This is a genomic window from Nodosilinea sp. FACHB-131, from assembly GCF_014695395.1.
Classification (GTDB): Bacteria; Cyanobacteriota; Cyanobacteriia; order Phormidesmidales; family Phormidesmidaceae; genus Nodosilinea.
Genome location: NZ_JACJOF010000028.1, coordinates 57,672 through 148,219, shown reverse-complemented (window position 1 = coordinate 148,219; position 90,548 = coordinate 57,672). Strand labels below are relative to the sequence as shown.

Sequence of the window (90,548 nt, the reverse complement as noted above, 5' to 3'; positions counted from 1 at the left end):
CCGTGCATGGCGGAGAACAGAGAGCCACCGAACACACCCGCGACACCCAGCATGTGGAAGGGGTGCATCAGAATGTTGTGCTCAGCCTGGAACACCAGCATGAAGTTGAAGGTACCGGAGATACCCAGAGGCATCCCGTCAGAGAAGGAGCCTTGACCCAAGGGATAGATCAAGAACACAGCGGTGGCAGCAGCAACCGGGGCGCTGTAAGCCACGCAGATCCAGGGGCGCATGCCCAGACGGTAGGAGAGTTCCCACTCACGTCCCATGTAGCAGAAGACGCCGATGAGGAAGTGGAAAATCACCAACTGGTAAGGACCACCGTTGTACAGCCACTCATCGAGGGAAGCGGCTTCCCAGATGGGGTAGAAGTGCAGGCCGATGGCGTTAGAAGACGGCACAACCGCACCGGAGATGATGTTGTTGCCGTACATCAGAGAACCGGCAACCGGCTCACGGATGCCGTCGATGTCAACGGGAGGCGCCGCAATGAAGGCGACGACGAAGCAGGCGGTGGCAGCAAGCAGCGTGGGGATCATCAGCACGCCGAACCAGCCCACGTACAGGCGGTTCTCGGTACTGGTCACCCACTGGCAAAACTGCTCCCACAGGGAGGCAGATTGTTGTCGTTGTAACGTCGTGGTCATGATGAAATAAGTGCAGTTAGGTTTACTTAGTGCCCACCCATAAAGGGATGACGGGGTATGTATATCCATACATTAACCGTACTGTTACAATTTGTAAAGAATCTTTAGGTAATTTATTTGAAATACACTTGACGCGGGCTGTCTCATTGTCGCTCTAGCTTCCCTATCAGAGGTGTCACTCCCACGGTAGTTACAAGGAGTTGAGGAAATTACGAAGGGTTGTGGTGATCGCACTGAATTCCAAGCTTGTCGCTTCCGTTCCTCGCTGAATTGCCTTGGTCAGGTGAAGGGGTACCTAGGCTATGGGCTGAGACAGGCGACAGGACAGCAGTCCTTACTAGAGAACCTCTTGTCTCAAAGGGAAGATTAAGCGATGGGAACAGCGCCACGTTCAATTCTTCATCGTGACCCAGCTCGACATTGGCAAGTCTCAGCTTCCTAAACCTGATTGGTCAGCTATAGCTCTAATAGTGCAGGACTGCTACTACGAGCACAGTGGCAAGTAGCGTTTTATTATTATTGCCTGTGGCATCCAGCAAGTTGTTCGTTCTCTCTATGCCCTAGACTCTTGAGGGTTTAGCCCCTTTTTTGCATTTGAAAGGGGAGCGACAGCACTGTAGAGCTGGAGTGCGATCGCACTTCTCCATTCCTCTAGAACATACTCCCGGTGAAGGAACACAGGCAGCACGACCGAGCGCTCCTTATCTTTAACTCAGGTTTCTCTCTGAACTCCCACCCCGTTCCCTACTGAGCAGTTAGGCTCTGTAAAATTCTTGATATTACTAACTATCCCCAAGGCACTCACTTCAAAATTCAGATTAGCCCGGCACTTTCCATGCCCTCGCGTTTTCCATCCTTTCTAGCAGATAACTTACTCCAACCAACTCACTATTTTACAAGCCAGGCCTTCCACACATTGCTGGTAATCTCAACGGTTGCGTTGCAACGCCACTTCCCCAGGGCATCACATCTTTTAGATTGAATCGTGCTTTCCCTAAAACGATTCGTTGAGTAGATGGGTTGGTAGTCTGGATGGCATAAATCTAGCTAACAGCGTTTCTGGCAAATATAATCTCCAAGATTATGAGACACTGAATCCGTTAATAACTATAATAAAATCTTAGATTAAGCTGAATTGTCACTAGCCTTTCCTCCAACCCGTTAGATAGAGCGGAAGATAAGGAGAGCCAAATGGTTCTAGAAGTTTTTCTAGCAGTCATCTGAGATTGTGATGTGTACCCTAAAGATGGATTGAATTATGGCAGTAAAAAGTAAGGAACCTCTGACAGGCAAGGAACTTCTGGCCAAGGTCAAAGATAACGATAGCCTCACTAAGCGGGAACTCGCTAAGGAATGTGGTTATTACACAGTTGGTAAAGAAGGGCAAACCCGTGTGAACCTGGCTGAATTTTATGATGCTCTGCTAGTAGCGAAGGGCATTCAGCTTGAACCGCAGAAGAGCGCAGACGGAAGAGGTCGAGAAGCGTCATACACCCTCACTGTTCACAAGAATGGTCAGATCGTGATTGGTGGAGCTTACACTCAGGAGATGGGTCTCAAGACTGGGGATGAGTTCAAAATTAAACTAGGCTACAAGCACATCCACCTGGTCAAGCTGGACGCTGAAGGCAATGAAGATCAATCTTGACGAAATTGATTGATGAATAAAGTGTTCTAGCTCTTTCTCATAGGAATTTATCTTTCAGCGTGACCATCCTTATATGAATGATGCAGCTGAAAACGCAGATGATCGAGTCGCTGCTGGAACTACCCGTGGCAAGCCGCCTAATGAACTCGTCTTTCTAATCAAGTGGCTGGTTTAAGACGGCTTAAGCAACCGAGCCTTCGCTACCAGGCAGGCGTTACCCCAAGATATGTATTCCACGTTGACTGGGTGAGGGCAAAAAAGACATTGCTGTCTAGACCGAACAGCCGGGGAGACCTGGCTGTTATTTTTACCTATCAAAACTATAGGAAATAATGCAAATCCTCTCCTGAAGAGGATAACCTCAATATCGGGTGCCAGTGTGAAACTGAGCGTGGGTTTGCACAGCAGTATTTGTCAAGCGACATCGCTATCTAACTTTATTGTTCAAATTATGGAGTACAAGTTGGAGCAAGCTCTATGCTCAACGGGACGGTCGATCGCCGCAGCAGGAGTTCCCTCGACAACACCCAAGCCGACCTACAGCTGACTATGTAAACGTCTAACGAAGGAAAATAAGACGGTGAGGTAAGGTAACTCGACAGCCTTAAGGGAGGTTCGCCTGACGGCGAACAGTAAATACGGACTCACTATTATTGTTAGCTGTACTGATATATAGCCAATCTACCTGAGAGTACCTTGAGGAGTTTTCGTTCCTCAACCCCCCTTAGAGAGGCGTGTTAAATTACCGCCAGTCGAGTAGCTACCACCGATTGCAGCCTAGGAGCAGTGCCCCTCGTAGCCATTACTTCAATATTAATGGCCGGGAGCAAGGGGCGCTAAAAGTCTGAAACGACGGTACGGAGAGGGAGGGATTCGAACCCTCGGTCCTTGCGGACACCCGATTTCAAGTCGGGCGCATTCGACCACTCTGCCACCTCTCCAAAGGGGGATGACTACCGAACGGGCAGTCCTAACATCTGTTATATCACTCCGATGGCAGACTTTAAGACCAATCTGGGTGCTTATAGACGAGGATAATTCCTGCCCTCTAAGGATGTGCCAGACAATTCACAGGCACAAGGGAAGTCGTGGAAGGCTGTTGCCTTCGTCAAAATGTTTCACATTGATAATGTCAATCTTTGGAGCCACGCTGCCACCTCAATGTGAACCCTTAAGGTTTGCTGGTGGCTATGCAATGTCGGCCTACTAATAAACGCTATGAGTCAATCCATGTTCTCGACCTGGCCTGTTTCCATCAGCGCTCCCAAGGCTGCTGTTAAGCCCGAACAGCTGACTAGCACGGAACTGGTAGCCCTCTGCCAGCAACGGCTACGGCCCGAGCGAATGATGTTCGCCGAACTTCTGCGCCGCTACCAAGGCCACGTAGATAAGTTGCTCTACCACCTCGCACCTGATTGGCCCGATCGCGCAGATTTAGCTCAAGAAGTCTGGATTCGGGTATATCGCAACATGCGCCGCCTGAACGATCCCGCAAAGTTCAAAGGCTGGCTTGGTCGCATTACCACCAACTTGTTCTATGACGAGTTGCGGCGGCGTAAGCGCAACCGCGCTACCCTCTCCCTCGATGCTCCCCTTGCTCTTGAAGATGGCAGCATCGATTGGGATGTACCTGCCAGTGCTCCCGGCCCAGTTGACACCATGATGACCCAGGAATTCTACGACCAGCTGCACCGCGCTATCGCCGATCTGCCTGAGGTCTTTCGTACTACCATTGTGCTGCGCGAGATTCAAGGGCTGTCCTATGAAGAAATTGCTGAGATGACTGGGGTATCGCTGGGTACTGTTAAATCTCGCATTGCCCGTGCTCGACAGCGGTTGCAGACTGAGTTGCAGCCTTATCTAGGCAACTAGGGCCAACACGTTCAAGGGTGCTCTGCCAACCAATTTTACGTCTTGTGTAATTTGCAAAGTATTGGGAACCGATTTAGAACAAATATCCGTCCTTATAGCAATGCCTGAGCAAAAGCAGAAGCATCTATCTAGGGATATATGTTTTGCTTGTTAGAATTGACCTCCGGAGGTTACCGATTTTAAGGGGTTGGCATTATGATCAGTAGCGGCGGTAATAACTAGCTTGTTTAGCGAACTGTTAGACTGGGTCGTTGCCTGCCATGGTCGTTGTTTAGTTGCTTATTCCAGGTGTTGTTTTTGGTATGGCTACTTTTCCTTATATGCCTAGCCAGGTTCAGCGTTCATCCTCCAGCGGTGCCACTTCAGATGAGTCTTTGATGACTACAGCGTCCTGTTGTCACGATTTAGACGCTACTAAGCGCGATCGCTTTGAGTTGATAAGCGCCTATCTCGACGGTGAGGTTACGCCCCAAGAACGCCAGCAAGTATTGTGTTGGCTTCAACAAGACGACGGCACTCGCACTTTATACAATCGCTTACTCACTCTGCGCCAGGGGCTACGTACCCAAAGTGGCCCTTCCAACTGCGACCCGGAAGAAACCATTGCGGGCGTTTTCCACGGTCTTAATCACCGACTCAGGTTGGTTACGATGGCGGGTCTTGGAGTGGCCGCCATTGGTGTGATTAATCTTTTATCCGGAGGGGTTGGGGCTGGCAATTCTTCGTGGCGCATGGCGACGAGTGCTCAGCCTGAGGCTCTAAAAATTGCCCTCGATAGACCAGCTTTTCCTATTCCTGAGACATCGCCAGCTATGTCTACCGACATCGGTAACCCTGTGGAAGCTGGCGGTCTTCCCATCGATTCTGAGCTGTAGTCACTTGAGTTAGTACTCAATTCATTCTAAATGACGAGCGGGTTAGGTCTCTCAAAGAGACCTAACCCGCTTTATTTGTGAACTTGATTTGTTTGTAGTTGACTAGTATGTGAGGTAGGCCTAAAACTTTTCTAGCTGGTCAAGGCGCAGCCAAAAATTGGGGGTTGGCACCTTACCAAACTTAACCAGGGCATAATCATCACTGGTTTCCAAGATTTCCCCTTGGGTTTCAAACAGGTAGGGTGGGAATCGAGTATCGCTAGCGGTAGCCTCTAGACTACTTTCTAGTTTGTCGCGCACGGCGCGCACTAAATCGCCACGCTTTAACGTTGCTGCCATAGATCTATTTGCTATCAACCTCAGCCTTACTGTACACGAAATCTCCGGGCGCAGCACCTTAGGGTGTTTGCTAGCGCTGGCACTGAGGGCAGTAGTGGGCCGATCGCCCGGCTAGCTTGAGACGGCAGATGGGGGTGTCGCAGCGGCGACAGGGTTGGCCTTCGCGGTCGTAGACCCAGGCAACGCCGCCATAGTTGCCGTTAATACCGTAGATGTCGCGGTAGTCGCTAAAGGTGGTGCCCCCTGACTCAATGCTAGTGGTGAGCACCTCACGAATGGCGCTGTGCAGTCGCTGGAGTTGTTTGGGGCCAACGCGATCGCTGAGGGTGAGTGGTTTGAGCCCGCTTAAAAATAGCGCTTCATCGGCGTAGATATTGCCAATGCCCGCTACCAATCTTTGGTCGAGCAGGGCATTTTTAATGGGGCGACGGCTCCGGCTGAGGCGCTGGCGTAGGTAAGCCAATGAGAACTCTTCGTCAAAGGGTTCAGGTCCTAGGGTTTGTAGGCCGGTCATAATGCTTGTGGGGTCAACCCCAGGGGGCACCCACCAGAGGCGGCCAAAGGTGCGCTGATCGACGTAGCGCAGCTCGTGGTTATCGCTGAGCCAGAGACGGACTCTACAGTGGAGCTGCATTGGGGTTTTCGGGTCGAGCCACAGTAACTGTCCTGTCATGCGCAGGTGTACCCCCAGATAGCCGCCGGGGCTGCCGTCCGCCTGGGTGAGCTGCCCCAGCAGGTATTTACCCCGGCGGTGCCAGGCCGACAGGCTGGAGCCAGTAATGCCGGCTAAAAACGCTGCTTCATTGTTATCGGGATGGGCGATCGCACGGGCTAGTAATACCTGCCCTCCCTCCAATTGATGTCCCGGCGTTACTCGCGCCAGACCGCGCCGCACGGTTTCAACTTCAGGTAATTCTGGCAAAGCTTAACCTTGGGCTGCTGCCCCCTCACGGTGTGTTCCTGAACTATAGCAATCGTGGGGATGCGCATACAGAAACGACCTTAATTATTAAGGCCTATGCCGAAGCACAGGCCTTAATGATTGCCACAACGCTAGTCAAATCCCTGTGGTCCCTGCCAGAGCACTGAAGGCAGCTTTCGGCCAGGGCTAGAGGGCAATGCCTAGCTAGGCCTTCTTAGCTGCTTTGGGAGCCTCAACCTCTTGAAGCTCGGCCAGCGCGAAGTTGTTGGTGTTGATGCCAGCGTAATTGACATTATTAAAACGCACTACCGCGGGGTATTTGATGCCGCTTTGGTCGATAGTGGCAACGGTGCCGACTTCCCGGAACCAGTAAGACTCTTTGCGGAGAATGCGAACTTTAGAACCACGTTGAACCATGAACAATGCCCTCTTGAAAATCAATATTAATGGCAGCTTGCCCAGGCCAAACCCCAGCCCAGACTCATTGCAAAAAGCCGTGGCTAAGCTTGGATAGGGGGTTATTCCATGTCCACCAGATTACTACGAGTCCTCAGCTCCATGGCATCATAGGGTTTAAGTTTTATTGCAGTCCCAAGAACAGGATCCATAAAAATTAAGGAAGAGCGGAAGACAATCAGTTCGCAATCAACATGAGCAACTCTTAGACTGCTTAGCGGATAAAAAGACGATTGTCCCACCGACCTAAATTTTCTAACCACAATTTTGTTTACATTTCGCAACATAAGGGAATATTAGTAATATCACCCCACGGGAGACTTGCTCAGCATGCTCACTAACGTCCAGGCTCTAGTCCAAGCCACCGATGGTCGCTACGCCTCCGACCAAGAGCTGATGTTTTTTCAGCAATACCTGGGCTCTGTTAGCATCCGGCTGCGGGTTTACCAAAAGATTCAGGGGGCTGAGCAGCAAATCATTAGCCAAGTCCTAACTCGGCTCAAGGTTCAAAAACCAGATATCTTTTTAGTAGGTAGTCAAGATTTAGCCGCCAAATGGCAGCGAGACACGGTGCGAGTGCTGCGCTACAGCGCTACGGCACTGCTGCTTGACGATTCGGAATGGCTTAAAGACACTCTGCTGATGTGGTTTCAAACCATCATGCGAGCCTTTGGAGCCCAGGAAAGCTGCAACCTCACCTACACCCTGATGCAGGAGGTGATGACCCAGCACCTCAATACTGAAGAGCTGAGACTGTTTTTACCCATCCTGGAGCTGAGCCGTACCCTCTTGGGTAAGTCCATTTAAGCCTAGCCAGATACTGAGATCGTCGGCACCAACCGCTCGCCTTACAGCTATAACACCACAGCCCAGGTCGCCAATTGCAGCGGTCTGGGCGCTTTAGTACTGAGGAAATAATTACTACGTTTTGTGTCGTGACAGAAAAGCGTAGGTAGGCGACAATGCTTTATCTCCAGCAGCTTTAGCCTTGGGCAGACAGATTGGCAACGGGGCGATCGCGCACCTCTGTGCTGTTAATTCTGCGTCGGCCTGGGCACATTACAGCTATCACTGAAAACAGTCTTACAAGGCCTGTTCGAGCTATGGTTATGACCACAGAGACCGCCCACCGTCTGCACCAAAAATTTCCCAAAAAGCATAACCACTATGCCCTGCGGGATTTCTTCCAGTTCAATAGCGAATACGGCACGATTACCGACTGGAACGACGCCCGCAATGTGCTCACCAGCGAAGACTTTATTATTGGCCTGCTAGAGGGGCTGCAAGAAGAAGTCGGTGATGCCTCATCAGCCATCATGTATACCGTGGGGCTGGAGTGGGGCAAAATCGACTCGCTACAGTTTGAAGCCTGGTTTGAGCGCGAGTTTGCCATGAGCCCCCGTCGCGCCAACCTAATGTTTTTGCTCGAAACTTGGTGGTGGCCCTACATTTCCCAAGGCTGGGGTCGATGGGAGGTCGACATGAGCGATCGCAAGCAGGGTTTCATGTTCATCAACTTGTTTGACTCTGCTGTGGCCCGCACCTTGGGCGACGTGGGCAAGCCCGTCTGCCATCTCTACGCAGGTCTGTTTGCCGGGTTCTTTACTGAGATGGTGCGCAAGCAGCTGAGCTGCATTGAAATTCAGTGCTACTCCATGGGCGAGACCTACTGCAAATTCTTGCTGGGGGGCCGCGAGCGCATCGATGCCGCCTCCTTCTGGATGAATGAAGGGGCCAATGCCCGTGACATCGAGAAGCGCCTGCGGGCTGGAGAAGGTGGCCAATGAGCTCATTTTCTGTAGAGTCGCAGAGCCAACCCTGGCTTAGAGAAACGGTACAGGCCTTCTTTGAGGCCGTAGCTTGGGACGGGCGATCGGTGCCCGCCATTCCGGGATTGGGGTCGAGCCCCCGGTCAGAGTCGACTATGACCATGACCGTTAGCGATTTCTTTCAAAACATTGCCTGGGATGGTCAGCCCACCATTGGGGTGCCCATCTCTCCCCTAGCGGCAACGACGGCTCCCGCCGCTGATCCCAATCTCGATTTGACCCTCGACGGGTTCTCTGACCTATTTGGCTAGTTGCCAGTCCTTGGCCTGCTAGCCGACGGTAAGCGCCACCAGCTCAACCACCTGCGCCCCACTTCCCCGGAGATTTGCCATGACCTTTAAGCTCGACACCCTATTTGACTCACCTGACAAGCAGTACCTCAACGCCAACGACCTCAGCATCCTGAGCCAGTACGTCAGCTCAATTCCAGAGCGTATGGCGGTCTACCGCACCCTGCGAGACCAGGAAATTGCCATTATGCAGCCCATTGCCGATGCCCTACAGCAGCAGGCCGGTCACCCCGAGCCTCTAGTTGAGCGCAGCGTGCGCAGCGGTCTCATGGTGCTACGCTATGCGGCCATGGCGATGCTGCTCGACGACGATGGCTTTGTGGAAGAGCGCTTGCAGGGCTGGCTGCCCGAGATGGTTAAAGCCTACGAAACCCAGGCGGTCGATCAACAGCTCTTTCAGCTGCTCATGCAGCAGTTGGCCAAGGTCTTTTCACCGGCCCAGCTCAACCTGCTCAAGCCCAGCCTTGAGAAAGCCAAAAATTTGATGCTAAACACTCGCGAAACCGTCACCCTAGCCGGGTTGCTCTAGGCATAACTAGCGGTTTGGCCGTTGGGGGTTGCCCCTGCCCCGCCCATGGTTGGCGGGCCTGACCACCATCATCATTACCCTGTCAAGGACGTTAACTATGGTTTCTGTTGCCGATTTGCTCACTGATGGCCGGCTGCCCGGCAACTACTTTGCCCAAGATCTCTATGTGCGGGGCTCAACTGAGCTGGGCCTGTTAGAAAATCGGCGCGGCGATCGCCTCTTGGCCATCCCCGACGCACTGCTTCAAGCGATCTATTCTGGCTTAGAAAAGGAAACCGGTCAGGCCTCTCGGCTCGTGCTCTACAACTGTGGCCGCTGGTGGGGCAAAAACTTCTACGCCCGCTTCTGTGAAGAGCTGGCCGACTACTATAAGCAGCCCCTCTCCAGCCTGTCGATGGCTGAATTTCTCCAGTCGCTACAGCAGTGTTGGAAAACCCACGGCTGGGGCCAGATTCATTTGGATATCACCTACCGCGATCGCGGCTTTTTAGGGGTAGAAATCTGGCATTCTCCCTTTACCGCCACTGCTCCCCAGGGGCAAAAGCCAGCAGGCGATCTGGAGCGCGGCATTCTTGAGATCTTTTTTAGCCAGCTCACCGGGCGCGAGCTGCGCTGTGCTCAAACCAGCTGCACGGCCAAGGGCGACGACTGCAACCGCTTTGTGCTGGGTCTAGAAAAGCGGCTACAGCCGGTAGAAGCCCTGGTGGCCAATGGCCAGGCCCACCAGGCCATTATGCAAACCCTCATGCAGCAGGGGTAAACAAACGGTGGCCCTCACCCGGCAAATTCGGCGATCGCAGTATTACACCCTGGGATTGGTAGGACATGGGCAGTTTGGCCGAGTCTACTGCGCCATCCACCGCAAAACTGGGGAATTGGTGGCGATTAAAGACCTCCACAAAGACCGTTTTCCCACCCATAAGTTTTTGCGGGAGCTACGGTTTTTAATCAGCCTCGAACACCCCAGCATTGTCACCTGCCATGCCCTGGAGCATTCCACCAGCGGTCGCCAGCTGGTACTCGACTACTGTGAGGGCGGCACGCTGCGATCGCTGCTTGAGAGCGACACAGTACTCACCGTGCAGGAGGTGCTGGGATTTACCTTAGACATTCTCGCCGCCCTAGAGTGCGCCCATCGCCAGGGCATCGTGCATTGCGACATTAAGCCTGAAAACATTCTCATGGAGCTGACCCCTGGGGGTTGGGTAGCGCGGGTGTCTGACCTGGGCATTGCTCGGCTCAGCCAGGAAGCCAAACAGGCCGATATGGGCCACACTGGTTCCCCCGCCTACATGGCCCCAGAGCGCTTTTATAACCAGCATCCTCCTGCCGCCGACCTCTACGCCGTGGGCATCATTTTGTATGAGTTGCTGCTGGGTCAGCGGCCCTTTTCGGGCACCCCCATGGAGCTGATGGTGGCTCACCTCAATCGACCACCGATCGTGCCCACCCAGGTGGCCGAACCCTTTAGCCAGGTGCTGCGCAAAGCGCTGCAAAAGCTGCTGCCCAAGCGCTACTTCAGCGCCCAAGCCATGCGCGCCGACCTGATGGCGGTTTATCAGACTTACCAGACCCAGGGACTGTTGAATCAGCCCGCATGTGCCAAAGGGCTGCCGGAGCTAGATTTAGCATCAGATTTGCCCTTTGTGGCGCTGCCACACCCCACGGCGGTAATGGGCTTGGTACCCCGACCCCATCAGGGCCATTTGCTGGTGACCTGTAGCCAGCAGCGGGTGTGGTTTTATCACTGGTCCCAAGCCGGTATGACTGCTCCCCAAGCCAGCCAGGGTTTTGCGCTGCCTGCCCCAGTGCAACGGTTTTTGCCAACTCCCCAGGGGGGCCTTTTAGTCACTTCAGAATCTTTACACCTGCTCTCGATGACCCACGGTTTGGGCTGTGTTGCCCAGGGCATTTGCCCCGATGGGGTGGCGGTTGCCCCCAATGGGCGCTGGTTTGCCACCGCTACCCAAATCACCAAAGATTCATTTCGCGTAGCCGTGCGGCAGTTGACGATGCCACCGGGGCAAGGGGTCAAAATATCGGCACCGCTAAAGGCCGCGATCGCCGCAGCGGCCGGAGATAAACTAGTTACCCTCCTCGCCCCAGACAACCGCCACGCCGCGCTAGTAGTGCGCCGAGGTAGCCGTACGCTGTTTCATGGGGTGACCCGCCGGGGGACTTATCTCGGGGCAGTTGCTGCCTCGGTGCCCATCTACAACTTAGTGCCTACCCGCACCCCCTACCGTTACCTCGCCCTGGAGGAAAATTGCACCAATGCCCTGCTGATTGTCGACTTAAAGCCCTTTAGAATGCTGCGCTACCGGGTTGATATTTCACCACACTGGCTGTTTGAGACTGCCGTAGGCTACGGGGTGCTCAGCCAAGAGGGAGAATTTTTGCTGATCAACGATGAAGGCCGCATCATCAACCGTACGGCTGGGCTGCCTCGACCGCAGGCCATGGTGCCCCGATACTTTAAGACCAGCCCTGACGAATCAGCGCCGATTCAATATCTATGGAGCGTCAGCGAAGCTGCGAGCAGCCGTATCTATCCTATTGACCTAGCCGATTTAGCTCCAGACATTTTGTTTTAACTTGAGTTTGACCTCAGGTTTAGAGAACTTGGTAGCAGATTTATTGTCCTCATGACTGAGGTAAGCACTAGAGCTGGCAGAGAGCATGGTTAATACTTAGTTACTGTGCTTTTGAAGAGGGTTAAAAAAACTTCTTCGAACTAACAATTAGCGAAGATATTGAGGTTATACCAATAGGACATCCTGTGCTGAAGCAAAATTGCTTCAGCACAAGATGGCTTCGATCCTAAAAATTGCGAGATCAGCAAATGTTGCAACTATAACTATCGCTAGATGACATGCTGCATCATCCTCGCTGCAATAACTATAGGTGAATACACGTCCAGTTTTTGGCAGTGACAGTAGCTAGGTTGTAAGCGTAGTGGCTGTTGTTGTATTTGGTCAAATCTTATTACGGAGTCGGAATTTGCACAGCCAAAGGTTGGCGAACCTCAATTGTTAACGTGTATTGCTGCGATAGCTTGAGGTTCAAAGCATATTTAAAGTAAAAACATTTATGTAAACAAATCAAAACATTTGTGGTAGTAAGGGATGAAAAACACATAAGAACTGTTGGGATTGTCAAAATATAAAAAGTTGCACAATGTCATAATTGTCGCTAATGATTTGACGGAAATTACGGAAGCACATTCTCTCTGTCATGGCAATAATAAAGAAGATCGACACCTAGAAAAGGCTAGGGAAGCGATTCTCAAACTAATTTGCTGCAAGCTTAAATTGGCCTGAGAAAGCTTTTAGAGATTTTTAGGCCTTAGAAAGACCAATCATTTGTTTTGGTCGTTTCAACGCTGTCTGACAAGATGCATTAACCTGCATCAGAACTGGGTTATCAAGTTTGTTGAAGCAGCAAAAACGCTGTTTTCGTAGTCTGTTTATCCATACTTTAAGGCATCCATTATGTCCACTGCTGTCATGTCACCTGTAGCTCAGTTGCGTCCTGAACTTGGCGATTTTAGTAGCATCATTTGTTTTAGAGCATTAGTTGTTGGCACCGAAGAAGTCTTAGGAGAAAAGGCAGCGGCGATCGCCCTCATTGGCGCTGGCCGCCAGCGGGGCCGGCAAGTGGCAGAACAGCTAGGTCTTGCAGGGCAAGGTAGGTCGCTTGAATCTGTGGCCGAAGTACTCCAAGCCGCTTTGGGCAAGGATGGCACCCGACTCTGTATTGTGGAGAAAATTGTCGAAGCCGAAGACAAGATTTCAGTTTACTGTCGAGAGACAATTTGTTCGGCTGGCGAGCCTCAAGGGTCTCCCCGCCAGCTCACTTTTACCCTAGGAGCCATTCAAGGTGTGCTTGAGAGCATCACAGGAAAGCGTTTGCGCGGGAAGCAAACGGAGTCTGTTCTGCGGGGCGGCGATTTTGATGCGATCGAATTTGAAGTGATTGGCTAAACAAAAGGAGCTCAAAGTCTGTAGGTTCTTTTGCAAAAGAACCTACAGACTTTGGCGTAATTAAGGTATAGCGCTGGCCACTGCGCTTAGGACAGACTCACTATCACTGGCAAAAACTGGGACGGTGCACTGCAACGCTATATTACCCAGCCCTTCTGAGGGTGCAGTGGAGATTGCGCATGGCAGTTTGGGTAAGGGGATGGGGTTAGTACCGATGGCCCGACTGGCGGTGTTTGACAGCGGGCATACCGCTAGGCGCAAGCAGATTCCCCTGTTGCACCGTCCCATAGATCAACAGGTGGTCGCCTACGGAAGACTGCTCCACAACGGTGCATTCGACGTAGGCTAGGGCGTCGGTGAGAATGGCATAGCCGTTGGTTGCCAGTCTAAAGGGCAGGTGGTCAAAGGCGGTGGTAGAGCACCGCTGGGCAGAGAAATGGCGGCGTACGGTTCGTCCTTCCTGCAAAATATTCAGCACAAAGCCATTGCCGGGGAGAAATCGACTTGCGTCAGCGGCATCTTTGGGCAGAGCCAGCATTAGGCCGGGGGGGGTGAAACTGGCCTGGGTCACCCAGGCGGTAAGTAATCCGGCGTGGATGCCGTTGGCTTGGGTGGTGACGACGCAGAGGGAACCAATGATTCGCCCCAGGGCCAGGGCGGTGCGATCGCTGTGGGCTTGGTCAGCAATTGCGGGCCGAGCAACCTGCTGTTTCTGGCGCTTGCGCAGGCGCTGGGCAAATTGAGCCGCCGCTTCGGTGCAGGCCTCTAGGGCGGTGTCATCGGGGCTAAAGCGCACCCGCAAGGGCTCGAAGCCAAAGGGATAGTTGGCATCCTGAAGCTTTCGCTCTAGTTCATCGATCGCTTCACCACTCCAGCCATAGGAGCCAAACACTCCCACCAACTTGGTTTTGGGCACATTGGCCAAAATTGAGCCCAGGGCGGTTTGAATTTGCACCGGGGCATGGCCGCCTAGGGTGGGAGAACCGATGATAAAACCGTCGCACTGGTTCAGGATGTCAATCAGCGTGTTGGGATCGGCCTGTTCGCAATTGATCGCCTCTACCGCGATTTGAGCTGCCGTCAGTTCCTGGGCGATCGCATCGGCTAGGCGGGCTGTGTTGCCATAGGCGGAGGCGTAAAGCAACGCCACCCGCAGCGGCTGCTGGCCCTGGTGCTGGCACCACTGGCGATAGTCTTGCAGCAGCCGACTGAGGCTGTAGCGCACCAGGGGGCCGTGGCCAGGGGCAATGACTTTGAGTGCTAAGGGTTCGAGCTGATCTAGCACGGTGGCAATCTGCTTGGCCTGGGGGCCGTGGAGACAGTCAAAATAGTAGCGGCGATCGCTCTCTAGCTGCCGCCATTGCTCATCCCAAAGGGCATCTTCGCAGAGGTGCGCGCCAAATAACTTATCGCTATAGAGGGTTTGACTGGCCGGGTCGTAGGTACACAGCCCATCGGGCCAGCGCGGGGTAGGCACAGAGATAAACTGCAGCCGATGCCCCTGACCCAAATCCAGCATGTCCCCGGAGCGGACCGGGCGCAAAATTTCGTCGGCATCGGCTAGGGAAGACTTTAACGCGTTCGCGGCAGGCCTTGAACACACAATCTGGGCCTGGGGAGCTAGTTGCCGCAACCGAGTCAGCGTGGCGATGCGATTGGCGTTGACGTGGCTGACAATGATGGTGTCAATGGTGCTGACATCGACCTGCTGGGTTAGTGCCTCTATATAGATGGCCGTGAATGATTCCCCCGGGGGGTCAATGACTGCTACTTTGTCGCCGCGCAGGAGGTAGGAATTCGCGGTTGTGCCACGGCGGCGGCTATACTCCACTTCAAATTTGAGTCGCTCCCAGGTGCGCGATCGCAACACCTGAGACTGTGACCCGAGATCAACGACTTGGACGTCTCTAGGCCGCGATGGGGTTGGACTGGATGGTGGAACAGAAAGAGAGACAGTCATGGCAGGTAGGCCAAAGAAAGGTCATAAGTTAAGCGGGCACGGGCCTCAATCACGTGGTAAAACCTGTTGTGCCTAGGGTGATGGATGATTAGTCGGGGTCAGCGTGGCTAGTGGCCATGGCGCTGATGTCGTTGGCAAAGCGAATGCGATGGCGGCGAGAAACTTGCTGTTCTGGGTCAACGCCATCGAAGGTGGGCGGAATCCACGCCCGGACGACCAGCAACCCACCCAGCACCATGAGAAACAGACAACTAGCCAGCACTTGAATCCAAGGCGTTTCGAGCACGCCTCTGACAATGATTTCTCGCAGCACTGACACAATCGACACCTCGACTGCAACCCCGATCGACACCCGATGCTCTTGCAGATAGATAATTAGCAGCCGAAACAGCTCGACCAAAATCAGCAAAAACAGAATGTCGGAGGTGACATGGGGAAAATCGAGCGGTGGCAGCAGGGAGAGAAACATCTCGCGCAGCTGCATCACCATAAAGCTGAACAGCCCAATGCACAGCGAAATTACAATCACGTCTTGAACGGTTTCAAGCATACGAACCACGGTGCTGCCATTGAACCAGGTAGCCCAGCGGGAAGAGTGGGGAAGGCTTTGCATAGGAATTGCCAAAGGTAGGGGTGGGTGAATCGGTGAGAGAGTGGATGTCTCGGGTCGTCGATAAGGCGGAATTCTTTAGTAGTGATTGCTGGCGTTGCGGTGGTGCACCGCCGTTAGCCCGTCGGGTTTTGCCACCCTCCCCACCGTGGCGGTGCAGTAAATCACCCAGTGGTCTCCGGCTTCCAGCCGATGGGTAACGGTGCATTCCAGGTAGGCCAGAGATTCGGCCAAAATCGGAGAGCCATTGGCGGCGGCGTAGGTGGCAACGCCCTCGAAGCGATCAGCCCCAGGGGAAAAACGCTTGAGAAAATGCCGCATCAAAGGTTGGTAGTTGCCGTCTTCCAGCACGTTGAGCACAAAGGTGTCGCCATTGTGGAGGAGGGATTCAATGGCGCGGTCTTTGGCTACCGCGATCGCAATACCGGGAGGCTGAATGCTGGCTTGAATGACCCAGGAGGCTAGCATGGCGCTGCTGACATGGCCCTTTTGGGTGGTCAAGATATAGAGCCCCGTACTAAGTCGACCCAGCGCCTGATCCAACCCGGCATCGAGGGATGGACCGGGCTTCACGCTGCGCTCGCGATTCACCCACTGGCCCAGGTCGGTACCGGCTTCCTCGCAGAGTTTGTCGGTGACTTCGGTGGGAGCTGCTTTAATCAAAATGGGTTCGAAGGCGGCGGTCAGCCCCAGTTCCTGAAATCGGTTGCGCAGGGGAAAGATCGGTTCGTCGTGGCCACCGCCAGTTTCGAATAGCCCGATCGCCTGCTTAGGGTGAACGGCCGCGAGAATGGTGCTGAGAATGGGCTCTAGACCGACAACGGTTTGAGGCGGCATACCCAAAACCAAACCAGCCGCTGTGGTCACCAGCTCTCGCACCGCCTGGATATCGGTATCGAGCAGATCTACCAGCTCTACAGCGGTGCCAGTTTTGGTCAACCCCTGGCCCAGGGCATGGGCAATGCGATCGCTGTATCCGTACTCCCCGGCGTAAAAGAGCGCTACAAAGGGTTCTCCCTTGGTTTGGGCTTCGCTCCAGGTGCGGTAGCGCCCCATCCAATGGCTGATGTGGTGGCCCAGCAGGGGGCCGTGGCCGGTGGCGATTTGGCCAATGGGGAACGGCTCAAGGCGTTTGAGGGCAGCTAGTACCGAGCGGGCATTTGGCCCCATCAAACAGTCGTAGTAAAGCTGAAAATCAGCTTCTAGCAGGGCAGGGGTCTCGTCGTAGAGGGTGTCGTCGCAGTAGTGCAGGCCAAACACATCGCAGGTGTAGAGCACCTGGGTACCGCTGTCGTAGGTGAGCATGGTGTCGGGCCAGTGCAGATTGGGGGCCGAGATAAACGCCAGCTCGTGGCCGTTACCCAGATCTAAGCGATCGCCGCTTTTCACCATCTGCGCCGCAAAGGGGCGGTGGATCTGGCTCTGCAAAAACTGAATCGCTACCTTAGAAGCCACCACCGTGATTTGAGGAGCCAGGGTTAACAGGTCGGCAATCAGTCCGCTGTGGTCGGGTTCGGTGTGGTTGACGATCAGGTAATCAATTTCTTTGGGGTCAACGATCGCCTTTAAGGTATCCAGGTACAAGTCTTTGAACTTACCGTGGGAAGTATCGATCAGCGCCGTCTTCTTGCCTTCAATCAAAAACGAGTTGTAGGTGGTGCCGTTTTGCAGCTCAAACTCAATGTCAAAGCGATCGCGGTCCCAGTCCAGACAGCGTAGGGCAGTTGAATCGGCGGCAATGGTTGTGGTTTGTACCGTCAGACGCCCCGCAGGAGCGCCTACCAAGGGAAAATCGGCCAGGGAAACCATGGAGCCTATCTATCCTCATTGAGATTTGGCTTGACAGATCTCAATGATTAACGACATGGCAAGATTTGTAAAATGTCAATCTCAAAATCAATTAATCAGGAATTTATATATAAATTAGGCATTCTTATTTATCTTGCAAATGTATTGAGTGGCCTCAAGGTTTGGTCTCCCCTCCGTTGTGGTGCTATTTGAGCTGCCCTAGGGCCATAGCCTCCATGCCCCAACGCCTTGCTCTGGAACTTTGTTACGGCTGCGACTCCTAAAATCATTGGCTAGTCTTGGCCTGGACGATTCATGATCCTAATCAGCCAGGGCAGGACAACATTTCATGGGTGAGATGGTGCGTTGCGGTCAAAGAGGGGAATGAGAGCATCCAAAACGTGGAACCGACACGCCTTAGGCTTACTGACGATCGCCTTCAACCGGGCGCGACTGTCGGCAGGCGGACGGTGAACGTTGTACCGTCTTGCGCTGTCGAAGCGACCTCTACCGTACCTCCGTGGGCGACGACGATCTCGTGCACGATATACAACCCCAGCCCGATACTGCCCGGAACTCGCCGCGCAGTCGATTCTGGCATGGTGTGGCGCATGAGCGGATCGAAGATTGTGGCCAGCATCTCTGGCGGGATTGGCGGCCCTTCGTTATGCACGCTTAAGACCACGGTTGATCCGTCTGAGGCGACCGATAGTTCCACCGGTCCCTCGGCTGACCCGTGCTGAACGGCGTTGCCCATGAGGTTGGAGACGACTTGGCGGAGCCGGGCTGCATCCCAGTTGCCCGTGAGGTCGCCAGCTGGGTGAAAGTGCAGCGTGCGCTGGGGGTAGGTAAGGCAAAACCCCTCGAAGACGTTGCGACAAAGTTTTTCCAGATCGACCGCATCGCGTGTCAGCGGCATCGCGCTACCTATCCCTGTTGAGGCGAAGTCGATTAGGTCGCTAATCAACCGTGTGACCACCTCTGTGTTTTTCTCAATGATTGACAGCGCTTTGGCAGAGCCTGGGTCTTGATTTGCGGTGCGCGAGACAAGTTGTGTAGCCATGCTGATGCAGTTCAGCGGGTTACGCAGGTCGTGGCTGAGGATCGCCAGAAACATGCGCCGTGACTGATCGACGCGACTGGTGTAACTGCCAATGGCCTCGGCAAGCGATTGATCGAGCGACTCGTTGAAGCGGGTGATGTCGTCGAGGTCGTTGATGTCAATGTATGGCTGGCTCGCGCGCCACAGTCGGAGCACGCTGGCGCGCAGGGCTCGGTATTCGGAGACGACCTCCATGATGTCAAAGCCGGAGCCCAAGCGGGCCTCGCCGTGCAATACCGAGGCGTGGTCGAGCGGGTCGCTCTCCTCGCTTCCAGCGCCGCCGTGGCCTTTAGACTTGCTCGTCTGCTGGGCAGGGCTTTGGCCAGCCTGCATGTCCAGGGCAGTGCCCCGCAGCATTGCCTCGGCGTCGTCACGCAGGGCGAGCTTGGTCATCTTCGTCCCAGGCGCAAGGCTGCGCGCAAACGCTTCCCATTCCGCGAGAATGGGCTCGACGTTCCCGAGAATGAAGTCTGCCAATCGCATCGATTTTTCCGTTGAGAACGTCTTAGGAATAGGGGCATGATACCGCTGGGGGCGGTCAAAAGAATATCGACTCAATGCCTCTCTAGAAGTGTTGGGGTGATGATCAAGCGGAAATACGTCAGCCTAATTTCACTTAGAGAGTAATTAAGTGAAAAAATCCACAGCAACTACAACTACCTCATAAGGTCAACGCTCAGAAGGCGAATTGTATTGCTAACAGCCGCGATCGCTATCCACCCATTCAAAGAAAATTGGCAGGCGCAGCCCGCTCGATGGCTGAGTTTTGTTGGGTTTTGCTAGCGCGCCACCCGACCTACGCAACGGCTATATCAGCACGGCTTTGTTAGTAAATGCGCCTTCAGCATCTACGTCATAGATAATCGGTACGCCCGTAGCCAGTTCTAGGCTGGCTACGGCCTCTTCACTGAGGCGATCGAGCACCATCAAAATCGATCGCAGCGAGTTGCCGTGGGCGGCCACCAGCACATTTTTCCCGGCCTTTAGCTCTGGCAAAATTGCTGCTTCAAAAAATGGCACCGTGCGCTTTACCGTATCCTCAAGACTCTCGCCCCCCGGCGGCCGCACATTGAAGGATCGCCGCCAGAGATGGACTTGTTGTGCCCCAAATTTCAGCGACATTTCGGCTTTATTCAACCCTTGAAGATCGCCGTAGTAGCGCTCGTCTAGCGCAGGAGAGCGAATGATTTTGAGTTCTTTGTCGGGCTCGCCAAAGTGGCGATCCCAGCCGTGCCAGTCGGGTTCGGCTGGGTCGTGCCAGATGTAGGGTAGGCGGCCGCCGCACACCTCATCGCACTCGGTCAGACAAACGATCGCCGTTTCGATCGCCCGAATCAGCATACTGGTAAAGCAGATATCGACCGTGTAGCCTGCATCGCGCAATTTGCACGATGCGATCGTCGCCTCCGCCCGCCCCCGCTCACTCATGGGGATATCGACCCAGCCGGTGAATTTGTTGACCGCATTCCACAGGCTTTGCCCATGGCGGATCAAAATGAGTTTAGCCATAGCGCAGGCCCGTGCGAGAGAAACTATCCATAAGGGTAAGTATCCTTCCTTTGTAACCTTTAGGAATGTTTAACGAGGCAAAGCCAAAGCGGCGAACTGTCACCAGCGCCACTTTAGGGCAAGGCTCTCAAAATGCCAACCTGCAAAATTTTTTGCAATACTTTAGTAATAGTCTTGTTGCTAAAGTCCCCTCGCTCAACTCTATATGACTGCCGCCAATCCCCTGCTTGCCCTCGACTATCTGCCTGCCCTAGAGTCTCTGGGGGATGACTACTACGACATCGTCGCTGCCGCCAAATTTCCGCAGCACATCCTCCGGTTTCGCAACGACGATGTCGTGCGGCGACTCGGCCTTGACCCGGTCACCGTTAGCGACGACAACTTTATCGAAGCGTTTGGCAAGTTTCAGGGGCGAGAGCCATTTCTGGCCCTGCGCTACCACGGCTACCAGTTTGGCGAATATAACCCCTTTCTAGGCGATGGTCGCGGCTTTCTCTACGGCCAGGTGCGCGGCACCGACGGTAACCTCTACGACTTTGGCACTAAGGGTTCTGGCACCACCCCCTACTCGCGCGGCGGCGACGGCATGCTCACCCTCAAGGGCGGCGTGCGCGAGGTGCTGGCGGCAGAAGCGCTCCATGCGCTGGGGGTAAATACCTCCCGCGCCTTCAGCCTGGTCGAAACAGGGGAAGCGCTCTGGCGCGGTGATGAGCCTTCACCCACGCGATCGTCGGTGCTGGTGCGCTTTAGCCAATCGCACATTCGCTTTGGCACCTTTGAGCGGCTGGAGTACCACAAACGCCCCGACCTGATTGCCAAGCTGCTGGAGCATGTGATCGATATTTATTACCCTGAGGCGCGACTGTTTACCGATACCCAGGAGCGGTATCTGCACTTCTATGGGGAATTGTGCGATCGCGTCGCCCGCCTTGCCGCCCAATGGATGTCGGTGGGCTTTTGCCACGCTGTGCTCAACACCGACAACATGTCGATCACAGGCGAAAGCTTTGACTACGGCCCCTACGCCTTTATGGATGGTTACGACCCGCGCTTTACCGCCGCCTACTTTGACTATGCTGGGCGCTACAGCTACGGCAACCAGCCGATCATTTGCCAGATGAATCTAAAGGCGCTGCAAAAGCCCCTCAAGCTGATCATGCCCGAAGCGGATCTCGAAGCCGCTCTAGAGCCCTTTAAAGATCGCTACGCAACCTATTACCAGCAGCGCATGCTTCAGAAACTGGGCTTTGAAGCCCTTACGGACGACCTGGCTAGCACCTTAGTTAGCCAAACCATTGAATTATTGAGTGCTGTAGAAGTGGGCTATCACGATTTCTTCTTAGGGCTGACCGAGCAGTTCTCCATTGACTGGCGCGATGATGTCAGCCAAATTTTTAGCGCTACGCTGCAAGTCTCTGACGTGGCAGCAGTGGCCCCGCTCGAAACCTGGCGACAGACCTATCATCGCTGTTTGCAAAGCCTTGATGCAGATAAGATGGCAGGCGTTGCATCATTACTGCAACGTACCAACCCCCAAACCGTGCTGCTGCGTCCCGAAATTGAGGCCATCTGGGAACCCATCACGACAGACGACAACTGGCAACCCTTCTACGACCTGTTGAACAAGATTCAGCATCCGTTTGTTCAAGGCTAGGCACTCTGTCGCGTTGGTCTTAGGGATGGTGGGCATTGCCCACCCTACGGATCTTCAGCATCTCTTTTGGCAGGGGTAGGGCATGACTGACCCTAGGTAAACTGAGATACAAACGTTTTGAGTAGCTTACTCCCATGGCTGACGACTCTACCTCTAGCCCCCTGGCTCCTCCTGCCACTGGCAAAATTCTCCAATGCTTTAGCGGTTCCTTTGTGGCAGGCACCATTGCTATGCTGGCCTACCGCATGATGCTCTCGATCGCCGCCAACTTTGCCGCTCGCCCCGTGCTGACGGACAACCCAGCGGTGGCAAATATCTCATCAGCGGTGCGCACCCTGGTCGTCGGCATGGCGGCCCTGGGGGCTGGGATTTTTGGGCTGGCGGCCCTGGGGATATTCTTGCTGGGTGTTCAGCTCCTCTTTCAGCGCCTCACCGGACGCCCCTCCACGCTGCGAGACTAGGAATCGGGTTTTATTAAATCCATGGGTCGGCTGGGCATCCCATCGATTAGGAACAGCCGAGACGGCCATTCCACGTGCTTAAATCCTTGATTCTTGGCAACCTGCGTAACAATGAAGCAGGCACTTTCGAGGATGCAGCGCAATGACCATTGGGGTTTGGGTACTGGGCAATCAGCTCTGGCACAATCACGCTGCACTAGCCAGTTGCGCGGGCAAAGCCGCTTCGGTTCTATTCATAGAAGCTCAAACCTTTGCTGAGGAGCGCCCTTACCACAAGCAAAAGCTGGTGCTGGTGTGGTCAGCCATGCGTCACTTTGCAGACGAATTGAAGAATGCGGGGTGGGCGGTTACCTACGCGATCGCCAACGATACCGAGACGGCTCTGCGCGACTGGCTCAAAGCCGAGGGCATTACCGAACTGCGGCTAATGGAGGCCACTGACCACCCTTTCACTGCCTGGTTGCAGGGGCTCGATCTGCCCTGCAAGCTGACGATTCTCGACAACAACCTCTTTCTCTGGCCGGCTAAGGATTTTAAGGCCTGGGCCGACAAGCGCAAGAGCCTGCTGATGGAGAGCTTTTACCGCGAGGGCCGCCAGCGCTTTGACCTGTTAATGACAGGCGACCAGCCCCTAGGCGGCCAGTGGAACTTTGACAAGGACAACCGCAAGCCCCCCAAGGGCAAGCTCAACACCCCAGCTCCCCACTGGTTTGAGCCTGATGTCACCACCCAGGCTGTGATCGACAGAGTGGAAAAGCTAGAGATTTCCACCTTTGGCGAGGCTACCCCCTTTCGCTGGGCCGTCACCCGCGAGCAGGCCTTGCAAGTGCTAGATGGGTTCATTGCCGAGCGACTCAAGACCTTTGGCCCCTACCAAGATGCGATGGTGACCGGCGAAGACACCATGTGGCACGCCCTGCTCTCGCCCTACCTCAACCTGGGCCTGCTGCATCCCTTAGAAGTGGTGGAGCGGGCCGAGGCGGCGTTGGCTGAGCACGATCTGCCGCTCAACAGCGTGGAGGGATTCATTCGCCAGGTGATGGGCTGGCGCGAGTACATGCGCGGACTGTATTTGCATTTTGACGCTGACTACGGCGATCGCAACTGGTTTGACCACCGCCAGCCCCTGCCCGAGTTTTTTTGGACTGGTGAGACTGAGATGAACTGTCTGCACCAGACGATCGACCAGATCAAGCGCACCGGCTACGCCCACCACATTCAACGACTGATGATTCTCAGCAACTTTTCGCTGATTGCTGGGTTTGTGCCCCAGGAGGTCAAAAACTGGTTTCACGCGGTGTTTATCGACGCCTACGACTGGGTGATGCAGACCAATGTGATTGGCATGGGCCAGTTTGCCGATGGCGGGCTGCTGGCCTCCAAGCCCTACGCCTCGTCGGCCAACTACGTGAACAAAATGAGCGACTACTGCAAAGGCTGCCGCTATAACCCCAAGCAGCGCACTGGGGAAGACGCCTGCCCGTTTAACTTTTTTTACTGGGATTTTCTCAGTCGCCACCGCGACAAACTGCAAACCCAGGGTCGCATGAGCTTTATTCTCAAGAACCTAGACCGGATGGATAGCGAGGAGCTAGAGGCAATCCACCAGCAGGCACAGGATTGGCATAAGGCTCACCCGTAGCTAGAAGTTGTGTTTTGTGACGGTTTGAGAGGGCGATCGCAGCCCCCTTGGCCCTAGGGCTAAAATGCAGATTCGAGGGGTGGATAGTGATTTCACCCCGTGGCGATCGCCCCCTAAGGGCCGGTCCTCGACTATCGCACTACTTTTCCTTGTTGAAATCCCTGGTATTTTCATGGTTCAAACTGCACCTCAGACCCCAGCCGACACCGTCCCTGCCGACAGCTACCTGGTGGTGGGCTTGGCCACCTGCTACCTGCGCCAAGAGGGCGAAACTATCGAGATTCAGGTGCTTGAGCCGATTCCGTCGTCCTATCTCGAATCGGTAATTCAAGGGGTGCCCACTTCCTACAGCGCCGTCTGTGGCACCACCATGGCCCAAGCCCTAGCGATGGAACTACCCGAGATCGCTGCGGCCCCTGCCCAACCCTGCGCCGACTACGAAGAGCGCATCTTGGCCGCCGCTCGTACCTATCAGTCTCGGCCCGCAGCGGCAGAGCTAGTGCCCGCTGGCACCCTGCGCCGCGATCTCAACTATTCCACCGAGAGAAAGCGGGTGCTCAACAGCCAGCGCAAAATTTCAAAGAACGACAACGTTAAGCAGCACAAGTACACCCACGAAGTGCTCTAGACGGGGACGAGGTGCAAGGTATAAGGGTATAGGATTTAGGGCTAATTACAGACCTTGAACCCTATACCTTGCACCCAAAACCCCTAGATGGGCACAATCGATCGCTGGCAGCTGGGGCAGATACCGTGGATCAGCAGCTGGCAATCCAGAATGTGGTAGCCGGAGCGATCGGCGGTTTTGGACCCTACTTTGAGCACCGAGTCGTTTTTGAACTCGATGGTCTTGTTGCACCGCACGCAGATCAGGTGGTGGTGGTGGTGAGGGGCGGGCTGGTTGATCTCGTAGCGCTTCTGGCCCTCGGCTAGCTCTAGCTCGCGCAAAATGCCCATGCGCGCCATCAGCTTGAGGTTGCGGTAAATGGTGGAGAGGCTGATGGGTTCGCCCTCCTTCTCCAACAGGTCGCACAGATCCTCGGCACTGAGGTGAGTGCTCTCGGGCAGGTTCTGGAAGGTTTTGAGCATGGTCTCGCGCTGGGGAGTCATGCGCCAGCCGCGCTCGTTGAGTTCGGCTTTAAGGGCTGATGGAGTGTAAGCAGCCATGGCCTGGTCTCTCCCCGCTAAATTTCAATAACTGGCTCTTAATGAGAATACTAGCGAACTTTTCGAGGTATTTGCAATAATTTTTTGTTATTGAGAATGACTCCGAAGACTGCTTTAAATGTCTTTAACTTCGTTTAGGGCATAGGCAGCCATGACCAGGGTGAGCGCGGCCAATGGAGCCGTGACGGCTCGCAGAATGTGAGGCCCCAGGGAAACTGGCTGAAAACCGGCTGCGATCGCCCCCGCTACCTCAGCCTCCGTCCAGCCCCCCTCTGGCCCGGTGGCGACCACGGCAGGGATGGCAGGATCGCTAGCCTGAGCCACCGCCAGCAGGTGGGGAGCATCACCCCGCGCCACACAGAGCCACCGATTTCCCTCAATCGTCTGCTTGAGATAGTCTCGCCAGGGCACGGGAGGAAGGATTTGGGGCAGCAGCAGCCGTTCCGACTGTTCGGTGGCTTCGGCGGCAATGCGCTGCCAGCGCTCTAACTTCTTGGGATTGGGCTGATGCAGGGTGCGATCGCTAATCACCGGCTGGAGCGTGCTCACCCCCAGCTCGGTGGTCTGGCGCACGACATCGTCGAAGCCGCTGCCTTTGGGTAGGGCGATCGCCAGGGTAATCGGGGCCTGGATGGCTGAGGCTGAAAGGGGAAGGGGCGCGATCGTCGCTGCATCTGACTTGGCAGTCAGGGTGGCAATCCACTGTTGCCCCTGGCCGTCGAGGGCCACAAACTGCTGCCCAGCCCCCAGTCGCAGCACTCGATACAGGTAATGCTGCTGGTTGCTGGTCAGACAAAGCTGGTCAGCAACCACTTGATCAGGCTCAACCATCAATCGCTGCACCGCTTCTCCTGTTGCTTGTCACCGCTTACCCCTTATACCGTGAACTCCAAAAACTAAGGCCCCCAGCTCGAAAGCTGGAGGCCCTAGTTCTTATTAGATGTTTCAGTATAGTACGTACCCTATAGAAGCCTTAGCGGCTCATGACTAATGTAGGCGAATCTACGTAAAGAAGAAATAAGCCCTATGTGAAGTTCTGCCAATTTTCTTCGGTATTCACCTAGGCATCGCCGCTATCCCCTTAGCCATGGGCGTTTCACCCCTTTGCTCCAATCAACTCCAAGATCGCAGCACCCCAAATACCCTGGACAATAGCCCCTGAAGACGTTCATTTTTAGCGTACTTCTGCTTCGTCAGCTGGAGGGCGGCCTTGCTATTTACCTCCGCCAGGGTGGGGTAGATGTGAATCATACCGGTCAGCGTGCCGACCTTGAGGTTGTTGCTCATGGCCAGCACAACTTCGTGAATCAGCTCCCCGGCGTGGGGACCAACCAGGTGCGCCCCCAAAATTTTGCCGTTGCGGCGAGTGATGATTTTGGCAAACCCTTGACCAGAGGCCTCGGCTAGGGCGCGATCGACCCCGGCAAAATCCTGCTTGAGAATATAAACATCGTCGTAATGCTGGCGGGCCTCGGCTTCGGTCAGGCCCACCCGGGCCAGCTCAGGGTCAGTGAATGTTGCCCAGGGTATGACTCGATAGTCGGCGGTTTTGGTGGGAAACAGTAGGGCGTTTTGCATGGCCACGGCCGCCTCGTAGCCAGCCACGTGGGTAAACCGATAGCCGCCAATTACATCTCCAGCGGCATAGATGCGAGAATTGGTGGTTTGCAGCTTAGCGTTCACCGTAACGCCCTCCTTGCCCACGGCGACCCCAGCGGCCTCTAGGTTCAGCGAGTCGATGTTGGGTGCTCGGCCCGCCGCCAGCAAAATGTCGTCAACTACCACGGTGCCGTTGGTGGTGTGAACGTGCTTCTTGCCGTCGATGACTTCGACTCGCTGGGCACGGGTGCCGTTGAGAATGCGCACGCCATCCTTCTCCATTTGCGCCTGCACCACGGCGGCGGCTTCGGGGTCCTCCTTCGGCAGAACATGGTCCTGGCCGCCGATCAGGGTGACCTCGGTGCCCAAGCGGGCGAAGGCCTGACCTAGCTCACAGCCGATGGGGCCAGAGCCAATTACTGCCAGAGCCTGCGGCTGATAGTTAAGGGAAAAAACCGTCAGGTTGGTGATATAGCCCGCTTCTTCTAGCCCCTCGATATTGGGGTTGGCCGGGCGAGAGCCGGTGGCAATGATGTAGCTGCGAGCCTTGAGGGCGCGGCCGTTGACGCTAAAGGTGCGAGAGTCGGTGAATTCGCCTTTGCCATAGATCACCTCGACCCCAAGCGACTCAAAGCGTTCGGTGGAGTCGTGCACCTGAATGGTGTCGACCACCCGGTGCACGTGGCCCAAGGCGGCCTGGAAGTCGATTTTTTCAAGCTGGGCATGAACGCCAAATTGGGGGCTGCGCGCGACTTCGTGGGCCGCGCGCGAGGCGTGGATAAGGGATTTGCTGGGCACGCAGCCGTGGTGCAGGCAGTCGCCGCCGAGGCTGCCTGCTCGCTCGACCAGGGCGACTTTGGCTTTGAGCTGGGCCGCGGCACTGGCGGCGACTAGCCCGGCAGAACCGCCGCCAATAACGACCAAATCGTAGTCAACGGCCATGGTAGTCTCCTTGCCCTGAGGTGCTGGCTGGGAATTCGTTTAATCCTTTCCCTAGAGCATAGGCAAAAATTCTGAGGTCTGGCTGAGAACCGCCTGAAATAGAAATTTAGGTTGGGTATCAGGTTTCGGGTTTCGGGCTATTAATTTAACACCTGACACCTGACACCTGACACCTCGCACCCTCGCTCAAAGCCCCAGCACGCCTAGCTCATGCTGGCGGGGCACGATGTCGAGCACGTCGAGCTGAGCGCAGTATTGTAGGTCGGTTTCGTTGTTGAGGCGCAGCAGGCGTTGGCCATGGCTGGCGTAGTGCATCAGGTCGAGTAGCTGGTCTTGCCACTGTAGGTAGAGGCTGACGGCGGCGATCGCCGCGTCATTCCCGGCCAAATCCTTAAAGGTCTGCCCCGTCGCGGCAATAATGCCGTGAATGATGGCTCCAGCACAGACCGTGTCTTCTAAGGAATAGGTGCCCTCCCAGCCCGAGCCGACGATCCACACGGTTTCCGGTTGCTGACTGAGCACAAAATTCACCACGGCCTGGCGGGTAGTTAGGGCGGCGGTGATCACTGTGGGGGCGTGCTCGATGCGCTTGAGGCAGCGAGTGCCGTTGGTGGTGCTCATAAACAGGCGCTTGCCGCCTGACCTTTCGGGGGAGTGATCGAGCGGCGAGTTGCCCAGGTCGCAGCCCTCAACTTTGCCGCCGCCCCGTTCGCCCGCTCGCAGGCGTTTGTCGGTGGGCCAGGTTTCGCTGGTGGTGAGCAGGTCGTCGATGTCGCTAAAGACTTGAATAGCCTCAGCCCCCGCCGCCAGGGCTGCCGCCATGGTGGTGGTGGCCCGCAGCACATCGATGGCGATCGCACAGTCGGGCGCACCCTGCTCAGGCACTTCTTCAGGAGTATGGAATAGAAATAGTTTCACGGCGTAGAAATTTACTTAGGGTGAATGATCGGGACCGGGGCGCCAGGCGGGGGTAACAACTCATTCTATGCGGGGAGTTGTCTCATTTCGCAAAAAAAGGAGCGCCCCGAGGAGCGCTCCTTAACTTGTGATTCTGCCGTTAAGCAAGGCAGCCTAGGGCAACCACTCCAACACCGCTTCGTCTTTGGTGTTGGTGCGGCGCGAGGGGGTAGCGCGATCGAAGGTCATGTGGATGGCGCGAGTCTGCTCGCCATCCGCCGCTACCGCCATGATTGGATAGTCAATATTGCCGTCCTGGAACGACATTTGGAACCGGAAGGTGCCGTCGGAGTTGAGCTTGATCGGCTGCCCGCCAATGGTGACGGTAGCATCGGGCTCGGTGGCTCCATAGACGATCAGCTCGGCATCGGCCACCAGCCAGAACTTGCGAGGGCGAATGGGCGGCGCCGAGGCCGAGAAGCCCGCTCCCGACATGGTCAGACCAGCGCCCGACATGGTGAACCCTGCCCCGCTGAACCCAGCCCCTGACATGGTGAGCTCGTTAAAGGCACCTATGCCCGACATGGTGGGTACGCCAGCCGCCGCGGCACCGGGCACAGCCCACAGCCCGGCTCCGGAGGGGAACACGTAGGAGCTGACGGCCTTTTCGGGAGCCATGGAACCCGGCACGTGCTGCATGGAGCCGAAGAGTGACCCGGCGACCCGCTGGGCCTCGGTGGATTGGGTCATGGCATAGACTTCGTCGTAAATGGCGTTGGTGCTTTCGGCGGCACGCTGGCTGGGGTGCTTGAGCGCCGCTACCGCCTTGCCGCGCAGGTCAGCCTGCCAATCAACGGTCACAAAGTGGTCTTCGACCCAGTCGGAGGGGTAGACGGGGGGAATATGGACGGGCAGGGAGCGGGCCAGGACTAGCCAGCGGCCATCGTTGCAGAGGTAGCCAATCTCGGCTACATAGTCGCGATCGCTAACCGGAATCGGTAGGTACCACTCCCGCGCCATTTCGTCGCACTCGTACTGCTGCAAGCTGTGGGGAGTCTGGCGCAGAAAATCAATATCGGTGACATCGTAGAAGCGCAGAGCCAGCCGTGAGCCCCCCTGCCGCCGCAGCTCATCTTTGTGGGTGTGGGGAATATCCCAGTAGCAGTAGGCCCATTGAGGGTCGCGGGGCATGAGCACAATGCGGCTTTCGCCATAGCCGCTGGGCAAATCAGCTAGGCCATCATCCACGGTGGCCAAGACCTCCACTGGGGGCGGAGTTGGAGCTGTGTAGGTGGGAGTTGCTCCAGCGGTAGCGCCGGCCATAGCGGGTACCACCGCTGGCACCTTTGGGGCAGAAACTGGCGCTGCTCCCAAACCGCGCTTGGCGTCAATAGCTTGAATGGCCTCAATTAGCTCGGTCTTGCGCATGCGGCTGTAGCGGGACACCTCATACTCACTGGCTACTTTGCGGAGCTGCCGCAGGGTCATTTCTTCTAAGGGTGGGCGGGGGGAAGACATAGAGCACTCTCCTCATAGAGACCAGGACGACAGACGATCAATCACGACAGGCCGAAGGGGATAGCTGCCAGTGGGGAGTGCGATCCCAATCACGGGATCGGGATACTCCGGCTAGAATCTTTATTGCCTAGCTACCGGGCTTCAGGTGCAAGCGGGGACCAACCGTTGCCCTGTAGCATGCCAAAAACTATCGCTGGGATCAAGCCCCTAGCAAGGCTTTTCTGGCTCTATGAGCGAGAGAGTGGGGGTTCGGGGATCAATTTGTCAGAAAATCATGACAAATTGATCCCCATGCGTATTATTGCGTCATGAAATCATGACTTTGAAGGCTGTTGGGGAGAGTGAAGGAATGCGATCGCCCCTCCCTCCTCTCTCGCTCCAATCTGCGGCACATCCCCTGCTAGAGTTTGGGGATGCGATGGTCGTGGACCTCGGCTCTTGAAGGGAGCAGGCCTAGCATGATTGAGTCTTGTTCTCTGTAGTCCGCCTATGACTTCTGACCCTGCTAATTCTGCCGACGCCGCCAAGGGCAGCCGCATCATCAGTCGGCTGCTGCCCCCCGCGATTCGCCTCTGGCTGCACACTCAGCTCGACCACCTAGAGGGGCTAGAGTTTGCCATCGACGGCAAAGACCGCCAAATTTTAGGCGGCTACCTGCCAAAGGTGACTCTGGCGGCTCGCCAGGCGGTGTACCAGGGGCTGCACGTCAGTCAGGCCGAGGTCAACGCGACGGATATTCGCGTCAATCTGCCCCAGGTGCTGCGGGGCAAACCGCTGCGGCTGTTGCAGCCCTTTCCAGTAGATGGCCAGGTGACGGTGCTAGCCGAGGATCTGCGCGCTTCTCTGGGTTCCCCACTGCTGGGTCAGGGATTGCGTGATGTGCTGAAGCAGTTGCTGGCCGGAGCCGTGTCCGAAAAGCAGGTACCTCTAGTGCGCTGGTTGGGTGACGGGGATGCGTCTTCCGAGGTCAATATTGCTCTGGCCAGCGATCGCATGACGCTGCGCTGGCCAGGGGCATCCTTTAGCAATGACGCGCTAGAGCTAACTCTGGGGTTGGCGATGCGGGATGGACGGTGGCTGTGTCTAGAGCAGCCGGTGGCCAAGGTGGTTTCAGCGACTGGAGAATCGCAGCCGCCGATTGTGCTGGACGAAATTGCCTTTGACCTGGGGTCAGAGGTCAATATTCGCCAGCTAGCGGTCACCTCTGAAGGCATTGACCTGGTGGGTATGGTGCAGGTAATTCCAGCCGGTTAGCCCAGCTATCCCCATGCGTAGGCGCGAATGGGGTTCGCCCTCAACTGCTCACGGGGGTCTAAGCCAGTCCAGGCTACCGACAAAAACCGATCGCGATTGACCTGCTTGGTCAGACTGCTGTGCCCTTAATCAGCCTTTAGCCTTGGCCTTTTTCTCGGGCAGGTTGCGAGGTGGCACTGCGCGGCCTTCATAAAATCGGCGTTCTAAAATGCCCAGGCCTGCCCAGGCCGCAGCGGTGGCTAGAGGCAGCAGACCCAGCAGGGTGGCGGTGAGGTTGGTAAGGCTGCCCGTGGCGATCGCGATCGGCAGCAGCGACCAGAGCACCGCACTCACCCCCAATAGTCCCCAACGCAGGGTTTGAATGCGGTTTAGGGCTGTGCGGCAGCTTTTGCAGTGCTGGGTATGGGAGTGGTAGCGATCGAGCAGCGCGGCTTGGCTCAACTCTGGTTCAAGGGTTCGGCCAGGGAAAGGATCGGCCTCAAAGTCGCTGACCCAGTTGCGAAAGGCCAGTACGTAGCGATCGGCCTGGGTGGGCAGGTAGCAGGCCTGGGCGTAGGTGCGATTCTCCTCTGGAGAGGCTTTGCCAATGGCTTTCTCCAGTTCGCGCTCTTGCAGGTGCAGAAAAATTTGGTCATCTTCGAGTACGCCATTGTTGCCGATGTGGCTATACCAGCGGGGCGTGAGGCCAATCACCGTAGCGGGCAATTTTGACGAAAATTTAAAGGGAAAGCGAGCAAATAACCGACACTTACCCTTGCTCATTGGGGTCGCGTAGACCACGGTCAAGGTGCGGCCAAACTGCTTTGAAGTGAGGTCGTGGTACATCATCGCCGGGGCGACGAAGGTGGTGTTCTGAGTCCCCAGCGTACCCTTGCGGGGGCCTTCGGGCCAGAGCCCCTGAAATCCTTGTTTCCCGGCATTTAGCACCTCCATTTCCATGGGGGCCGCGTTTTCTCGCTTGCCTACGGTTTTGTGGTGGGTGTAGGGAATGTGGCTGGCATCCAGCACGTTTTCAAGCAGGGTGAGGGCGTCGTAGGGCAGGTCGCGAAAGGTGTTGAGCACCACCCAGCCGTCGGGTTCTGCCTCGATTGGGTCAATGATCGGCAGTTCAACTTGGGGAGCGTTTTCGGCCTGGCCAGGATAAACAAACAGCAGCCCCTGGGCGATCGCAGTCGGCAGAGCCAGAGCACAGGCCCGCGATGACCGGTTGCCCTGGCCATCAATAGACTGCTGAGGAATGTGGGTGCAGGCACCATCGCCAGCGAATGTCCAACCGTGGTAGGGGCACTCTAGCTCGCCAGATTCATTCACCCGGCCCTCGGATAGGGGGGCAAGGCGGTGGGGGCATTTGTCTTCAAATACTCGCCAGGATTGGCCTTTGGTGTCCCACCAGATGACAATGCCCCGGTCAAGCAGCGTGAAGCGGGTGGGCTGCACTGGGTCGAGATCTTCTACGTAAGCGACAGGGTACCAAGCCTCGGTCCAGTCAAACCGGTCAGGATCGGGGCCACCAGCGGGCAAAGCGGCGGTGGACTGGGGAGCGATCGCAAGGGATGTCATGGGCTAGTCCCGGTGGTAAACCATTTCTCTTTACATTCTGCAATATTTTTTGAGTGAGGGGCTGGGTTGCGTCGGTGATCCCTGTCTAGGGCGATCGGGCTGGGGGTGTCCAAAACCTTAAGAAAGGGTAGAATGCGCTAAACATGGGCAATTTTTGAGATTTCGGTAGGCTTACCCAGGTTCTTTCAGCCACTGTGCCCTAATTTGAAGTTAAATTGTCTCAATAAGTGCCTTTTTGGGGGTGAAATGCTTCAGCTTTTGGCACAGGAGAAAGCAAGTCTGGTATTCGGTCAGAGCCTGACTCTAAGACTAGGGTAAAAAAAGTTTCTCCGGCTCGAGCTTGGCCTTCCTAATGAGCGGCAGTCGGGAATAGGGACAGGGGCTTTTGTATAGCCAATAGGTGAGACCTACTATGCAGCTGCTAAGGGCGATGGTGGGTTAATGGCTTACAAAACATAATTGCTTTTCTTTTGCTATGTCTGACGCATGACGCGCCAATCCCTCCCCCAGCCCGATATTAGTCAAGCGCAAATTCTAGACACAGTGACTGCAATTTGCGACGCGGCGGCGGCGGGCAGTGAGCTAGAGGTATGGCTTCAGCAGGGGGTGGATCGGCTGCGTCCGCTGCTCGACACCGATCGGGTCGTGGTCTATCAGGTGTTGTCTCCCCACGATGGCTTTATCGTCGCCGAGTCGGTAGATGCTGCTTGGCGGCCTTTGCGGGGCGAGCGGATCAGCGAATCCTGCTTCGCCAGGGGCCAGGAAGATCGCGATCGCCGGGGTCGGCTGAGTCTGGTGGCCGACGTGCAGCACGGCACCCTTGATCCCTGCTACGCCGACTTGCTGAGTCGCCTACAGGTGCAGGCCAACTTAGCGGTTCCCATATTCGCCGGGACTCACTTGTGGGGAATGCTCATTGCCCACCACTGCCGCGGCCCCCGCCCGTGGAACCCATCGAGCTGCGATTTGCTAGTGCATGTGGCGCGTCACTTTGGCCAAGGGGTTTACCAACACGGGCTGCAACAGCAGCTCCAAGCGTCCTCTGTCCGTAGCCAAACTGAGCAGCTGTTTGATCTCTTTACCCATCACGTTGAGCAGGTTCTGTTTATTCGCGATGCGGTGTCTGGCCAGTTTCTATACGTTAGTGCGGCCTACGAACGCATTTGGGGCCATTCTCCAGCCTTGCTCTACAGCGATCCCGGCCTGTGGCTTCGGCAGGTGCATCCCGATGATTTGCCTCGGGTGCAGGCGTCTGTCGGGCGGCAGTTTGACGGCAATTCTGTGCGGCGGGAGTATCGCATTGTGCGCCCCAACGGCGACGTGCGCTGGGTGCAGGCCCACGTGCAAGTGGTCAACGATGACCAAAATCAACCCCGCTATATGGTGGGCTGGGCCGAAGACTACACCGATCGCCGCCAGTTGCAGGCCAGCCTTAGAGCTACCGAGGCCACCCTCAGCCGCCGAGTGGGGCAAGAGCAGCTGCTGCGCATGCTGACGGCGCGCATGCGCGAAAGCCTCGATCTAGAAACTATCTTGGGTGCCACGGTAGCCGGCGTTAAAACGGTGTTTAGTGCCGACCGAGCGGTGATTTTTCAGATTTTAGCTAATGGCGATCGCCGTATTGCCCAGCAGTCGACCAGTCCCGACTACGCCACCATTACCGACACCATGATTCCGTCTGGGCCGCTGCCTGCTGCCTACCTAGAGCGGCTGTATACGTGGCAGCCCTACATCATCAATGACATTGCAGCGGAGCCTTGGTCTCCAGACCTGCTCACCTTTCTCTCAGCGATCAGGGTGAAGTCGGCGATGATTGCGCCCATTGCCCACCCCTTTGGGGGCGATCGCCAGCCCCTGTGGGGCATTTTGGTGGTCCATGCCTGCGGCGAACACCGCCAGTGGCAGCCCTTTGAGGCCAACATGCTGCAACACTTCGCCGACCAGCTCAATACGGCTCTGCACCAGGCAGAACTGTACCGCCAGCTCCAGGCGGCTAACCAAGAGCTCGATCGCATCTCCAAGGTAGACAGCCTGACGCAGTTGGCCAACCGCCGCTGGCTCGATGAATACCTCAACCAGGAGTGGCAGCGGCTGACCCGAGAGCGCAAGCCGCTGAGCGTGGTGCTGGCCGATGTTGACTACTTCAAACCCTACAACGACACCTACGGCCACGCTGCGGGTGACCAATGTTTGGTAGAGATTGCCAGCGCCATTCGCTTTGGCATTCGCCGACCCGCTGACCTAGCCGCTCGCTACGGCGGTGAAGAATTTGCCCTGGTGCTGCCCGATACCGATACCGCCGGGGCTATTCGCGTAGTGCAGCTAGTGCGCCATCACCTGCAAACCCTCGATCTGCCCCACGGGGCCAGCCCCAGCGGCGATACCATCACCCTCAGCTTCGGAATTGCCACCGTAACCCCGACCCTCGACAGCCCAGCCGAGGCTATTTTAGAACTTGCTGACCAGGCTCTCTATGCCGCTAAAGACGCCGGCCGCAACCAGTATCAGGTATTTAGACCTCGGTACTAGATTAGGGGCACGAGCACCAGCGCACCGTAGGCCACGGTGGTCAGCGCCACCGTAACCCCCAGCAGTGCTTGGCTAAACCTCGAGCTGAGCCGGGGCAGCAGGTAGGCGCTGGCGATCAGCACCAGCACCAGTTCTATCGTCGCCCCCAGACGCCCCCAGTGGTCTACATCCCAGTAGGAGACGGGGCTGATGAAGCGGACTGAGCTGAGGGGCCAAAAGTGCTGATGGGCATCGTCGTGGTGCAGGGGCAGGTCGGCCAGGTGGTGCAGCACCATACTGGCACCCAGAAACCCCATTCCAGGGCCAAACCAGAGCCGCCTGAGGCTATAGCCTAGCGCTACCCCCAGCAGCCCCAGGGGTATGGAGTTGCCCACGGCAAAGATGGCCTGCCAGGGCTGGCTGTAGTAGGCCTCGCCCCAGATAGTTTGCTCGGGTAGACCTTGCCAGCGAGCCCAGCCGTAGAATACAAACATGGCCGCATCGGGAATCAGCGCACCGATCAAGATCGGCCAAGTCATCGCCGGGGTCACTGGGCGACGCAGCAGGGCCAGGTTGAGAATCAGGTGACTGGGAGTATTCATAGGGCCTATGGTACATCGACCGATTTATCTCGACTGCCACGCCACGACCCCGGTGGATGCCCGGGTGGTGGAGGCGATGCTGCCGTTCTTTACCGAGCACTTTGGTAACCCCGCTAGCCTCACTCACGCCTACGGTTGGGAGGCCGAGGCGGCGGTGACGAAGGCCAGGGAAACCATAGCCGCCGCCATTCACGCCAGCCCTGAGGAAATTGTCTTTACTAGCGGGGCCACCGAGGCCAACAACCTGGCGATCAAGGGCATTGCCGAAGCCTGCTTTAGCCGGGGGCGACACATTATTACGGTGCAGACCGAGCACAGCGCCGTGCTTGACCCCTGCCGCTATCTCGAATCTTTGGGCTTTGAGGTCACCTACCTGCCGGTACAGCCTGATGGGCTGGTGGATCTCGACGCTCTAGAGAAGGCCTTTCGCGACGACACCGTGCTGGTGTCGGTGATGGCGGCCAACAACGAGATCGGGGTGCTGCAACCCCTGGCAGAGATTGGGGCGCGGTGCCGCGATCGCAAGGTCTTCTTCCACAGCGACGCGGCCCAGGCGATCGCCAAAATTCCCCTCGACGTAGAGGCCATGAACTTAGATCTGTTGTCGCTAACGGCGCACAAAGTCTATGGCCCTAAGGGGATCGGTGCTCTTTACGTGCGGCGACGGCCGCGGGTGCCCCTGGCCCCGCAGCTCCACGGCGGTGGCCACGAGCGAGGCCTCAGGTCGGGCACCCTCTATCCACCTCAGGTCGTGGGGTTTGCCAAGGCGGTGGAGCTGGGATTGACTGAATTGGAGACAGAATCCGCTCGGCTGGTGACACTGCGCCAGCGGCTGTGGGATAGGCTGCACCCCCTGGGTGGCCTGCATCTCAATGGCCACCCTACCCAGCGGCTGCCAGGCAATCTCAACGTCAGCTTTGAGGGAGTCGATGGCCAGGCGCTGCTGCTGGGGCTGCGGGGGATCGTGGCGTTGTCGTCGGGGGCGGCCTGTAGCACCGCCAGCACCGCCCCTTCCCCCGTGCTCAAGGCGCTGGGGCGAGAGGATGACCTGGCCTATGCCTCCCTACGTTTTGGCCTGGGGCGGTTTACCACCGCTGCTGAGATTGACCAAGTGGCAGCTGGAGTAATAACCACTGTGCAGGCACTGCGTCAGGCGACGATTTGAGTACCCCCACGGTTGACTCGATGGGGCATAATGGAGATTAGCTTTGGGGTTCAGGGGCATCGGCAAGAGCATTGCCCAGATTCGATTTACACCGTGTAGTGTTAAATTCCCCGGCAGGCCTATGACAACTCAAGCCCGTCAGCTTAGCGACCTTCTCAAAGCCGGCATTGAGCAAGCCCGCTTGGGCTATTTTGAAGCGGCGATCGCCCAGTTTTCCCAGGCTGTAGCCCTAGACCAAACCTGCGCCAAGGGCTTTTACAACCGGGGCTGTGCCCACCGCGACCTGGGCCGCCATGGGGCCGCTATTGACGACTTCTCGGCCGCCCTGCGCCTAGAGCCGACCTTCACTAATGCCTACATCAACCGGGGCAGCGTCTATCGGCTGGTGGGTCAGCTAAGCGAGGCCCTGGGTGACCTGGATCGGGCGATCGAACTCCAGCCAACTTCGGTGAAAGCTTACGGCAACCGGGGTCGCATCAAGCTCGATTTAGAAGACTACGGTGGGGCGATCGCAGACTTTTCGGTGGTGCTGGCCGAGCAGCCCAAGTTCGCCAAAATTCTGCTGTGGAGAGGGTTAGCCTACCTCAAACAGGGGGCCCTTGCCGCCCTGGCCGAACACCGCCGCGAAGCCTACCAGTTTGCTGTTGCCGACTTTTCTCGGCTGTTGCAGAGCCAGCCCCACCACGCCGAAGCCTACAATTATCGGGCGGTGGCCTATTTTCAGCTGCGCAATACCTACCAGGCCACCCTCGACATCAACCGCGCCCTCGACTGCCAGGTTGACTATGCCGAGGCTTATATCAACCGGGGTATGCTGCGCCACGAGCTGGGCGATTTTCAAGGGGCGATCGACGACTACACCACGGTGCTAGAGCTTAACCCCGAGCTGCAAGACCGCTCCTACAACCAAACTCTGGTGGGTCTGGCCCTCGACAGCCCCGACGCTACCCTGAGCGAAGACACCCCGCTGAACCTGCGCTTTCGCCTGGCCGACCTGTACGACAGCCGGGGGCTGCTGCGGGCCCAGGTGGGCGACATGGAAGGGGCGATCGCCGACTACACTCTGGCTCTGCGCTTCAACCCCCACAGTGGTCGCATCTTAGCCAACCGGGGTCGCGTATTCAGCCGCCAAGAAGACTACCCAGCGGCGATCGCCGACTTTGACTGCGCCCTGGAGCTCAACGAGAGCGATGCCATGGCCTACTGCGATCGCGGCTATGCCCTCTACTTTCTCGACGAGTGGGAGTTAGCTCTCGACGACTTTAACTGCGCCATTGAGATCAGCCCTTCCTTAGCGGAAGCCTATATCGGACGCGGCCACACCAACATTCGACTGGGCCATGGGGCGGCTCTGGCGATGGATGACTTTCGCAAAGCCCTGGAGCTGTCGTGGGACAGCCGCAAATCCGAGCGATCGCGTCCGCTCTAGCTAGCAAGGCGATCGCTTTTGCCGTGAAAGAGTCCTGGCGCTGGGCCTGAAGGAATCTTCAGGCCCAGCTAACCCAATGCACGCAGCCTTGGTCAACCCCACCGACTCGACGGCTGTAAGTTTCCCTCTACCCTTTGAGCCAAACGCCATGGGAAAACAGGTTTCAGCAAGCCGCAAACGCCTCTGGCTGGGCAGCGTGGTTGGGGCCTTGGTAGGCGGCGTCGGCCAGTATCTAATTGCGGTGCTCTTTTCTTACTACGTGTTTAACTGGGGCGGGCCGTTTTTTCGGAATCATGTGGGCATTAGTTTGCCTGCCCTGGTATCGTCTTACCCGGCCTGGATATTTTTTGGGCTATCCGCTGGGTTGGGAGGGCTGGGGGGTGCTCTAGGCGGCACGACGCGACGATTGGCGAGAGGGGCAGCCTTAGGCGGCGGCACGGTTGGGTTGGTCTATCTGGCGCTGTTTGTGGTGCCCATCAACCTCATGATTGGGCTGAGTGGTGGCGGCGCTACCGACTACTCGACCGATACTCGGGCCGTTGCTTTCAGCCTGGTAGCGACTATTGTCTGGGGGGCGATCGCAGGCACCAGTGCCGCTGCCATTAGAAAAAGCTCCTTGTCTCGGCCTTAACTCCTCCACGTTGGGAACGGTTTGGTCTAACGGCAGAGAAGTTCTCTCCATCCCACCCGTGCCTGGTGAATGATTGCGATCGCATTGGCACTTGAGTTAGCTACAAACTGTATGTGTGCTAACTGTAGAGGGAAAGTTTTTAGCCCAGAGACAACAGAGAGTATTCACGAGAGGTTGCATCCTCACAAACTAAGCAAGTTGAGTTGCCCCAATTTCTACGCTAACTGAGTCAAAACGGGCATCGCCGGGTTTATAAGACAACAGCTCCATCCCAATTGGTTCACCGTTATCGGAGTCTTTAATAAGAATAACACCATCGCTAAGTTCAGGACAAAGTTGGTTAGGACGTGGGCTTTGCCAAAAGACCGTGAGCAGCTCCATCTCAGGTTCATAAAAGACTTTTACTTGTGCCATAGTACTACTCCTTCTTTAATGGCGTCGGTTTGATAAGCTATGCTCAGAAATCCTTCCCCATTCAAGCGCCGAGCGACAGCAACGACCCAGCGCTGAGGTTTACTTAGTAAATAAAACAGCAATACGCTTTCATCGCGACTGCTCTGGCGCACTTCATCGGGGTTGTAGAGCACTTGCTGCACAAGACCTTCAAGATCGGCTATATCCGGATGTTTAATGATTAATTTCTGCCAGTAAGCATCGGTAGTTCTGACACTAAACCCAAGTGGCGTTGCGATAGTAAATCGAATAGACATCAGTTCAATGCCTTAACAGATTTAGTGAAGTGCTAGCCAACGCTGTTAATGTCACTTCTACCTTACAAGTATGAATGATACGGTTACACTTCTACGGTGCATTGAGTGAGTTATTTTTGCAGGAAATGTTTCTAGGCAGGGAAGAGAGAATGTAGTTTTCCTTAATCATGCCGGATTAAGGGTGCCAAACTAAAGGCTAGCTCCCTTGCAGTTCTAGCTTTCGGTTCGGCACCCTCACGGGATGCTAGTTGAGTTCTCCATTGTCTTTACCGAAGGTGAATTCAACTAGCTTTCGTGTGGATTACTAAGATATTACCGCCGTCTGCCGGATCTGGAAGGGCTACGGCGTGGGGCGGAGCGGCGTTGTGAACTACCAAAACTACCGCCTGAAGGCCGAGCACGCTCATTTCGTCGGTTGTTACGTCGCAAATTGCTGTTGCCGACACCATTGCCTGAAGGTCTATTGGTATTAACACGTGGGGCAGTGCTACCAGGCGAGCGTAGTCTGCCGCTGGCTCGATACTGACGGTTCCGATGTTCAGCAGGGGGTGCCTTGTAGCGTGACTGATAGCGCGAAACGGCTTCGTTGTAGCTTCGTCCATAACCGCCATGGCCGACTAGGGCTACACCCGGTTGATAAAGTGGCGGCATGTAGTACTGCGGACGGAAGAGTAAGCTACCGATCGCCTGACCCGCTAGCGCTCCTGCAAATGGAGTCCAAAAGCTTGGCTCTCGACGAACAATGACGACTTGTTCCTGTCCAGTCTGCGGGTCGGTTTGAGTTGCCGTAACGTTGTGAACATATTCAATGCGAAAGTCGGGTGTCAGATACAGCGCTGGCTGTCCGTTTTCAACGCGCAGTTCACTCGATTTGCCCGCAGAGATTTCTTCGTCGGTTAGGCGTGCCAACGGCAAATTGGCGCTGCGAAACATCGACTGCTCAGGGGCAGTGTTGAGCAATACTAGGCTGTATTCACCCGAACTGTCATCGTAGGTAGCTTGCTGCACCGGGTAAGCCCCGTCTGTAATTGAGCTAGCAGCAGGGACAGTTGTTTCTTGCGGAGGTTGCGGTGCTGGTTGCGACGTGGAGTAATCTACTGGACTAGTGCAACTAACCGACGACCACACTAGGGCCAATGCTAATAAAGAAGCAGAAAGTTTGCGCATCATTGTAGTTAGGGGAGAAGCGTTGTGAATCACAAAAACTAGAGCGGAATGAGTTCAGGAAAATTTTCGATCAGTTGGTCTGATGTGAGTTCGTCACCCAATTGGGCAGGAGAAAAATGCATCTGAATTGCTCTTAAAGTTCCCCTATAATTCAGGTTGACTAGAGCTTTTAAGCCTGCCTTCAAAGCAGTGACGTCGGCTAGGTTAGTTTCTAATTCAGGCACTTCGCCTTCAGAGGCAACTGTGAGCATGACGACCACATTTTGTGTCACGGGGATGGCGAAATTCTCATTTCCATTGGAGTCAGACCCTATTTCGCTACCATAACGTGCAGCCGAGTCGGTAAATAGCTCATTCACATAATCTCCAGCATCGCCCTCATCCCAAAGAACATCTCCTTCGTTGGCTGCCGATTGCCAAAACGTTTCGTACTCCAGCAAGCTTTCGCAGACCTGCACGAGTTGATTGCCCAACACCTGCATATCACCTTCTGAGTTAATCGCCTCACGTACTGCTTGATTGAGCACACCCAGAAGTGGTGCTACTTCTCGGCCTGAGAGATGCACAAAAATGCGACACACGACAAAGCGGGTCTGTCCGCTAATTTGACTGAAGCGATCGCGCAAACTCATAGCAATTTAATTTGAGAGCGGCGTACAGGTTCTATTCTAGATAGCCAAATTCATGATGGTCTTGATCTAAGGGCTGATTAATGGTGTGGTTCCTACCATGGTTTAGGCGGATAACTCAACAGAGGGTTGGGCTGGTTCATGAGACAAGACTAATAGGACGCAAGCTGCATCCTTTAAGACAGCTTTTTTCTGTCTCTCAAGTTCCTGATCAACTTGCTCAGCATTGCGGTGTGGTTCTGACGCTACAAGTCGCAGTTATTTCCATCAATGCTGTGGTGACCACCGCGATCGCATTCACAACGTCGCAAGCTTACAAAGTTAACTAACTAAGCTTGCGAGGTTACCAGTTAAGCTTCATTTGCTACTTGGCGATCGCTGAAGGTAGGTAGTCAAACAAAGACTGGCCTAGGGATACTGAAATAGGCCTCAACCCTCAGCAAAAGAACATCCTCAGGGGGATGTGCCCTAGAATGGGCGTTACCCCTACGGCATAAAATTGGACAGGGTCTAAACCCAAAACTCCGCAGCCTCCACCAGATGGAGAGGCTACGGAGCGGGTGAATCCCTTGCTATATCAGAAACGAGCATGGCAGGATTCGAACCTGCGACCCCTAGAACCGGAATCTAGTGCTCTATCCACTGAGCTACATGCCCTTAGGCTGCACCATTCTAGCATCTGCTAAGGGCGTTGTCACAATGGCTTGTCCTTAACTCACAATCGAGCATGGCCAGTCGTTGCCCCGTTCCCCATGTTTGAAGTCCGCTGAGGAGGCTATGACCCCGTATGTCTTTTCCTTTAACCCCCTCTTGCTATTCGTCGATTAAGCAGTGAAGCTGAGCTTAACCAGGCCTTTGAGCAGCTTTCATCCGGTGGCGAAGTGCTGATGCCGCTGAATGACTACGGCTTTAGCCAGCGATTTGGCTGGGTGTACGATCGCTCTAGTGTGTCGTAGCAGCTTAATCTGGCTAAATAGTGCAGAAACTATCTAGGCCCATGCGGCTGATCCATGCGTTTTGCCCGCCTCACCCTTTATCTGAAACCCCATGACTCAACCTACTGACACCGCCAATCCCCTCGATGCTGCTGCCGCCGCCCTGACCCAAGAGGCTGAAGGGGCAGGTTTATCTGAAGAGCAGTATCGCCGCAAAATGCAGCGCCGCCAGGAGGTGCAGCAGCAGCGCATCGCCGAGCGCAATGTCGAAAAGGGTTTGGTAATTATCAACACCGGCAACGGCAAGGGCAAAACCACCGCCGCCCTGGGCATGGTGCTGCGCTCTGTTGGCCACGGCTACAAAGTAGCGATCGTGCAGTTTATCAAAGGCGCGTGGGAACCGGCGGAAAAGGCCGTGCTAGAGCGGTTTGGCGACCAGCTCACCTTCCACGCCATGGGCGAAGGGTTTACCTGGGATACGCAGGACCGCGATCGCGATACCCAAACGGCCCAAACCGCTTGGGAAACCGCCCTTTCCTACATCCGTAACCCCGAATACAAAACTATTTTGCTCGACGAAATTAACATTGCCCTCAAGCACGGTTTTCTGAGCGTCGATCAGGTGGCGGCGGGGCTAGCCGAAAAGCCGGAGATGACCCACGTCATTCTCACCGGACGAGGCGCACCCCAGGCGCTAATCGACCAGGCCGACCTGGTGACGGAGATGACCCCAGTGAAGCACCCTTTCCGCGAACAGGGCATCAAAGCCCAACCCGGCATTGAATACTAACTCCACCCATCCACTCACCTACTTATCCACCATCCACTCCCCATGGATCGCTACGCCACCCTACGCCGCATTCAGAGCCTCGACCCCGAGCGCGACCATGTCGAAATCTGCTGCCTGCTGGCGGGCTACGAGTTCCCCTGGGATGTCACCCGCGCCCTGGAGGTTGCTCTGCTGCGAACGTTTTGCATCCCCAGCGTATCGGCGCTGCTGGATAAAACGGGTGAGTTTCGCCACCATGCCCAAAAGCGCTACGACGACACTGGCATTGTGGTGTCTGAGGTGTTCAAGCACGGCTACGACAGCCCCCGAGGCGAAGCGTTTATTCAGCGCATGAATGCCATTCATCGCCACTATGCTATCGGCAACCGCGACTTCCTCTACGTGCTCTCGACCTTTGTGTATGAGCCGGTGCGGTGGTGCGATCGCTTTGGTTGGCGGCCCTTTTGTCAGCAGGAGCGGCTGGCCTGCTACTACTTCTGGCGAGCGATTGGCGATCGCATGGGTATCCAAGACATTCCGCCGACCTACGAGACGTTTGAGCAGTTCAACCGCGAGTTTGAGGCTGAGCAGTTTGCCTATGCTCCCACCAACCAGCGGGTCGCTGACGCCACCCGACACATGCTGCTGTCGTGGTTTCCTGCCGTCATCCGACCACTAGTGAATTGGGGACTGCCCTGCCTGCTCGACCCGCCCTTGCTAGCGGCGCTGGGATGGCAGCCGGTGCCGGTAGCGGTGCAGCAGCTAGCCAATATCGCCCTTAAAGCCCGCAGTCGCCTATTGCGCCGTCTACCGCCGCGTACCGAGCCCGATTTCTTTGTTGATCAATCCATTCGCAGCTACCCCGAGGGCTACACCCTGGAGGATATTGGGCCAGAGACGCTGCGATCGCGGCTGTAGGCGCTTCGCCAACGCTATCTGTGGGGTTATGCACTATTATCAAAAGCCGTAGCCGCTACCGGTAGCCCCATGCCTGACTATCAGCCTTCCTTGCTCTCCGACACCGATCTGCGGGCGGCGGATTTGTCGTGGGCCTACAACCGGCCGGCGGGGTCAGCCATGCCAGCCGACGAACTCCAGGGCTGGAAGCAGCGGGTGGCTCAGTTTCAGGCCACCGTCGAGTCTGACCCGTCAGTGCAGGGGACGCTGTTTGATGTCGTCGAGGCTTCGCCTGCGGATACGATTGATCCCTTCACCCTGCCGCCCCGCAATGCCGAGTTTTGGCGGGGGCAGTTCCAAGAATCGGGCGTGCCCGCTCTGTACTTTGTGGTCGATCACGACGCGGCGGTGCTGCTCTACGTGGGCGAAACCGTCAAGTCAAACCAGCGCTGGAAGGGGGTACACGACTGCAAACGCTACATTCTCAGCTATGTGGAAGCCCACCGGGTTCACCAACTGTCCGTAGCGGTGAACATTGGCTTTTGGCCCCACGCTGACTGCGATCGCAAGGCCCGCCAGTCGTTGGAATTGGAGCTGATTCGCCGCTGGCGATCGCCCTTTAACAAAGAAAACTGGGCGATCTGGAGCACTCCGTTTGTGGGGGGCAAGCTAGAGGCCTAACGCCCCAATCCCAATTGGCGGTGAGCAACAGTTAGCGACTTTGGAAACCTGGGCCTTGGAGGTAGTTGACGAGGGCGATCGCCAAGCCCCCCAGCAGGGCATAGATAGCCATGGCAATTAAATTGTTGAGGTCAAAAATTTGAGTGGCGTCAGCGTTAGTGGGGCTGATGAAGAGGGTCGAGAATGGCCGCATAAACGGCTCTGACAGCGTGTAAATGGTTTGAGCAAAGGGGTTGTTGGGGTTGGCGCTAGTCAGCCGCAGAAACAACCGCAGCGCCAGCAGCACCTCTAAGGCACCGACCAGCAGCACAATAGAATTGCGCACCCAAGCCAACCGAGCCCGGCGCTGGGCTTCCCGCAGTCGCGCATGCTCCTGCCTGAGACGATAAACCTCCTGGTTGTGAATGAGTTCTCGACTGCGTTCAAACTCATCGTATCCGTTGGGTCTTTGGCTCATGGGGTGTTATTGCCTGCAATTAACGGTTCTTGGTGCTAAAGTAACCGCTACGTTAGCTAAAACATAACGCAGCTCGGCCAGCGCTACAGTTTGGCTCACTTATTTATATAGAGTATGGCTCAGAGGCTATCTCTGCCAGGGATATTATCAAACCAGCACAAATAGTGCCTACCACCATAAATCAACGGGATAGGAAAGCTATAGGACATCGGCGCAGCGATCGCCAAGTAGGGTAGCAATCATGGAGGAGCGCACCCAAGCAGCGAACCATGCCCCTATGCAGAGCAGGAATCTGTGGTTTGAGCCGCTCACTGCGGCCCATGCCGACGAGCTCTTTTCGGTTTTGGTCACTCCCTCGGTCCTCGCTTTCATCGAGCCGACTGAGAGCCTGCCAACTCGCGCCGACCTCAAAACGGAGTATGCTAGCCGAGCGAAGGGACCCGTGGATTCAGCTAACGAGCGATGGTTCAATGTAGCCGTGCGCTTGAAAGCCCCACCGGCTCTGACGATTGGCCGTCTTGAGGCAACCGGGTACGGCGAGTGGGGAGAGGTCGCCTACTTGTTTGGCGAAGCCTGGTGGGGAAAAGGATTAGCCTTTGAAGCCATGCTCTGGTGGCACGACTACCTGGCGACAGCCGTCCCTGAAACTGTGTGGTGGGCGACGGTGCATCCAGACAACGACAGGAGTCGCCGACTGCTGGCAAGGCTGGGGTACGAGGAAGTGGAATTTAGCCAGGCCCCCAACCTGCGCTCCTATGATGCCGGCGATCGCTGCTTTGTCCGGCCTACTTCCTAGCCGGCACTGGCAAAGCGAATCTTCAGGTAGTCGTCTTCCATCTTAGCCCCGGCGGGTTGTAGGGCCGCCAAAGCCTGGGGTAGAACTAGGTTGCGGCGGTGGTTGCCGATGCGCACATTCAGCTCGTCTGCCGACTTGCTCAGCTCGATTTGGTCTTTGGGAATGCCGGGCAGATAAAGCTCCAGGCTATAGCTGCCTTCTTCCTGCACCACGCGCAGGGTGGTCTCTTTGTAGTAGACCTGGGTGGGGTCTTCGTCGGTATAGAGGGTTTCTTTGAGGCGCTGGAGAGATTCTAGGCCGCAGAGTTCTTCGGCAAACAGAGGCGCTTCTTTCACCGGCAGTGGGTGAAAGTTCTCGTGAATTTCGTGCCTATACTGCTGCTGCTTTTCCTTCATCCGCTGGAAGAAGGGGTCCTGCACTTCGTCGGGGATGATGCGGTTCGCGATCACCAGGTCGGTGCCCACGTTGTAGAGGCTGAGGTAGGCATGGGCCCGCAGCGATTCTTTAATCACCATTTTTTCGGGGTTGGTGACCAAACGTACGGAGGTGGTGCCCGCGTCGGTGAGCACTTTCTCTAGCTCAATCAGCTGCTCGTAAAATTCGTAGGGTGCATCCATCACCTCTTTGGTAGGCAAGCTAAAGCCCGCCACTGGGCGAAAGAAGGGCTGCACCAGGGGCCGCAGGGCTTCAGAAACGGCCTGAAAGGGTTTGTAGAGTTTGCGCATGTACCAGCCTGCCACTTCAGGCAGGCTGAGCAAGCGCAGGGCGGTGCCGGTAGGGGCCGAGTCGATAATCAGCACGTCATACTCGCCTTCGTCGTGGTGGCGCTTCATGCGCACCAGGCTAAAGATTTCATCCATGCCGGGGAGAATGGCCAGCTCTTCGGCCTCAATGCCTTCAAGACCACGGGCCTGAAGCACGTCGGTGATATAGCGCTTCACCGCACCCCAGTTGCCTTCGAGTTCCATCAGGGCATCGAGTTCTGCGCCCCACAGGTTGGGCTGCACTAGGCGAGGCTCGTGGCCTAGTTCTATATCGAAGCTGTCGGCTAAGGAGTGAGCGGGATCGGTGCTCAGCACCAGGGTTTTGTAGCCCAGTTCTGCGCAGCGCAGGCCCGTGGCGGCTGCGACGGAGGTTTTGCCGACGCCACCTTTACCGGTCATTAACAATACCCGCATGTGGGTGTCCTCGCCTTTTCCGTTATGGTTTCCCTATTTTTATAATCTATAGGGTTTTTGGGGTTTCCGCAGGACGAGAGGGAGAGCGTGTTGGGATGTGATCCCCGAAATCGTTATTTTTTCTACGCTTGAAGGTTTTTGAGTCAACGATTCCTGTTGTAGGGGCGAACGGCTGTTCGCCCAGCAGAGTACTTGTCGTTATCAGGGATTGGGGCGACATGGAATGTTCTGTTCGATAGGTGGTTGTGGCGCACGTTGGGGGAGACAGCCAGATCTGCCGCTGGGGCGGAAAGGAATGACTGATCATGGGTTTAAACGTCTGTTCTGCAAACGGAGCTGTCGGTGGCATTCAACTCTATGGTTATGGCCACCTGATTCAACTGCTGTCTCGCGTTTAGTAGGGTGGGCATTGCCCACCATTTACCCCGCTCTCCTAGGCCGCGATCGCATCCATCAACTCCTCGGCCATGTCGAAGTTAGCGGTGACGGACTGCACGTCGTCGAGGTCTTCAAGGGCATCCATGAGTTTGACTAGCAGGCGGGCCTGGTCGGGGTCATCGACAACCAGGGTGTTGCTAGGCAGCCAGCGGAGTTCCGCCTGTTGGACGGTTAACCCCTGGGCTTTGAGGTTGGTGTCGAGGGCCTCCAGATCGGCGGGGGCGCAAAATAGCTCAGCGGCGGGAATTTCCTCGTCGCGGCGACCTAGCACCGTGGTGAGTTCATAGGTTTCGGCTCCGGCCTCCATGGCGGCTTCGAGCAGGGCTTCTTCGTCGCCGGGGTGAATGATGGTGACGACGCCTTTTTGCTCAAACATCCAGCCGACGCAGCCGGTTTCACCGAGGTTACCGTTGCTCTTGCTGAAGGCGGCGCGCAGGTCGGCGGCGGTGCGGTTGCGGTTGTCGGTAAGGGCTTCAATTAAGATGGCGACGCCGCCGGGGCCGTAACCCTCATAGCGGATGGCTTCGAAGCTGTTATCGGCACTGAGGTTGCCGGAACCTTTGGCGATCGCCCTGTCAATGTTGTCGTTGGGCACCCCCGCGGCCTTGGCCTTGTCGATGGCGGTGCGCAGCTGAAAGTTGCCCGCTGGGTCACCGCCCTGGCGCGCCGACACAATGATTTCCCGCGACATTTTGGCGAAGACTTTGCCCTTAACGGCATCAACCCGCGCCTTTTGGCGCTTGATGTTGGCCCACTTGCTATGACCTGCCATACCTCACAAACGGATGCACTGCATGCTTGATTTTATCCCCTTGGGGATCGTCACAGGCCAAAAACCCAGGGTTGTATTTTAGGGTTCGAGATCAACAGGGCTATTCACCGAGGCACCCTAGGCTCTGCATCTGTGGCTCAGGGCGCAGCAGCTCTAAGAGCTGCTCCGATCAACCCCACTTGGGGATTGAGCACGATATGCACCGGCACCCGATCGAGCAGAGGGCTGACGCGGCCCTTGTGGGTAAACGCATCCAAAAACTGCCCTGCCATAATCAGGTCTAGGTTTTTGGCGGCGATGCCCCCAGCTACATAGAGGCCGCCGTAGGGCAGCAGCTTGAGGGCCAGGTTGCCCGCTTCGGCCCCGTAGGCGGAGACAAAAATTTCCATGGCTTTGTGGGAGAGGCGATCGCGGCAGCCCACGGCGGCCTGGGCAATGACGGCACCGGGGTCAACGGTTTTGCTGGAGAGGCCGGTTTGGCGTTCCCAAGCGGTGATCGCTTCGGCGATCTCTGGGGTTTCGGTAGCAAACTCGCGATCGCGCAGAAATTGGTAGATCGCTACAATGCCCTGGCCCGATACCACCCGCTCTACCGACACGCGAGAGATCTGGTGCTTGTCGATCAGATAGCGCATCAGCTGAAACTCTAGCTCTGAGCGGGGCGCAAAGTCGGCGTGGCCCCCTTCGGACGGAAACACTAGGGGGCGACCGCTAGTCGCCAGGGCAAACCCCTGCCCCAGGCCGGTGCCCGCGCCAATAATGGCCACCGGGGCGTTGCCGTCGGGGTCGCCCGCTTGCAGGGTGTGAATGTCTTCGGCAGCGAGGCCAAAGACCCCATAGCCAACGGCTTCAAAGTCGTTGATCAGCTCAACTCGGTCAAGGTCAAGTTCTACCTGGAGGCGATCGCCCTCTAGCGACCAGGCCAGGTTGGTAAGACTGGAGGTGTTCTCCACGACTGGCCCGGCGATCGCAAAGCAGGCCCGCTCGGGAGCGTAGGTATGCCCAGCGTCGATGGCGGCTTGGTGCAAAAAATCTTTTACCATGGGCACCAGGTCGGGGTAGGCCTGGCTAGAGTAAGTGCGCTCAAACTCGTTTTTGAGAATCACCGGGGTCGATGGACTGGGTGCGCTGGCCTCGACCAGGCGCAGAATGGTTTTGGTGCCACCAATATCACCGGCAAGCAGATAGGTCATGGCTGGAACGTTCTGATGGGCTAACGACAGTTGCGGGCAGATCCTGGTTTAGCTTACCGCTGCGAAAGCCCTCTAGATCAAGGGTGACGTAGGTGAAACCGTAGTCTTGCAGCGCCTTTACCAGGGCTTCAAGATCGGTGGCAGCTACAAATTCTTTAATATTTTCGACAGGAATTTCAATGCGGGCGGTGTCGGCCTGCGATCGCACCCTGAGCTGCCGCAGCCCCAAATGCCGCAGGTACAGCTCTGCCTGGCCCACCCGCCGCAGCTTTTCTAACGTAATGGCTTCGCCGTAGGGGAAGCGCGAGCTGAGGCAGGGTTGCGCCGGTTTATCCCACCAGGGCAGACCCAGCAGGCGCGAGATCTCGCGCACCTCAAACTTGGTGATGCCCACTTCGGCTAGGGGCGATCTGGCACCGCGCTCCTTTGCCGCCTGAATGCCGGGGCGGTAGTCACCCAGGTCATCGGCGTTAACGCCATCCACCACGTAGGGGTAGCCCCGCCCCAGGGCCAGGGGCTTGAGGGTGTCGTGCAGCTCGCTCTTGCAGAAATAGCAGCGGTTGACGGGGTTGGCGGCGTAATTAGGATTATCTAGCTCGTGGGTGGCGACAATTTCATGGGCAATGCCGATCGCCGCCGCCTGCACCTGGGCTTCTTCTAAATCAGCGGGCATGAGCGAAGGAGAGTTGGCGGTGATGGCAAGGGCGCGATCGCCCAACACGTCGTAGGCGACCTTAGCCACCAGTGTGCTGTCGATGCCGCCCGAATAGGCGATCAGCGCCCGATCCATCCCGGCGAATAGGGCTTTGAGCTGGTCAAGTTTTTGCGACACCATAGTTGAGCTACAGAAGTTGAAAGGATGGGGCCTAGAAATTGGGCTAGGCCAGAGGGCCGCCTGTCTCCATCCTACCGATGCCTCTTTCCCATTGCCTACTTCTCGCGATCGCAGGACCTTGTGCCCCATCCAAACAGCGTTGGTAACTTGAAATTTAGCCGTTCAGCACGGCTTCGTAGGCTTGCCCGGCCCGCTCCCAGGTGAAGGTGTCTTCTATCAGCTCGCGGCCGCGCTGCGATAGGGTGGCGCGCAGTTCGAGCTGGTCAAAGAGTTGGCCGATCGCCTCTACATACTCATCCACCGTGTTAGCTCGCAGCGCCCGCTGGGGCTGGTCTACGGCGAGACCTTCGAGGCCGCGATCGCTTGCCACTACCGGCACCCCCGCCGCCATCGCTTCTAGGGTTTTGTTCTTAATGCCAAAGCCAATGCGCATGGGTACCACGCACACCGTTGCCCGATGCAGATATTCCGCCACCGACGGCACTCGTCCAGTAACGACGACTCCCGGCAGATTGCCTAACGCTTGCACTTCTAAGGTGGGTTTGTTGCCCACCAGGTAGAGGCTAGCGTCGGAATAGCGCTGGCGCAGGGGCGGCAGAATGGCTTGGGCCAGATATTTGGCGGTATCTACATTGGCGATGTAGTCCATCGCGCCAACGAAAACCAGGCTGCGACCGCCGGGATCAGTACGGCGATAGGGAAATTGCACCAGATCCACACCGTTGGGCACAACATGCAGGGGAGTAGCCCCGGCAATCGGGGCAAAGAATTGACGGTCTTCCTCAGTGGTGATCACAAGGTCAGAAAACTTTTGGGCGTACCGACGCTCGTAGCGGCGGAGCAAGGGCAGGTTGAGGCGATCGCGCAGCGGCTTCTCCGCTGTCTTGGTCTCTAGCTGATTCACCAGCGTGCCGTAGAGTGAGCTGTGAATATCTACTACCACCTTCTTCACTCGCTGGCGATAGCTGGGGCGTACGAACACTTCATTGACGCTGTGCTCACAGGTAATGACGTCGCAGTGGCCACCCTCCACCCACCCATCGATCCACTGCTGCATGGCGGGTGTGTGTAGGTAGGTGGTGCTGGGGGGTGTGCCTGTAGCCAGAAAATGGGCAAAACGGCTGACTTTGCCAGACAGTCCAGGCTGGAGGTCTGCGGCTGTGGGGCGAGGAAAGCACACTAGCTTATCCACGTAGGTAGATAGAGCATTGACCTCTTCATTCGTTACTTCGGTGGAGCGCTGCGTTACCAGTGTGACTTCGTGCCGCTGCCCTAGGTATTTGAGCAGATAAAACGTGCGAATTTGTGTCCCTCCCAGCGTCGGCGGGTAGGGAAACGTCGTTGAGATCATCAAAATTCGCATCAAACGGGTTCTCCCAGACGAGTAATGGTGCGGGCAGTCTCGGGCAGCTTGGCTTGGGCCTGTCCCTGGGTGCGGGCGTGGGCGCACCACAAATCCAGCGGGGTGATCGCTAGCTCCAAAGCGGTGCCGCGACCGTTCAGGAGCTTAACGGTTGCCTGGGGCAGTTCTTTTAGGCCCCAGCGCAGCAGACGATAGCGAATTTCTTTGGCGGAGAGGGGGCGCATCAGCTCTACGCCGTGCAGGTCGTGCAGATAGCGGTTTGAGCAGCCGTAGCGGTGCCACTGACTGCGCAGACCCCTCAAGCTATCTCGATGGCGATGGTAGACCACGGCATCGGCAGCATGGACGAGGTGCCATGGGGTGGCTTGCTGAATGCGCCAGCACAGGTCCGCGTCCCCGCCCGTGGTTAGGTGGGGACGAAAGAGCCCGACTGTATCCAAAACTTCAGCTCGCACCGCCAAATTCGCCGTCTGGCCGTAGGGCAAAAAACTATGGTTGAGGGTGTTGTGCTGGGAGAGGGTGCCCTGGCGATCGGCGTAGCGCTCTAGCCAGTTTTGGCTGGGTAGGGCCTGAATTTCCCCTGCCACCAACCCGACAGAATGGTCGGTAAAGGGCTGCACGAGGGATACGAGCCAGTTCAGCTCAGGATGACAATCGGCGTCGGTAAAGGCGAGGATGTCACCCTGAGCGGCGGCAATACCAGCGTTGCGGGCGGCATAGGAGCTTTGGATAGCGCTGTAGGTGATGGCCCGCAGCTGAATACCCTGGGAGGCAGCAGTTGCGGCGGCGGTTCGCAGGAGATCGGGGGTGCGATCGCAGCTGCCATTGTCCACCAGCAAAAATTCGACGCGGTCGGCTGGATACTGTTGCCCCACCAGCCGTTGCACCAGTTTGGGTAGGTCGGCCTCACCGTTGTAGATGGGAACGATCACTGACACCAAGGGATAGACCATCGGCTGAGCCGCATCGGTTGTCACAGTGGGAACCGCCATTGTCTGTCACACAATTCAGAGGGCAAGCTGGTTCCAGTATGCCCATCACCTCAGGGGATGTCCCGAAGCTGGGACTGCTATGTGTTGGTCAACGATAGGAAATAGACCAATCTGCAAGGACGATCGCGCTTCTCGCTATACTGCTGGCAACCTGTTGTTGGATCTATGCGTTCTATCTTTCAACCCTGCCTGACCGTTGGTCTGGCTGTTACCATAGGCCTGTCGAGCTGTGCCCCTGTTCCCAATGCGGCTGATGCGGCTCCAGAGGATGTCGTTCCAGCAGAACCGGCGATGCCTCCGGTCTACGAAACCGTCAGCCTACCCGCTGCAACGGTGCATGTGGTCACGATTCCCGACCCGGTGCGCTACCCGGTGCAGGTGGCGGTAGTGGATGGTTTGGCGCGAGTTGACCAGATTGCCTCTCAACTTTGTGGGGCAGGATGCGTGACTGCCGCCCTCAACGCCGGTTTTTTTGACCCCAACAATGGCCTCACCACGTCCTACGTTGTGAAGGATGGCGCGTTGGTAGCCGACCCTAACCAAAACGAGCGGCTGATTGGCAACCCTGACTTAGCCAGCTACATGGATAGGATTCTGAATCGTTCAGAATTTCGCCGCTACGACTGCGGCGGGACTCCCAACTACGACATCGCCTTCTATCAAGACCCTGTGCCAGCGGGATGCGCCCTGGTGGATGCGGTCGGTGCTGGCCCTCAGCTGCTGCCTCAGGATACGTCGGTGGAGGAGGGCTTTATCGATCGCGCCACCCGCCGCGATGCCCTCGGTAGCCAGTCGCCCAATGCTCGCTCGGCGGTGGGCCTCAAGGCCGACGGCAGCGTGGTGCTGATGATGGTAGCCCAGGTGCCGGGAGTGTCGCCCTCGGGCATGACCATGGGGGAAGTGGCGGCCTTTCTGGGCGATCGCGGCGTCACCCAAGCCCTCAACCTCGACGGCGGCAGCTCCTCGACGCTGATGTATGACGGCACTACCCACTACGGTCGTCTCAATGCCTCTGGCGAACTTGTTCAGCGCCCGGTGAAATCGATTCTCTGGGTCGAAAATCTACAACTGCAATAGTCACTAGGCAAGCTCTGTTATGGGCAAAAGGCCTCTCCCCAGTTCAGCACCGTTGACTGGCCAGGATCTTTACATTCAAAGGGAACGATCTGATTCTCTATCAGGCCAAAGGTTGCTGCCCAATCTGTTTGATCGAGCTGAAACGTTACCATGCTGAGGGGTTGGCAGCGATTAATCAAGCTTGTGCTGAGCGCAGTCATGAGTTGTGGCGACTGCATCATTTCTGGTGCAGATTGCCCTTGAACACGCAACAAGATGCCTATAGGTTTCTGCGCAGGATAACTGCTGTATAGATCACCTAGCTCAACCGCTGAAGCATCATCAATGAATGCTTTGTGCTCATCGTAGATCACAGTATTAGCCTCTTCTAGGGCCAATCGACATGCTTGAACAGCGTCCTCGTGAGAAGTTTGCGCTTGACTAGTTTGCGCCCGGCTGGGCTGAGGGAATTGAGCCATAAACACAACGCAGGCAAAACTAACCAGCTGAGTCAGTTCTTTCTTTCTCATGGGACAACTAGGGTCGTAAAGAGTGAGCGTAGTTTTCCCAGATCACTAGCGCTGTGCTCTACTCTTCATTCCCTGCTTATTCCATCGCCAGACGCCGTTCTGCGAATGCCCGATTGTGCTGAAGATTCAGCTCCAGTTCCACAAGTTCACTGAGCTGGGTCGTGAGGGTTTCGATGCGCTTATTGGCGGCGACCTTGCGGTGAAGCGCCGCTTTAGCGAGGTCTTCTCGACCGATGGCTAGGGCTTTCTGGGCAACGTGATGCCATTCGTCAGCTGTTTTATAGGCGGTTTGCTGATCGGCCAGGGTGGTGTTGTAGGCAGCGGCAATGTCGCCCAGGGCTTTTTGAAAGTTGGCACGGGCTTCGGCGGGGGTGGTGGTGTGGCGATCGCCCTCGGCCAGTCGCCGCAGTTCGGGCAGGTTGAGCTGATCGGTGCGCAAGCCAAAGTTGGCCAGCTGGCGACTTTCGCTGCGACCTGTGGTACACCAGTTAGCGAAGTGTTCACAGTTGTTCAGCAGCAAGTCATACTGACGCTCGCCTAGGCGGCTGGTGGCCCGCTCGACGACAACGTCAGGGTCATAAATCAGCGATTTTCGAACGGTATAGACCGGATTGTTCCACGAGAAGGCATCGTAGCTGGTGCGAGCAATCTCGGCAATGTCTCGGGCTTTGCTGTAGTGAATGACGGTGCCATCGCCGCAGTCGATGCCGTGGTGCTGATATAGCCCAGGCACCCCCGCCAGATCGCGCATGACGTAAATTTGATCACCCTTAGCCATAGCTGCTGTCTCGTTGGAACAGTATTTTCAAAACCTTGAAATGGGCTGCAATTTGGGCAAGGCAAACGGTCGTTTGCCACCTACGACAGCTTGGTATCTGACAATGGAAACTTACCCAATTCCAGTTGAAGACGCATGGCCGTTGCCTTTCAGCAAAAACCTGAGCCAGGCATTGGTGGCAGAATCGTTCTTCTTCGTTATAACAGCCCTATTTGTGGCTGGGCAGTGCGGGCATACACACCGCTAAAACCCCATTTCTCCCGTTGCCAAATCTAAGCTGAGCTGTCCTCCAGCGGTAGGAATTGTCAGGCGATCGCCCGTGGGCTCCATCTCAGGGTTGCCGCTTAGCCAAAAGCCCTGGGCAGCTTGATCAACGACTTCCGCTCGCGACTGGCCAGTGACCTCGACAATATCATCAAAGCTGTGCTGGGCCTCGACCTCCCCATTCAAACCCAGCACCACAATGGCGCGAGAACTGGCCACGCTGATCCATTCGTCGAGCAGTACGACGGTGCCGGTGTCGTTCACCAGGGCAAGACGGGGGCCGTAGCTATGGGGCAGAGTGTGCGACCAGACCTGCTGGCAGCGATCGCCCAAGGTCTCAAACAGGCTAGCGGTGGTGCGCCGAGCACCCGCCTCGTCTTTCCCTAGCGTCAAAATCAGGTGGTAGTTGCCTGCGGGCGATGTTTCATGGCGCAGTATCGGCGGGTAAGGAATGGAATCCTGGCCAAGCACAGGCAGTGACTGCGATAGAAGAACGAAACCGGGCAGAGTAGTCCAGCTAGACCAGGCCAAGCCCAAAGACAACTGAGTGCTGGTGGCTCGTGCCGTCTCACTAAAGGGGATAGACCCGTTCACGACGGCCATCATTCCCTGAGCTACTAGCAGCCAGCCAATCAGCACCGTCATCACCGCCCTCGGGGCTGCCAGCGTAGATAGCCCGCCAGCAGTACCGTCGTTAGCAGCGTCATCGCCGGGCCGTTGGGAATGGGTTGGGGAGTCTGTGCTGTCGCGGCAAAAGCGGCCTCAGGCAGCAGGGCCAGGTCGGTGACTGGGGTTACTTTAGGCGGGGCAACCCAGGGTAACGCATCAGGAGCTGCGTCTGCCAGGGGAGGCAGCGTGGTGAGTAGTTCGCGGGGGGCGCTGTCGGCAGAGGATTCTGGCGCAGTGCGAGCAAAGCCGCTGTCACGGGCTTCATCAATTTGGCGATCGGTGAGCTGATCTACCCGCGCACCATCGGGGGTAATGTCGTCGAGAGTGCTGGGCGAATTGCGAAAGCTGCCATCGGTCATCAGATTATTCACGCCCCCGGCCCCAAGGCCCTCATGAGTTAGGCCCAGGTTGTGACCAATTTCGTGGGCCACTGTGTCGAGGCGGCCCACGCCGTTATTAAAGGTGAGAATATCGTCGTCGATTAAAACGCCATTTTGGTCAATCCATCCCAGGCCAAAGGTTTCAAGCCCTTCTGAGGGGAAGATACTCTCTACAAACCAGAGGCTGATGGGGCCAGAGGTGCGGGTTGAAAGCGGGTTGCGTCCAAAGGCTCCGGCCCCGCCGGCAAAGGATAGCTCGGCAAACTCGGCTTGGTTGTCGATGGTGAGAAAGCGGCTGGCGTTGAGCCGATTGGGGGCCAAAAAGCTGACGTCGAGGTTGGCCTGGGCCCAAATTTTGCGGGTAGCTTCTTCAAAGGTGGCCAGGTCGGCGCAAAAGACGCCAAAGTCGTCGCACACCTGAATGGGCTGAATGCTGACAAACCGCGTCGGGCCGCTGCTGCCCTGCCCTTCGCCCGAGCAGGACACCAGAGCCGCCGAGAGGCCGCAAACCATCAAAAACTGGGGCTTAAAAAGCGCGTTGGCCATTTGAGGTAGAAACGATTGGCTCGGGTTGGGCAAAGCTTTCAAAACACCATACCCTGAGCAACCGTAAGATCAGGGAGACTATCCAAAAATTTTCTGTAAAATTCCCTTTTTTTGACGCTGGCCCAGCACTAAATGTTGCAGCATTTGCCCTTGCCACAGCGGCAGAGGGTTGCTAGAGCGCTGGAGCTGCGCCACCTGAGCCAGGTCGGAGGCAGCTTCGGCCCCACCCCCGGTTAGCCAGCGAGCAATGGGATGATCCCAGCCCTGAAGAAATTCGTCGAGCATGACCCGGTGGCTGTCGTCGATGGGGAAAGGGGTTTCGCTGGTGTCGGCGTGGGTGGTTTCGTGTAGCGCTTTGCGGGGTTTGTTGGTGGCGGCCAGGGCCTTAGCGGTCAGCGATCGCCAGGTTTCGCTCAGCAGCGGTGGCAGCGCCGCCAAGCTGGCATTCTGGGCTAGATCGCTGGCTAAGGCGGTCAGGTCGCGATCGCCGGTTTGCTCGCCATAGCTGGCAAAGTCGTCGAGCAGGGGCTGCAACAGTTCGCGCTCGAGCACTGTAGCTAACCCAGCTACAGCCGTGGCATCAACCGTGGGACCACTGGCGGTAGACAGGTGGGCCACCGCAATGGCCAAGTCTCTCTGGCTGTCGGCGCTGAGGCAAAACCAAACGCGATCGCTCAACCCCTGACGCACCTGCTGCTTAACCTCGTCGAGCTTCAGGGGTAACGCTGCGGCTTTCGTAGCGGCTGGCGGTTCTGCTATGGGCGATGGGGACGGCTGAACGGGTGATACGGGCTGAACCTTCGCTGACTGAGTCGACACGTCTGTCTGACCTGAGGCCCTAGCGACCCGAGTAGGCTGAACTGACATAGATGGGATCTGTGTTGCCGCAAAATCTGCCTTTTTCGCCTGAACAGGATTGTCCTGTCGTGGAGCAGGCTGGGGCTGACTTAGCTGTATTTGGGCCTTGAGTAGAGCCGCATTCTCAGCTTTTAACGTGGCCAGTTGAGACTCTTTTTGAACCATCAGAACGTTCTGTTCAGCTAATAAAGCATCCCGTTCTGCCAGTAAGATATCCTTCTCGCTGAGCTGAGCCTCGGCTACCGCCAGCCGCTGGGTCATTTGCTGAAGTTCCACCGCCGCTGCCCCAGCCCGCACCAGGTTGCCGTAGTGAGGTTCGCTGAGGTCAACCGGCTTGGCTGACTCACCCGGTAGGTAAAGCCAGCCTTGCTGATCGCCCCGGTTGACGACTAACCGCTGGCCCTCGGGGTTACTGATGGTGAGGGTGGTGGCGTCTGGGGTCGTTTTGGTCGTAGCGGAGTAGCGGCGGTTGCTGTAGGTAAACTCGGCAGCATCTGTGGTTACTGGAGCGATTCGTGGAGCAATCCGTTCCGGAATCGCAGCTGGGGTTGTCGGCGGTGAGAGGGGCTGAGGGGCGGTCGCCTCTGCCCGTTTTACACCTAGCGCATCCGTTGTGCCTGACGGTGTCTCGGATAGGCGTGTTGTTGTCGGCCTCTTTTCATCACTACTCTTCGCCAGAGGAACCGGCACCGACAGCTTAGGCAGAGCCAGCCCTAGACGGGCTGGTAGCGGCTGACCTTTGGCGGTAGCGCTCACGGGTTCTGCCCCCGCCGCCAATCGCACCCCCACCAGCTCTAGCTCCACAGTCGTGGTGCCCTGCCATTCGTTCTGCTTGAGCTTGTAGGCTACATCGAGGCAATTGGGCAGGGGGTAGTATTCGCCCCAGCGCCAGGCGATCGCCTTAATCGTCTCGCCCCCAGCTTCGGCCAGCACCAGCTTGAGGTGGTCGCGGTTGCGGCCCACGGTCTGCTGCTCTAGCACCCGCACATTCGGCGTCCAAAACACCGGATCGGGGTTCTCAATACCGCAGGGGTGCAGGTGGTCGATCTGATCAAACAGGCCCTGATGAATATCGCTTAACCTCGCCTGGCTGTCGATTTTAACTAAAGGCTTGAGTAGATCGACCGAGAGGGTTTGGCAAGCGTAGTGTGATAGTCGCGTGGTCACCTGGCGCAGGCGATTGGCCAGAAATGAGAAGCCCCCCGCTGCCCGGTGGCCGCCAAACTTTTCCATCAGGTCGTGGCAGGTTTGCAGGGCGGCAAACACATCAAACTCGGGAATGCCCCGCGCCGAGCCGCGAATCACCTTGTGGTCGTCATCCTCGTAGGTGCCGATAAACACGGGCACGCCGTAGCGCTCCACCAGCCGCGAGGCCACAATGCCGATGACACCGTGGTGCCAACCGGGTTGCACGACGACCAGCACGCGATCGCGCTCAATGTCCACCGTGCCCAGCGCCCGCTGCTGCTCACACCAGGCGATCGCCTCCTGCTCAATGCTCTGGCAGAGATCCTGGCGAGTGCCGTTGATCTGCTCGCACTGCATGGCCCGCTCCAGCGCCACCCCCACGTCATCGGTGGTGAGCAAATCAATCACAATCTGCGGCTCGCTGATCCGGCCCACGGCGTTGATGCGCGGCCCCAAACGAAAACCAATGTGCTCCGGCTTCAGCGGCTTGCTCTGGTCAGCCAGCCCCGCCACCTGAATCAGCGCCTGAATGCCGAAAAGGCGCGATCGCGGTAGCAGCCCCAGCCCTCGCCGTACCCAGCGCCGATTCACCCCCGTCAGTGGGGCTAGGTCGGCAATGGTGCCTAGGGTAAACAGCTCTAGCAACGGCCCGGTCAAGTCTTGGGTGCGCCCCAGCGCCTGGGCCAGACACACCGCCAAAATGTAGGCCACCCCTACCCCCGCCACTCCCCGATAAGGCGAGGTCTCGGGCAGCAGCTTGGGGTTCAAAATCGCGTTCGCTGGGGGAATCTCGGGGGGAATATCGTGGTGGTCGGTGACAATTACCGCCAGACCCAACTCACGGGCACGGGCGATCGGCGCTACCGCCGCAATGCCGTTGTCCACCGTGAGAATGATGCTTACACCTTCGGCGTAGCAGTCCTCAACAATGCGGGTATTGATGCCGTAGCCCTCGGCCATACGGCTAGGGATGGTATAGCTCACCTGCGCCCCGAGCGCCCGTAAGGCCCGCAGCAGCAGGGCGGTGCTAGTCATGCCGTCGGCGTCGTAGTCGCCGCAGATAGCAATCGCCTGCTGAGTGGCGATCGCCGTAACCAGCAGCTCTAGACTCGCCGCCAGGTCAGGAAACTCCGCCAGGGGCGACGGCAACTGCTGCCGCTCGGGGTCGAGAAAGGCGGTGGCCTGCGCTGGTGTCGTAATGCCCCGGTTGATTAGCACCTGAGTCAGCAACGGCGACAGCCCCGTAACCTGCGCTAAGAACGTTGCTAGGGGTGCATTTGCCGGTGCCACCTGCCACCGCTGGCGCGGCAGGCCAGCCGTAGCGGTTGTAGACGAGGTGGAGGGGGCTGCAGCAGGCTCAGTCACAGTACAGAAGCACTAGATCGTGTGAACTTATCATAGCTGGAGTTCCCGATTTGGTTGAACCCAGTTCACCGCCGCAGAGATTCGTAACCCACCTGGTTAGAGCACTACGCGGGATATAGATGCGGAGCAAATTTTTTAGCTCAACAGGTACTTTGCAGAAGGTTAGGATTTGGGTGACGCGATCGCCAATCGAATTATCCGAACGGCCAAGATGATGCTCGTAGAAATAGTGTTAGCTATTCTATGGTTTTCCTGCGTATCCTGATTTTTTGTTGCGTTGCAATGACGATTGCTCCGTTTTTGAGAGTTTGAATGTGCTCAGCCAAGACTTTTTCTAAGAGAGCTACCCTTGCCGAACGAGGTAAATTTTCCAACCGAAGTACACCACAGTGCGATCGCCCCTGAAGCCAAATCATTTGTTCAAAGTCGGAATCCGTAGTGATGATAATGCGTTCTTCGATGACAGCCCAATCTAAAATTGCGCTGTCGCTCATTCTAGGATCAACATCCGTGACCCGAGCAACATCATGACCAAATTTAATCAGGATGTTAGCCAAAGCTCCGCTAGTGTTCACATCCAGCAGGAACTTCATATCTAAGACACTAAACTTTGCTCAAACACCTCTTCGTTCTCAACTAGGCGGTAAGCATAAAGCAAGGCCGCGTGAATGTCAGCCATTTCTAGCTCTGGATAATCTTCTAAAATCTCTGGCATGGTTGCGCCCTTCGCCAGTAGCTCTAGAATCATCGCCACTGAAATTCTAAGCCCTCGAATGATAGGTTTGCCGCCTAGCACCTCAGGATTAAAGGTAATTCGTGATAGCAATGTCTCATTACCGGCAGCCATAGGTTTTGAACCCCTAGAATACTGGCTCTGAAGATACAACTTTTAACTAATGGGCGGAGCGAGACTCGAACTCGCACAACCGAAGTCGCCACATTTTGAGTGTGGTGCGTCTACCAATTCCGCCATCCGCCCTTGGATGCGTCCTCATTATACTCAACTGTTGGGCGTTTAACCAGCTGGTAGTAATCATTGGTGCTTGCCCAGCGATCGATTTCCCTAGCGCGCAGGACGGGCACCGGGTGGGTAAGCCCCTGAGTACGCACCTGCTTGAGGGCTTCGCCGATGGCGTCGTCGCTGAGACTGTCGTAGGCACGAGCCTGAGCGATAAAGGCATCGACATTGAGCTGGTCAACTAGCGAGGGCGAGCCGCCGCAGAGCTTCATCAGCAAAGAGGCGACGATGCGGGGGTCTTGGGCAACTAGCAGGGCAGCGCGATCGCAGGTAAACTCGGCACAGCGCACCCACTCCATCAGCTGATTTTGAAGGCTCTGGGCCAGCACTTCACCTAGGGGTAGCTGGCTGGCGGCCAAAGTAATGAGGTTTGCCAGGGTGAGATAGACGCTGTGCTCACACTTGAGGTGACCCAGTTCGTGGGCAATCACCGCCTGGGTTTCTGCCGGCGTCAGCAGTTCGATCAGCGCCGTGTGGATGACGATGAAGGGCTGCTCGCCACGCATGGCAAAGGTATAGGCGTTGGGTACCGGGTTTTGGCGCACGTAGAGCTGAGGCACCTCTAGGTCGAGAATGCGACAGGCTTCCACCAGCGACTGGTGCAGGTCGGGCAGCTGGCGATCGCTCACCTGCAAACTTGAGGCCAAATGGTCGAGGTGAAAGAACCGCTCTGCCAGGGGGGCTAGGGCCATGCGCACCATCACATCGAGCCCCGGCAGCTGCTTCAGAGCGCGGGTAGCTTCGAGATCAAGGGGGTGACGAAACTGGTCGGCGCGCAGCCCTACCAGCAGGGTTTTACCAGTCATAATTTGGGGGCTATTCAATAACTTCTATCGTAGCTTGGGGAAACAGGCTTCGCGGTTGGGTGAGTTTCCTTTGGACCCCTAAGTTCGCTACCATACGCCTCTGGCTGACGTCGTTAAATCTATAGCCTTCTATCTGCCTCAAGGAAATGCCGTGACTCTCCAGGAACTTGGTCTGCTGTTGATTTCGGTCATTGCCAGCTCCTTTGGCCAGCTTTTTCTTAAGCTGGGGGCTTTGCAGCTAGGCAAAGTAACCAGTGCTAACGCCCTCAGCCACATTCTGAGCATTGCGACTACGCCTGCTCTGTTAGCAGGTCTTGCCGCCTATGGGCTCGGGGCAGTTACCTACATCCTGCTGCTGACGCGGGTCAATTTGAGTGTAGCGGCTCCGTCGGCTTCGCTGATTTACTTCGCCTCGGTCATTATTGGCGTAGTTATCTTTAAAGAAGATCTATCGTTTGGGCGTCTAGTCGGACTGGGGTTAATTATGGGCGGTGTGGTGCTAGTTGCCTCTCGCTAACGCTGCGTCAGGTCAGACTAGCGCTACCCTTACGGCACTGGCATTCCTTGATGGCAGCAAGGGCAAACCTTGACCATGATGCCAGCCCTGCCCTTAAAGCAGCCAGTCCGAAGCAACGTCCAGACCCGATTCTCAATCTATGATTGTGACCGTAGCCAGCTTTAAAGGAGGCGTGGGCAAGACTACCACTGCCATTCATCTGGCTGCCTTTTTACAGGGCTATGCTGAAACCTTGTTGATTGACGCTGACCCCAACCAGTCGGCCTTGGCCTGGGCCAGCCGAGGTGAGTTGCCCTTTCTAGTAGTTAATCAGTGGCAGGCGAGAGAACTTCCCACTCCTCACGGCCATGTGGTGATCGACACTCAGGCCCGCCCTATTGCCGACGATCTGGCCTTGCTGGCGGCCTCCTGCGACTTACTGGTGCTGCCCAGTACCCCCGATGTTTTGGCTCTCGACGCCCTAGCTCTCATGGTGGAACATCTGGCAGGGCTACCTGTGGCTCCTTACCGCATTTTGCTGACTATGATTCCTCCTCACCCAAGCCGGGCTGGGGCTGAGGTGCGAACCATGTTGATAAGCACCGGCCTACCTCTGTTTGCGGGGAGCATTCGTCGTTATAGCGCCTTTCAAAAAGCTGCTCTGGCCGGTGCGGCAGTCTATGACGTGAAAGACCCGAAGGCCGAGATGGGCTGGCAGGACTATGTCGCTGTGGGTAAAGAGGTCTTGGCTTTTGCGCTAGAGACAGAGAGTAGGGGGTGAGGAAGATGAGGGAGATGGGGGAGTCTTTGGATGCTTGTCTTTTGTCTTAGCTGAGCTTCCTCACCCTCCTCATCTCCCTCACCTTCTCCATCTCCCTCACCCTCCCTACGCCAACCCGTCCCTTTGACTTCGGTTCTCACCACCTTCGATGGATTAGAGGCTCTTTAACAGTTCGTTACAATGAAGCCATTGGATAGGGAATGCGTTTCACAGCCTGCTTCCTATTCTCAGGTTTAATTACGAGGTGCCCTATGAATGGCAACTTACGGGTGGGGAATCTGTTTGGTATTCCCTTTTATGTGAATGTGTCTTGGTTTTTGGTGCTGGCCCTGGTGACGTGGCAGTACGGCAGTGGTTTGGCGGCGGCGTTTCCAACCCTGGGTGGGTCGTTGCCGTGGGTGCTGGGGCTGGGTGCAGCGCTGACGCTGTTTGCCTCGGTGCTGGCCCACGAGCTGGGACACAGCTTTGCGGCAATGAAGCAGGGCATTGGCGTTAACTCAATTACGCTGTTTTTGTTTGGCGGTTTGGCGGCATTAGAGAAAGAGTCTGAGACGCCAAACGGGGCGTTTCAAGTGGCGATCGCAGGCCCATTGGTCAGCTTTGCTCTATTTGGCCTCTTCTCGATCGCTGGACTAGTCTTGCCCCTGTCTGGGCCGATCGCGGGCATTGTGTCGCTGCTGGCCTACATTAACCTGGCGCTGGGTGCCTTCAACCTGATCCCTGGCCTGCCGCTGGATGGCGGTAACGTGCTGAAGTCGCTGGTGTGGAAGATTACGGGTCAGCCCCACAAGGGTCTGGTGTTTGCCAGCCGCGTGGGTCAGGTGTTGGGTTGGACTGCGATCGCTTTGGGTATTGGCTCTGTTTTGGGTATTAGCCCTGTGGGCAGCGTTTGGACACTGCTGATTGGTGTGTTTCTGCTGCAAAATGCTAACCGCACTGCGCAGTTTGGTACTGTGCAGGGTCGCTTGGCTGGCTTGACGGCTAAAGATGCCATGGCGCAAGACAGCCCGGTTGTCGATGCCAACACTTCTCTGCGGGAGTTTGCCGACGACGCTCTGCTAGCGGCTCCCTCGGCTTGGCGCAAGTTTTTGGTGGCCGACGAGACGGGTTTGCTGGTGGGCACGGTGCTGGTTGATGCCCTCAAGCAGGTGCCCCGTGAGCAGTGGGCCGAGACTACCGTTGCCGCCATTATGGAATCGGCCGGTGACATCGTGACGGTGGGTGCTGAGCAGCCGCTGATGGAGGTCATCAAGACCCTGGAGACTCGGAAGATTCAGGCGCTAGCGGTGATCAGTAACGATGGCTCTCTGGCGGGTCTGCTAGAGAAGACCTCGATTCAGCATTTGCTGCAATCGCCCCAGGCGGCCTAACCCTTGCTAAATCACATTAACTCAAACGCAGACCAGAGAACTCTGGTCTGCGTTTTTTTGCGATCGGGCATCTCAGAACATCAGATTGTGAACTACCAGGGTTTGGGCAGGCGGGTGTCTGTTGGTAGCCCTAAGCAGCTTACGTTTCTGTGTGTCGGTTGACTGGTGAAGATTATCAACAACGGCAATATCGGCTAGGTGAAACTATTAATTGCAGCTAGCTACTTAGCTAGCTGCTAAAAAGTGGCCAAAATTCTAGCTATAGCGGTCTAGGAGATCCCCGAGCAAGTCTTCGAAGCGGCCAAAGCGACCAAATTCCATTTCGTCAAAGTCATCATTTTGTCTGTTGCTGGGGTGGCTGGTGGACGCATGCCCTTGCTCGGCCTTTTTCCAGTGGACACCATAGCGATCGTATTGGCGGCGTTTTGCCGGGTCTGAGAGCACTTCATAAGCTTCATTTAAGGCTTTAAATTGCTCTGCCGCTGCCACTTCGTTGGGGTTAAGGTCGGGGTGAAGCTGACGGGCTAGTTTTCGATAAGACTGTTTGATGGTCAGCAAGCTCGCCTGTCGATTCACCTTTAAGACCGCGTAGTAATCTGTCGATTCTGGGGGAGTTGGCATCGTTTTGCTGTCTGATTGACCGCTGGCAAAAACCCAGCTTCGTCTTTTTCATTATGTTGGGCGATCGCAAGTCGGCCACAAAGCAGGGCGCGCTCAAAGCGGACTTACTCAAAGCCCAACTCTTGCTTGAGCTTAGTCAGAGCCGTCTCACGGGTCTTTTGTAGGGCTGCATCGGCGTCAAACCGATCGATTTCGCCACCGATCGCACAGTAAGGGCGCGCGGTTTCCATCATCAGGCCATACTCTAGCCCTTCGGTGACAGCCTGATACGAGGCTTCGATAATGTTGGTCGAAACCCCCAACGTTGTCCAGCGCTGGGCACCGTTGCCCGACTCTACCAGCACCCGTGTTTTGGCTGCCGTGCCCGCGCCGCTATCAATGATGCGCACCTTGTAGTCAGAGAGGTGGAAGTTGGCGATCGCCGGATAAAACGTCAGCAGCGCCTTGCGCAGGGCCGTATCTAGCGCCGCTACTGGCCCGTTGCCCTCAGCCGCCGCGAGAATTTCTTCCTCGCCCACCATAACTTTGATCGTGGCCAGCGATTGGCTGCTGTGGTCGTCGCCGTTGCCCTGGTGCTGGCAGTTGATGTAAAAGCCTTTGAGGTCAAAGAAGCGGGGGCGATCGCCCAGTGCTTCACGCATCAGTAGCTCAAAGCTAGCCTCGGCCGCCTCAAACTGATAGCCCTCGTGCTCCAGGGCTTTGAGCCGGGTGAGTAGCTGGCGCGAGGCCGGGTTGTGGCGGTCTAGCTCTAGGCCAAAGCTACGGGCTTTCACCAGCACATTGCTCAGCCCCGCCTGATCAGACACCACGATGCGGCGGCTGTTGCCCACGGTGGCCGGGTTGATGTGCTCGTAGGTTTTGGGCTCGCGCTCGACGGCGCTGACGTGAATGCCGCCCTTGTGGGCAAAGGCCGATCGCCCTACGTAGGGCGCGTGGTCGTCGGGGGCTAGGTTTACCACCTCACTGATAAAGCGGCTGGTTTCGGCCAAGGTTTCGAGTCGGGCTGGGGCAATGCAGGGGTAGCCCAGCTTGATTTGCAGATTGGGGATCAGCGTGCAGAGGTTGGCATTGCCGCAGCGCTCGCCGTAGCCGTTGATCGTGCCCTGCACCATAGTGGCCCCCGCCTCCACGGCTGCCATGGCGTTGGCCACCGCCGTGCCGCTGTCGTTGTGGGTGTGAATGCCCAACTGGGGCCGTGGTTCTGGCAACTGTTGAAGCCAGGTGTTCACGGCAGTCACAATCTCACCGACTTCGTGAGGTAGGGTGCCGCCATTGGTGTCGCACAGCGCCAGCCATTCAGCCCCAGCTTTGACCGCCGCTTCGAGGGTTTCTAAGGCATAGTCGGGGTTAGCTTTGTAGCCGTCAAACCAGTGCTCGGCGTCGTAGATGATCCGGCGGCCCTGGCTGCGAAAGTAGCGAATGGTATCGTCGATCATGGCCAGATTTTCGGCCAGGGTGGTTTGCAGGCCGGTGGTGACGTGCAGATCCCACGATTTGCCAAACAGCGTAATCCACTCGGTGCCGGCAGCCAGCACCGGTTGCAGCATTGGCTCTTCGGCGGCGACTTTGCCGGGGCGGCGGGTTGAGCAAAAGGCGGTGATGCTGGCCTGGGTGAGGGGAGTTTCTTTGAGCTGCCAGAAGAACTGCACATCTTTGGGATTGGCCCCCGGCCAACCGCCTTCGATAAAGGGCACACCCAGGGCGTCGAGCCGTCGCGCAATCCGCAGCTTGTCTTCAATCGACAGGGCTAGCCCCTCCCGCTGCGCCCCATCGCGCAGAGTGGTGTCGTAGATGTGAAGGGGGGTGCAATTGCGCTCAGCCATAGCCAGTGGTGCCCTAGGTAGTCTCGTTATGGTGTCACAGTTATCTAGAGTAAGCTCTGGCTTGGGCTTGCTTGAGGGGATGGGGGCGATCGCGTTATAAAACGTAGATATTCTTCGTCCGCCAGGAAATGCCATGCCCACCGTCACTGCCCAGGGAAAGACAATTCAGTGCGAGGTCGGAGCCAACCTGCGTCAGGTTTTGCTGGCCCATGGCGTCGATCTCTACAACGGTCAGGCGAAGGTAATCAACTGCCGCAGTCTTGGCACCTGCGGCACCTGCGCGGTGGCGATCGAGGGCAAGGTGTCGGCGACTAACTGGAAAGACAAGACGCGCCGGTCACTCCCTCCCCACGACCCCGCCCGCAACCTACGCCTCGCCTGCCAAACCCAAGTGCTAGGCGATATTGCCGTCACCAAATACGACGGCTTTTGGGGCCAAGGCCAAACCCCCATTTGGTAAACCCCACCCTCCTACTCGCCCACTCCCCTACCGAGGCGTCCTCATCGCATCTAACATATCCGTCTTCGTGCCACCCACGCTGCCGCCCTGAACGCTAACCCGGTAGCGCATGGGCGATAGATAGCCCTGAATTTTGAACTTCTGGCAATCGAGATGGAGCTGGCTGAGGGCAACTTGGCGATCGCGATCGAGCGTATCGAGATAGCCGCTAAACCCCAAAAACGCTAGCCGATAGAGCAATTGCTGGCTAAATTGGCCATCAAAATAGCCGCCGTGCACGTCTCGCTTGCCGGTGCCGTAGTCGAGGGTCAGCATCAAATAGTCCCAGGGGCTCAGGGCCGATCGCCCCAGCGCGCGGGTCAAGAGCCCCATCGGCTGGATAGAGCAGCTATTGCTCTGCAGATCAAACTTCAGATCGGTGTAGTCGGTACAGTCGAAATAGGTAAAGAAATCGGCCACCGTAGCGCGTTGGCTGTCGCGCTTTGACTGCACCTTAAACAAATCACCCAGGGTGACTACCCCTCGCGCCTGAAACCGCTCGTAGGTCAGAAATAGATTTTCCATGACCTTTTGACTTGCCTGAGCGATCGCCTCACCTACGGATAAATCTACTGGAAAGTCGCGATCGAGAGAGGCTAAATTGACCAGTCCATAATCGTTGATGCTGCCCATTTTGTTTTGCAGCGCCACATTGCCTAAGCGATAGCCTCTGGCCTGAGTGCGGCTGGGAAAAGCAATATAGTTGGCTGCCGTAGAGGCAATACGCAGCGCAATATCTCCCTCATTGCAAAACAGGTACGATTCTGAAAAACGCCGCAGAGACGACGACAAAAAGTTGGCCCGACTCGACACAATTGTCAGCACCGGAATGTCGGGAGAGGCAAGAATTAACCGCTCCAAACGATACACATCACCTACGTCGCTGGGCGGCTGTTTGTTTACCGATCGCGTGTCAAACACATCCGACAAAATGCGAATCACATTGGTCACCACAAACCCGCCCATGCTGTGGCCAATAAAGCTGAGTTTCACCTTATTGCGGCTGCGTTGGGCCCAGTACTCTCGAGCTTTGAGCCGCGCTTGCTGTTGCTCGCGCTCAGTATTGGCTAGAGGAAATAGAGCATTGGCCGTGCGCTGCACAATCGCCTGGTCGATCTGGCGCAGCAGTTCGACTAGATCTAGCACGCCAAAATTGTCGGCCCGATAGCTGTCGCGAAAATACACAATCAGCCGCAGCACAACCAGAGCCGCCATGAGCAACCCCAAGGTAAGCAACAGCATCAGAGAAAGGCTAATTAAAAATCCCCAGGTCGAGGTCTCCAGGGCGTTGAGTAATTCAAGAATCAGCAGCCCCAGTGCACAAATCGCTCCGGTCAGCAGCAAATCTCGTGGCAGCGGCGGGAGGGCACCCAGGGCTTCTAAAACCTTTTTGGGCTGGCTGAGCGCCACATTCTCAGAGGGCCAGCGATAGCCAATAAAAACGCGGTGAGGGCTGCTGCCAATGGCCGGATCGTGGCGGTTGGCATACTTAAAAATATTCTTGTACCAAGCCTGCACCCCATGGAGACTAGTGTTGTAGCCATGCACCGTAATCACAAGCTCGGCGAAACCATCGTCGGCGTTGCCCATCATGCGGTGCAGGTGGTCGGCAATGTCGGCAATGCCCTGGTTAGCCTGCTGCTGAATTCTTTCGCTGTCTTCCTCGGCATCTTCAATGTTGGGTGGGGCGCTACTCATGACAAAGTAGCCAGGAATTTTACCCTCAACGCCGCTGGTGTCGTCTAGATCAACGATGTTAGCTAGATTTTCATCTGCGAAAACAAATTTTTGAATAATAAAGGGAAGCTGTTTCATAGATGCCCTGGGAGATTGCACAGGACGAATTTCAGGAGAGTCGTCGAAAGCTTTAGCGCTAGAGTCTAGTGGTTCACGCAATAGACTACAGCTCTACGGAGCTCTTTACGAACTAAGCTTCAAAAATTTTTAAGGCTTCGGTAGCTTAGAATTAAAAAACCGCGGTAGAGATAACGATTGAACTATCTCCATCGCCAAGTTGATTTAGACATTTTGTATCATTCTTAATAATGAAAAAATGAAAATAGAAGAGTGAAACATGAGACAATGCCCGCAAGTTCGAATCCTGGTCTTTTAGGCTGTCTTTGCCGAGACTTCACCTGCTATGGTCTGCATTGCCTTCAAAGCCATGGTTATTCACGCGTCGCCTCGGTTTTTGACCGTGCGGTGGCTGGTGTCTTAGATTTGGTGGCTACGGCGATTTTTTACCAAAGCTTTTAGCCGAAATCTGGCTCAGAAACCTGATCATTTAGGCTTCTCTAGCCAGCACCGGAGCTGATTGCAGGAGGGTTTGGGTGTAGGGATGCTGGGGCGATTCGAACAGTGTTTTGGTGGGGGCAATTTCCACAATTCTGCCCTGCTGCATGACGGCAATGCGATCGCACATAAACCGCGCCACCCACAGGTCGTGGGTAATAAACAGGTAGGTGAGATCAAACTCGTGCTTGAGGGCAATCATTAGATCGAGCACCTGGGTCTGCACCGTGGCGTCGAGCATGCTCACTGGCTCATCGCAGATCACCAGCTTGGGATGGGTGATCAGGGCACGGGCGATCGCCACCCGCTGCTGCTGCCCCCCCGATAGATCGCCGGGAAAGCGGTTGAAATAGTCGGCAGTGGGGTTGAGGCTGACGCGGGCGAGCATGTCGTGGGCCTGCTTTTCGGCCTCATTGACTGTAGCAAGACCGTGGATCAGCAGCGGGTCGGCGATGCTTTTGCCCACGGTCATCATTGGATTGAGGCAGGCATGGGGGTCTTGAAACACCATTTGCAGCTGTCGCCGCTGCTGCCGCATGTCTTCGCGGGAGAGGGTAGTAAGGTCGGTGCCGCAAAACTCTACCTGCCCAGCGGTGGGCTTTACCAGTTGCAGAATGGTGCGCGACAGGGTGCTCTTGCCGCAGCCCGACTCGCCCACCAGCCCCACCACCTCGCCGGGGTAGATCTCTAGCGAAACTCCGTCCACAGCCTTGATTACCTTAGACTCCTGACCGCCCAGCAGCCGAGCAATCGGGTTGGCCTCCAGGGTGTAGTGCTGTTTTACGTCTGTCAGCCGCAAAATGGGTTCTATAGCGGTGGCGGTGTAGGCCAGCCCCTCGGCCTGCTGCATTTGCAGGGCCGACTCTACCAGCGATCGCGTGTAGCTATGCTTAGGGCTTTGCAGCACCGTGGCAGCGGTGCCCTCTTCTACCACCCGACCTTCGTACATGACAGCGACGCGATCGCAGTATTCTGCCACCAGCGATAGGTCGTGGGAGATTAACACCAGGGCCGTGCCCAGCTCGTCGCACAGCCGCGTCAGCTCATCAAGAATCTGGGCTGACACCGTCACATCTAGGCTGGTGGTGGGCTCGTCGGCGATGATCAGCTTGGGCTCTAGAATCATCGCCAGGGCGATCGCCACCCGCTGGCGCATGCCGCCGCTAAACTCGTGAGGATACTGGCCAAAGCGGCTGGGGGGAATATTGACTTTTTCTAGCACGGCGATCGCCCGCGCCTTGGCTTCACTGTAGGACACCTCAGAGCGATGGGCGCGCAGCGTCTCTACGCAGTGGTCGCCGATGGTCATCAGCGGGTTGAGCCGCGTCATTGGGTCTTGAAAGACCAGGGCGATCGCCTCACCCCGAAACTGCCGCAGCCGCTGAGGGCTAAAGTCGAGCACTGACTCCCCGTTAAACCACACCCGCCCCCCCAGATCTGTGGCCTTGGGCAACAGCCGCAGCGCCGCCCTTCCCAAGGTGCTCTTGCCGCAGCCTGACTCACCTACCAGGCCCAGCTTTTCCCCTGGCGACAGGTCTAAAGACACCCGATCCACCGCACGCGCTTCCTGGCCTGGGTAGGTGACCGAAAAGCTTTCGAGAGCAAGCAGGGAGTCTGGCATGGAGGGTAGGGAGTGGATGGGTAGGGGGTGGATGGGTAAGGGGTGCGATAGTAGCGAATTGGAGGGGGGCGAAAAGTGCAGACCGGAGAGAGCAAATGCCTATGTCAGTGATCTAACCCGTCTACTCATCCACCCATCCACCCATCCACCCATCTACCCATCCATTCACTGATCCACCCGCCGCATCAAATACGCCACCCCAAAATCCCCATTGGGGTGCTGCTCTAGCAGGTCAGCTAGCTCAAAAACGCGCTGGGCAATATCGGTTCCCAGCTTGTCAATGGTGGCCAGTTTTTCTCGCTCGGTGTGCTCTAGCTCACGCACCTGGGCCTGCCAATCAGCAGAAAAAATATAGTTGATATGGGCCTGTAAATCGAGCTGCTGCAAGATCTCCCACTCGCCGCCATCGCACCAGATGCCGTTGCAGTTGGGGCAGCGCTCAACATAAAACGACCCCTGGGGCAGGGTAATGCGCCCTCGCACTAGATAGCTGCGGCAGTCGGGGCACAGGGCTGCCCGGTTGTCGAGCGCGGCGGGCTCAAAACCAGTGTGTAGCGACAGCGGCAACACCGCCACCCGAACGGGAGCATCGGGATCGATCTGCGATCGCTGCCAGGTCGCGTAATGCTCCGGTGGAATCCAACTGCCGCCACAGCTGGGGCAGCCGTGGACCGCTAGCCCCGGTGCTAGCTGACTGTCTTGAAGGTCAATATCCCCTTCCTTTGGGCACTGATACAAAGCACCTACTCCCAACCATCAACCCAACGAACCCCTAATATTAAACCACCTAGGCTGGAGCGTTAAGTCGGGTTGGCGATCGCCTGCTCCAAAGCCTGGCAAAAGGTTAGCAACTGACCCAGTTTTTCGAGCATCTGCTGCTGCCGCTGCTGGGCTGTGGTCGACTGACGAGCCGTCTGCAAAAATGCCACATCCATGGCCAGCAGCCGCAGGGTGCGGTTGATCTCAGTCAGCACGGGTTGGGCGCTAGGCAAATCTTCTCCCAGGGGCAGCATCTGGTGCTGAAACTGTTGCTGAGCCAGCAAAAACTGCGCCTGTAGCACGCGCCCGTCGGGGTTGCCAGACTGGGCTAGAGCGACCAGGGTCTGGAGGTGCGATCGCAGAGTTTCTAGGGCATTCTTCATGGATAGCTCACCCCTTAGGGCCGTATCGGTGGCGGCTTGACAATAGTTTTACGATAGCTAGAGATAAATTGCTGATTCCCCTTGTCGGGGACAAATGTTAAGGTTAATACATAACTATCCATCAACCCCGAGTCAGCCTTAAGTATTTATTGCGGCTCGGACCGTCGATGAGATTTTTCTCAAAGTTATGGTGTAGTTTATTTTTATCTCGGCGAGCTACTTTGTTGTAGCCCCACTACATTGGCCTATTGACAGAACGTTTGTACGATTTCTGTTTGGTTTTTTATTTCAATTCAATATAGATCGGTAGACGTCCTTAGCTGTCTTGAGGCGACCCTACTCTATTAAAAATCTAGCTCTTTGAGTCTTGTATAGACTTGAATACAGTGTTCAAATACAAATTCCTGTTTTTGGCAGTTTTCTAGTCCATCCGCAATCCCTGATAGGTCACTGGCACCCTTATGACTGCAACAGTTCATCCACCCCTCCCCGATGACTGCACCCTGCCCGGTTGGCTCGAAACTTGCGTGCTAACCCACCACGATGACAGTCAAGACGACTCTGCCCAAGACCCGAAAGATAAATCTAACAACCTGCTGGTGTGTCAGGCCTTTGAGTTTGCCTACACCCTGCACAAAGGGCAGTATCGGGCCTCGGGCGAGCCCTACATTTGCCACCCCATTGCCGTAGCCGGACTACTGCGCGACCTGGGTGGCGATAGCGCCATGATTGCCTCTGGCTTCCTCCATGACATTGTCGAAGACACCGACATCACTCCCGAGGAACTGGAAAGCCATTTTGGCGACGAGGTGCGGCAGCTGGTGGAAGGGGTCACCAAGCTATCGAAGTTTAATTTTGAGAGCAAAACCGAGCGCCAGGCCGAAAATTTTCGCCGCATGTTCTTGGCCATGGCTCAGGATATCCGGGTGATTGTGGTCAAGCTGGCCGATCGCCTCCACAACATGCGCACCCTGGAGCATCTCAGCGATGAAAAACGCCGCCGCATCGCCCGCGAAACCATGGAGATCTTTGCGCCCCTAGCTAACCGTCTGGGGATCGGCCGCTTCAAGTGGGAACTGGAAGATCTGTCGTTTAAGTATTTAGAGCCCGATGCCTACCGCCAAATGCAGCGCCACGTCACCGAAAAGCGGGCCGATCGCGAGGCGCGGCTGGTGCAGGTGGCCGAAACCCTGCGACAGCGCATGCACCAGTCTGAAATTCAGGTGGTCGATGTCAACAGTCGCCCCAAGCATCTTTACGGCATTTACCGCAAAATGGAGCGGCAGCGAAAGGATTTCAGTGAGATTTACGACATTGCTGCTATTCGCTTGATCGTAGGCACCAACGAAGACTGCTACCGCGCCCTGGCAATTGTCCACGACGCCTTTCGCCCCATTCCCGGTCGGTTTAAAGACTACATTGGCTTGCCCAAACCCAACCGCTACCAATCGCTGCATACGGTGGTAATTGGCCCCAAGGGTAAGCCGATTGAGGTGCAGATTCGCACCCTTGAGATGCACCACATCGCCGAGTACGGTATTGCTGCCCACTGGAAGTACAAAGAAACCGGCGCTTCCACCAACACCCGCATCAACGCCGACGACGAAAAATTTACCTGGCTGCGGCAGCTCTTGGAGTGGCAAAACGACCTCAAAGACGCCAAAGAATTTCTCGAAAACGTTAAGGGCAATCTGTTTGACGAAGACGTTTACGTCTTCACCCCCGATGGCGATGTGGTGCCGTTGAGCCGGGGGGCAACGTCCGTAGATTTTGCCTATCGCATTCACACTGAGGTTGGCAACCACTGTGCCGGAGCTAAGGTGAATGGTCGCATGGTCACCCTCGACACGCCGCTGGAGAATGGCGACATCGTCGAAATTATTACCCAAAAGAACAGCCACCCCAGCCTCGACTGGCTCAATTTTGTGGTCACCCCCAGCGCCCGCAACCGCATTCGTCAGTGGTATAAGCGATCGCACCGCGACGAAAACATTGCCCGAGGCCGCGACATGCTCGAAAAAGAGCTGGGCCGCAGCGGCTTCGACGCCCTGCTCAAGTCTGAACCCGCCCAGCTAGCCGCCGAGCGCTGCAACTACCAGAGCGTCGACGACTTTCTGGCCGGGCTAGGCTACGGCGAGGTGACGCTCAATTCGTTTGTCAATCGCCTGCGGGAGGCCGTCAAGGCCAAGCAGCCCCTAGAGACGCTGTCGCCCGAGTCGTCGCTGCAAGATTCTGATCGGTTTATAGCTGGGGCTGTCACCAGCCCCCATCGCCCCCGCCCTGTCCCCTCTAAAGATCCGATTTTGGGAATTGAGGGGCTGGTGCACCACATTGCGGGCTGCTGTAACCCGCTGCCCGGCGAACCGATTATGGGCAGCGTATCGTTGGGTAGCCGGGGTATTGCCATCCACCGCCAGGGCTGCCCTAATCTGGCCGATATTCCGGGCGATCGCATCATTCCCGTTAGCTGGAACCCGGTTGACCACAGTGGCTCTCGCCACACCTACCCGGTGGAGGTGCGCATTGAGGTGATCGACCGCGTAGGCGTCCTCAAAGACATTCTCTCCCACCTGTCAGACCTGCAGATTAACGTCCATAAGGCCCAGGTCAAAACTTTCCCAGGCCAAACCGCCGAGATCGATCTGGGGCTCGATGTCAAGGATCATGCTCACCTCGAACAAACCTTTGGGCAAATTCGCAAGATGACCGATGTGCTCAAAATTCGCCGGATGAGTCAGGTCGCCTAGGACCGGGCCAAGCTGGATGTGACGGGCTCTACAGGGTTCGGGGTGTAGGGTATAGGGTTTAAGGTCGGCCTTAAACCCTATACCTTGGCCCCTGAACCCCCAACAACTGGTAACTTTTGGTTTTGCAGACCACTAGATCATTGATCACCAAAACATTCTGCTGAAGCGCCGTAGGATAATGTGGGTTTGCACGACGGTAGGCGCACCATGGAGCAGGCAACCCCCAACCCAATTCAGCGAGTCGGTGTTATTGGCGGCGGTCAGCTCGCCTGGATGATGGGACCAGCGGCGCAGAAGCTGGGTCTAGAGCTAGTGGTGCAGACTCCTCAAAGCACTGACCCGGCCGTGGCGATCGCCCATTCCACTATCCTTGCCCCCGTCGCCGAGGTTGCCGCTACTGCATCCCTCGCAGTCCAGTGCGACGTGATTACCTTTGAGAACGAGTTTATCGACTGCGAAGGGCTTCAGGCTCTGGCTCAGCAGGGCACAGTCTTCCGCCCCGGCCTAGACGTACTGGCCCTGGTGCTCGACAAGCGTCACCAGCGTGAGTTTTTTGCGCGCATTGGCCTACCCAACCCTCGCTACGACTTTTTGAATGGCGACGAAAGCGAGGCCGAACTCGCCGCCAGAGCAGAGCCCATCGGTTTTCCACTAGTGATGAAGACCCGCCGTTTGGGCTATGACGGCTACGGCACCTCAGTCGTCAAAGACGCGGCTCAGCTCAGCGCCACGTGGAACAAATTTAACCGTGCCCCAGTGCTGCTAGAGGAGTTTGTGCCTTTCAAACAAGAGCTGGCAGTTATGGTTGCCCGTTCGGCAGCTGGAGATATTACTGTCTTTCCCACCGTAGAAACTCAGCAGGTCGAGCAGATCTGTCGCCGCGTCTTTGCCCCCGCCCAGGTAAATCCCGAGGTCGCAGCGAGGATGACTAGCATTGCCCGCACTTTGGTCGAGCAGCTTCAGCTGGTGGGCATCGTTGGTATTGAGTGCTTTCTCACCCCGGATGACCGGGTGCTGATTAATGAAATTGCCCCCCGTACCCACAACTCGGGCCACTACAGTCTCGATGCCTGCGAGACATCCCAATTTGAGCAGCAGCTGCGGGCTGTGAGCGATCGCCCCCTTGGCTCCACTGCGCTCAACTGCCCTCAGGCCGTCATGATTAACTTGCTGGGGCTAGACGAACCTGAAGCTAGCCACCACCAGAAGCTTGAGACCCTTAAGCAATGGCCTGAAGCTACCCTCTACTGGTACAACAAAGCCATTCGCCCAGGGCGCAAGCTGGGGCACATCACCCTGCGGCTCGGTGCAGCAGCAGACCCCATTGCCGCCGCCGCTGCGATCGAGGCTACCTGGTACGGCGAGTTGAATCAATAAGGACGCTTTAAGTTTTGAGCTTATGCCTTGAACCCAAAACTCAAAACTGAGCATTTCTCCGTTGGAGACGCTGCGCGAACAAACCCCAAAACTTCCTCACCTCCCCCATGCCCTACACCCTAGACCAGCTCAACGCCATGGCCGAGGCCGATTTTGTTGCCGCCATCGGTCCTGCCTTTGAAGAAACGCCGGCGATCGCCGCCCAGGTTTGGCCTCTGCGCCCCTTCATCTCCGTGGCCGATCTCCACCAGCACATGGTAGCCGTTGTGAAGACGATGCCTTCCGCAGACCAACTGGCCTTGATCAACGCCCATCCCGACTTAGGTACAAGGGTTGCTATGGCCGCATCTTCGGTGTCGGAGCAGAGCGAAGCCGGGCTTAATAGTCTCACTAGCGAGGAATACCATCAATTTCAAGCCCTTAACCAGCAGTACAAAGACAAGTTCGGCTTCCCCTTTATATTGGCAGTGGCAGGACATACCAAACTATCAATCTTAAAAAACTTTGTAGATAGATTATGCAATTCCACGGATGCAGAGATGTCTACCGCGTTATCGGAAATTGAGAAAATAGCCTTATCTCGCCTCAATAGCTGGGTTGTATCTGCTTAGGGCCTGAGAGGCGAAGGAATTCAATATAAGAGCTTTATAAAACGCTTAAGCCTCGCAAGAATGATTAAGATTGCGTTTCCTACGTAAGTATTGGTATGTACTCACGAGGTAAGCATGATAACTTTGGCAGAGACTTAACCAATCCTGTAGTTAGACATGACGGGCTGCCCATGTGCATAGCGCTAATCTGTAGTTTTGCTCTAGTCAGCTAGTACGTTGACTGGGTAAATCATGGGTGAGCCTATGCAAACTGTAGTCAACGTTATGCCAGCCGTAGGCTTTTGCGACTTCGGCGACTCTATTTGGAAGAGTTTAATAATAAAACCTTAAGCCTTCCTTAACCCTGTAGTCGGGCGAAGTATCCCAAATGCTTATGCTTGCCTTCACGCTAAGGATAGCGCTTGAATATCTTTGGAGACACGGAGCCATGGGTTTTACTTTTCACGCCGAACTAGCTTTTGAAATACCTATTTATGCAGCTATAGACTACAGATTTAGGATAGGCAGTTCGATGCATATTCAATCTCCAAAAAGTCTTTTTTGATAGGCTCGAAGAACTACCCTTCTAAGGCTTTCAAGAATTACTTGAGAAGATGCGATCGCATTAAATTCCACTGCTCATCTACAAATCCTAGGTCGGTCCGCCATGACATCCTTACCCAGCCAAGCCAACACCTCAAAGTTCCACATTCTAACCAGCACAAAATTTGACTTCGAGCACTTCGTTAACCGCGCCGCCTGCGGCCAAGGGCCGCGGCACACTATTTGGCAGCTCAAAGAGAGACTCAATGCTCAAGTCCATCAGCCAGATTTTGAAGATGACAGTCTGGTAAATGGCCTCGACAAATTTCTTTCTAAAATCATTGGCAGACCGCATCAGTGGGCCTTAGCCAGACAAGTTTTGGCCCAGACCAACTCCGATGATGTTGTCTACTGCTGTGGCGAAGATGCTGGTCTACCCCTAGCCCTGCTCGCGTTATTCAAAAAAAATCGGCCTCGGCTAGTTGTCAACGTGATGTGTCCGGAACGGTCGCGACCCAAACTGCTGCTCAAATGGTTTCAGCTGCATCGCAGTATTACTGCATTCACCGTCAACACGACTTTAAAGGCCCAAACTCTAAAGGACATGCTCAACCTGGCTGAGGATGGCGTGACTTGTCTGGCTGAGCAGACCGACAAGCAGTTCTTCTACCCCGAACCTGGCACAATTGAAAAGCACCGTCCGTTGATTGCCAGTGCTGGTTTGGAGCAGCGAGACTATGTCACTCTCGCTAATGCTACCCACCAGTTAGATCTCGACGTCAAAGTCTGCGCTGTATCGCCCAATGCCACCTCTAAAACTCAGTGCAAAATTCCCGAGCAACCGCCCCAAAACATGGAAATGCGGTACTTCGACTGGGTTGAGTTGCGCGATCTCTACCGCAGTGCCGATATTGCCGTAATCAGCCTGCTCGACAACACCTATGCCGCTGGCCTAACGGTTTTAATGGAAGCAATGGCCTGCCGCCGGCCGGTAATCATTACCAAAACTATGGGCCTGGCCACAGAAATGGCTGAGAAAGGCCTCGTTTGGGGCGTGCAACCCGACTCTGCTGAAGAGTTGAAAGCCGCTATTGTATATGTCCTAGGCCACCCTGAGGAGGCGAGTGCTAGAGCAGAGGCCGCTTACCAGCACTATTTGGAGAACCACACGAGTGAGCAGCATATTGAGCAGGTGTCTCGATTGCTGCAACGGGTTGCTAGCAGCGCCACGCCAGACCGGCCCATGGTTATACGAGCAAGACCAGTTTAATGGTTTATTTAACAGTGGTTATCGCCACAAGTTTATTTAACCAGTAAGCTGATTGCTCTAGACTAGGGCATTCAGCCGACTACATAAAAGGGGACGTGGAGTTTATCTACGTTCCCTTTTATGTATTTCTATTGGTAGATCCTCTATAGAAAATTGGTACTCCTCTGGGCTGATCTAATTAGTGATGTTTTCTGGTTAGGTGAGGAACGTTATAGTATCTAACGATATTTGCTGGGTAAAAGCTTTCGCTTGGTTTCTAGCCTATACTGTGCGCTGAAGCAGTTAGATCGACGTGGGTGCTCATATTCAGGTGGAGGCTTACCTTAGTGATTCTCTAGCACCAAACTATCAGTGCTTTCCATGAGAGTTCAGCCCGAGCATAATTTGGCGAAAAGCCTCTGAGGGTTTTCCTGATGAGCTGTCGGTGTCTTGAGCGTTATGGGCTGATATCAATCGGTTCTCTTGCTGCTTGCCAATGAGGTTGTGACTATGAAATGGGCGATCGCTGCACCATTTTTTGACATTGATACTATCGATACTGCCAACTGGTTAGAGCCTTTTGTGCCAGGCGATGCCCACGAGTTTCAGCTCATTCCGCGACAAAAACCGCTGCCGAAGTGGCACGATCGCAAGTCTAAATTTACGCCGATCAACGATTGGCTTGTCTATATGAGACAGGCCGCTGACGCCCTTAACTCAGATGCCGATGGAGTGATCACCGTGTTTCCTCAGGTGGCTTCAGCAGTGGGTTTACAGCAAAAGCTGAGGTTTTCCAACAAGCCTGTAGTAGCGTGGCTTTTTAATGTGGGCACCTGTAGAACAGGTCTGCGTCAGAAACTTGCTCGAGCTAGCCTAAGCCAAGTTGATCATTTCGTGGTGCACACCCGTAAGGAGATTGAACTTTATAGCCAGTGGCTGGGATTGCCTGCTAGCCGGTTCGAGTTTTTGCCCTATCAGGTGCCCGAGATCCCCATCGAGTACGAGGAAGATCGAGATACTCCCTTCATTGCCTCCCTTGGGTCTGCCCATCGCGATTTTCCCACTCTGTTTGAAGCGGTCAAAAAGCTCAACCTTAAAACTGTGGTGGCTACTGGCCAGGGTGCCGTTGAGGGCATGACGATTCCTGAACAGGTGGAACTGCCCTTTGGCATCAGCAAGGACGAGTGCTTACGTCTAGCTCAGCAGGCTCGATTGAATATTGTGCCGCTACAGCCCAAAGAAGGAGTCACGGCAGCCGGGCAGGTCACCCTGGTAGAGGCCATGATGATGGGCCGACCGCTGATCGTCACCAACTTCTACGGGGCCGAAGACTATATCATCCACGGCGAAACCGGGTGGTTAGTCGAACCTAACTCTCTGGAGAGCATGACCGAGGCCATCGACCTACTCTGGCACGACGACGCCCTGCGCCAAAAACTCGGTGAGAACGCCCGCGCCTATGCCCAGGAGCATTTTTCTGACCCCTGTGCCGGTCGTCACCTAGAGCGCATTCTCAACAAAGTAGCTGAAAACCGAAATACACCGGCCAACGCAAAGCTACAGTGGGCTGAATAGCTCAATTGCTGAGCGTCCTAGACCTCGCTCTCCAGGGCGCGAGATGGCGGTTGCGCTTCTAGCGAGCGGGTTAATCAGTTTGGAGGGTACGCAGCCGGTTAATAGCTGCGGCTAGCTCTAGACCGCGAAACCAAACTAGATCGCCCATGGGCCACTCGGTCAGACAGTCTGGCCCGTACTGATCGATGTCGGCCATAACTGCCGTGATGACCTCAAGTAGCGGTGTGGTTGAGGTCATGTGGTAGCGCTGGGCATAGACGATCGCAGCCGCGATCGCCCGTACCTGTCCTGGCTCCACTAACTGCTCCACCGCTGAGAGATCAATTGCCTCGGTGCCAATCTGAAGCTGCTCGACATCCCGCGCTCTGAGCTTGACGCTGTGGCGGCCTTTACTAGGGTCAATGCTGTCGGGCCGAATAGTTCGCGGTGTGAGGGTGCCGAAGCACTGGCCGCCTTCGCGATCGCGCGCTGTCTTAAACTCTGCTGCAATGGCTTTGGCTTGCTTGGTCACGTCCTGGGGGCAAAACTCATCCATAGCGATCACGGTGTCGGCCACATCAAAGTAGTCGCCGCTGCCCCCCATCACCAGCACAGTGGAGATGCCGTAGTCGGTGAAGAGCTGTCGCACCTTGTCGATGAACGGGGTAATGGGCTCGCGATCTTTGGCAATGAGCGCCTGCATTCTGCGATCGCGAATCATGAAGTTTGTCGCCGAGGTGTCTTCATCCACCAGCAGCGCCGTCGCCCCGGCCTCGATCGCCTCAATGATGTTAGCCGCTTGGGAAGTGCTACCGCTGGCATTGGGCGTGGAGAAATTCTGCGTCGATTTGCCCTGGGGCAAGCTGCCAATAAACGGCGAAATATCAACTCCGACAATGCTGCGGCCATCCTCTGCTCGCACCTTAGCCGCCGCTGGGGCGGTGACCACCTGGTGCCGCCCATCGTCAGGAACGTGATTGTATACCCCCGCCTCGATCGCCCGCAGCAGGGTCGATTTGCCGTGGTAGCCGCCCCCCACAATCAGCGTAATGCCTTTGGGAATGCCCATTCCGGTGATCTCTCCCCCGTGGGGACAGCGCAACGTCACCCGCAGCGACTCCGGGGATTTGAAAGGAATCGCCTGATTCTCCAGTGGGCGCTCGTCTACGCCGCTGCGCCGGGGCAGGATGGCGCCATCAGCAATGAAGGCCACCAGGTTGTGGTGAGGGAGCTGCGATCGCAGCTCCTCCGCATCTTCAGCCGTATCGGCATGGTGCCGAAGCTTCGCCCCGTCTAGCGCGTTATAAAACAAGGTTCTCTCAACCAAGTAAGGAACAGACTGGCACAGCAACTCCGCTGCCTGCCGCCCCGCGATTCGCCGCCCAAAGGCCGGTAAACCCACCGTAAACCGCAGCTCCACCGCTTCCCCAGTTACTCTGGCTGCACTGCGGTTGAGCATGGCCTGGCTGGGACGCACAATACCAATCAATCCGCTTTTGCCCGAACCCGATGGCCGCTGGCCCGACTGAGTTGCCCGGTAAAACTGACGGGTGAGATAGTCGGCCAGGGCGATCGCCCGACAGGGAAACTCCCACAGGTCTTGAGGAAACCCCGCCACCGCCTGCGGCACCACCACCCGCACCCGACTCGGTGCCGCAAAGGGGTCACCCTGCACATGGTCAATGTGCAGCCCAAAATTCTCAAAGTCATACTTTCCCTGGAGCCCCTTGTACGCTCCATACCCCTGACCATCAAGCCGATGGAGCTGGTCGTAGAGGTCGCCTTGAGTCGCCATAGTACATAGTAGAGAAGCCATTGACCCAAGTACTCTACCGCACCCGTTCTTCTGAAGAGAGGCCCACTAATGCCTCTACTCCCCCCCTGCCCTTTGCCAACCCCCTCCGCCTAGAAACCGGAGCCTTGATCTGACCCACCTATCCACCTGCCCACCCGCCTACCCATCTACCCGCCTACCCATCCACCTCCAACCCCCGCCGCCCCGCCATCGCCACCGCGACCTCTATCGCCGCCGCCATGCTGCTGGCATCGGCAATTCCCTTGCCGGCAATGTCAAACGCCGTGCCGTGGTCTGGAGAGGTACGCACAAAGGGAAGTCCTACCGTAGTATTCACCGCCCGATCAAAGGCCATCAGCTTTACTGGAATCAGCCCCTGGTCGTGATAGAGGGCCAGGTAGGCATCGTGGGCCGTTGCTAGCGCCCTCCCCTCGGTGCCAAACCAGGCTTGCCCAGGGCGCACCCACATCGTATCGGGGGGAATCGGGCCATCGAACTGCATCTGGGGGTAACGCTGGCGCTGAGCCTCTAGCCACGGAACCAGCCAGTCCACCTCTTCGCGGCCCAGTTGCCCGCCTTCGCCGCTGTGGGGGTTGAGGCCCGCCACGGCAATGCGAGGCTGCGTTAGGCCAAAGTCCTGCTTCAGGCTGTGGATGAGCAGATCGAGCTTTTGGGTGAGTAGCTCTGGCGTTAGCACCTCGGGTACCCGGCGCAGGGGAATGTGAGTGGTGGCCAAGAGGGCCCGCAGCCACCAGCCCGTGTGGGGGGATTGGGCTACAAAGGCCATGCCAAACCGCTCTGCTTTAGCCCCAGCGGCCAAAAGTTCCGTTTGGCCAGGGTAGTGGTGCCCGGCCGCTTTCCACGCTGATTTGGCGATCGGTCCGGTGACGATCGCATCGTACTGCCCCGCCACAGCGCCCTTAATGGCGGCCTGCAGATAGGCGAAACTGGCGGTCCCGGTGGCGGCGCTGGCCTGGCCAAAGGTCACCGTTTCTAGCGGCAGCGGCGGGGAAATATCCACAAAATCCAGAGAGTCTAAGGTAGGCAGCGGTCCGGCGTAGGGGGATTGCTGAAGGGCCGCCAGGGTTTGGTGTAGGAGCGATCGCGTCCCCAGCAGGGTGACGGCTGCGATCGCAGACCAATCCCTCGCCCCCAGCGCCTTGAGAATAACTTCAGGGCCGATGCCCGCTGGGTCGCCCAGGGGAATTGCTAGCCGAGGGCGCGGCAAAGACAGGCTAGAGACCAACGTCGCAGAGGTAGTCATAGCGCAGGGGGTGATACCAAACTGGTCTAAAATGAGGGCGGCCAGGGGATAAGCCAATCTCCGGCGGGCTGGGCAACTGGCTCAATTACTATAGTGCTGTGGAAGGAGAGCGTATGGGCGGCGAAATTTTCAATACGGCGATCATTATCTTTACCCTGACCCTATTGGGCCTGGGGATTGGGTTTTTGCTGCTGCGGGTGCAGGGCGGCGAAGAGTAGATTTTGCTTCAGGGGTGTAACCAGTGGAGCCATCTGATATTCTTAGAGGAAGTTAAACTTTTGTATCAATTCCCTCATGAAAGTATTGGTCGTTGGCGCTACTGGCACCCTTGGCAGGCAAATTGCTCGCCGTGCCCTGGATGAGGGGCACGAAGTCCGCTGCCTGGTAAGGAGCGCCCAGCGAGCTGCCTTTTTGCGAGAGTGGGGGGTAGAACTGGTGCGGGGCAACCTTTCCAAGCCAGAGACCCTGCCTCCGGCCCTTGAGGGTGTTGATGCAGTAATCGATGCTTCTACAGCCCGGCCCTCCGAGTCGGTGCTGCAGGTTGACTGGCAAGGTAAGGTCAACCTGATCAAAGCCACCCGCGACGCTGGCGTCAAGCGATTCATCTTTTTTTCTATTCTGAACTCCGAAAAGTTTCCCCACGTGCCGCTGATGAACGTCAAGCGCTGCACCGAGAAATTTTTGGCCGAGTCAGGGCTTAGCTACACCATCTTGCAGCCCTGCGGCTTTCTCCAAGGGCTAATTGGTCAATACGCCATCCCCGTGCTCGAAAAGCAGCCGATTTGGGTTATGGGCGAAGCCGCCCCCATCGCCTACATGGATACCCAGGATATTGCTCGGTTTGCGGTTAGGGCGCTATCGGTGCCCGAAACGGAGAACCGGAGCTTTCCCTTGGCGGGCACCCGCGCCTGGGGAGCCTACGAAATCATGCGCCTTTGTGAGCGCAAGTGTGGTCAAGAGGCCAGGGTTTCACGCATTTCGCTGGAACTGCTGCGGGCGATTCGCAAGGTGGCGCAGTTCTTTCAGTGGGGCTGGAACTTTGCCGATCGCCTCGCCTTTGTAGAAGTGGTCGCCGGTAGTCAGCCCCTCGATGCTCCTATGGATGAGGTTTACCAGGTGTTTGGTATTCCTAAGGAAGAAATCACCACCCTCGAAGACTATATGCAAGAGTACTTTAGCCGCATCATGAAAAAGCTGAAGGAACTCGACTACGACAGCGAAAAAGCCAGCAAGAAAAAGCTGCCCTTTTAAGCCGTTGCTTTTTGCGTGACCCCTGGGGCATCGGCATCGGCAACATTAGGTAGGTGCCTGCCGATTGGGAGCATCGATTAAAAAGAGTTAGTGGGGCTGTTGGTCAACCGGCGAAGCATCTAAATAGCCCGCTTCTCGCATTAGGCGCGGCCAGAGCAGCAAGAAAAAGCCCATCCACACACCGATGGGAGCTGCAACGAGGGTCGTAAGCCAGAGACGGTGGAGCAGCAGCCAACTGCTGCCTACGATCGCAACCCCCGTCAGCACAATTGACCAGGGCTGACACCACCAGGGTTTAAGCTGCCAAGGGCTAGTGACAGCCGTGGGTTCAGTTATTGGGTTAGTCATGGGCTGGGGCGGGCTGACAGCGATCGCACACACCCCGCACGGTCACCTCATAGCTCTCGACTTGCCAGCGGGGACTGAGGGTTTGCAGGTTGACGCTGGCTAGGGTTTCCCAGGGAATGTCGGCGATCGCCCCACAGTTCTGACAGCGAAAGTGGTGGTGAGGCCCAATATTGGCATCGTAGCGGCACACCCCCTCTTCAAGCAGCACTTCGCGAACGAGATTGGCACCGCGCAGCGCTTGCAGCGAACTGTAAACCGTTGCCTGAGATGACGTTGGGGCGTCCTGGTTGAGGTCGTGAAGAATATCGTCGGCGGTGGGGTGGTCGCAGCGACCCAGCAGGTTGGCATACACAGCAAAGCGCTGGGGGGTGACGCGCAGCCCCCGAGACTTCAGCATAGTGACGATTTGATCGGCTTGGGACAACATTTTCCCCGGCTCCGGAACTTCAGCACTAAGGTAGCTTCGCCTAACACAGATGAAGGCTGGACATACTACAGTAGCTCACCCTTCATAGATTAGCATTCTTATCTAAGAATTAATCTGGCTTTACAAAAAGTCTGATTTCTGGGTTAATATGCTTATTGAAGATTTCTTAACTCGGAATTATTCTGAGTTAAGTCGAAGGCTGGAAACGCAGTTAACTGTTGTAGAACTACGAAAGAGGTAATTATGGTTGCTTTGATTGCTACGGGACGCGTCCCTGAAGTCGTCTTTAAGACCCGCGTGCGGGACGAGTCTGTGGGCGGGCCCAACCCCTACCGCTGGCAAGACGTGACCACCGCCGATCTGTTCGCTGGCAAGAAAGTGGTTGTGTTCTCTCTGCCTGGCGCTTTTACCCCCACCTGCTCCTCTAACCACCTGCCCCGTTACGAAGAGCTGTACGAAGAGTTCAAGGCCCACGGCGTTGATACCATTATCTGCGTCTCGGTAAACGATGCCTTTGTGATGTTCCAGTGGGGCCAAAAGGTCGGCGCTAAAAACGTCTTCCTGCTGCCCGACGGCAACGGTGAGTTTACTCGCAAGATGGGCATGCTGGTTGACAAGTCTAACCTAGGCTTTGGCATGCGCTCCTGGCGCTACTCCATGCTCGCCAACGACGGCAACATCGAAAAAATCTTCGTTGAGCCCGACTTTGGCGACAACTGCCCCATTGACCCCTTCGAGGTCTCTGATGCCGACACCATGCTCGCCTACCTGAAAGGTGTTGAGTCTGCCGGTGTCTCTGAGCCCCGTCTGTCCTTTGTGGGCTAACTGCCCCCTGTCCCACCCTCAGTGAGTGTTAGGCAAAGGGGATTGCACAATCCCCTTTGCCTTTTTAGATCGGGGCCGATCCTAACCGGCCTGAGACAGAATTGTCCCTTATCGATGACGAGTCTTGAGTATTCAAGACAGCCCTTACCCCGGTCTTTGCCTTTATTGCAGAGAGCAGGTAACAGAGATCTTTATGGAGCCCAGCTACTGTCCTAGCTAAGTTCTGGCACGGTACAGGTACTACTCACGCCTGATTCATTTAAAGACTCTGTCGATTTTCATCTTGATGCTTGCAGAACCTTTTAGCCTAGAAGCATGGCTTCACCCATCACTGCCCAGGCTCGATTGCAGTCCTTTCGCTCAGTTGCCGCTATGAAACTCTCCCGCAAAAATCTACACGAACGCACCGATCAGATTTACGACGCCATCGTTGTCGGCGGTGGCATGGGAGGATTGTCGGCAGCTATTTATCTGGCCCGCTATGGCCTCAAGTGCCTGGTGGTGGAAAAGGGCAAGGGGCGATCGCTGTGGATGCAGGAGGTGCGCAACGTGGTCGGGGTTAGCCCCGACACCCCCGGACGCGAAATGCTCAACCACGGGGTTCAGCAGGCGGTCGATTGGGGGGCAGATTACCTCCGTGGCTACGTCGAAGACGTGGTCGATGAAGGCGACCATCTAGCAGTGCAGGTCAAAGTGGGTAAAGTCGACAGTGTTTACCCCGTGTTTCGCGCCAAATACCTAATTGCGGCCTCGGGTGTGATTGACGTGCTGCCTCAACTCGACGACATGCAGAATGTCTACGACTATGCAGGCTACACTCTGCACGTCTGCATGATCTGCGACGGCTTCGACATGTGGGATCAAAAAGCGGTGCTGATTGCCGGCAAAGAGTCGCAGATCAACGCGGCCTTTGTGCTGGATTGGTTTACGCCCTATATCTCGGTGCTCACCCACGGTCTCTGCACTGTTGGCGACGAAATGCGGGCTAAGCTAGCCGATTACGGTTACCCCTTGTACGAGGCACCCATCGCTAAGTTCCTCGGCGAGCACCACAAGATGAGCGGGGTAGAGCTGACCGACGGCACTGTGGTCGAAGCTACCACTGGCCTGATCAACATGGGCTCGATTTACCACAATCAATACCTCAAGGGCATCTCGAACCTGGAGTGGGATGGTGAAAACCTGGTGACCAACACCATGTGTCAGACGACCCACGATCGCATCTTTGCCATTGGCGACCTCAAGCAGGGCTTGAACCAGGTCTCGGTTGCTATCGCTGATGGCACCCTGGCCGCCACCCAGATCTGGCGCAATATTCGCCGCGCCAGCCCGCCGCGTCGGTGGGAGGAAAATCTAGTCAAAGAGGCGATCGCCTCCTAGTAGGATCTACCAGCGTTGCCAAGCAAAAGCCCCTTGACCATCAGGAGAGGGGCTTTTGCTATGGCTTTAAATCATGGTGTTGCTGAGCAGGCCGTCTACCTCGATGAAGTAGGTGTTGACGAGACTGAGAACTATCCCTGCGGCTACTGTCATCACCGGAGCGATTCCAGACCCTAAGTTGGCTCACTGCGCCAGCGGATCACCTTGGTGCCTGGATACGACATTGAATGGTCGTCGACTGATGGTTGTCCGGGAACACTGTGATATTGACTTTTTGAAGCTTAGGTCGAGCGGTACTGGGTACCCAAACTGAGTTCTGGCCAGAGCGTGGTGACCGGCAATACCAGCTCCTACTCGCTTCTCCTACCTACGGGCCACTGGCTGCTGTCAAGCGGGATCAATAGCCGGATCAAACACCGCGTACCGCGACCCGCCCAGGGCCTTGGCCCGATACATGGCCATGTCAGCGTGGTTGAGCATAGCCTCTACAGTGTCATCGTCCTCGGTACCTAGGGTAATGCCAATGCTGGCGCTCGAACACACCTCTGGGTGGTCGGGCAGCAGCGGCAGGGCTAGCGCCTGCTGAATTCGGGTGGCCACCGCAACGGCGGCTTCGCCTGAGGCAACCTCGTGCAGCAAAATGGCAAACTCGTCTCCCCCCAGACGGGCCACGGTGTCCTGGGGGCGCAGGCAGGCTTTGAGCTGAAGGGCAATTTCCACTAGCAGCTGGTCGCCCACCCGGTGACCCAGGCTATCGTTGACCCCCTTGAAGTCGTCTAGGTCAATGAACAACACCGCAAAACTATAGGCGGCGCTGGTGCGTTTGAGGGCGATCGCCTGGGCTGCCTTCTCCATAAAAAAGCGGCGATTGGGCAAACTGGTCAGGGTATCGTGAATGGCCCCCGATCGCAGCTCCAACTCCAGCTGCTTGCGCTCGGTGACATTGCGAATAATAGCGATCGGGTGGCCTTGCTCAGTGGGCAGCAGGCGGGCCTCGCAAAAAATTTGCCGCTGCCCCACGGTTAACTCGGCCTCAAAGCATTGCAGCGCCTGGGTGCGGCTGGCCATCTGGCCATAGCTAAACAGTTTGGCGGCAAAGCTCGACTCAAAGCAGCTCACAATTGACTGGCCCACCGCGTCAATGGGTAACTGGCTGAGGTCGAGGTCTACAGAAGGTTTGACATCGAGAATGGAGCCATTGGCGTCAAACTTCAGCATCAGGTCAGGGAAGTGCTTTAGCAGGCTGGCACCAGGCGCAATTGCTAGGGCCGGCGGCGGCAGCAGACAGCGGGGGGGAGCGACCGGAACCCCAGACCGCACGGTGATCAGTCGGGCGCGTACGCCATGGCAAAAGCCAATGGCGTCACCGGGGCGGAGGGGGCTATTTTGCACTGGGGTGCCGTTGAGCGTCAGCCGCTGACAGCTGGGGCCGTCGGTAGCGTCATCGCTGTGAATGACATAGCAGTGGTCGAGCCACACTAGGCTGGCGTGATGGCCAGAGACCCCTTCAGATACCAAACGAATATCTTTGGTGCGATCGCGGCCAATCGAATAAAACCGCTTGCCCAACGGCATAATCTGTCGGTGCTCACCGTCTTGAATTAGCAGGGCCAGGTGGGGGTAATCGTCCTCCCGCTCCTGGCACGACGTCTCTTTAGTTTGGGTCATCATACAGGCACCAAGTGTAAAGTGCTTTTCCCGACCGGTTGAGGGGAGTGGGACTGCCTAGGCGGCCCGCGCTAGCTCAGGTGTAAACGACAGCTGACCGTCCAGCACCTGGCGCATCAGCAGGCAGGCCACCCCCAGGCTATCGATGGGCCGGGAGAAGTAGTAGCCCTGCATTTTTTTATAGCCCAGCTCTTTGAGAGCCATCAGGTCGTCGAGGGTTTCTACTC

At 56.4% G+C, this 90,548-nt stretch carries 83 protein-coding genes, 3 tRNA genes and 2 pseudogenes (1 of these 88 only partly in view); 38 read left to right on the top strand and 50 right to left on the bottom strand.

Translation table 11 applies throughout. The annotated features are described in order from the left end of the window. A pseudogene (locus tag H6F75_RS20600) lies at positions 1-647 on the bottom strand (photosystem II q(b) protein); the annotation flags it as partial. Between the two features lie 1,258 nt (positions 648-1,905). On the opposite strand from H6F75_RS20600, the gene H6F75_RS20595 reads away from it, so the two are divergent. After that, complete coding sequence (locus H6F75_RS20595; RefSeq protein ID WP_190515661.1) at positions 1,906-2,295, top strand: AbrB family transcriptional regulator; 390 nt, start codon at positions 1,906-1,908, stop codon at positions 2,293-2,295. An 858-nt stretch (positions 2,296-3,153) separates the two neighbouring features. Here the strand turns inward: H6F75_RS20595 and H6F75_RS20590 are convergent. Next, positions 3,154-3,236: transfer RNA gene (locus H6F75_RS20590), tRNA-Ser, on the bottom strand. Positions 3,237-3,513: 277 nt separating this feature from the next. On the opposite strand from H6F75_RS20590, the gene H6F75_RS20585 reads away from it, so the two are divergent. Next, positions 3,514-4,167 (top strand): sigma-70 family RNA polymerase sigma factor, encoded by a 654-nt coding sequence (locus H6F75_RS20585; RefSeq protein WP_190515663.1) that lies wholly within the window; start codon positions 3,514-3,516, stop codon positions 4,165-4,167. A gap of 302 nt (positions 4,168-4,469) precedes the next feature. After that, positions 4,470-5,042 (top strand): transcriptional regulator, encoded by a 573-nt coding sequence (locus tag H6F75_RS20580; protein WP_190754325.1) that lies wholly within the window; start codon positions 4,470-4,472, stop codon positions 5,040-5,042. Between the two features lie 120 nt (positions 5,043-5,162). Here H6F75_RS20580 and H6F75_RS20575 read toward each other — a convergent pair whose 3' ends face one another. The 3 genes from H6F75_RS20575 to H6F75_RS20565 form a co-directional block, all read right to left on the bottom strand. Next, positions 5,163-5,381: an NAD(P)H-quinone oxidoreductase subunit O gene (locus tag H6F75_RS20575; protein WP_190754324.1), complete on the bottom strand. Its 219-nt coding sequence runs from the start codon at positions 5,379-5,381 to the stop codon at positions 5,163-5,165. Positions 5,382-5,451: 70 nt separating this feature from the next. Continuing rightward, a complete protein-coding gene (locus H6F75_RS20570) occupies positions 5,452-6,303 on the bottom strand; it encodes a DNA-formamidopyrimidine glycosylase (protein WP_190754323.1) in 852 nt (283 codons plus the stop codon). A gap of 204 nt (positions 6,304-6,507) precedes the next feature. Further along, the gene (locus tag H6F75_RS20565) at positions 6,508-6,720 is read right to left on the bottom strand and encodes a photosystem I reaction center subunit IV (protein WP_190515672.1); all 213 of its coding nucleotides are present in this window, start codon (positions 6,718-6,720) and stop codon (positions 6,508-6,510) included. Positions 6,721-7,089: 369 nt separating this feature from the next. Here H6F75_RS20565 and H6F75_RS20560 point away from each other — a divergent pair, with 369 nt between their 5' ends. The 7 genes from H6F75_RS20560 (at position 7,090) to H6F75_RS20530 (ending at position 13,390) form a co-directional block, all read left to right on the top strand. After that, the gene (locus tag H6F75_RS20560) at positions 7,090-7,566 is read left to right on the top strand and encodes a phycobilisome protein (protein WP_190754322.1); all 477 of its coding nucleotides are present in this window, start codon (positions 7,090-7,092) and stop codon (positions 7,564-7,566) included. Between the two features lie 296 nt (positions 7,567-7,862). After that, positions 7,863-8,546 (top strand): V4R domain-containing protein, encoded by a 684-nt coding sequence (locus H6F75_RS20555; RefSeq protein WP_190754321.1) that lies wholly within the window; start codon positions 7,863-7,865, stop codon positions 8,544-8,546. Further along, positions 8,543-8,839 (top strand): hypothetical protein, encoded by a 297-nt coding sequence (locus tag H6F75_RS20550; protein ID WP_190754320.1) that lies wholly within the window; start codon positions 8,543-8,545, stop codon positions 8,837-8,839. Before H6F75_RS20555 ends, H6F75_RS20550 begins: the two co-directional genes overlap by 4 nt. Positions 8,840-8,918: 79 nt before the next feature. Beyond that, positions 8,919-9,407: a hypothetical protein gene (locus tag H6F75_RS20545; RefSeq protein ID WP_190754319.1), complete on the top strand. Its 489-nt coding sequence runs from the start codon at positions 8,919-8,921 to the stop codon at positions 9,405-9,407. 97 nt (positions 9,408-9,504) lie between these two features. Next, on the top strand, positions 9,505-10,167 hold the full coding sequence (locus tag H6F75_RS20540) for a V4R domain-containing protein (RefSeq protein ID WP_190754318.1): 663 nt from the start codon (positions 9,505-9,507) through the stop codon (positions 10,165-10,167). A gap of 7 nt (positions 10,168-10,174) precedes the next feature. After that, a complete protein-coding gene (locus tag H6F75_RS20535; RefSeq protein WP_190754317.1) occupies positions 10,175-12,001 on the top strand; it encodes a serine/threonine-protein kinase in 1,827 nt (608 codons plus the stop codon). An 897-nt stretch (positions 12,002-12,898) separates the two neighbouring features. Continuing rightward, a complete protein-coding gene (locus tag H6F75_RS20530; protein WP_190754316.1) occupies positions 12,899-13,390 on the top strand; it encodes a hypothetical protein in 492 nt (163 codons plus the stop codon). A gap of 205 nt (positions 13,391-13,595) precedes the next feature. Here the strand turns inward: H6F75_RS20530 and H6F75_RS20525 are convergent, their stop codons facing one another. The 5 genes from H6F75_RS20525 to H6F75_RS20505 form a co-directional block, all read right to left on the bottom strand. Continuing rightward, entirely contained in the window at positions 13,596-15,350 is a 1,755-nt protein-coding gene (locus tag H6F75_RS20525) for a diflavin flavoprotein (protein WP_190754315.1), read from the bottom strand. 88 nt (positions 15,351-15,438) lie between these two features. Then, positions 15,439-15,963, bottom strand: a complete 525-nt coding sequence (locus tag H6F75_RS20520) for a phosphate-starvation-inducible PsiE family protein (RefSeq protein ID WP_190754314.1) — start codon at positions 15,961-15,963, stop codon at positions 15,439-15,441. Between the two features lie 75 nt (positions 15,964-16,038). Then, on the bottom strand, positions 16,039-17,769 hold the full coding sequence (locus H6F75_RS20515) for a diflavin flavoprotein (RefSeq protein WP_190754313.1): 1,731 nt from the start codon (positions 17,767-17,769) through the stop codon (positions 16,039-16,041). A 418-nt stretch (positions 17,770-18,187) separates the two neighbouring features. After that, a complete protein-coding gene (locus tag H6F75_RS20510; protein ID WP_242020234.1) occupies positions 18,188-19,333 on the bottom strand; it encodes a HAMP domain-containing sensor histidine kinase in 1,146 nt (381 codons plus the stop codon). A gap of 324 nt (positions 19,334-19,657) precedes the next feature. Then, entirely contained in the window at positions 19,658-20,359 is a 702-nt protein-coding gene (locus H6F75_RS20505) for a 2,3-bisphosphoglycerate-dependent phosphoglycerate mutase (RefSeq protein ID WP_190754312.1), read from the bottom strand. Between the two features lie 205 nt (positions 20,360-20,564). On the opposite strand from H6F75_RS20505, the gene H6F75_RS20500 reads away from it, so the two are divergent. The 4 genes from H6F75_RS20500 (at position 20,565) to H6F75_RS20485 (ending at position 24,744) form a co-directional block, all read left to right on the top strand. Next, positions 20,565-22,013, top strand: coding sequence for a YdiU family protein (locus H6F75_RS20500; protein WP_190754311.1), 1,449 nt, complete (start codon positions 20,565-20,567; stop codon positions 22,011-22,013). Between the two features lie 134 nt (positions 22,014-22,147). After that, positions 22,148-22,474: a DUF3082 domain-containing protein gene (locus H6F75_RS20495; RefSeq protein WP_190754310.1), complete on the top strand. Its 327-nt coding sequence runs from the start codon at positions 22,148-22,150 to the stop codon at positions 22,472-22,474. 142 nt (positions 22,475-22,616) lie between these two features. After that, on the top strand, positions 22,617-24,116 hold the full coding sequence (locus H6F75_RS20490) for a cryptochrome/photolyase family protein (RefSeq protein ID WP_190754309.1): 1,500 nt from the start codon (positions 22,617-22,619) through the stop codon (positions 24,114-24,116). A 172-nt stretch (positions 24,117-24,288) separates the two neighbouring features. After that, entirely contained in the window at positions 24,289-24,744 is a 456-nt protein-coding gene (locus H6F75_RS20485; protein WP_190754308.1) for a hypothetical protein, read from the top strand. Positions 24,745-24,827: 83 nt separating this feature from the next. On the opposite strand, the gene H6F75_RS20480 is transcribed toward H6F75_RS20485, so the two are convergent. The 5 genes from H6F75_RS20480 to H6F75_RS20460 form a co-directional block, all read right to left on the bottom strand. Then, complete coding sequence (locus H6F75_RS20480) at positions 24,828-25,283, bottom strand: Fur family transcriptional regulator (RefSeq protein ID WP_190515707.1); 456 nt, start codon at positions 25,281-25,283, stop codon at positions 24,828-24,830. Between the two features lie 114 nt (positions 25,284-25,397). Further along, entirely contained in the window at positions 25,398-26,126 is a 729-nt protein-coding gene (locus H6F75_RS20475; RefSeq protein ID WP_347710685.1) for a 16S rRNA (uracil(1498)-N(3))-methyltransferase, read from the bottom strand. A 270-nt stretch (positions 26,127-26,396) separates the two neighbouring features. Further along, on the bottom strand, positions 26,397-27,824 hold the full coding sequence (locus H6F75_RS20470) for an NAD(P)/FAD-dependent oxidoreductase (RefSeq protein ID WP_190754306.1): 1,428 nt from the start codon (positions 27,822-27,824) through the stop codon (positions 26,397-26,399). Positions 27,825-28,010: 186 nt separating this feature from the next. Next, a complete protein-coding gene (locus H6F75_RS20465; RefSeq protein ID WP_190754305.1) occupies positions 28,011-28,742 on the bottom strand; it encodes a 2-phosphosulfolactate phosphatase family protein in 732 nt (243 codons plus the stop codon). 153 nt (positions 28,743-28,895) lie between these two features. Next, a complete protein-coding gene (locus H6F75_RS20460) occupies positions 28,896-30,239 on the bottom strand; it encodes a DUF4912 domain-containing protein (RefSeq protein ID WP_190754304.1) in 1,344 nt (447 codons plus the stop codon). A gap of 489 nt (positions 30,240-30,728) precedes the next feature. Here H6F75_RS20460 and H6F75_RS20455 point away from each other — a divergent pair, with 489 nt between their 5' ends. Next, positions 30,729-31,493, top strand: coding sequence for a DUF2993 domain-containing protein (locus H6F75_RS20455; RefSeq protein WP_190754303.1), 765 nt, complete (start codon positions 30,729-30,731; stop codon positions 31,491-31,493). 129 nt (positions 31,494-31,622) lie between these two features. Here the strand turns inward: H6F75_RS20455 and H6F75_RS20450 are convergent, their stop codons facing one another. Then, entirely contained in the window at positions 31,623-33,053 is a 1,431-nt protein-coding gene (locus H6F75_RS20450) for a Rieske 2Fe-2S domain-containing protein (RefSeq protein ID WP_190754302.1), read from the bottom strand. A 486-nt stretch (positions 33,054-33,539) separates the two neighbouring features. Here H6F75_RS20450 and H6F75_RS20445 point away from each other — a divergent pair, with 486 nt between their 5' ends. After that, complete coding sequence (locus H6F75_RS20445; RefSeq protein WP_190754301.1) at positions 33,540-35,582, top strand: diguanylate cyclase; 2,043 nt, start codon at positions 33,540-33,542, stop codon at positions 35,580-35,582. Here H6F75_RS20445 and H6F75_RS20440 read toward each other — a convergent pair. Continuing rightward, positions 35,579-36,163: a hypothetical protein gene (locus H6F75_RS20440; RefSeq protein WP_190754300.1), complete on the bottom strand. Its 585-nt coding sequence runs from the start codon at positions 36,161-36,163 to the stop codon at positions 35,579-35,581. The genes H6F75_RS20445 and H6F75_RS20440 overlap by 4 nt on opposite strands. A gap of 7 nt (positions 36,164-36,170) precedes the next feature. On the opposite strand from H6F75_RS20440, the gene H6F75_RS20435 reads away from it, so the two are divergent. From H6F75_RS20435 to H6F75_RS20425, 3 genes are all read left to right on the top strand, one after another. After that, on the top strand, positions 36,171-37,328 hold the full coding sequence (locus tag H6F75_RS20435; RefSeq protein WP_190754299.1) for an aminotransferase class V-fold PLP-dependent enzyme: 1,158 nt from the start codon (positions 36,171-36,173) through the stop codon (positions 37,326-37,328). Positions 37,329-37,449: 121 nt separating this feature from the next. Next, complete coding sequence (locus tag H6F75_RS20430) at positions 37,450-38,757, top strand: tetratricopeptide repeat protein (RefSeq protein ID WP_190754298.1); 1,308 nt, start codon at positions 37,450-37,452, stop codon at positions 38,755-38,757. Positions 38,758-38,833: 76 nt separating this feature from the next. After that, positions 38,834-39,388, top strand: coding sequence for a hypothetical protein (locus H6F75_RS20425; protein ID WP_190754297.1), 555 nt, complete (start codon positions 38,834-38,836; stop codon positions 39,386-39,388). Between the two features lie 189 nt (positions 39,389-39,577). Here H6F75_RS20425 and H6F75_RS20420 read toward each other — a convergent pair whose 3' ends face one another. From H6F75_RS20420 to H6F75_RS20400, 5 genes are all read right to left on the bottom strand, one after another. Next, positions 39,578-39,802: a hypothetical protein gene (locus tag H6F75_RS20420; protein ID WP_190754296.1), complete on the bottom strand. Its 225-nt coding sequence runs from the start codon at positions 39,800-39,802 to the stop codon at positions 39,578-39,580. After that, positions 39,790-40,098: a hypothetical protein gene (locus tag H6F75_RS20415; RefSeq protein ID WP_190754295.1), complete on the bottom strand. Its 309-nt coding sequence runs from the start codon at positions 40,096-40,098 to the stop codon at positions 39,790-39,792. Before H6F75_RS20415 ends, H6F75_RS20420 begins: the two co-directional genes overlap by 13 nt. A 312-nt stretch (positions 40,099-40,410) precedes the next feature. After that, positions 40,411-41,106: a hypothetical protein gene (locus H6F75_RS20410; protein WP_347710684.1), complete on the bottom strand. Its 696-nt coding sequence runs from the start codon at positions 41,104-41,106 to the stop codon at positions 40,411-40,413. 197 nt (positions 41,107-41,303) lie between these two features. Continuing rightward, complete coding sequence (locus tag H6F75_RS20405) at positions 41,304-41,891, bottom strand: DUF1517 domain-containing protein (protein ID WP_190754331.1); 588 nt, start codon at positions 41,889-41,891, stop codon at positions 41,304-41,306. Positions 41,892-42,478: 587 nt separating this feature from the next. Continuing rightward, positions 42,479-42,551, bottom strand: a tRNA-Arg gene (locus H6F75_RS20400). Between the two features lie 390 nt (positions 42,552-42,941). On the opposite strand from H6F75_RS20400, the gene cobO reads away from it, so the two are divergent. From cobO to H6F75_RS20385, 3 genes are all read left to right on the top strand, one after another. Then, a complete protein-coding gene (gene cobO / locus H6F75_RS20395) occupies positions 42,942-43,619 on the top strand; it encodes a cob(I)yrinic acid a,c-diamide adenosyltransferase (protein ID WP_190754293.1) in 678 nt (225 codons plus the stop codon). 42 nt (positions 43,620-43,661) lie between these two features. Then, positions 43,662-44,516, top strand: coding sequence for an oxygenase MpaB family protein (locus tag H6F75_RS20390; protein WP_190754292.1), 855 nt, complete (start codon positions 43,662-43,664; stop codon positions 44,514-44,516). A gap of 69 nt (positions 44,517-44,585) precedes the next feature. Then, entirely contained in the window at positions 44,586-45,176 is a 591-nt protein-coding gene (locus H6F75_RS20385; RefSeq protein WP_190754291.1) for a GIY-YIG nuclease family protein, read from the top strand. A 31-nt stretch (positions 45,177-45,207) separates the two neighbouring features. Here H6F75_RS20385 and H6F75_RS20380 read toward each other — a convergent pair whose 3' ends face one another. After that, on the bottom strand, positions 45,208-45,633 hold the full coding sequence (locus tag H6F75_RS20380) for a YggT family protein (RefSeq protein ID WP_190754290.1): 426 nt from the start codon (positions 45,631-45,633) through the stop codon (positions 45,208-45,210). A gap of 277 nt (positions 45,634-45,910) precedes the next feature. Here H6F75_RS20380 and H6F75_RS20375 point away from each other — a divergent pair, with 277 nt between their 5' ends. Beyond that, positions 45,911-46,429, top strand: a complete 519-nt coding sequence (locus tag H6F75_RS20375; protein WP_190754289.1) for a GNAT family N-acetyltransferase — start codon at positions 45,911-45,913, stop codon at positions 46,427-46,429. On the opposite strand, the gene H6F75_RS20370 is transcribed toward H6F75_RS20375, so the two are convergent. The 6 genes from H6F75_RS20370 to H6F75_RS20345 form a co-directional block, all read right to left on the bottom strand. After that, the gene (locus H6F75_RS20370; RefSeq protein WP_190754288.1) at positions 46,426-47,607 is read right to left on the bottom strand and encodes a TRC40/GET3/ArsA family transport-energizing ATPase; all 1,182 of its coding nucleotides are present in this window, start codon (positions 47,605-47,607) and stop codon (positions 46,426-46,428) included. The two genes, H6F75_RS20375 and H6F75_RS20370, sit on opposite strands and share 4 nt — an antisense overlap. A 433-nt stretch (positions 47,608-48,040) precedes the next feature. Next, complete coding sequence (locus H6F75_RS20365) at positions 48,041-48,817, bottom strand: YebC/PmpR family DNA-binding transcriptional regulator (RefSeq protein ID WP_190754287.1); 777 nt, start codon at positions 48,815-48,817, stop codon at positions 48,041-48,043. A 137-nt stretch (positions 48,818-48,954) separates the two neighbouring features. Next, complete coding sequence (locus H6F75_RS20360) at positions 48,955-50,010, bottom strand: glucokinase (RefSeq protein ID WP_190754286.1); 1,056 nt, start codon at positions 50,008-50,010, stop codon at positions 48,955-48,957. Continuing rightward, positions 49,988-50,845 (bottom strand): ATP-dependent sacrificial sulfur transferase LarE, encoded by an 858-nt coding sequence (gene larE / locus H6F75_RS20355; RefSeq protein WP_190754285.1) that lies wholly within the window; start codon positions 50,843-50,845, stop codon positions 49,988-49,990. Before larE ends, H6F75_RS20360 begins: the two co-directional genes overlap by 23 nt. A gap of 154 nt (positions 50,846-50,999) precedes the next feature. Continuing rightward, a complete protein-coding gene (locus tag H6F75_RS20350; RefSeq protein WP_190754284.1) occupies positions 51,000-52,208 on the bottom strand; it encodes a glycosyltransferase family 4 protein in 1,209 nt (402 codons plus the stop codon). Continuing rightward, the gene (locus H6F75_RS20345; protein ID WP_190754283.1) at positions 52,208-53,200 is read right to left on the bottom strand and encodes a glycosyltransferase; all 993 of its coding nucleotides are present in this window, start codon (positions 53,198-53,200) and stop codon (positions 52,208-52,210) included. Before H6F75_RS20345 ends, H6F75_RS20350 begins: the two co-directional genes overlap by 1 nt. A gap of 165 nt (positions 53,201-53,365) precedes the next feature. On the opposite strand from H6F75_RS20345, the gene H6F75_RS20340 reads away from it, so the two are divergent. Beyond that, the gene (locus H6F75_RS20340) at positions 53,366-54,277 is read left to right on the top strand and encodes a phosphodiester glycosidase family protein (RefSeq protein WP_242020233.1); all 912 of its coding nucleotides are present in this window, start codon (positions 53,366-53,368) and stop codon (positions 54,275-54,277) included. A 17-nt stretch (positions 54,278-54,294) separates the two neighbouring features. On the opposite strand, the gene H6F75_RS20335 is transcribed toward H6F75_RS20340, so the two are convergent. Both H6F75_RS20335 and H6F75_RS20330 read right to left on the bottom strand, forming a co-directional pair. Further along, positions 54,295-54,786, bottom strand: a complete 492-nt coding sequence (locus tag H6F75_RS20335) for a hypothetical protein (protein WP_190754282.1) — start codon at positions 54,784-54,786, stop codon at positions 54,295-54,297. 76 nt (positions 54,787-54,862) lie between these two features. Continuing rightward, a complete protein-coding gene (locus H6F75_RS20330) occupies positions 54,863-55,564 on the bottom strand; it encodes a lecithin retinol acyltransferase family protein (protein WP_190754281.1) in 702 nt (233 codons plus the stop codon). Positions 55,565-55,577: 13 nt separating this feature from the next. Between H6F75_RS20330 and H6F75_RS20325 the strand changes: the two genes are divergently transcribed. Continuing rightward, positions 55,578-55,811 carry a hypothetical protein gene (locus tag H6F75_RS20325; protein ID WP_190754280.1) on the top strand — a complete coding sequence of 78 codons (234 nt, stop codon included), beginning with the start codon at positions 55,578-55,580 and terminating at the stop codon, positions 55,809-55,811. Here the strand turns inward: H6F75_RS20325 and H6F75_RS20320 are convergent. From H6F75_RS20320 to H6F75_RS20290, 7 genes and pseudogenes are all read right to left on the bottom strand, one after another. Further along, positions 55,808-56,473 (bottom strand): hypothetical protein, encoded by a 666-nt coding sequence (locus H6F75_RS20320; RefSeq protein ID WP_190754279.1) that lies wholly within the window; start codon positions 56,471-56,473, stop codon positions 55,808-55,810. The genes H6F75_RS20325 and H6F75_RS20320 overlap by 4 nt on opposite strands. Further along, positions 56,473-57,423, bottom strand: a complete 951-nt coding sequence (locus H6F75_RS20315; protein WP_190754278.1) for a hypothetical protein — start codon at positions 57,421-57,423, stop codon at positions 56,473-56,475. The genes H6F75_RS20320 and H6F75_RS20315 overlap by 1 nt, the downstream gene beginning before the upstream one ends. A gap of 1,632 nt (positions 57,424-59,055) precedes the next feature. After that, positions 59,056-60,780 (bottom strand): annotated as a pseudogene (gene recJ / locus H6F75_RS28875) (single-stranded-DNA-specific exonuclease RecJ); the annotation flags it as partial. A gap of 290 nt (positions 60,781-61,070) precedes the next feature. Continuing rightward, positions 61,071-61,427, bottom strand: coding sequence for a DUF5615 family PIN-like protein (locus H6F75_RS20305; protein WP_190754277.1), 357 nt, complete (start codon positions 61,425-61,427; stop codon positions 61,071-61,073). Positions 61,428-61,429: 2 nt separating this feature from the next. Further along, on the bottom strand, positions 61,430-61,681 hold the full coding sequence (locus H6F75_RS20300; RefSeq protein ID WP_190754276.1) for a DUF433 domain-containing protein: 252 nt from the start codon (positions 61,679-61,681) through the stop codon (positions 61,430-61,432). A 50-nt stretch (positions 61,682-61,731) separates the two neighbouring features. Beyond that, a tRNA-Leu gene (locus H6F75_RS20295) sits at positions 61,732-61,813 on the bottom strand. After that, on the bottom strand, positions 61,792-62,658 hold the full coding sequence (locus H6F75_RS20290) for a M48 family metallopeptidase (protein ID WP_190754275.1): 867 nt from the start codon (positions 62,656-62,658) through the stop codon (positions 61,792-61,794). Before H6F75_RS20290 ends, H6F75_RS20295 begins: the two co-directional genes overlap by 22 nt. Positions 62,659-62,809: 151 nt before the next feature. Between H6F75_RS20290 and H6F75_RS20285 the strand changes: the two genes are divergently transcribed. The 3 genes from H6F75_RS20285 (at position 62,810) to H6F75_RS20275 (ending at position 65,305) form a co-directional block, all read left to right on the top strand. Beyond that, entirely contained in the window at positions 62,810-63,175 is a 366-nt protein-coding gene (locus H6F75_RS20285; protein ID WP_190754274.1) for an EamA-like transporter family protein, read from the top strand. Between the two features lie 139 nt (positions 63,176-63,314). Next, positions 63,315-63,935 carry a ParA family protein gene (locus H6F75_RS20280; protein ID WP_190754273.1) on the top strand — a complete coding sequence of 207 codons (621 nt, stop codon included), beginning with the start codon at positions 63,315-63,317 and terminating at the stop codon, positions 63,933-63,935. A gap of 251 nt (positions 63,936-64,186) precedes the next feature. Further along, positions 64,187-65,305 carry a site-2 protease family protein gene (locus tag H6F75_RS20275; RefSeq protein ID WP_190754272.1) on the top strand — a complete coding sequence of 373 codons (1,119 nt, stop codon included), beginning with the start codon at positions 64,187-64,189 and terminating at the stop codon, positions 65,303-65,305. Between the two features lie 255 nt (positions 65,306-65,560). Here H6F75_RS20275 and H6F75_RS20270 read toward each other — a convergent pair whose 3' ends face one another. Together H6F75_RS20270 and cimA are read right to left on the bottom strand one after the other, a co-directional pair. Next, complete coding sequence (locus H6F75_RS20270; protein ID WP_190754271.1) at positions 65,561-65,926, bottom strand: DnaJ domain-containing protein; 366 nt, start codon at positions 65,924-65,926, stop codon at positions 65,561-65,563. Positions 65,927-66,030: 104 nt separating this feature from the next. After that, a complete protein-coding gene (gene cimA / locus H6F75_RS20265; RefSeq protein ID WP_190754270.1) occupies positions 66,031-67,749 on the bottom strand; it encodes a citramalate synthase in 1,719 nt (572 codons plus the stop codon). Positions 67,750-67,882: 133 nt separating this feature from the next. Here cimA and H6F75_RS20260 point away from each other — a divergent pair, with 133 nt between their 5' ends. Further along, a complete protein-coding gene (locus H6F75_RS20260; protein WP_190754269.1) occupies positions 67,883-68,209 on the top strand; it encodes a 2Fe-2S iron-sulfur cluster-binding protein in 327 nt (108 codons plus the stop codon). Positions 68,210-68,236: 27 nt separating this feature from the next. Here H6F75_RS20260 and H6F75_RS20255 read toward each other — a convergent pair whose 3' ends face one another. From H6F75_RS20255 to patD, 4 genes are all read right to left on the bottom strand, one after another. Further along, positions 68,237-70,063, bottom strand: a complete 1,827-nt coding sequence (locus tag H6F75_RS20255; protein ID WP_190754268.1) for an alpha/beta hydrolase — start codon at positions 70,061-70,063, stop codon at positions 68,237-68,239. A 469-nt stretch (positions 70,064-70,532) separates the two neighbouring features. Next, positions 70,533-72,161 (bottom strand): ABC transporter ATP-binding protein, encoded by a 1,629-nt coding sequence (locus H6F75_RS20250; RefSeq protein ID WP_190754267.1) that lies wholly within the window; start codon positions 72,159-72,161, stop codon positions 70,533-70,535. A 165-nt stretch (positions 72,162-72,326) separates the two neighbouring features. Beyond that, complete coding sequence (locus tag H6F75_RS20245) at positions 72,327-72,899, bottom strand: zf-TFIIB domain-containing protein (protein WP_190754266.1); 573 nt, start codon at positions 72,897-72,899, stop codon at positions 72,327-72,329. Positions 72,900-72,961: 62 nt separating this feature from the next. Beyond that, on the bottom strand, positions 72,962-73,303 hold the full coding sequence (gene patD / locus H6F75_RS20240) for a heterocyst frequency control protein PatD (RefSeq protein WP_190754265.1): 342 nt from the start codon (positions 73,301-73,303) through the stop codon (positions 72,962-72,964). A gap of 461 nt (positions 73,304-73,764) precedes the next feature. Between patD and H6F75_RS20235 the strand changes: the two genes are divergently transcribed. From H6F75_RS20235 to H6F75_RS20215, 5 genes are all read left to right on the top strand, one after another. Next, a complete protein-coding gene (locus tag H6F75_RS20235) occupies positions 73,765-76,050 on the top strand; it encodes a bifunctional (p)ppGpp synthetase/guanosine-3',5'-bis(diphosphate) 3'-pyrophosphohydrolase (RefSeq protein ID WP_190754264.1) in 2,286 nt (761 codons plus the stop codon). Positions 76,051-76,257: 207 nt separating this feature from the next. After that, on the top strand, positions 76,258-77,427 hold the full coding sequence (locus H6F75_RS20230; RefSeq protein ID WP_190754263.1) for a 5-(carboxyamino)imidazole ribonucleotide synthase: 1,170 nt from the start codon (positions 76,258-76,260) through the stop codon (positions 77,425-77,427). A 107-nt stretch (positions 77,428-77,534) separates the two neighbouring features. Then, a complete protein-coding gene (gene uraD, locus H6F75_RS20225; protein ID WP_190754262.1) occupies positions 77,535-78,038 on the top strand; it encodes a 2-oxo-4-hydroxy-4-carboxy-5-ureidoimidazoline decarboxylase in 504 nt (167 codons plus the stop codon). A gap of 646 nt (positions 78,039-78,684) precedes the next feature. Continuing rightward, complete coding sequence (locus H6F75_RS20220; RefSeq protein WP_190754261.1) at positions 78,685-79,830, top strand: glycosyltransferase; 1,146 nt, start codon at positions 78,685-78,687, stop codon at positions 79,828-79,830. 489 nt (positions 79,831-80,319) lie between these two features. Beyond that, positions 80,320-81,384: a glycosyltransferase family 4 protein gene (locus H6F75_RS20215; RefSeq protein ID WP_190754328.1), complete on the top strand. Its 1,065-nt coding sequence runs from the start codon at positions 80,320-80,322 to the stop codon at positions 81,382-81,384. Between the two features lie 70 nt (positions 81,385-81,454). Here the strand turns inward: H6F75_RS20215 and H6F75_RS20210 are convergent, their stop codons facing one another. Together H6F75_RS20210 and pdxA are read right to left on the bottom strand one after the other, a co-directional pair. Beyond that, positions 81,455-83,158, bottom strand: a complete 1,704-nt coding sequence (locus H6F75_RS20210) for an ABC-ATPase domain-containing protein (protein ID WP_190754260.1) — start codon at positions 83,156-83,158, stop codon at positions 81,455-81,457. 175 nt (positions 83,159-83,333) lie between these two features. Continuing rightward, complete coding sequence (gene pdxA, locus H6F75_RS20205) at positions 83,334-84,422, bottom strand: 4-hydroxythreonine-4-phosphate dehydrogenase PdxA (protein ID WP_190754259.1); 1,089 nt, start codon at positions 84,420-84,422, stop codon at positions 83,334-83,336. 113 nt (positions 84,423-84,535) lie between these two features. On the opposite strand from pdxA, the gene H6F75_RS20200 reads away from it, so the two are divergent. Both H6F75_RS20200 and H6F75_RS20195 read left to right on the top strand, forming a co-directional pair. After that, a complete protein-coding gene (locus H6F75_RS20200) occupies positions 84,536-84,640 on the top strand; it encodes a PetM family cytochrome b6-f complex subunit 7 (RefSeq protein ID WP_073610864.1) in 105 nt (34 codons plus the stop codon). Positions 84,641-84,716: 76 nt separating this feature from the next. Next, complete coding sequence (locus H6F75_RS20195) at positions 84,717-85,673, top strand: SDR family oxidoreductase (protein ID WP_190754258.1); 957 nt, start codon at positions 84,717-84,719, stop codon at positions 85,671-85,673. Between the two features lie 87 nt (positions 85,674-85,760). Here H6F75_RS20195 and H6F75_RS20190 read toward each other — a convergent pair whose 3' ends face one another. Both H6F75_RS20190 and H6F75_RS20185 read right to left on the bottom strand, forming a co-directional pair. Then, positions 85,761-86,021 (bottom strand): DUF6737 family protein, encoded by a 261-nt coding sequence (locus H6F75_RS20190; protein ID WP_190754257.1) that lies wholly within the window; start codon positions 86,019-86,021, stop codon positions 85,761-85,763. Next, positions 86,014-86,448, bottom strand: coding sequence for a Fur family transcriptional regulator (locus tag H6F75_RS20185; protein WP_190754256.1), 435 nt, complete (start codon positions 86,446-86,448; stop codon positions 86,014-86,016). The genes H6F75_RS20190 and H6F75_RS20185 overlap by 8 nt, the downstream gene beginning before the upstream one ends. A 243-nt stretch (positions 86,449-86,691) precedes the next feature. Here H6F75_RS20185 and H6F75_RS20180 point away from each other — a divergent pair, with 243 nt between their 5' ends. Next, the gene (locus H6F75_RS20180) at positions 86,692-87,273 is read left to right on the top strand and encodes a peroxiredoxin (RefSeq protein ID WP_190754255.1); all 582 of its coding nucleotides are present in this window, start codon (positions 86,692-86,694) and stop codon (positions 87,271-87,273) included. 372 nt (positions 87,274-87,645) lie between these two features. Beyond that, complete coding sequence (locus H6F75_RS20175; protein ID WP_190754327.1) at positions 87,646-88,653, top strand: NAD(P)/FAD-dependent oxidoreductase; 1,008 nt, start codon at positions 87,646-87,648, stop codon at positions 88,651-88,653. A 387-nt stretch (positions 88,654-89,040) separates the two neighbouring features. On the opposite strand, the gene H6F75_RS20170 is transcribed toward H6F75_RS20175, so the two are convergent. Both H6F75_RS20170 and H6F75_RS20165 read right to left on the bottom strand, forming a co-directional pair. Then, positions 89,041-90,324, bottom strand: coding sequence for a GGDEF domain-containing protein (locus H6F75_RS20170; protein WP_190754254.1), 1,284 nt, complete (start codon positions 90,322-90,324; stop codon positions 89,041-89,043). Between the two features lie 54 nt (positions 90,325-90,378). Then, positions 90,379-90,548, bottom strand: partial view of an EAL domain-containing protein gene (locus tag H6F75_RS20165; protein WP_190754253.1) — the 3' portion only. Its footprint extends 931 nt past the window's final position; the window shows 170 of its 1,101 coding nt (coding positions 932-1,101); its start codon lies off the right edge, out of view; the stop codon is at positions 90,379-90,381.

What these genes read in the sequence shown, in the direction of transcription:
- cobO (WP_190754293.1), top strand. Translation starts at nt 42,942, where the DNA reads ATGACTCAACCTACTGACACCGCCAATCCCCTCGATGCTGCTGCCGCC.
- H6F75_RS20455 (WP_190754303.1), top strand. Translation starts at nt 30,729, where the DNA reads ATGACTTCTGACCCTGCTAATTCTGCCGACGCCGCCAAGGGCAGCCGC.
- H6F75_RS20435 (WP_190754299.1), top strand. Translation starts at nt 36,171, where the DNA reads ATGGTACATCGACCGATTTATCTCGACTGCCACGCCACGACCCCGGTG.
- H6F75_RS20370 (WP_190754288.1), bottom strand. Translation starts at nt 47,607, where the DNA reads ATGCGGGTATTGTTAATGACCGGTAAAGGTGGCGTCGGCAAAACCTCC.
- H6F75_RS20345 (WP_190754283.1), bottom strand. Translation starts at nt 53,200, where the DNA reads ATGGCGGTTCCCACTGTGACAACCGATGCGGCTCAGCCGATGGTCTAT.
- H6F75_RS20565 (WP_190515672.1), bottom strand. Translation starts at nt 6,720, where the DNA reads ATGGTTCAACGTGGTTCTAAAGTTCGCATTCTCCGCAAAGAGTCTTAC.
- H6F75_RS20585 (WP_190515663.1), top strand. Translation starts at nt 3,514, where the DNA reads ATGAGTCAATCCATGTTCTCGACCTGGCCTGTTTCCATCAGCGCTCCC.
- H6F75_RS20320 (WP_190754279.1), bottom strand. Translation starts at nt 56,473, where the DNA reads ATGACGGTGCTGATTGGCTGGCTGCTAGTAGCTCAGGGAATGATGGCC.
- H6F75_RS20425 (WP_190754297.1), top strand. Translation starts at nt 38,834, where the DNA reads ATGCACGCAGCCTTGGTCAACCCCACCGACTCGACGGCTGTAAGTTTC.
- H6F75_RS20545 (WP_190754319.1), top strand. Translation starts at nt 8,919, where the DNA reads ATGACCTTTAAGCTCGACACCCTATTTGACTCACCTGACAAGCAGTAC.
- H6F75_RS20490 (WP_190754309.1), top strand. Translation starts at nt 22,617, where the DNA reads ATGACCATTGGGGTTTGGGTACTGGGCAATCAGCTCTGGCACAATCAC.
- H6F75_RS20200 (WP_073610864.1), top strand. Translation starts at nt 84,536, where the DNA reads ATGGGCGGCGAAATTTTCAATACGGCGATCATTATCTTTACCCTGACC.
- H6F75_RS20300 (WP_190754276.1), bottom strand. Translation starts at nt 61,681, where the DNA reads ATGGCTGCCGGTAATGAGACATTGCTATCACGAATTACCTTTAATCCT.
- H6F75_RS20210 (WP_190754260.1), bottom strand. Translation starts at nt 83,158, where the DNA reads ATGGCGACTCAAGGCGACCTCTACGACCAGCTCCATCGGCTTGATGGT.
- H6F75_RS20190 (WP_190754257.1), bottom strand. Translation starts at nt 86,021, where the DNA reads ATGACTAACCCAATAACTGAACCCACGGCTGTCACTAGCCCTTGGCAG.
- H6F75_RS20260 (WP_190754269.1), top strand. Translation starts at nt 67,883, where the DNA reads ATGCCCACCGTCACTGCCCAGGGAAAGACAATTCAGTGCGAGGTCGGA.
- H6F75_RS20515 (WP_190754313.1), bottom strand. Translation starts at nt 17,769, where the DNA reads ATGGTTTCCCTGGCCGATTTTCCCTTGGTAGGCGCTCCTGCGGGGCGT.
- H6F75_RS20420 (WP_190754296.1), bottom strand. Translation starts at nt 39,802, where the DNA reads ATGGCACAAGTAAAAGTCTTTTATGAACCTGAGATGGAGCTGCTCACG.
- H6F75_RS20180 (WP_190754255.1), top strand. Translation starts at nt 86,692, where the DNA reads ATGGTTGCTTTGATTGCTACGGGACGCGTCCCTGAAGTCGTCTTTAAG.
- H6F75_RS20480 (WP_190515707.1), bottom strand. Translation starts at nt 25,283, where the DNA reads ATGGCTGCTTACACTCCATCAGCCCTTAAAGCCGAACTCAACGAGCGC.
- H6F75_RS20220 (WP_190754261.1), top strand. Translation starts at nt 78,685, where the DNA reads ATGACATCCTTACCCAGCCAAGCCAACACCTCAAAGTTCCACATTCTA.
- H6F75_RS20430 (WP_190754298.1), top strand. Translation starts at nt 37,450, where the DNA reads ATGACAACTCAAGCCCGTCAGCTTAGCGACCTTCTCAAAGCCGGCATT.
- patD (WP_190754265.1), bottom strand. Translation starts at nt 73,303, where the DNA reads ATGAAGAATGCCCTAGAAACTCTGCGATCGCACCTCCAGACCCTGGTC.
- H6F75_RS20375 (WP_190754289.1), top strand. Translation starts at nt 45,911, where the DNA reads ATGCAGAGCAGGAATCTGTGGTTTGAGCCGCTCACTGCGGCCCATGCC.
- H6F75_RS20555 (WP_190754321.1), top strand. Translation starts at nt 7,863, where the DNA reads ATGGTTATGACCACAGAGACCGCCCACCGTCTGCACCAAAAATTTCCC.
- H6F75_RS20560 (WP_190754322.1), top strand. Translation starts at nt 7,090, where the DNA reads ATGCTCACTAACGTCCAGGCTCTAGTCCAAGCCACCGATGGTCGCTAC.
- cimA (WP_190754270.1), bottom strand. Translation starts at nt 67,749, where the DNA reads ATGGCTGAGCGCAATTGCACCCCCCTTCACATCTACGACACCACTCTG.
- H6F75_RS20390 (WP_190754292.1), top strand. Translation starts at nt 43,662, where the DNA reads ATGGATCGCTACGCCACCCTACGCCGCATTCAGAGCCTCGACCCCGAG.
- H6F75_RS20365 (WP_190754287.1), bottom strand. Translation starts at nt 48,817, where the DNA reads ATGGCAGGTCATAGCAAGTGGGCCAACATCAAGCGCCAAAAGGCGCGG.
- H6F75_RS20470 (WP_190754306.1), bottom strand. Translation starts at nt 27,824, where the DNA reads ATGGCCGTTGACTACGATTTGGTCGTTATTGGCGGCGGTTCTGCCGGG.
- H6F75_RS20175 (WP_190754327.1), top strand. Translation starts at nt 87,646, where the DNA reads ATGAAACTCTCCCGCAAAAATCTACACGAACGCACCGATCAGATTTAC.
- H6F75_RS20305 (WP_190754277.1), bottom strand. Translation starts at nt 61,427, where the DNA reads ATGAAGTTCCTGCTGGATGTGAACACTAGCGGAGCTTTGGCTAACATC.
- H6F75_RS20505 (WP_190754312.1), bottom strand. Translation starts at nt 20,359, where the DNA reads ATGGCTAAACTCATTTTGATCCGCCATGGGCAAAGCCTGTGGAATGCG.
- H6F75_RS20520 (WP_190754314.1), bottom strand. Translation starts at nt 15,963, where the DNA reads ATGCAAAGCCTTCCCCACTCTTCCCGCTGGGCTACCTGGTTCAATGGC.
- H6F75_RS20385 (WP_190754291.1), top strand. Translation starts at nt 44,586, where the DNA reads ATGCCTGACTATCAGCCTTCCTTGCTCTCCGACACCGATCTGCGGGCG.
- larE (WP_190754285.1), bottom strand. Translation starts at nt 50,845, where the DNA reads ATGGTGTCGCAAAAACTTGACCAGCTCAAAGCCCTATTCGCCGGGATG.
- H6F75_RS20255 (WP_190754268.1), bottom strand. Translation starts at nt 70,063, where the DNA reads ATGAAACAGCTTCCCTTTATTATTCAAAAATTTGTTTTCGCAGATGAA.
- H6F75_RS20460 (WP_190754304.1), bottom strand. Translation starts at nt 30,239, where the DNA reads ATGTCTTCCCCCCGCCCACCCTTAGAAGAAATGACCCTGCGGCAGCTC.
- H6F75_RS20575 (WP_190754324.1), bottom strand. Translation starts at nt 5,381, where the DNA reads ATGGCAGCAACGTTAAAGCGTGGCGATTTAGTGCGCGCCGTGCGCGAC.
- H6F75_RS20230 (WP_190754263.1), top strand. Translation starts at nt 76,258, where the DNA reads ATGGAGCAGGCAACCCCCAACCCAATTCAGCGAGTCGGTGTTATTGGC.
- H6F75_RS20360 (WP_190754286.1), bottom strand. Translation starts at nt 50,010, where the DNA reads ATGACCTATCTGCTTGCCGGTGATATTGGTGGCACCAAAACCATTCTG.
- H6F75_RS20510 (WP_242020234.1), bottom strand. Translation starts at nt 19,333, where the DNA reads ATGCGATTGGCAGACTTCATTCTCGGGAACGTCGAGCCCATTCTCGCG.
- H6F75_RS20235 (WP_190754264.1), top strand. Translation starts at nt 73,765, where the DNA reads ATGACTGCAACAGTTCATCCACCCCTCCCCGATGACTGCACCCTGCCC.
- H6F75_RS20185 (WP_190754256.1), bottom strand. Translation starts at nt 86,448, where the DNA reads ATGTTGTCCCAAGCCGATCAAATCGTCACTATGCTGAAGTCTCGGGGG.
- H6F75_RS20530 (WP_190754316.1), top strand. Translation starts at nt 12,899, where the DNA reads ATGTCCACTGCTGTCATGTCACCTGTAGCTCAGTTGCGTCCTGAACTT.
- H6F75_RS20415 (WP_190754295.1), bottom strand. Translation starts at nt 40,098, where the DNA reads ATGTCTATTCGATTTACTATCGCAACGCCACTTGGGTTTAGTGTCAGA.
- H6F75_RS20215 (WP_190754328.1), top strand. Translation starts at nt 80,320, where the DNA reads ATGAAATGGGCGATCGCTGCACCATTTTTTGACATTGATACTATCGAT.
- H6F75_RS20595 (WP_190515661.1), top strand. Translation starts at nt 1,906, where the DNA reads ATGGCAGTAAAAAGTAAGGAACCTCTGACAGGCAAGGAACTTCTGGCC.
- H6F75_RS20350 (WP_190754284.1), bottom strand. Translation starts at nt 52,208, where the DNA reads ATGCGAATTTTGATGATCTCAACGACGTTTCCCTACCCGCCGACGCTG.
- H6F75_RS20195 (WP_190754258.1), top strand. Translation starts at nt 84,717, where the DNA reads ATGAAAGTATTGGTCGTTGGCGCTACTGGCACCCTTGGCAGGCAAATT.
- H6F75_RS20445 (WP_190754301.1), top strand. Translation starts at nt 33,540, where the DNA reads ATGACGCGCCAATCCCTCCCCCAGCCCGATATTAGTCAAGCGCAAATT.
- H6F75_RS20270 (WP_190754271.1), bottom strand. Translation starts at nt 65,926, where the DNA reads ATGCCAACTCCCCCAGAATCGACAGATTACTACGCGGTCTTAAAGGTG.
- pdxA (WP_190754259.1), bottom strand. Translation starts at nt 84,422, where the DNA reads ATGACTACCTCTGCGACGTTGGTCTCTAGCCTGTCTTTGCCGCGCCCT.
- H6F75_RS20440 (WP_190754300.1), bottom strand. Translation starts at nt 36,163, where the DNA reads ATGAATACTCCCAGTCACCTGATTCTCAACCTGGCCCTGCTGCGTCGC.
- H6F75_RS20275 (WP_190754272.1), top strand. Translation starts at nt 64,187, where the DNA reads ATGAATGGCAACTTACGGGTGGGGAATCTGTTTGGTATTCCCTTTTAT.
- H6F75_RS20540 (WP_190754318.1), top strand. Translation starts at nt 9,505, where the DNA reads ATGGTTTCTGTTGCCGATTTGCTCACTGATGGCCGGCTGCCCGGCAAC.
- H6F75_RS20525 (WP_190754315.1), bottom strand. Translation starts at nt 15,350, where the DNA reads ATGACTGTCTCTCTTTCTGTTCCACCATCCAGTCCAACCCCATCGCGG.
- H6F75_RS20580 (WP_190754325.1), top strand. Translation starts at nt 4,470, where the DNA reads ATGGCTACTTTTCCTTATATGCCTAGCCAGGTTCAGCGTTCATCCTCC.
- H6F75_RS20450 (WP_190754302.1), bottom strand. Translation starts at nt 33,053, where the DNA reads ATGACATCCCTTGCGATCGCTCCCCAGTCCACCGCCGCTTTGCCCGCT.
- H6F75_RS20340 (WP_242020233.1), top strand. Translation starts at nt 53,366, where the DNA reads ATGCGTTCTATCTTTCAACCCTGCCTGACCGTTGGTCTGGCTGTTACC.
- H6F75_RS20485 (WP_190754308.1), top strand. Translation starts at nt 24,289, where the DNA reads ATGGTTCAAACTGCACCTCAGACCCCAGCCGACACCGTCCCTGCCGAC.
- H6F75_RS20315 (WP_190754278.1), bottom strand. Translation starts at nt 57,423, where the DNA reads ATGGCCAACGCGCTTTTTAAGCCCCAGTTTTTGATGGTTTGCGGCCTC.
- uraD (WP_190754262.1), top strand. Translation starts at nt 77,535, where the DNA reads ATGCCCTACACCCTAGACCAGCTCAACGCCATGGCCGAGGCCGATTTT.
- H6F75_RS20550 (WP_190754320.1), top strand. Translation starts at nt 8,543, where the DNA reads ATGAGCTCATTTTCTGTAGAGTCGCAGAGCCAACCCTGGCTTAGAGAA.
- H6F75_RS20380 (WP_190754290.1), bottom strand. Translation starts at nt 45,633, where the DNA reads ATGAGCCAAAGACCCAACGGATACGATGAGTTTGAACGCAGTCGAGAA.
- H6F75_RS20170 (WP_190754254.1), bottom strand. Translation starts at nt 90,324, where the DNA reads ATGATGACCCAAACTAAAGAGACGTCGTGCCAGGAGCGGGAGGACGAT.
- H6F75_RS20335 (WP_190754282.1), bottom strand. Translation starts at nt 54,786, where the DNA reads ATGAGAAAGAAAGAACTGACTCAGCTGGTTAGTTTTGCCTGCGTTGTG.
- H6F75_RS20495 (WP_190754310.1), top strand. Translation starts at nt 22,148, where the DNA reads ATGGCTGACGACTCTACCTCTAGCCCCCTGGCTCCTCCTGCCACTGGC.
- H6F75_RS20290 (WP_190754275.1), bottom strand. Translation starts at nt 62,658, where the DNA reads ATGACTGGTAAAACCCTGCTGGTAGGGCTGCGCGCCGACCAGTTTCGT.
- H6F75_RS20500 (WP_190754311.1), top strand. Translation starts at nt 20,565, where the DNA reads ATGACTGCCGCCAATCCCCTGCTTGCCCTCGACTATCTGCCTGCCCTA.
- H6F75_RS20280 (WP_190754273.1), top strand. Translation starts at nt 63,315, where the DNA reads ATGATTGTGACCGTAGCCAGCTTTAAAGGAGGCGTGGGCAAGACTACC.
- H6F75_RS20250 (WP_190754267.1), bottom strand. Translation starts at nt 72,161, where the DNA reads ATGCCAGACTCCCTGCTTGCTCTCGAAAGCTTTTCGGTCACCTACCCA.
- H6F75_RS20330 (WP_190754281.1), bottom strand. Translation starts at nt 55,564, where the DNA reads ATGGCTAAGGGTGATCAAATTTACGTCATGCGCGATCTGGCGGGGGTG.